A 113,409-nucleotide genomic window follows, 5' to 3' on the forward strand; every position below is an offset into this window, starting at 1 on the left:
GGGCAGCGACTCGCTCGGCGCGATCGCCGGCATCTCCACCGACGGCTCGGTCGTGGGCGTGCTGGACGTGGCGGGCGGCACCTCGACGCTCTGCGTGGGCAGCGGCTGCGGGTTGTCCGGAGTGCTCGCGGGGGTGCTCGCCGGAGGCGGGGTGGTGCTCTTCTTCGGCGTGGGCGACTTGGTGGTCTTCGTCGGAGTCGCGGTGACGGTCTTGGTGATCGTCGTCTCCGGCTCCTCTTCGGGAGTCGGCGCGGTGATGGTGGTCGTGACGGTCGTCTCCGGCGTGGTCTCTTCACACGTCTCGACGTCGACGTCGCAGCCTTCGACCGGATCGTACGCCGCCACGGACGACGCACTCGCGCTCTGCACGATGAACGGGGTCGCTCCGGCGCCGGTGAGCCCGAGCGCCAGGACGATTGCGGACACGGCTGTCGCTCGTGTGCGTGCCACCGTTGTCCTCCGCGTAGTCCCGGAACCTTGGTCAAGGGAATACTAGCCGGGTAAAAGTAACAGTAAAGACGGATTTACAACACCTTTCTACGGCTACCTCCTCGTTGTACCGTGACAAAAAGCCACAGGGCCCCCAGAAGTACCGCGATACCTGCGGCGACCATGGGAAGAGCCCGAGGGCCGTCGATCGGGCTGACCCACCCGGCGGGCTCGACCGGACGTGTTGACATCGCCATATCCCAGGGCCATGGTGCCTCTCCGCTTTCGGACGAGAACAGAGCGCTCGGGGCCACACTGGGCAGAGGCGCCGCACTGACCAGAGGCGCCACGCTGATCTGAGGGACCACACTGGGCAGGGGCGCGGTCAGCTCTTGCGTCGCACTGCTCGCGAGCGGCTGCGGCGTGACCACGGCGACGGTGGGCCCCGGCGAGGCCACGCCGCCCCGAGCCTGCCCCTCACGGCTCACGGCGGCCCGCTCCGTGGCCCTGGGCCGCACCCGTTCGGTGGCGCCGAGCAGCGCCCGCTCGGTGGCGCTGGGACGCTCTTGTACGGCGACGCCCCCAGCGCCCTGCGAGGTGACCACGGCCGTCGGAGTGGCGAGCGCCGTCGGAGTGGCGGGCACTGCCGGACGAGCGGACGCCATCGGACGAGCGGACGCGGCCGGACGAGTGGGCGCTGCCGGACGGGCGGACGCCATCGGACGGGCGGATGCGATCGGACGGGCGGATGCCGCCGGAATCGTGCGAGCCGTCAGAGGCGTCCCCTGGACGGCGGCCGTCCTGGTCACGGTCGTCAGCCCGCCGCCCGCCGGATCCCGCAACCTGGCCACCGCCGCGAGCACCACTTCCGTGTCCCCCGCCGGCGCGGTGACCGCGACCTCCACGGCCCGCTCACCCGCGACCTTCCCGAGCGCGCACACCCGCACCCCCGGAGTCACGACCGAATCCCCGCCGGTCAGCGCCCGCATGGCCACCGCCCCGGCCGCGTCGGAGTCCGAGACCGGCACCTCAGGACCACCCGCCAAGGCGGTCTCCGGCGCGCAGGTCACCTCCGTCAACGCCTCAGCGGGGCTGACCGCCACCGCCACCTCGACCCCTTTGCCCACCCCGTCAAGCCGCACCCGGAACCGCTGCACGTCCCCGCCGGCCCCCGGAAGGCGCTCGATCACGAGCGACACCCCGGCCGCCGCCACCACCGGTACGGCGGGCACCGCGGCCAAGACCAGCGCCCCGGCAATGACCCAGCCACGCCGCATCCCGCCCACTCCCCCACCACGACAAACTACGCCTAGTAGTCATTGTGTCGCAGAGGGGGATGCTTTAATCCCGAAGCAGCAGATTCTCCACGGTCTTCATGACGGGCAGATCGGCCCCCAGCCAGGGAACGTCGTAGTACTCGTCAGGCCCCAGCCACCGCAGCGCCAGATGCTCCTTGGCCTCCGGGGTGCCCGAGATCAGGGAGCAGAGCCAGGCGCGCATCACATACCCCTCGGCCAGCGGCCAGTTCCCGCCGACGCGCTCACCCACCTCGATCTCCACGCCGAGCTCCTCGCGGCACTCCCGGACCAGCGCCACCGCCTCGCTCTCCCCCGGATCCACCTTGCCCCCGGGAAACTCCCAGCCACCGGCGAGGGCCGGGGGCTGGGCGCGCTGCGCGGCCAGCACCCGTCCCTCCTGGTCCACGATCACCGCGGCCACGACCACGATCTCGCTCATACAGTGAACGTCCTCATAGGGAAGGATTCTGCAGCTTCTTCAGCTGCTCCAGCACATCGGGGTTCTGCAGGGGCCGGGTGAAGCCGACCCGGCCGACGCGGGCCTGGTAGCTCGTGACCTTGATCGGCCCGCACAGCCGGCAGCGCGCCTCCAGCATCTTGCCCTTCGACACGACCAGCCCGACGTGGCCGGGGTTGTTAGCCGACGTGCCCGGTCCGGCGTTGAAGAAGACCAGGTCACCCGGCTGCTCCTCGCCCTCTAACACCTTGATCCCGAACGGCCACTGCCCGAACGTCGTACGCGGGATCGACAGCCCGGCCTGCTGGTAGGCCGCGTAGATGACGCCCGAGCAGTCGAACGAGTCGGGCCCCGTCCCGCCCCACAGGTAGGGCTTGCCGCGCTGCGCGAGGGCGTACTGCAGGATCTTGGCCACGACGTCGTTGGGCGCCGCCTCGACCAGCGGCTCGTCGCAGTCCTCCGACGCCTGCGGCGGCACCTTGACGGCGCCGGACTTGGCGTATTTCCTGGCGATCTCCTCGACCTGGTCGACGTACCACCAGGCCCGGTTGTAGACGAACAGCGCCTGCCGCACGTTCTCGGGGGCGCCGTTGCGCTTGAGCATCTTCGCCGCGCCCAGGATGGCGTCGGCCGGGTTGTAGACGTCGGCCACGCCGTCGTCGTCGCCGTCGGAGGCGTACCCGTTGAACGTCGACGACACCGGAATCCTGGCCTTGCCGCCCCACGTGGAGATGAGGAACTGCATCGGCCCGGCCGCGCCCGCCGAGTTGGTGCCGCTCTTGACGCCCGGCAGGCTGGACCGGCCGTGGTCGGTCTCACGCTTGCCCACGGCGGCCAGGATGTTCCACTGGACGCCGATCTCCTTGCCGTACTCCTTGTACAGATCCAGGTATTCGCCGGGAATGTCGGCAGAGGCCGAGTCGGAGGCGTCCTCCACCTGCGCGGTGTCCTCGCAGTCGACGGAGACGCCGCCGTTGCCGAGGAACGACGGCATCGACATGAGCAGCATCGGTGACACGATGACCGCGACGAGCAGGAGCATCCCGGCGAGGCCGATCACCACGGCAAGACGTGCTCGCGAGAGTTTCACCCTGAGGGATCCCCCTCCTGACCATCGGAGGACGGCAGGATTTCGTAGATCCGCCAGTCCGCCCCTGACTGACTTACCGTGACGGCGAACTCCTCGTTGTACTGCTTCGGACCACTCTTGGCGGCCACCTGCCTGCTGGCGGTGACCAGGAAGACGATGGAGGACTTGTCGATCTGCCTGATCTCCTTCAGCCTGGCGGTGGCCGTGGAGACGATCTCGTCGTCGCGGTTCTGCTCCACGGTGCCAGCGGAGGTGATCGTCCTGGTCAGGATGTTGCCGAGCTCGGCCGTCGTGTACGCCTTCACCCGGCTCGCGTACGTCGCCGGATCTTCGTCGTAACGGAAGGTGCCGTACGCGGCGGTGAACCGCTCGGCCAGGTCCGCCGCCGCGGCGAGCTGCTCCTTCGACATCGGCAGGAAGGAGTAGACGTCGAACGGCGCGGCGCTGGCGGTCGCCAGCGGCGTGCTCGACGGCACGGCCGAGGTGGTGACGCGGGCGGCCTGCGGACTGGATTCGTCCTGGTCGGACGAGTCCGGCCACATCGTCAGGTAGATGCCGACCGCTGCGATGACCACGACGATGGCGGCGAAGGCCACCCCGCGCCTGTCACCTGGCTGAGCCATGTTCTAGTCCTTGTCCGGGTTGCTCGGCTTGAGCCAGAAGGGCACGAAAGGGTTGTCACCCCCGGAGCCACCACCGTTGCGGCTGCTACGCAGCCAGAGCGGGGGTGCCTCGGAGCTGCGGGACGACGGCTCGTCGGAGCCGAAGATCCGGGATCCGGACGAGTTGCCGCCACCGGACCGCGATCCACCTGAACGCGCGGAACCCCCGGAACCGCCACCGGAACCGCCACCGCCACCGCCGAACAGCCCACCACCGGAGCCGCCCGAGCCACCAGAGCGGCCCGAACCACCCGAACCGCCTGATCCGCCGCCGAACAGCCCGCCGCCGGAGCCACGCGACCGCGTGCCGCCCGAGCGCGATCCGCCGCCACCGAACCGGGAGCCACCCGACCCGCCGGACCGCGAGCCGCCGGAGCCACCCGAGCCGCCAGAACCACCCGAGCCGCCGCCGAAGCGCGACCCGCGCGACGACCCACCAGAGGCGCTGGAGCCACCGCGCCGCGCCCAGCCACCACCGGACGCACCGCCGAACCAGCCGCCGGACCCACCGGAGCCGCCCGACGTTCCCGTGCCGGACGCGCTCGCGGCCCGGGGACCACCGGCCGCCGTGGCCCCGCGGTTACGGGCGGGCGTGCCCAGGTTGAGCGGCGGCGCGGTGCCCTTGCGGGGTTCGAGCGGCGTCCGGCCGGCCTTGCCGCCCTGCGCGTCGGTGTCGAGCGGCGCCGCCGTGGCCGGGATCCTGGCGCCGGAGGCGGCGCCCTCGCCTTCCTCGCCGCGTACCCGGACCTGTCCGGCGGCCGCCGAGGCCGCCGCTCCCGCCGGGTTGGCCGCGCCCGCCGCCCTGATGAGCGGCTCGGCCTTGCGCAGGCCCCAGCGGCCGATGCGGGCCGAGGCGACCGGCGGCAGCGCGCCTGCGGAGCGTTCGAGCACGGACGAGCTGGCCGCCTCCCCGAGCATGCGGGTGGCGACGGTGTGGCCGTTCATGGAGGCGAACAGGTGCTGGAACGGCCGGCGGTAGAAGAACACCGCGATCGTCAGCAGGGCCATGAACAGCACCTGCAAGCCCCAGGGCATGGCCGTGGAGATGATGAGGGCGTAGCCGTACACGAGGACGCTGAGCACGATCGTCAGCACGGCCTGTCTGAGCAGCGTGCCGATGAGCATCTCCACCCAGCGCATGGCGATGATCCGCCCGCTGCCCGGATGGACGCCGATCAGCAGGAAGATCGGCCCCAGGATCAGCAGCAGCAGGAATCCCACCTTCAGCACCAGCAGCGAGACCGCCACCAGGAAGATGAGCGTCCCCGCCACCAGGGCGGCGATGAACGCGCCCACGGCCACGCCGAGCCGGTTGGACCAGTCGCGGCCGGAGAAGGCGGCGTAGCGGGGGTCGTTCCTGAGCTTGTCGGCCAGCGCGGAGTATTCCGACTGGCGGGCCCCCACGTCAGGCGCCGGTTGACCGGCCACGGCCGGTGGGACCGACTGCCACTCCAGCATCTTGCGGCCCCAGTCGCGCACGATGGGCTGCTGCGGGTCGGCGGTGCCGAACTGGCCCACCAGCCACGGCTTGCAGACCAGCGTGGACCACAGCGCGTCGGCGTTCTGCTCGACCCCCGGCGTGCCGGTCTGGCCGTAGCCGCCCGCCTTGACCTGGGGGTTGGCCTGGCCCGGCGGCGGCAGGCAGGAGGCCCCGCCCGCGCCGGGCAGGCCGGAGAAGGCCGAGTTGACGACCTCGCCGGTCTTGTCGGTGACGACCTTGCCCAGGCCGGTGAAGTCGCCGGGCCTGCTGAAGAACCAGACGGCCACGGTGACCGCCAGGACCATCCAGATCACGCCTTCTGCGGTGGTGGTGGCACGTTTGCGGATGAGGCCGTACCAGGCCAGCCAGATCGCGCCGAGGATCACGATGGGCCGCAGGTACGGCCAGTACATGGCGGTGGACAGACTCGTGACGATGTCGTCGACGACGTCCTTGATGGACTGGAGCGGCCCTTCGGTCGCCGCGGCCTGGTACGTGGTGATCGTCAGCCGGTCGACGGCCTTGGCCGCGGTGAAGACGCCGTTGGCCCACATGTTGCCGAGCACGGCCACGTAGTCGGAGCAGGTCAGCTCGTGCGTGTGCCAGAACTGGCCGCTCATGCCGAACTGGCCGTAGTTGGTGGTCACCGGCTGCGGCCCGCCCTCGGGAGGCGGTGGCTGGATCAGGCCGTCGGTGCCGCTGCCGATCATCTCCGGCTGGATCGGGCCCGACAGGTCGCAAGGGGCCGCGGCGACCGGCGTGGACAGGCCGCCCACCACGACGGGCACCACGAGGACGGCGGTGACGAGAGCGAGCGCCAGAGATAGTCGCCGCGATAGCCGGATCTTCATGACCGTACCTCCTGCGCCCTGCCCACGCCCCCTTGAAGATCATCATGCCCGGTGCCGTCGGGTTTGTCGTGTGTCGGGTTCGTGTCGAGCCAGCGGAGAAGTTCCTCAGAGATCAGGTCTACTCCGATCCGGCCCGCCCTGCCATCCAGATCGCGGAAAACGCACTCACCATTGCCGAGCGAACGCAGCACGGCCTTGTGCTCTTCCGACGACTCGACCCCGAGCAGGGACATCACGTGATCCACTTCCACTCGTTCGGTGGACCTGAATGCGAAGACGGACGAGAGGCAGTTGGTCACCTGCTCGTTCAGCAGGTCTCCCGCGTTCTGCGAGACCAGCACGAGAGCGGTGTTGCGGGAGCGGCCCATCCGGCTGACCTCGGGCACCAGCTTGGCGCCCTCGGGCGTGGAGGTGATCGCCCACGCCTCGTCGAGGAAGATGGCCTTCGGGGCGCGCCGGTCGAGGCCGTTCATGAGCCGCCGGGCGAACTGCGAGACCAGATAGAGCAGCGCCACCGACAGCCGCTGCTCGTAGGAGTAGTCCTCCCGGCCCGTCGCCACGTCGGGCAGCGTCAGCCCGCCCAGCGTGAACACGGTCGTCCAGCCCTCGCTGTCGATCTGGTCGCCGCCCGAGGGGTCGAAGCAGAGCCGGGCCAGGTGCATCTCCGACATGGAGCGCAGCACGGCGCCCAGGTTCTTCGACGCCGGGTCGTCGGCCTGCTCCAGGAAGTCCACGACCTTGCCGAGCGAGGGGTCGTCGCCGTTGGACACGGCGGCCACCGCCTGGATCATCGCCGACTCGCGCTCCTCCGACATGCGGGGCAGCAGCAGCCGCAGCGTCTCGGTCGCCATGGTCTTCTTCGCCGCGATGTCGTCGCCGAACGAGAACGGGTCGAGCAGCCCCGGCGCCGCCGAGCCGAGCGGGATGATGCGGGCCTTGCGGCCGCGCTTGTCCAGCAACTGCACCAGGGACTCCGCGTCGCCCTTCGGGTCGATCACCGCGACCGTCACGCCGCGCAGCGCCATCTGGTAGATCATCAGCAGCGCGAGCGTGGTCTTGCCGCCGCCGGGCTCGCCGGTGATCGCGATGGCGGTCGGCCGGTTGCGGGTGGCCGCCACCAGCGGGTCGAAGTGCACGATGCTGCGCGCCCTGCCGACGGTCTCGCCGATGTACGGGCCCAGCCAGCCCTCACTGCCGTCGTCGAGCCGGTCGCCCAGGTCGACGGTGGCCGTGGCCATGCCGCCCGCGATCGTCCGCAGGGGCTGACGCTGGGCGTAGGCGTTGACGCCCACCTTCTCGCCCGGCAGCGACTCGCGGAACAGCGAGAACTGGTCGCCGGTCGAGTTGACCACGTCGATGCCCATGTCACGGTAGTGCTCGACGACCGCCTCGACGCGCTGCACGCAGATGTCCTCGCTCGGGGCCGACACGATCAGGCGGTGCCAGCCGTACACGAAGGGCAGACGTTCCTTCGTGATGCCGTGCTCCAGCATGCGGGCCGCGTCGATCTGCTCGGCCAGCGCCAGCGGCGCCTCCGCCCCGGCCTCGCGGATGTGGTGGTCCATGTCACGGGCGTGGGCCAGCTTGCGCGCCACGTCCCTGGACGCCTTGACCGGCGGGATCAGCCGCATCCGGGAGGAGACCTCCACGGGGAACGGCAGTTGGTCGGCGAAGTGCAGCCACGGCTCACCGTCGGGGAACGGCATCAGGTCGGGGAAGCGGGCGAACGACAGGTGGGCGACGTAGGACTCGCCCTGCGGCTGCACGATGCGCAGCAGCGACCTGCCGTTGTGGATCTCACCCTCGACCAGCGACTCGATCTCGCCCTTGCCCCAGCGCCGCCGCGGACTCGCCGACGGCTGCGGATCGCCGACCGCGCCGGCCGCCGAGTGCTGGAACAACCACGCCACCTCGACGGAGGTGGCGTGACGGGCGTAGAGGGCGCTCGATGCGAGCGCTCGGCCGAGCCTTTCCGCCTGCTCGGTCCACCGCCCGATCTCACTGTCGGGTACGTGGCCGTCCTCCATGCCCAGCGCCCGCTCGGTCTTCTGGTAGAAGCCGAACAACTGGGCCAGCACCCCGCTGCCGAGCTGCTTGCCGCGCGGGCCGAGCCGCACGCCGAGATAGATCTCCTTGGACCAGAAGTCCTTGGCCCAGACGTGCCGGTACATCTCCTCCAGGTAGTCGCGCCAGCCGGGCCCCTCGTCGGAGGTGGCGTTCAACGCCATGGCCCACTCCGCCGCCGGATATGTCCGGTGCGCCACCCTCAGGTGCACCTCGGCGTCGGGCATCCGGATCGCGGCCAGCGCGATCGTGATGTTGGTGGCCAGCGCCTCCCGCTCATCGGGGGTGACGAACTCGTAGCTGACCGTCGGAAGGCGGAAGTACGCCCAAGCGCAGGTGTCCGTGAGCAGGATGCGGTCGTCGAAGTAGCGGACCGCGAGGCGCTGGTGCGCTCGGGACGCCCTGCTCATGCCGCCCCCTCGGCGCATGAACGGGCCAAACCTGCTCGCTTGTTCACTTAGCGCTCACCGATTCTCGTGCCCGGGGGGTCACTCGCCAACTCCTCTTCGCTCGGTCGTACGGTCTGTGCCGCGAAGCCCGCGACCACCACACCGGCAAGGGCGAGGTACGCCCGCCGTCCGGCCGCGCGCAACTGCCCTGGATCGACGACCTCGGTGCCACCCGGCGCCAGATCGTCCTCCCAGGGGACCCTGACGATGGCCCGGCACCTGCCGCTGGCCACCGACTCCGCCTGCTCGACGTCGGTCATCGAGCGTCTGCTCACGCCGTTGACCACCATCACGGCACGCCTGCGCAGCTCCGCGCAGCCGTGCCCGTCGAGCCACTCGTACGTCATCGCCACCGCCTCGGACGCCTCCTCGCTGGCCGGCACCACGAGCACGAGCTGGTCCGCGTACGGAAGCAACCGGGCCGCCAGGGCGGCGGCCGGGTCGATGACGGCCAGCTTGTAGTGGCGGTCGAGCAGGCGCATGGATTCGCCGAGCCGGTGGTCGGAGAAGAAGGAACGATCGTTCAGGCGCTGTTCGGCGCCCGCGTCGCTGTCCGCGCTGATCACCTCTAGCCCGGAGGCGGTCCGCGTGGTGTAACCCCGCATGGTCAGATAACCACTGACCCGATCGAGCCCCGACAGCAACGAGGTCAGGGTCTCAGGAGTCTCAGGCTGAATCTTGCTGGTCAGCGTCCCGCCGCCGGTGTTGGCGTCGACCGCCACCACCCGGTCGTCACGGTAGCGGGCGAAGGTGTGGCCCAGCATGAGCGCCGTGGTGCTCTGCCCGGCACCGCCGGTGCACCCCAGCACGACGACCCGCCGGCTTCCGCCGAACACGGCCCGGGCCCTGGCCTCATCGATCTCCGACCCATCGGTACGCACTCCGCCGCTGCCGACGACGACCTGAGCGATCCGCCGCCACCCACCGGAGTCCCGCCCGACCACGGACTCGACCCGCCGCACCCGCCCTTCCCCAGGCCGCGGCACAGGCACCGGCGCGGCCTCTTCCTGCACCCGCTCCTCAGACACCGGCACGGCAGCCTCACGGGCCTGCCCTTCAGCCACCGCCGCGGCACCCTCCCGGGTCCGCCTCTCAGCCATCGGCGCGGCACCCTCCTGGGCCCGCTTTTCGGCCGCCGGCACGTCCGGCTCCTCGGCCGCAGCCGCTCCGAGGTCGCCCGGGGCGGCACCATGTTCGGCGCCACGGCCACCCGCGACCGGCGAGACGTCCTCATCCGCCACGCCCGCCCGAGCACCCGCCGGAGCGTCGCGATCGTCCACCTCCGCCCCACCACGTGGGCCGGGCACCTTGGGCGCCGCACCGCGTGCGTCCGGCTCCTCATGCCGCCCACCCGGGCCCTGCGCCTCGTCACCCGGCTGGGCGACGACGTCCTCTCGCACGTCATGCGCCGCACCACGGGGCTCCGGCACCTCGCGTGCCGCACCTCGCGCATCCGACGCCGCCGTCGGCACCGCATCCCCCGCACCTGGCGCATCCGATGCCAGCTCCGGCACCTCGTGTGCCGCACCCTGCGCGTCCGACATCGGCTCCGGCACCTCGCCTGCCGCACCCTGCGCGTCCGATGCCGACTCTGGTACCTCGCCTGCCTCACCTCGCGCATCCGACATCGGCTCCGGCACCCCGTGCGCCGCACTTCGCGGGTCCGATGCCTCCTGCGGCATGTGCTCGGCATCCGACGCTTCGGACCGCACACCCTGCGTATCCAGCGCCTCGGGCGAGGCGTCCTGAGCCTCCGGCCCCTCGGACGACGCGCCCAGAACCTCCGGCGCGTCGTGCGGCGCACCGCCGGCGCCCCGCCCCTTGGGCGACGCGCCCTGGGAGACTGCCGCCCCGGACGACCCGCCCTGAGAGACCGGAGCCCCGGACGAGGCATCCTGAGGGGCCGGCGCGTCGGACGAACTGCCGGCGCCCGGCGCCTCCGACGACGCATTCCCGGAGCCCGACGCTCCCTGGGAGACGGTCTCGGCGTCCGACACTTCGTGAGTAGCACCGCTAGCGTCCGATATTTCGGGCGGCACACCATGCGAGGCCGACGGGGCGCCGGTCGAGCCCACTGGAGTGGTTTCGCCGCCGGTGCCGGCCGGCTTTTCGTTCTTGCGAGCCGCCGGACGAGGCACCGGTTTGGCGTTCGGGTTGAGCGGCGGCCAGACCCGCTGCGTGCCCGGCAGCACCAGTGCCGGGCTGAGCCTGGGCGGCTGCCCCTTCCGGTGCTGGTCGCGCGCCACCTCGTCCTCGTGCCGGCCCTCCCGGCGCTCACTCTCGGCCCGGGCCACGGTGTCGGACGGCGCGTCGGCACTCGCCGCGAGCTTCCTCAGCCGCCGCAACGCCTCGGTGTCGATCGGCTTCCCGGCGGCGGGCTTGCGACTCTCGGCCGTCCTGATCGGCACGACCGTCTCCCGCGCGGCCAACGCCTCGGCACTCACCTCACCGCGCGATCCGCGCCCACCCTCGGCACTCACCTCGCCACGCGACCCGCGCCCACCCTCGGCCTCCGGCCCTGCGATCCGCCGGTCGTCGGGCCCGAGGTCCTGAAGGTCCTGGAGGTCCTGGAGGTCGGCGGTTCCGCCAACGAAAGCGGTCTCCGCGTCGGGGGTCTCAGTGGCGGCGGCGTCCCGTGCGACGACTTCCGGATCGACGCCCTGACCGCCCTTGCCGCTTGTGGCCTTCCGCGTGACGGTCCCGTTGTTGGCGGTGTCGCTAACAAACGGCTCGTGGGTGGGCGGCTTTGGCACCAGCAGTTGATCCTGGCCCCGTCCAGAGCCGCCTGAGAGCGCCTCCTCGGACCGTCCCGCCCCCGAAGCGACCCCAGGAGCCGGAGACGTGGTCGTCTGGCGTAGCTGGGCCTTGAGGGCGGGGGCCGTGCCGCGACGGGTGCCCCAGCGGGTGGGCTCCGCCACGGGAGCCTGCGCGGCCGCCGCGGCAGCGGCCGCGACGGCGGGGCGGACCTGGCGGGGGCCGGTGAGGCGCTGACCTTCGCGCTTGCGCTGCGGTTGGCGGGCCTTGCGCGGCCCCTTGGCCTTGGCCCGGACGGGCGAGGTGCGCCAGACGCGGCCGGAGAACGTGACGGCTTCGGGCTCGGAGGTGGGCGCCAGGCGGTACCAGGCCTTGGGCTGACCCAGGTAGCGGAGCTGGGACTCCAGAAGTTCGGTGAGCCGCTTGCCCTCGATGACGGGACGCGTGGACAGCCACGTCACGATCCCGGGCGGCACCAGGAACAGCACGTGCCAGGGCATCTCCACCGGCACACCCACCAGGACCAGCAGGAGCGACCACGGAACGAAGACCCCGACGAACACGCCGATCCAGACGATGGGCAGCGGCATCGGCAGCCGTAGGTCGTACAGCTTGTAGAGCCGCTTCTCAATCCGCCAGATGTTCGTATACGTGGGCAGGTCCACGCGGTCCTCCTCTCCACCCGCTCGTACATGACCGCCGCGGAGCGGTCTCAACCCTTACTTGATGCCCAGTGCGCCCGCGATTGCCTTAGCCGTCACCTCGATGATGTTGGGAACGTAGAAGATGACCCCGATGGCCACAGCCAGTATCAGGAACTGCACGAACCGTGTGATCTCGCGGGTGAAGAGGAAAAAGAGCGCGACCACGGAGACGACCACCAGGAACAACGGGGCGAAGAACGCCCGGAGGAAGTCGGCCAGCCCTCCGGTGTCAATGCCCGTGGGCGTTGGTGTCGGCGTCATTTCGAGCAAGGTGAGCATTACGGTCTTCAAGGTCACTGTTTGTCCTCCCGGGGGGTACCGATCAGCAGCGCGGCCGCGCTTCTATCCAACGACCCGGCCGGCGCCGCGGATGTCTGCGACGAACCACTTGTCGCCCTGCTTCTCGACGGTCAGACGATAGGCCTGCTCCAGCGTGCCGCCGACCGTCGCGGGGTCGGTGGCGGTCGGAGTGGGCGGGGCCTCGCCGCTCGGCACGGCCCACACCACCACCGCCTGGATCTCTCTGGTGGCACCCCCCACAGGCACCACAATCTCCTTGAGCTGCGAGAACGTGAACGCGCCACCGAAGCTCGGCAGGCTCTTGCCGGCGGCGACGTAGCGTTCGAGCCCGGCGGCGTTGCCGGACGCGTATTCCTTGAAGAAGCCCTCCAGTTGGGGCTTGAGCTCGGCGGTGGCCGCGTCGTCGCTCTCGGGGGCGGCCACCTGGGGGAGGTCGGCCGGGCCCGGGGCGGGCAGGATCGCCGGGCGGCCGGCCACGACGAACCGCCTGCCGGCGTCGTCGCCGGAGTAGTAGACCGGCACCGACAGCATCATCCGGCGCGGACCCGACTGGAAGGCCACGCTCACGACGGCGTTGTTGGCGTCGGTGGCCTCGATGTCGTAGGGCTGGATGGCGACGGCGGCCAGCTTGCCGTAGCCGTCCCAGCCCATCTGCGCGTCCATGCCGTCGGCCAGGAAGGCTTCCAGCTTGCGTGACCTGCTGGCCGCGTCTTCCGGGCTGAAATTGAGATAGACGCCGGCGAACTGGGCCGCGAAAGCCATGCCCCGGTCCGCCGGGAAACCGTTGTGCACCTGCGCCGCACCATTGGGCGTAACCGCATCTTGCGCGGTAAACCGCTCAAATGGGGCACGAATCCCATTCACCACGATAACCACAATAAGCGCCCACAGAATGATGCGGCCGGTCCACACCAGCCAGCGTCCGCCGCCACCGGACCAGCCGCCACGGCGGGGCCGGCGGGGCGGCGGCGCGTCGAAGTCAGCCGTGTCCAGGGTTGCGGAAAGCCCGGGCCCGTCAGCGATCCGAGGATCGTGCTGGACGGTAGACCTACGAGCCATCACGCCTCCGCTCGCGCCGATCCCCCCGGCTGGCGCGGTGTCGTCCGTTGCCGATCCCCATCATCCGTGGTGAAGTAGCCACACTATCCGGTCTCCGCCATTGTTCCAGGAAAGCCACGCCCCATGCTGCGGCATGACCGTCCTCACGGCAAACCGGGCCCGGATGACAGGCCACAGTGCCGATTCCTGTCACTTCCCGGTGGAATCGGCTTTTGACCAGGCCAGACGCCTAAAATCGCATAGCGCGGCGGCCATGGATTCCTGGCCAAAATAGGCATGGACTCCCGTGACCTGCGGATTCGGCATGGGTCACGAGCGGAGGAGGGCGGTCAGGCCGGCTCCGGATCCTGCGTGGTCCGCGGCTGTCTCCTGCTGTGGAGATCCACCACCGTCGGCCGCACCGCCCGCTCAAGGGAGCCACGCAAATCGGCCAGCATTTCGGCGGGCTCGCGCTCACGCATCCGGTTCGCCATCTCGTCGCGCTCGTCGACCTTCCTGCGGAGGTAGGCCTCGCGGTTGACGCGCAGGCCGTACATGAGCTCGACCCGGATCAGGGCCAGCTCCTCCTCGAGACTGATGCCCGTGAGCGAGGGCGCCGGGCGTCGTTTCCGGATGATGCGACGGATCATGAGGGTCTCCCGATTCAGCGTTAACGCCGTGACGTTCGACGCGCGGGGGCCCAAAGTGGTTGACGCGTCAGTTGTCCCGGGATCAAACGTCCGGTCGTTCCCGGGCATCGGACACCCAAGCGGGCCTCGTCGCCGTTCGTCGTCGGTAACCTACCGTAGCGAAAGATCGCTCTACGTGATTGGACTCATGACATGCGACGTTTCGCTTCGGCCCTCGTGCCCGCCGCCGTGCTGACCGCGTACGCGCTCGCCGGAATCTCCCCGGCCGCCGCCGCGCCGGCCTGGGTGACCACCGACGAGTGCACCGACGACGGGGGCCGGATCACGCCGGTCGGCGAGGGCATGGCCATCTGCAGCGGCGGCACCTGGGACCAGGAGCTCATCCACGACTGACCGCCCCAGGACACGCTGCCGGGGTCTGAGACGCGCCTCACGGGCGCCGGCCGGGCAGGCCCCACAGCGTGCGTCCGCCCGTGGCCGGACCGGCCACGGGCGCAGCGGGCGAGGATGAGGGCGGCCGCGAGACGACTGCGACGGATCACTTGCCGCCCTGCCTTCCGGCGGTCAAGCGGCAGGTCCGCGACAACCTGCCACCGCAGGAAACGGGTGTTACACGTTGAAGCGGAACTCCACCACGTCGCCGTCGCGCATGATGTAGTCCTTGCCCTCGACCCGGGCCTTGCCCGCCGAGCGGGCGCTGGCGATGGAGCCCATCTCGATCAGCTCGTCGTAGGAGACGACCTCGGCCTTGATGAAGCCGCGCTGGAAGTCGGTGTGGATCACGCCGGCCGCCTCGGGGGCCGTGGCGCCCTTGCGGATCGTCCAGGCCCTGGTCTCCTTGGGCCCGGCCGTCAGGTAGGTCTGCAGCCCCAGCGTCTCGAAGCCGACCCTGGCGAGCTGGCGCAGGCCCGACTCCTCCTGGCCGACCGACTGCAGCAGCTCCAGCGCCTCCTCCTCGTCGAGCTCGACCAGCTCCGACTCGATCTTGGCGTCGAGGAAGACGGCCTCGGCGGGCGCGACCAGCGTGGAGAGCTGCTCGCGCAGGGCGCTGTCGGTCAACTCGTCGGCGTCGAGGTTGAAGACGTACAGGAACGGCTTGGCCGTGAGCAGGTGCAGCTCGCGCAGCTCCTCGTTGTCGAGACGGCTCTCGAAGACGGTCTTGCCGGTCTCCAGGACCGCCAGGGCGGCCTCGGCAGCCTCCAGCGCGGCCTTCTTGTCCTTGTTGTTGCGCGACTCCTTCTGCAGGCGCGGGATGGCCTTCTCGACCGTCTGCAGGTCGGCCATGATCAGCTCGGTGTTGATGGTCTCGATGTCGCGCTTGGGGGAGATCTCGCCGTCCACGTGCGTGACATCCGGGTCGTTGAAGACGCGGATGACCTGGCAGATCGCGTCGGTGTCGCGGATGTTGGCGAGGAACTGGTTGCCCCGGCCCTGCCCCTCGGAGGCCCCCTTGACCAGGCCCGCGATGTCGACGAACTCGACCTTGGCGGGCAGGATGCGGGCCGAGCCGAAGATCTCGGCCAGCTTGGGCAGGCGGTCGTCCGGCACGCCGACGATGCCCACGTTGGGCTCGATGGTGGCGAACGGATAGTTCGCCGCGAGCGCGTTGCCGGTCTTGGTCAGCGCGTTGAAGAGCGTGGACTTACCGACGTTGGGCAGGCCGACGATGCCGATGGAGAGACTCACGCTGAGCGAGTTTACTGGCTCAGCACGTCCAGACAGGTCACGGGACGGTAGGCCTCGGTGGCCCGCAGGTAGCGCTGCGAATCCGGCGGGCAGGAGACCGGCGCGGTCTCGAACGACAGCACCTTGGCCCAGGCGTGCGGCGAGTCGCACGGCACCCGGGCGACGGCGGACCTGGCGAGCACATTGGTGGCCGGCTTCGCGACGCACGAGCCCCGGTCGAGCACCTGGCCGCCCGCGCCCAGGCAGACCACCTGGGTCTCGCTCTCCAGGGTGTCGAGGGTGCCGGTGGGGCAGGCCGCGGGTTCGGGTTCGATCGCGACGGCGCGACCGTACCAGCCGGGCTGGGCGCACGCGCGCTCCTGGCCGTCGAGCGTGACGCAGTCTCCCGCTCTGAGCAGGCCGCCGCCTCCTCCGGGGGCGCCGGGGTGGGGGTCGAGGAAGTTGCGTACGCACGCCGTACGGCCCGCGTCGATGCGCAGGACGTCGTCGGTGTCCACGGGACAGTCGCCCGGCTCCGGCGGGCCCGGGGCCACGGCCACCACCTCGGACTCGCCGCCGTTGCACGCGGTCAGCGCGTAGTCGCCCGTGACGCACGCGCCCGGCGTCCAGCGCAGCACCGGGCGGGGCTGATCGCCGATCGCCGACCCGGCGATGACGGCCCCGGCCAGGGCGACCAGGCCGACGCCCACCGTGGCCCCGGCGACGGCCAGCTTCGGAAGCGTGTCCATTCCAGTACTGTGAGTGACGACAGATGTGCGGCACAAGCGGAACACCCAAGCGTGTCGGGAAGATTCGCGCCCCGAAAGCCTGCAATCATCGATGGAGTGGACGTCGTCTCGCTTCTCATAGGGCTCGCCGTCGGTCTGGTCATCGGGTTCCTCGTGGCCAGGACGCGGTCCGCGGTGCGAGTGGCCGAGGCCGACGCGCGGGCGAAGTCGTCCGCCGAGAAGCTGGTCTACGTCGAAGAACAGCTAACCGAGCGCTTCCAGGCGCTGTCCACGCGCGCGCTCGACGTCAACAACATCCGCTTCCTCGAACTGGCCGAGACCCGGCTCGCGGCCAGCCGCGCGGAGGCCACCGGCGACCTCGACCAGCGCAAGCAGGCCGTCGAGCACCTGGTGGAGCCGCTGAAGGACGCTCTGGCCCGGGTCGAGTCGCAGTTGCGCGACACCGAGTCGGGTCAGCGGGCGGCGCGGGCCGAGCTGGTCAAGCAGATGGAGTTCGTCAGGCAGAGCAACGAGCAGCTCCGCTCCCAGACGACCGCCCTGGTCAGGGCCCTGCAGCGGCCCGAGGCGCGCGGCCGGTGGGGCGAGCTGCAACTGCGCAGGGTCGCCGAGATCGCCGGGATGCAGCGTTACTGCGACTTCGACGAGCAGGTCGTCGAGGGCGCCATGCGGCCCGACATGGTCGTGCGGCTGGCCGGGGGCAAGAACATCGTGGTCGACTCCAAGGTGTCGCTGGCGGCCTATCTGGAGGCCGCGGAGGCGTCGGACGAGTCGCTCGCGACCGTACGGCTCGACGCGCACGCCAGGCACATACGCGACCACATCGACCGCCTGGCCGCCAAGGCCTACTGGCAGGGGTTCAACCCGTCGCCGGAGTTCGTGGTGCTGTTCATCCCCGGCGAGGCGTTCCTGGCGCCCGCGCTGGAGCGCGATCCGGGCATGCTCGAATACGCCATGACGCGGCGGGTGCACATCGCCACCCCGACGACGCTGATCACGATGCTGCGCACCGCGCACTACGCCTGGCAGCAGGCCGCGCTGAGCGAGAACGCGCGGGCGGTGTTCGAGCTGGGCAAGGAGCTGTACGAGCGGCTGTCGTCCCTCGGCAGGAACGTCGAGTCGCTGGGCAAGGCGTTGACGCGGTCCGTGGAGGCGTACAACAAGTCGGTCGGATCGCTCGAAAGCCGCGTCCTGGTCACCGCGCGCAAGCTGCACGATCTGGGCGTCGTGGACGGCGAGCTCGACTCCCCCGAGATGCTCGAAGGGCTGCCGAGACCCCTGGCCTCCCCCGAACTGCTCGAAACCTCGTCTCTGCTTTCCCACTCGAACGGTAAGTTGGCCAACGGGTCGCAGTGATACGGGGGTGGGCCGTGGGTGAGAAAGGCAGGCGTTCAGCCGTCAGGCTGACGGCTCGCGGTGCCATCGCGCTCGCCCTGGTGTCCACTCTGGTGGGCTATGTGCTCACGGCCCTGTTCGGCATCGAGCACATCGTGGGCGCCGCGTTCGTGGTGTCGAGCACGCTGGGCGCGCTGCTGGTCAACCGGCGCGAGCTGCTGTCGCTGGTGGTGACGCCGCCGCTGGTGTTCTTCTGCGCCACGCTGTTCGTCGAGCTCGGGCGGGCTTTCGGCTCGGTGTCGATCGTGCAGTCGCTGGCGCTCGGGCTCTACACCTCGCTGACGCGCGGGGCGCCGTGGCTGTTCGCCGGCGCGGCCGTCGTGCTGGCCGTCACGTGGCGGCGCGGGCTCCGCGACAACGTACGCGAGCTGCGCGCGGAGCTGAAGGCGGGCGCGGAGTTGCCGCGCCCGCGCCAGCCGTTCGTGCCCGAGCCCGAGGGCTATTTCGAGCCCAAGGTGTACGGAACGCCGCGCAACGACGACTAAGAGGCCCGCAGGTCCTTGCGCAGTTCGTGCGGCAGCGAGAACCGCATGCGCTCCTCCACCGGCTGAACCTCCTCCACGTCGCCGAACCCGTGCTCGGCCAGGCGTGCCAGCACCTCGTCGACCAGCTCTTCCGGCACGGAGGCGCCGCTCGTCACGCCGACCGTGGCGACGCCGTCGAGCCATTCGTCACGGATGAACGTGGCGTTGTCGACCAGGTAGGACGCCCGCGCGCCGTAGTCCTTGGCCACCTCGACCAGCCGCTTGGAGTTGGAGGAGTTTTCCGAGCCGACCACGATGACCAGGTCGGACTCGGCGGCGATCTCCTTGACCGCCACCTGCCGGTTCTGGGTGGCGTAGCAGATGTCGTCGCTGGGCGGGTCGATCAGCGTGGGGAAGCGCTCCTTGAGCCGGGCGACGGTCTCGGTGGTCTCGTCGACCGACAGCGTGGTCTGCGACAGCCACACCAGCTTGCTGGGGTCCTTGACCTGCACCTTCCCCACCGAGTCGAGGCCGTCGACGAGCTGGATGTGGTCGGGGGCCTCACCGGAGGTGCCCTCGACCTCCTCGTGGCCCTCGTGCCCGATCAGCAGAATGTCGTAATCTTGCGCGGCGAACCTCTTCGCCTCGTTGTGCACCTTGGTGACCAGCGGGCAGGTGGCGTCGATGGTGCGCAGGCTGCGCTGCTTCGCCTCGTCGTGAACCGCGGGCGAGACCCCGTGGGCGGAGAACACCACGATCTCCCCCTCCGGCACCTCCTCCGTCTCCTCGACGAAGATGGCGCCCCTGGCCTCGAGCGTCTTGACGACGTGGGTGTTGTGAACGATCTGCTTGCGTACGTAGATCGGCGCGCCGTACTGCTCCAGAGCCTTCTCGACCGCAACCACGGCTCGATCGACTCCGGCACAGTAGCCCCGTGGCTTGGCGACGAGGACTCTGCGGGAAGTGGGGGTCTGGGGCTCCATACTTTCTATGCTACGTGGAGCGGCCATCTGGCCCGCGCGTGCGTGGTTACCCGCGGTTTGCCAGACTAGCCGTCCCATACTGACCTCCCAGGGAGACCGTTCATGTCCCTCAGCGACGTGATACGCAACATCGCCAGAACCGTGACCAACAAGGACGAGTTGAAGTCGAAGGCCAAGGACCTGCCGCTTCTCGTCGTCCAGACCACCCTGAGCGCCGCCGGGCAGGCACTGCTGCTGGTGGACCGGATGAAGAACTCCATTAAGGGCATCGGCTCCAAGGAGGAGCGCGAGGAGGAGCGGTACGACTCCCGCCCCACCGCCGCCGAGCAGGTGGCGGCCGCTCCGGCCGACGTGGATGAGAACAAGACGGCCCGTAAGGAGCCGGTCATCTTCGCGCCGCGGCCCAGCGCGTCCGAGCCCAACGGGGTCGCCAAGTCCAAGCCGGACCCGGTGATCTTCGCGCCGGCGAGCAAGGCCGAGAAGGCGGAGACGCTGGAGACGTCTGAGACCGTGACCGTCGCCGAGCCGGCCCCCAAGACCACCGCCGAGCCGGTCGTCGAGCCCGTCGCCGAGCCGATTGCCGAGCCCGTCGCCGAGCCGAAGGCCGCTCCCAAGGCCGCCGCCGAGGCCGTCGCCGCACCGGTCGTCGAGCCCGTCGTCGAGTCGACTGTCGCGCCGGTGGTCGAGCCGGTCGTCGAGCCCGTCCCCGAGCCCAAGGCCGCTCCCAAGCCGAAGGCTGCCCCCAAGCCGAGGGCCAAGGCCGCGACGAAGACCGAGGCGGCCCCCAAGCCCGCCGCTGAGCCGGTGCCCGCGCCGGAGACTCCCAAGGCCGCCGAGCCCGTCGCCGCCCCCGAGCCGGCCGTCGCTGCGGAGCCCGTCGTGGCCCCCGAGCCGGCCGTCGCGGCCGAGCCCGTCGCCTCCGTGCCCGTGAACCTGGTGGAGCCGCTGCCCGGCTACTCCGAGCTGACCGTCGCCTCCCTGCGCGCCAGGATGCGCGGCAAGACCGCCGAGCAGATCACCGACTTCCTCGCCTTCGAGCGGGAGACGAAGGCGCGGCCCGAGGTCATCCGCATGTTCGAGAACCGTCTCGCCAAGCTGCAGGCCGGGGAATAGGTCGTACCGAACCCGTAGTCTTCCGCCATGACCTCGAAGACCACGCCTGAGTCCCCCCTGCCGATCCGCACCGTCCTGCAAATGGTGGGCGGCTGGATCGGCAGACTCGGCACGGTCTGGGTCGAGGGCCAGATCACCGATCTGAGCGCACGTGGCGGCACGGTGTTCCTGACCCTGCGCGACCCGGTCGCCAACGTGTCCGCCAGGGTCACCGCCCCGCGTGGCGTCTACGAGGCGGCCGCACCCCGGCCGACCGACGGCGCCAGGGTCGTGGTGCACGTCAAGCCCGACTTCTGGGTCAACAGGGGCTCGTTCGCCTTCACCGCGATGGAGATCCGTCCGGTCGGCGTGGGCGAGCTGCTGGCCAGGCTCGAACGGCTCAGGCAGTTGCTGGCCGCCGAGGGGCTGTTCAACGCCGACAGGAAGCGGCGGCTGCCGTTCCTGCCGGGCACGGTCGGGCTCATCTGCGGCCGCGACTCGGCGGCCGAGCGCGACGTCCTGGAGAACTCCAGGCGGCGCTGGCCCGCCGTGCGGTTCAAGGTCGAGGAAGTGGCCGTCCAGGGGCCCTACGCGGTGGGCGAGGTGACCGAGGCGCTGCGCAAGCTCGACGCCGACTCCGAGGTCGACGTGGTCGTCATCGCCCGTGGCGGCGGCTCGCTGGAGGACCTGCTGCCGTTCTCCGACGAGACGCTCGTCCGCGCGGTGGCCGCCTGCCGCACACCCGTGGTGAGCGCGATCGGGCACGAGCAGGACAGCCCGCTGCTCGACATGGTGGCCGACGTGCGCGCCTCCACGCCCACCGACGCGGCCAAGAAGGTCGTGCCCGACGTCGGCGAGCAGCTCACGCTGGTGCGCCAGTTGCGCGACCGGGGGCGCAGGGTGCTGAGCGGCTGGCTCGACCGGGAGATGTCCTGGCTGACGTCGGCGCGCTCGCGGCCCTCGCTGGCCGATCCGGTACGCGAGCTGGAGCGCCGGGCCGAGCAGGTCGAGGCGCTGCGCGACCGGGCCAGGCGCTCGCTGTCCGGCTCGCTCGACCGCGCCACCGACGACCTCACCCACCTGCGCGCCCGCCTCGTCGCCCTGTCACCGGCGGCCACCCTGGAGCGCGGCTACGCGATCGTGCAGCACCCGTCGGGTGACGTGGTCCGCCTGGCCAAAGACGTCGCCCCCGGCTCCCCCCTGACGATCCGCCTGTCCGACGACCGCCTCACGGTCCGTACAGAGGAAGCGGGTTGATTCATGGGCAGGTGACCCGCAGGGGGTCTACGTTCGGCTCATGAGAGGACTCGCGCAGGTCGCTCAGCACGCCGACGACCTCGACAGGGCCACCGCTTTCTACCGCGACGTGCTGGGCCTGCGGCACATCGCCACCTACCGGCCGCCGGGGCTGGCCTTCTTCGAGCTCGACGGCGTACGCCTGCTGATCGAGAAGGGCGCCCCCTCGGCCGTCCTCTACCTCGCCTCCGACGACCTGGAGGCGGACGTGGCCCGGCTGCGGGCGCATGAGGTCGCGATCGTCCAGGAGCCGCACCTGATCTTCACCGACGACGGTACGTTCGGCGCCCCGGGCAAGGAGATCCGCATGGCCGCGTTCCGCGACTCGGAGGGCAACCTGCTCTGCCTCATGACGTAGCGACGGCCCAACGATCTTGCGGCAGCCCAACGACCTGGCGGCAGCCCGACAACCTGGCGACGGTCCTACGACCTGGCGACGGCCGAGACCAGGGTGGTCAGGCCGGACTTGATCTCCTCGACCGTCATGCCGCGCTCCTCCCGCTGGAAGGCGATCAGGCGGGCGTTGACCGGCGCGAGCAGGGCGTCGGCCAGGTAGGCGGCGTCGGCTGACGGGCACGCCCGCGCGATCAGGGTGGCCAGGTGGATGTGGTGCACCCGATAGGGCCCGCCGAAGCCGCCGCCCTTCGCCAGCAGCAGGAACAGCCCCTGCTGCGCCACGGTCCGATCGACCAGCGCGTGCAGGAACGCGATGATCCGCTCCTCCGCCGGCGCGCCGGGCCCGAGCGGCGGCGGGCCGCTCAGGAAGCCGGCCTGGAACTCTCGTTCCCGTTCGTCGATCAGCGCCAGGATCAGCCCGCCGCGGTCGCCGAAGCGCCGGTAGACGGTGCCCACGCCGACCCCGGCGACGCGGGCCACCTCGTCGAGCGAGAGCGCGTCGGCGCCCCGCTCGGCGACCATGCGGGCGGCCACTTCGATGATCTTGAGCCGATTGCGCGCGGCGTCGGCCCGCTCCGGTGGGGACTGCCCGATCACGGGCAGGGCTCGGCGTTCGCGCACGCCGAAATCCTACAGTGGTTGTAAACGGAGAACTCTCCGATTAGGCTTCAAGCGGAGATCTTTCCGATTAACGAGGAGCCGAGGATGCCCAACGAGTTCAACCAGCAGATCATCGACGAGTTCCGTGCCAACGAGGGCCGGGTCGGCGGCATGTTCGAGGGTGCTCCCCTGGTGCTGCTCACCACCACGGGAGCCAAGAGCGGCAAGCAGACGACCACGCCGGTGATGTACCTGGAGGACGGCGACCGCTACGTGATCATCGCTTCCAACGCCGGCGCGGACAACCACCCCGCCTGGTATCACAACCTGCGCGCGACGCCCGAGGCGACGGCGGAGGTGGGCACCGAGAAATTCGGGGTCAGCGCCGTGTTCGTCGACGACGAGGAGCGCGATCGGCTCTATGCCCGGATGGTGGCCCAGGCTCCCGGTTTCGCCGAGTACGAGGCGAAGACCACCCGCCGCATCCCGGTGGTGGCCCTGCGCAAGACGGCCGCCTAGAAGGGCGCGTCGTCGGCGTGGCCCGACGTGGGATCGGAACGGCGGGCCATGGCCGCGGCGAGCTTCACCCTGGCCCCCTGCAGCCACTCCTCGCAGACGGCCGCCAGCTTCTCACCGCGCTCCCAGAGCTCGATCGACTGCTCCAGGGTGAGGCCCCCGGTCTCCAGGCGGCGCACCACCTCGGTCAGCTCCTCGCGGGCCTGCTCGTATGAGGGCGTCTTCTCGTCTGCCACAGGCACCACCCTAGGGGCGCGGACCGACAACCTCAGCCTTTGGGGCGCTGCTGGAGCTGGGCGGCGAGTTCGGCCAGTTCGGGCCAGTCGGCGGTGCCGGTGATCACGAGCGTCACCTCAGGCGTGACGCGCACCAGCGAGCGCTGGTTCTTGTCCTCGCGGAAGCGCTGCTCCCACGCCACCCCGCCGACCTGCCGCGTGCCCGTGGCCTTGTCGGAGTTGGCCATCCGGTTGGCGAACCCGGCCGCAGGGCGCTCGTCGCTCTGCGCGAACATCGCGTGCTGCCGCTTGGCCGTGGCGTAACCCAGGTAGAGCACCTGCGCGCCGCCCTCGCCCTTGGCGATCCGATTGCTGTTGGGGACCCAGCCGGCCGGATCCTGCCGCGGGGCCCACACGCCGTACGGGACCGCGTGGCCGAAGTTAGCGACGGTGATCGAGTATTCGAGCCGCGGAATGTGCTCCTCCCGGCTCTGCGGGGTGATCAGCAGGAACAGCCCGGCCCCCGCCACGCAGACGAGGAGGGCTACCGCGTAGCCGTAGAAACCTTGGGTGAACCGTCGCACAGTTGGCGAGGTTACCCGCTGGAGGAGGCGGTCGCCGAAGCGGCCGGTCGGATCTGGCCGATGATGGCCAGCACCTCCTCGGCCAGCCCGCGATCGCCCGAGCGCACGACCTCGGACACGGCCGCGGCCAGCGCCCCGGTGACGACCACCACGAGCGCCGTCTCGTCCTCGAACAGGGCCGCGTTGCGCTGCGCCCACTTGCGCAGCCGGTCGCGCATGACCACCTCGAAGCCGGGCGGGCCGTCGCCGCGCAGGAAAAGCTCGGCCAGCTCGCGCTCCTCCAGGGAGCCGTCGAGGTAGGCGCGGGCCGCGCTGACGAACACCCGCATCGGGTCGCTCTCGCCCGAGGCGCGGGCCATGCGCACCGCCTGCTTGGTCCGCTGCGTCTGCCGGCCCTGGAACTCCTCCCAGAGCGTGAGGTAGAGGTCGGCCTTGCCGGAGAAGTGGTGGTAGAGGCTGCCCACGCTGGCGTCCGCCTTGGACACCACGTCGGTCACGCCCGCTTCGGCGAATCCCTTGGAGACGAAGATCTCCCGTGCGGCGGCGAGCAGGGAACTGCGCGTGGCCGCGCCACGTTCGGACGTACGCGGCTGGGCGACCACGTTCTCCACTTCGCTCATTCGGAATCTCCTCCACGGGCGGGGCGGCAGGCTCCATGTTGAAGGCAAGATCCCTGGCGCGCACGCGTAATAGCGCAATATCCGTTCTCCGCTAGCAGATTATCCCCCTCCGACCGGGAAGAGATGGGCAACTACGATCGACGTAGATGTCCCACGAGGAGGCCAGTCATCATGTCCGATCAGACTTCCGTGCCGCCGGCGCTCGCCACGGGCGAACACGCCCCTGATCGCAACCTGGCGATGGAGCTCGTCCGCGTCACGGAGGCGGCCGCGATGGCGGCGGCCCGGTGGGTCGGCCGAGGCGACAAGAACGGCGCCGACGGCGCGGCCGTGAACGCCATGCGGCAGTTGATCAGCACCGTGTCGATGAACGGGGTGGTGGTCATCGGCGAGGGTGAGAAGGACCACGCGCCGATGTTGTACAACGGCGAGCAGGTCGGCGACGGCAGCGGCCCCGACTGTGACGTGGCGGTGGACCCCATCGACGGCACCCGGCTGACCGCGCTGGGCATGCCCGACGCGGTGTCGGTGATCGCGGTGAGCGAGCGCGGTTCGATGTACGACCCGTCGGCCGTGTTCTACATGGAAAAGCTCGTCACCGGCCCCGAGGCGGCCGACGCGGTCGACATCGAGGCCCCCGTCGCCGCCAACATCGGCGCGGTCGCGAAGGCCAAGCACTGCTCCCCCTCCGACGTGACGGTGGTCATTCTCGACCGGCCCCGGCACGAGCGGCTGGTCAAGGAGATCAGGGAGACGGGCGCGCGGATCAAGTTCATCACCGACGGCGACGTGGCCGGCGCCATCATGGCGGCCCGCACGGGCACCGGCATCGACCTGATGCTGGGCATCGGCGGCACCCCCGAGGGCATCGTGGCCGCGTGCGCGCTCAAGTGCCTGGGCGGCGTGATCCAGGGCCGCCTCTGGCCGCGTGACGACGCCGAGCGGGCCAAGGCCATCGACGCCGGGCACGACCTCACGCAGGTGCTCACCACCAACGACCTGGTCAGGTCCGACGACGTGTTCTTCGCGGCGACCGGCATCACGCACGGCGAGCTCATGCAGGGCGTACGGTTCCGGGCGGGCTCGGCGGTGACGGAGTCGCTGGTCATGCGCGGCCGGTCGGGGACGATCCGCAAGATCGAGAGCGAGCACCAGCTCTGGAAGCTGCGCGCGTACAGCGCGATCAACTTCGACACGGCCGGCTGAACTCAGGGCTGAAGGCTCGGGCTCAGCGGCGGCGCTTGCGGCGCGGCGGTTCCTTGACCTTGACCTCGCCGGCGAAGTTCGTGGTGCGCACCTCGACGACGGGTGCGCCGGGCTCCGTCGGCTGCTTGGTCAGGCGGACCGTCTTGTCCTTGGCGACCCTGATCACCTCAAGGCCCTCGGGGACGTGGATCTCCAGCCCCCCGAAGACGAGGGTGGCGTTGATGATGATCCGGTGGTTCTGCAGGATCGCGTCGCGGAAGTCCAGCTTGGTCGTACCGAACATGGCCGTCACGCCGAGCTCGGCCGGCACCACCCAGCGGCCGCCGCGCTGCTCCTTCTTGAAGATGGCCGAGACCGGCCGGCCGTCGAGGTTGAGCGGCTGCTCCTCGGCCGGCAGCAGGTCGGTGGTGAGCGCGGCCAGTTCGCCGAGCGTACGCGCGGCGTAGAGCACGCCCAGCCGCTCCTCCAGCTCGTCGAGCGCGAGACGGCCGTCGGCGTGCGCGTCCTGGAGCACCTGGGCGACGCGCTCGCGGTCGGCGTCGGAGGCGCGCAGCTCGTGCGGCTGCGGTACGTCGCTCGACGCCGGGCCACGACGGGCGGACACCCACTCCTCGGCCAGCCGCTCTCCGACTTCCTGCAGCTTCGGCAACCACGATCCCGCGCGTTCGTTCACACTTCTGACGATATCCGGCGCCGACCGTGATCGCTCGTCCCAAAAGGGATGGGTGTCACCGGATTCTCCCGGCCTGCCCGGCGATCTCCGCGGCAAGCTCCTTATTCGCCTCGGCGTGGCGGTTGAGCCCGTTTCTCAGGAATTTCTTAGGAATCTACCTGCCTTTCCGGCCGTTGATCCCAAGCAAAGGGGAGGTGTACGCGTGCATCAACCGGCGCGATGGGGACTCGGTGCTGCGGGCGCGGGCGTGGCGGTGATCCTGGGCCTGGAGCTGGCGAGTCTCGGCGAGATGAACCCCATCAGGCGGACCATCAGCGAGCACGGCCTCGGCCCGGACGGCTGGATCTTCGGGCTCGGCGTGGGCCTGCTGGCGACCGGGTCGGCGGCCATCGGCGTGTCGCTGGCGCGCAAGCGGCTGGCCGGGGTCTTCGGCACGGTCGCGCTGATGGCCTGGAGCGTCGGGCTGTTCATGACGGCCTGGTTCGAGAAGCACGACTGGTCGGTCGGGCCGAGCATGAGCGGCAGCATCCACCGGGTGGGCAGTTTCGTGGCCTTCCTGAGCCTGCCGCTGGCGGCGGTGATCATCGCCAGGCCGTGGCGGCATCGGGAGCGGTCCCGGGCGACGCTGGTGGCGTTCGGGCTGGGGGTCTGCTCGGTGCTGTGGGTGGCGGGCATCGGCGCGGCGATGCTCATCGGGGCCGGCAACGGGCTGCCGTGGTATCGCGTCATGCCGCTCGGGCTGGTGGAGCGGGGCATGGCCGTCACGGAGGTGGCCGCGCTGCTGGCGCTGGGCGTGTGGGCGGCCGCCCGCCGGCTCGAAGAACCGCTCAAAGCCGCGGGCGAGGCGGCACGGCGGGCTTGAGGACGGTCGTTACGCGGGCCTCAGGACGGCGATGAGGTCGTCCACGTAGCCGCGGAAGACGGCCGCCATGTCCACCTGGTCGGGGTCGATCAGCCACTGCGTCTGCAGGCCGTCCATCATCGCGATCAGCCGGTCGGCGTGCGCCTCGGCGTCGAGGTCGGCCCGGAACTCGCCGCGCTCGGCGCCCCTGCGCAGCGCCGCCGCCACGCTCTCGCGCAGCTTGCGATAACGCCGTCTGGCCCACTCGTGCCCGGGGTGGCCGGGCGTCACGGCCTCGCCGCTGATCACGGAGAACAGTTGCACCAGCCCCGGCACCCGGGAGTTGTGCGCCACCACGTCGGCCAGCGCCCGCAGCGCGTCGATGCCGCTCGCCAGGCCGAGGTCGAACTTGCGCGTGTCCAGCTCGTCGCGGTAGTCGAGCACGGCGACGAGCAGCAGTTCCTTGTTCTTGAAGTGGTGCAGCAGCCCGGCCTGGGACAGCTCGGCGCGCTCGGCGATGCGGGCCAGCGACGCGCCCCGGTAGCCGTTCTCGGCGAACTCCAGCAGCGCCGTGGCCAGGATGCGCTCCCTGCGCGCCGCTCCGGTCGCGTAGCCCCGTCTCACTCCGGGCAGCCTATCTGGTGCTGGCGGAGCGCCCTGGCCAGCCGCTAACCTGACCCCGCCTCACGTTTGACATCCCCCCGATCAGGAGGCCCCCGTGCCGTCCTTACGTGATCGCCAGGCCCGTCTCGCCACGTACGTCGTCTATGGCGTACAGGGTCTGTCCTTCGCCTCTTTGCTCATCCAGGTCGCGAACCTGCAGGCCAAACATGAGCTCGACGAGGGCGCGCTCACGCTGCTGCTGCTCATCGTGCCCGTGTTCGCGGGGGTCGGCAGCCTGGCGGCGGGGACGTTCGCGGCCCGGTTCGGGAGCCGGCTGCTGCTGCGGATCGCGCAGCCCGTGGTGGCCGCCGCCGTGGTCCTCACCGGGCTCGCGCCGAACGTGCCGCTGCTGGTGCCGGCGCTGCTGCTGTTCGGGGTGGCGGTGGGCGCGGTGGACGCGGGCATGAACATGCACGGCGTGGCGGTCGAACGCAGGTACGGCGTCCAGGTGCTGAACGGCTTCCACTGCGTGTGGAGCGCGTTCAGCGTGGCCGCGGCGCTGTGGGCCTCGTGGGCGGCCGAGCTGCCGCTGGAGATCATCATGGCCGCCCCGATGGTCCTGGCCGTGGCGGGCTCACTCCTCATGGGACGCGACCTGTACGCGCCGCAGGACGAGCAGGTCCAGGTGGAGAGCGCGGCCATCGGCGGCTTCCCCTGGCGGCCGATCATCCCGCTCTGCCTGGCCATGGCCTTCCTGTACGTCGGTGACGCCGCCGTCTCCAACTTCAACACGGTCTTCATGAAGGACGTGCTGGAGGCGAGCCCGAGGGTGATCCCGCTGGCCTACGTCGCCTACCAGGCGACCACGCTGGCCGTACGGCTCGGCGGCGACTTCGCCGTCAGACGCTACGGCCCCGCCGCCATCGTCAGGATCGGCGGCGTGATCGCCACCCTGGGCTTCCTGGGCATCGTCCTGGCCCCGAGCCAGCCGCTGGCCATCGTCGCGTTCGGGCTGACCGGGGTGGGGCTGTCGGTGGTGGCGCCGCAGTCGTTCTCGGCGGCCGGGCGGCTCGACCCGGCCGGGACCGGGGTGGCCATCGCCAGGGTGAACCTCTTCAACTACGTCGGCTTCATCGTCGGCGCGGCCCTGGTGGGCGGCATCGCGGACGCCACGGACATGCGGATGGCCTTCGTCGCGCCGCTGGTGCTGTCGGCCGCCATCATCCTGCTGGCCACGGGCTTCGCCCCGAAACCGGCCGCCAAGCCCTCCGCCGCCTGACCGCCGGACCCTCAGCGCCGCACCTCCGCCACCTCGACGGAGCGGCCTTCGCGCATCGACAGGTCGGTGGCCTCGGCCACGTAGAGGGCCTCCAGCGCGTCCTCGATCGGGCACAGGCTCCGGTCGCTCCGCAGGAACCGGTCGATCTCGTTGCGGTAGGCGACCTCGAACCGGGCGACGAAGTCCGGCCACGGCTCGTCCTCTCCGGACGGGCCCTCCGTCGTGTGCAGCGGGGCGCGCGGGCTCAGGCCCACCGCCTGCGTCCGCCTGGTGCCCGCCAGCTCCATCCGCACGTCGTACCCGCCGCCGTTGTAACGCGAGCCCTGCAGCGTGGCCAGCGTGCCGTCGTCCAGCGTGAGCAGCGCGGCGCTGTTGTCCACGTCACCCGCCTCGGCGAAGAACGCGGCGCCCCGGTTGGCCCCCTTCGCGTAGACCGACACCACCTCGCGGCCGGTCACCCAGCGCAGGATGTCGAAGTCGTGGATGTGGCAGTCGCGGAAGATGCCGCCCGACATCGGGATGTAGTCGGCGTGCGGCGGCGCCGGGTCGGCGGTGACCAGGTGCACCCGGTGCAGCTCGCCCAGCTCCCCGGCTCTCAGGGCGGCCGCGGCGGCCGCGTACCCGGGGTCGAACCTGCGCTGGAACCCGATCTGCACCCGGTTGCCCGCACTGGCCTCCAGCACTTTCACGGTGTCGGCCACCGTCCCCGCCACCGGTTTCTCGCAGAAGGCCGGAATGCCCCGCTCGCACGCCTTGAGGATCAACTCGGCGTGGGTGCCGGTCGGCGTGGCGATGACCACGGCGTCCGACTCGAACGGATCCCCCGGCCTGCCGTACGGCGACGTACGGACGGGGTCGGCCACGATCAGCTCGTCCACCAGGGGATGCGCGGCCAGGGTCGCGGCGTGGAAGGCTCCGATCCGGCCCAGGCCCAGCAGTCCCACACGCATGACGCCTCCTCTTCGGATCCGGCTTTCTTTCTAAGCGAGCATTTCTCCCTCAGTCAACGATTTGTCCAGACATTCTTACCTTTAACCCCAAGACGGCCTCCGCCGCCTTGTGCGGGGGCAGCCGCGCGAACCCCACCACCACGGCCGGCGGCCCCGGCACGTCCCGCATCGGCCCCACGGGCTCGGCGGACAGGCCCAGCTCCTGCGCGACCCGTACCGTGCGCAGCTCGTCCCAGCCGTCGGGCAGCTCCAGGTACACGTGCAGCCCCGCCTCGATCCCCTTCACCCGGACCTCGGGCAGCTCTTCGGCCAGCGCACCGACCAGGGCGTCCCGGCGGCGGCGGTATTCCCTGCGCATCCGGCGCAGATGCCGGTCGTAGCCGCCGGTCCGCAGGAAGTGCGCGAGGGCGTACTGCTCGATGACCGGGGAGCCCAGGTCCAGCTCGCCCCGCGCCCGGCGGATCGCCTCGGCCAGCTCGGCCGGCGCCGCCACCCAGCCCAGCCGCAGGCCGGGCGCCAGCGCCTTGCTGACGCTGCCGGACAGGACCACCCGGTCGGGCGCCAGGCCCTGCAGGCAGCCCACCGGGTCGCGGTCGAAGCGGAACTCGGCGTCGTAGTCGTCCTCCAGGATCGCCCGGTTGCCCGCGTAGGCCCACTCCATCAGCGCGGCCCTGCGCTGCGGCGAGAGGACCACGCCGGTCGGGTATTGGTGCGCGGGCGTCACCAGGACGGCGTCCCCGCTGAGTTTGCGCACGTTGAGGCCCTGCTCGTCCACCGGCACCGGCACCAGGTGCGCACCCGCCCGTCGCAGCAGCGGGACCTGGCGGTGGCTGGTCGGGTCCTCCACGGCCAGCCGGAGCGTGCGGTGCTGGGACAGCACGTGCAGGACGAGGCTCAGCCCCTGCGCCACGCCGCCCACGATGACGAGATTCTCCGGGCGCACATCGGCGGCCCTGACCCGCCTGAGGTAGCCGGCCAGCTCTTCTCGCAGCTCAGGCACGCCGCCGGGGTCCCCGTAATCGAGAGCGTCCGAGGGTACTGTGGTCAGGACGTGCCTGACGGCCGCCAGCCAGCGTTCACGGGGGAAGTGGCTGAGGTCGGGGGAGGTGGGGCGATGTCCGTAGAACGTGCCGCACGCGGAGGTGCTCGGCGCCCGGCGTACCGGCTTGGGCCTGGGCGGCGGCGCGGTGGCGCGCTGCCGGGGAGCCGGTCGCGCCGTCTTGGGAGTGACCTGCGTGCCGACGCCCACCCGGGAGACCAGGAAGCCTTCGGCGACGAGCTGCTCGTACGCCTCCACGACCACGCCCCTGGAGACCTGGAGGTCGGTGGCGAGGTCGCGGGTGGCGGGCAGGCGGGTGCCGGGGGTGAGCCGGCCGCCGCGGATGGAGTCGCGCAGCTCGGAGGCGATCTGACCGGCGATTCCCCCCTTATCGCGATTTATCTGGATATGGAGGTCGGCCATATTGGTCCTGTCTTCTGGCGGGACATTGGACTGTTTGCGGGAACCATTGTCTCTCTAGCATCCTTCGCATGAAGAACGGAATCGTGGGCGCCGCCTCGGCCATGTTCCTGGTCGGGACACTGGCCGGCGTCTCGGGACTCGTGGGCGGATATCCCATATACGGTGGCCAGGCCGTTCGGTATCTCGTGGCATCGGTCATCCTGCTTGTCATAACGAGAGCGCTCGGCCTGCGGTTCGTGCGCCTGACCCGGCGGGAGGCCCTGTGCCTCGCCGGGCTCACCCTGCTCGGCCTCGTGCTCTTCAACGTCTGCGTGATCGAGTCGACCCGCGCCTCGGGCCCCGCGCTGGTCGGGACCGTGCTGGGCACCGTGCCGCTGGCCCTCGCGCTGGCCGGCGGACGTCCCGCGCCCCGGCTGCTGGCGGGGGCGTGCGTGGTGGTCGTGGGGGCGACGCTGGCCACGGGACTCGGCAGCGGCAACACGACCAGCCTGCTGTGGGCGCTCGGCGCACTCCTGGGCGAGATCAGCTTCTCCCTGCTGGCCATTCCGCTGCTGCCGAGGCTGGGGGCGATCAGGGTGTCGGCGTACTCGACGGCGCTGGCCGTACCGCTGCTGGCGCTGATCGGGTTCGCGAGCGACGGGCCGGCCATGCTCAGGGTGCCGACCCTCGCCGAAGGGCTCGGGTTCGCCTACCTGGCGATCGTGGTCACCGTCGTGGCGTTCTTCCTCTGGTACAACTCGCTGCCCAAGCTGGGGGCCGGCCGGGCGGGGCTGTTCGCGGGGCTCATCCCGGTGGCGGCGATCGTCACGGGGGCGGTGCTCGGGATCGCCATGCCGACGGGGTACGACCTGCTGGGCGCCGGGCTCGTCATCGCCGGCATCCTGCTGGGCCTGACCGCCGAACGAGCCGGCGCGAAGGCGGCCGTCGCGCCGTCGGAGGCCTGAGACCTGAGCCGGTCCGCCGGTCGCTCCAGAGGCGCGTACTCTCTTGGAGGACCGAAAGGATGGACATGGGCGAGTTCGACTACACCGACCTTCTTCCGCTGGGCGCCGATGAGACCGAATATCGGCTGATCACTTCGGAGGGGGTGCGGAAGGTCGAAGCGGCTGGGCGTACGTTCCTGGAGGTCGATCCGGAGGCGTTGCGACTGCTGACCGAGACGGCCGTCCACGACATCTCCCACTTCCTGCGGGCCTCGCACCTCGCCCAGCTCCGGAAGATCATCGAAGACCCCGAGTCCAGCGGAAACGACCGGTTCGTCGCGCTCGACCTGCTGAAGAACGCCTCCATCTCGGCCGGCGGCGTGCTGCCGATGTGCCAGGACACCGGCACGGCCATCGTCATGGGCAAGCGCGGCCGCCACGTGCTGACCGACGGGCTCGACGCCGAGCACATCTCGCGCGGCGTCTACGACGCCTACACCAAGCTCAACCTGCGCTACTCCCAGATGGCCCCGCTGACCATGTGGGAGGAGAAGAACACCGGCGACAACCTGCCGGCCCAGATCGAGCTGTACGCCGAGGACCCGCACGGCCACCCCGACGAGTACAAACTGCTGTTCATGGCCAAGGGCGGCGGCTCGGCCAACAAGTCGTTCCTGTACCAGGAGACCAAGGCGGTGCTCAACGAGAAGCGCATGCTGGCCTTCCTGGAGGAGAAGATCCGCTCGCTCGGCACCGCGGCCTGCCCGCCGTACCATCTGGCGGTCGTCGTCGGCGGCACGTCCGCCGAATACGCGCTCAAGACCGCCAAATACGCCAGCGCCCGCTACCTCGACTCCATCCCCACCGAGGGCTCGGCGTCCGGGCACGGGTTCAGAGACCTCGACATGGAGGCCAGGGTCTTCGAGCTGACCCAGAAGCTGGGCATCGGCGCGCAGTTCGGCGGCAAATACTTCTGCCACGACGTCCGCGTCATCCGCCTGCCCCGGCACGGCGCCTCCTGCCCGGTGGCCATCGCCGTCTCCTGCTCGGCCGACCGTCAGGCGCTGGCCAAGATCACGCCGGAGGGCGTGTTCCTGGAGAAGCTGGAGACCGACCCGGCCCGCTACCTGCCGGAGACCACCGACGAGCACCTGTCGGACGACGTGGTCCAGGTCGACCTCAACCGCCCGATGCCGGAGATCCTCGCCGAGCTGACGAAATATCCGGTCAAGACGCGGCTCTCCCTCACGGGCCCGCTCGTCGTCGCGCGCGACATCGCGCACGCCAAGATCGCCGAGCTGCTCGACAACGGCGGCGAGATGCCGCAATACCTGAAGGACCACGCGGTCTACTACGCCGGACCGGCCAAGACCCCCGAGGGGTACGCCTCCGGCTCGTTCGGCCCGACGACGGCCGGGCGGATGGACTCGTACGTGGGGCGCTTCCAGGCGGCGGGCGGCTCGATGGTGATGCTGGCCAAGGGCAACAGGTCCAAGCAGGTCACCGAGGCCTGTCAGCAGCACGGCGGCTTCTACCTGGGCTCCATCGGCGGTCCCGCGGCCAGGCTGGCCCAGGACTGCATCAAGAAGGTGGAGGTGCTCGAATATCCCGAGCTGGGCATGGAAGCCGTCTGGAAGATCGAGGTGGTGGACTTCCCCGCGTTCATCGTCGTGGACGACAAGGGGGACGACTTCTTCACCGACAAGACCGGACCCGTCCTGTCGATCGGCCGCCGCTGAGCGCGGGAGCGGCCTCGGGGCGTCGGACGCCACTGGGTGCCGGGTGGGTCAACGCGCCACTCGGCACCGGCCGGAGTCACAGAGCTCCGGCCTCAGGAGGTGCTCACGCGGCCACGGGGGCCCGGTGGGGTGCTACGACCCTGCCGTCGGGCAGGAGCAGGCCGGTGTCGTCGAACAGCACGACGCCGTTGCAGAGAAGGCTCCAGCCCTGGTCAGGGTGGGCCGAGATCACGTGGGACGCCTCACGGTCGAGGGAGTCGGCACTTGGGCAAACGGGGTAGTGACTGCACATCGCGCACCTCTCAGATTGCGCTCCTACTTGCGGGTCTTCAAAAGGGCAGCGGTCGCCCCGACGGAGTGCGAAGGTCCATTGCGGCTCTGGTCGACTTCTTCGGCCGGCGGCGAACCTGGGTCTGGCGCATCTTCATCACGTCCTTAGAAGAGTTCGTCGTTAGTGGCTTGGCGTATGACTCCAGTTTGACGACGGGGACCGACAGTTTCCGGCCGGTGGACGGTCGTCCGCGGGAGCTCGCCTGCTTCCATGGCTTCACCATGCCCCCGTCCCCTTACGGCACCCTTACAACTCGCTGACGGCGCCCCGTTGGTTCCTGTCAGTCAGCCTGCCGTACACCTGATATTCCCCTACCAGGCATCATGCACAATTATTCGGCGCGGTGCTGTGCTGATCGGCACACCTACGCGGCGACCTGCGGAAACGCTCCAAGAAAGCCGGGAGTGGCGCTGCCCGCAAGCGGGCCTCCCAGGGAAGATCACTCCGTCGCGGGCCCGGGGGTGCGGGCCCGCCGTGTTCGGCGCGTGGCGGCACGCGTACGATCTGCGGTACGCCAGAGAAACCGCGGCCCCATCAACTGGGATGATGTGGCCAGGAGGTTAGCTGACGTGACGAGTCAGGCGGGTTGACTTAAGTTCGCAACAAATTATCGGCCCCGCCTCTACTGGTCGGTTTACACAAATAGGTAAGCTGCCTGGCATGCGTGCGCCCTCCGGTTACCTACTCGCCGCGCGCTATCGGCTTCTGGAGCCGGTCGGCCGCGGCGGCATGGGCACCGTTTGGCGGGCGCATGACGAGCTCCTCGACCGCGACGTGGCGGTCAAGGAGGTGCGGCTGCCCTCCGTGCTCGACGAGGAACTGCGCGCTGAGCTGTGCGCTCGCACCGAGCGTGAGGGCCGGGCCACCGCGATGGTCGCGCATCCCTCGGTCATCACGGTGTTCGACGTGGTCACCGAGGACGACCGGCCGTGGATCGTGATGGAGCTGCTGCACGCCAAGTCGCTGGAGCAGCTCATCCAGGAGCAAGGACCGCTCCACCCCCGCAGGGCCGCCGAGATCGGCCGGCAGATCCTCGGCGCGCTGCGCGCCGTACACGCCAAGGGGATCCTGCACCGCGACGTGAAGCCGAGCAACGTGCTGGTGACCGAGGACCGCGCGGTGCTCACCGACTTCGGCCTGGCGGCACTCGAAGGTGACGTTTCCATTACCCAGGCGGGCATCGTTCTGGGATCGGCGGGATACATCGCTCCAGAGCGGGTGCTCGGCTCGAAGGCCAGCCCCGCGGGCGATCTGTGGTCGCTCGGCGCGACCCTCTACACCGCCGTCGAGGGCAGGGGCCTGCACGGGCGCCGTACGGCCGCCGCCGCGCTCGCCGCCCTGACCAGCGGCGAGCCGATCCCGATGAGCAAGGCGGGACCGCTGGCCCCCGTGCTCGACGCGCTGCTCAGAATCGACCCGGCGACCAGGCTCGACTCCGTACGGGCCTCTCTCATGCTGGCCAGGGTGGCCGCGGGCGGATCGGCAGAGGAGCCGCTGCCCCCGCGCAAGTTCGTCCGCCCCGGGCCGGCCATCACGCCGCCCTCTTTCACACGCAGGCCCGCGCATCGCGGGCTGCACAGGGCCGACGCCGTCACCACGGCCGTCAACGTGCCCCCGCCCCGGCAGGAGCGCAAACCCGGTGAGGGCGTGCACAGGAAGCGGGTGGAACCGCGGCCGACTCCGTCCGCTTATGCCCGATTCAAAGCGACGGTGATAAAGTTGTGTCTTCCTCGGCGGTTCTGGCCAAGAGAACTTCGCAAGCGAGGGTAAAGCACTTCCCAAGCGAGAATCGATATCTTCTTCTCATGCCGGAACAGCAGACACGCCTGCTCGCGGAACGCTACGAGCTCATCGCCCCGCTCGGCCGGGGCACGATGGGCACCGTATGGCGTGCCCGCGACCGCGCGCTCGGGCGTGAGGTGGCGGTCAAGGAAATCCGCCAGGACCCCGGGCTGACCGAGGAACAGCGGTCCGAGCTGCGCGAACGCATGGTCCGCGAAGGGCGCATCGCCGCGCGGATCAACCACCCGTCCGTGGCCGCCATCCACGACGTGCTGATCCAGGACAGCAGCCCGTGGATCATCATGGAGCTCATCGAGGCCCGCTCGCTGGAGCAGGTGATCGAGGAGGAGGGGCCACTCCCGCCGCGGCTCGTGGCGGAGATCGGCGTGGACCTGCTCGGAGCGCTGCGCGCGGCGCACGCCCAGGGCATCACCCACCGTGACGTCAAGCCGGGCAACGTGCTCATCACCGAGAGCGGCCGCGTGGTCCTGACCGACTTCGGCATCGCCAAGGCGGAGGGCGACTCACGGCTCACCAAAACGGGCATGGTCATCGGATCGCCCGGTTACACGGCTCCGGAACGTGCCAGGGGCGAGTACACCGGGCCCGAGTCGGACATCTGGTCGCTCGGGGCCACTCTTTACTTCGCGGTCGAGGGGCGGCCGGCGTACGAGCGGTCCACGATCGCCGAGACGCTGGCGGCGCTGCTGACCGAGAGCGCCGACCCGCCGACGCAGGCGGGGCAACTGCGGCCTGTGCTGAACGGGCTGCTGAGCAAGGACTATCGGCAGCGGCTCAACGCTGCCAAGGCGGAGACCCTGCTGCGCATGGTCGCCGACACCCCGACGAGCGAGATGCCGGTGCTCACGGCCGAGGCTCTTATGGCGCAGGAGGCCGCTTTGCCCGACCCGTTCGCCGCCCAGCAACCCCATACCGGCGGCCCCGGCGGACCAGGCCAGTCCTCCGTCCCCACCCCTCCGGCCCGGCCCACCGGCCAGGGCGCCCCGATGGCCGGAGGTCCGATGCCCGGCCCCGGCGGTCCTGGTGGCCCTGGTGGCCCTGGCCCTGGCGTCCCCGGCGGGCAGCGGCCCGGTGGTGCTGGCGTGCGCGGTCCTGGTGGGCCTGGAGCTCCGGGGCAGCGTCCCGGAGGGCCGCAGGGTCCCGGATACCAGCCGCAAGGACCGGGAGCGGGGCGCCAAGGCCCTGGATCCGGCCCGCAGGCCCCCGGACCGCAGGGTCCTGGCGCCAGGCAGCCCGGAACTGGACCACAGAGACCTGGAGCCGGGCCACAAGGACCTGGAGCCGGACAGCCCGGAACCGGGCCGCAGGGGCCCGGGAGCGGGGCTCAGGGGCCGATGCGCGGGTCCAACGCGCCTACCGTGCCGCACTCCGCCGCCTCCGGCCGCCCCCACTCCCAACCCCCCGCTGGGGCGTCCCAGGGAGGCTACGACCCCGAGCGCACGGTCAGCATCGCGCGCCCGAAGGGCCCGCTCCCCTCGGCCCCCGACCAGAACAGGCCACCACAGCCCCCGGGCGACGAGAGCACCATCGCCACCACCCGCATCCCGACGGGCAAGTCACCCGGACAGCAGGTCTACCCGGTCCCCGCACCCCAGATGGGCCAGCAGCAGCCCGGCCCCCAGCAGCCGATGATGCCGCCCCAGCAGGGCATGCACGAGAGCCAGGGCCTCGGCACCGACCTGTTCGCCATCGCCGGCCAGCCGGAGCAGAAGCCGGCGGGCAACCGCAACGGCATGCTGGTCCTGATGGCGGTGGCCGCCGCCGCGGCCGTGGTGATCGCCGTCCTCATCGTGGCCCTCCTGTCCGCCTGACCACTCACGCGCCCGGGCCGGGAGACCGCCCGGGCGACGGTACGGACGAGACGACGGCGGGGCCCTCGAACCCGGGCGGGCGGTCGTGAGCCAGACTGGAAGTCATGAGCGAGTTCAGGATCGAACATGACTCGATGGGCGAGGTACGCGTGCCCGCAGGCGCCAGGTGGCGCGCGCAGACCCAGCGGGCGGTGGAGAACTTCCCGGTTTCCGGACGGCCGCTGGAGCCGTCCCACATCGCCGCCCTGGGCCTGATCAAGGCGGTGGCCGCCGAGGTCAACGGCGAGCTGGGCGTGATCGACAAGGATCTGGCGGAGGCGATCGCGCAGGCCGCGGCCGACGTGGCGGAGAACGAGCACGACGCCCACTTCCCGATCGACGTCTTCCAGACCGGTTCCGGCACCTCGTCCAACATGAACGCCAACGAGGTGATCGCGACGCTGGCCGAGGAGCGGCTCGGCCGGCCCGTGCACCCTAACGACCACGTGAACGCCTCCCAGTCGTCCAACGACGTCTTCCCGACCTCCATTCACGTGGCGGCGGCGACCGAGGTGACGTACCACCTGCTGCCCTCGCTCAAGCACCTGGCGGAGGCGCTGCGGGAGAAGGCGATCGAGTTCGACGGTGTGGTGAAGTCGGGCCGGACCCATTTGATGGACGCGACGCCCGTGACGCTGGGCCAGGAGTTCGGCGGGTACGCGACCCAGCTGGAGCATGGTGTCGTACGGGTCACCGGGGCGCTGGAGCACGTACTGGAACTGCCTTTGGGCGGCACGGCCGTTGGTACGGGCATCAACACGCCGCAGGGGTTCGCCCAGGAGGCGATCGGCAAGCTGCGTGAGGCGACCGGGATCCCGTTCCTGGAGGCCAGGGACCATTTCGAGGCCCAGAGCGCGCAAGACTCCATCGTCGAGCTGTCGGGGCAGCTCAAGGTGGTGGCGGTGTCACTGACCAAGATCGCCAACGACCTGCGCTGGATGGGCTCTGGGCCGCGGGCCGGGCTGGGTGAGATCAACCTGCCCGATCTGCAGCCCGGCTCGTCGATCATGCCCGGCAAGGTCAACCCGGTGATCCCGGAGGCGACGGCCATGGTCGCGGCGCAGGTCATCGGGAATGACGCGGCGATCACGTTCGCGGGGGCGTCGGGGAACTTTGAGCTCAATGTGCAGCTTCCGGTGATCGCACGGAACATCCTGGAGTCGATCAGGCTGCTCGCGAACGTCTCCCGGCTGCTCGCCGACCGCTGCGTGGCGGGGATCACGGCCAACGTGGACCGGTTGCGTGAGTACGCCGAGTCGTCTCCCTCGATCGTCACTCCGCTGAACAAATACGTCGGGTATGAGGAGGCCGCCAAGATCGCCAAGCAGGCCCTGGCGGAGCGCAAGACCATCCGTGAGGTGGTGATCGAGCGCGGCCACGTGGCCGACGGCACACTGACCGAGGACCAGCTCGACGCCGCACTCGACGTCCTCTCAATGACCAGGCCATAGCGGAGGGCGAAGGCGGGCAGGCCGGCTCATCCACCGCACTCCGGCTGAGGTCCTTTCGGAGGTGGAGAGGTGGAGGCGGGCAGACCGGCGCACCCGCCGCACTCTGGCCGGGGTCCCTCCGGAGCAGGAGGAGCGAAGGCGGGCAGACCGGCTCACCCGCCGCACTCTGGCCGGGGTTCCTCCGAAGCGGAAGAGGGTGCGGGGGAAGGCGTGGTCAGGTCGTCAGGGGGTGCGGGATTGTGTTCGTACCGAGTGGGGGCTGAAGGTGGTGGCGGCGGTTTGGGTGGCGACCGACCAGCGGGTGAGGAGGGATTGGGCGGCGCCTGAGTCCACGGCGTCGGCGGCGCGTTTGTAGGCGGCGGACAGGGCCGGGGTGAGGTCGGACGCCGGTGGAGTGCCGTCGGCGGCTACTACGGCGGCGGCGGCGTTCAGGAGGACGATGTCGCGGACCGGGCCCCGCGCGCCGCCCAGGACCGCGCGGGCCACCCGCGCGTTGTGGCGGGCGTCGCCGCCGCGTAGGTCGTCGGGGTGGGCGCGAGGGATGGACAGGTCGAGGGGGTCGAAGACGGTCGGGGTGACGGTGCCGCGGCGGACCACCCAGATCGTCGAGGGGCCGCAGATCGTCAGCTCGTCGAGCCCGTCGTCGCCCCTGAAGACCAGCGACGAGCCGCCGCGTTCGGCCAGGACGCCCGCGATGATCGGGGCGATCGAGGGGTGGTAGACCCCGACCGCCTGGGCGGGTGGCAGGGCGGGGTTGGTGAGCGGGCCGAGGAAGTTGAAGACCGTGGGGACGCCGAGTTCGCGGCGTGCCCCCGAGGTGCGTTTCATCGCCGGGTTGAAGGCGGGTGCGAAGCAGAATGTGATGCCGACCTCGTCCGCCACCTCGACCACGGCGGCGGGCGGCAGGTCGATGACCACCCCGAGCTCTTCGAGCACGTCGGCGGCGCCCGCCATGGAGGAGGCGGCCCGGCCTCCGTGTTTGACCACCTTGACGCCCGCGGCGGCGGCCACGATGGCGGCCATGGTGGAGATGTTCACGGTGTTGGCCCGGTCGCCACCCGTGCCGACGAGGTCGACGGGGTCGCCGGAGATCCGGATCGCGGCCGCCCTGGCCAGCATGCCGTCGGCCAGCCCGGCCACCTCGGCCACGCTCTCGCCCTTGGCCCGGAGCGCGATGGCGAACGCGGCGATCTGGGCGCTTGTGGCCCGGCCCGACATGATCTGGTCCATGGCCCAGGTGGCCTGGCGGGTGGTGAGCGAGGTGCCGCCGAGCAGCGTGGTGAAAACGTGCGGCCAGGTGATGGTGGTCATGAGCGCCCTTTCTCGTCAGTGCTCGACGGGGGCGCGTGCGACATGCCGGTGGCCGCCTCGTCGAGGCGGCCATGTGCGTATGCGCTGGGGTGGTCCGCCTAGGAGACGGGCCACCACGAGGTCGTATACGCGATCATGTGGCCCAAGATAGCAGACGCGGTGATCCACATAGTGCGACACCGATCTATGTCGGCCGCACCCATGCTTGAGGGCGTGGCGACCGCCTAGGGTTCGGGATATGGCGAAGGAGCTGACGGGGCGGACCGCGCTGGTGACGGGGGCGGGGGGCGGCATCGGGGCGGCGTGTGCCCGGCGGCTTGCCGTGGCCGGGGCCAGGGTGCTGGTCGTCGACATGCGGGCCGAACCCGCCGAGAAGGTGGCCGCCGAGATCGGCGGCACGGCCGTGGTGGCCGATCTGAGCGACCCGGGCTTCATCGCCGCGCTGCCGGACGAGCCCGTCGACATCGTGGTGAACAACGCCGGGTTCCAGCACGTCGCGCCGATCGAGGACTTCCCGCCCGAGGTGTTCGCGACGATGCTCAGGGTCATGGTCGAGGCGCCGTTCCTGATCGCGCGTAGGGTGTTGCCCGGCATGTACGCCAGGGGCTGGGGGCGGTTCGTGAACATCTCGTCGGTGCACGGGCTGCGCGCCTCGCCGTTCAAGTCGGCGTACACGACGGCCAAGCACGCCCTGGAGGGCTTCTCCAAGGTCGTGGCGCTCGAAGGGGCGCCCCACGGCGTGACCTCGACCTGCGTGTGCCCCGCCTACGTGCGGACCGGGCTGGTCGAGGCGCAGATCGCCGACCAGGCCAGGGTGCACGGCATCGAGCCGGACGAGGTGGTCGAGAACATCATGCTGGAGCCCGCCGCCATCAAACGGCTGATCGAGCCGGAGGAGGTGGCCGAGCTGGTCGCGTACCTGTGCGGGCCGAGCGGGGCGTTCATCTCCGGCGTGTCGCTGCCCGTGGACGGTGGCTGGACGGCCCGATGAGCACGCGTTTCCTCGAACTGCTGGCCAGGGAGGCTTCGGCGGTCGAGTTCGAGGGGCCGATCATCCAGGCGCGGGCGGCCGGCGCGGACCCGGCCACGATCGAGGCGCTGGAACAGGCCAAGGTCGAGGCGCTGAAGGTGCGCGCCCTGCTCAAGCGGCGCGCCAGGCGCGAGGCGGAGCTGTCGGCGCTCTACGACACGGCCGGCGACCTGGCCGCGCTGCGCGACCTCGACGCCGTGCTGGAGGCCATCGTGCACCGGGCCAGGCAGTTGCTGGCCACCGACGTCGCGTACATGACGCTGCACGACCCCGAGCGCGGCGACACCTACATGCGGGTGACCGACGGGTCGATCTCGGCCAAGTTCCGGGCGTTGCGGCTGGGCATGGGGGCGGGGCTGGGCGGGCTGGTGGCGCAGACGGCGACGCCGTACTCGACGGCCGACTATTTCGCCGACGCCCGGTTCCGGCACAAGGACGACATCGACGAGGCCGTCACGGAAGAGGGCCTGGTCGCGATCCTCGGGGTGCCGCTGCGGCTCGGGCAGCGGGTGATCGGCGTGCTGATGGCGGCCAACCGCAGCGCGCGGCCGTTCCACCAGGAGGAGGTGTCGCTGCTGGCCAGCCTGGCCGCGCACGCCGCCGTCGCGATCGACAACGCCAGGCTGCTGCAGGAGACCAGGAACGCGCTGGAGGAGCTCTCCCAGGCCCACAGGACCGCCAGGGCGCACGGCGAGGCCGTCGAGCGGGCCGCGATGGCCCATGACCGGATGACGTCGCTGGTGCTGCGCGGGGGCGGGATCGAGGACGTGGCCGCCGTGGTGACCGACGTGCTCGGCGGGTCGCTGGCGGTGCTCGACGACCTGGGGCGGGCCATCAGCGGTGACGTGGGCGAGCTGGACGCGGGGGTGTTCGAGGCGGCGCAGGCGTCGAGGGCGCTGGGGCGTACCGTGCGGAGGGGCGATCTGCTGATCGCGTCCGTGGACGTCGGCGGGGAGCCGCTGTGCACGCTGATCCTGCGCAGTGACGACGCCGACGAGCGCATCCTGGAGCGGGCGGCGCTGGTGTGCGCGCTGCTGCTGCTGTTCCGCAGGAGTGTGGCCGAGGCCGAGGGGCGGGTCAGGGGCGAGTTGCTCGACGACCTGATCGCCAGGCCCGGCTCCCCCGGTCTGGCGGACCGGGCGCGCCGGCTGGGGGTCGATCTGGGCGCGCCGCACGTCGTGGTGGTGGTCAAACACGAGGGGCAGCGGGAACGGGCCGCGTTCTGGGCCTCGTCGGAGGCGACGATGCGGCACGGGCTGGCCGCCGGGCGCGGCGACGAGGTGGTGCTGCTGTTGCCGGGTGAGGACGCGGGCGGTGTCGCCCGGCGCGTGGCGGCCGAGTTGTCCGCGTCGTTGCACAGCCCGGCCACGGTCGGCGCGGGAACAACCGCACAAAGCGGGACAGCCGCGCAAAGCGGGACGGCCACACAAAGCGGGATGGCCGCGCAAAGCGGGACGGCCGCACAAAGCGCCACCACCGCCCATCAGGCCGCGCGTCAGGACGTCGCCGCCGCCTATCAGGAGGCCAGGCGGTGCGCCGAGGCGCTGATCGCGCTCGGGCGGGCAGGTGACGGCGCGAGCGCGGCCGAGCTGGGCTTCGTGGGCCTGCTCGTCGGCGACGGCCGCGACGTGCCCGGCTTCGTCGGCAAGGTGCTCGGCGCCGTGACCGAGTACGACGCCCGCAGAGGCACCGCCCTGACCGACACGCTGGCGGCGTACTTCGGCACCGGCGGCTCCCCCTCCCGTACGGCCGAGGCCCTGCACATCCACGTCAACACCGTCACCCAGCGGCTCGACCGGATCGGCAGGCTGCTCGGCGACGGCTGGCTGGAGCCGGAGCGCGCGCTCGAACTCCAGCTCGCCCTCCGCCTGCACAGGCTCGGCCACACATCCACCCGGAAGACTGTGGGCCCCGACGCCATATGAGTGACGCCGGTCACTCCTTAGCGTGACCGGCATGGCCACTTCCATCAAGAAGATCGTCGCCGCGAGCCTGATCGGCACCACCATCGAGTGGTACGACTTCTTCCTGTACGGCTCGGCAGCCGCCCTCGTCTTCAACACCCTCTTCTTCCCCGACTCCGACCCGCTGACCGGCACGCTGCTGTCGTTCCTCACCTACGCCGTCGGATTCGTCGCCCGCCCGCTCGGCGGCCTGGTCTTCGGCCACTTCGGCGACCGGATCGGCCGCAAGTCGCTGCTGGTCATCAGCCTGCTGCTGATGGGCGCGGCGACGTTCCTGATCGGCTGCCTGCCGACGTACGAGACGCTGGGCCCGGCCGCCGCGCTGCTGCTGACGACGCTGCGGCTCGTGCAGGGCTTCGCGCTCGGCGGCGAGTGGGGCGGCGCGGTGCTGATCGTTTCCGAGCACGGCGACAACGCCCGCCGCGGCTTCTGGGCCTCCTGGCCGCAGGCGGGCGCCCCCGGAGGGAACCTGCTGGCCACCGGCGTGCTGGCGGCGCTGGCCGCCTGGCAGTCGGACGAGGCGTTCCTGGCGTGGGGCTGGCGGGTGCCGTTCCTGCTGTCGGGCGTGCTCGTGCTGATCGGGCTCTGGATCCGGCTGTCGATCAGCGAGTCGCCGGTGTTCCAGCAGGCGCCCCAAGAGGAGCGCGCCCCGATCGTCGGGGTGCTGCGGCACCACTCGAAGGACGTGGTCATCGCGATCGGCGCGCGCCTGGCCGAGAACATCTCCTTCTACCTGCTGACCGTCTTCGTCATCACGTACGCCAAGCAGAACAAGATCGACAACTCCACCGTCCTGACCGCGGTGCTGATCGCGTCGGCCATCCACTTCGCCACGATCCCGATGTGGGGCGCGCTGTCCGACCGCGTCGGCCGCCGCCCGATCTACCTGGCGGGCGCCGCCGGCATCGGAGTGTGGATCTTCGCGTTCTTCCCGCTCGTGGACACGGGCAACTTCCTGGCGATCACCGCGGCCGTCACCGTCGGCCTGCTCTTCCACGGCATGATGTACGGCCCCCAGGCCGCCTTCTTCTCCGAGCTGTTCGGCACCAGGATGCGCTACACCGGCGTCTCCATCGGCGCGCAGCTCTCCGCCATCGTGGCCGGCGCGCTGGCCCCGATCATCGCGGTGGCCCTGCTGAGGGAGTATGCGAGCAGCGTGCCCATCTCGATCTACCTTGGCCTGGCGGCGGTGCTCACCCTGGTCGCGGTCTACGCCGCACGCGAGACCCAGGGCCGTGACCTGGCCGAGAGGATCCACGCGCGATGAAGATCACCACGCCGCGCCTCACCCAGCACGTCCTGACGGCCGAGGGCAGGACCACCGGCGAGCCCGTGCTGTTCGTGCACGGCAACGTCTCCTCCAGCGCCTTCTGGCGCGACAGCCTGGCGGCGCTGCCCGCGGGTTACCGGCCGCTGGCCGCGGACCTGCGCGGGTTCGGCGAGAGCGACCCCGCGCCCGTGGACGCCACCCGGGGCCTGCGCGACTACTCCGACGACCTGATCGAGCTGGTCGAGGCCCTGGATCTGGAGGGTGTCCACCTGGTCGGCTGGAGCCTGGGCGGCGGCGTCGTGCTGCAGGTCCTGCGCGACCGCCCGGCCGCCGTCAGGAGCGTCACGCTGGTCAACCCGATCTCCCCGTACGGCTTCGGCGGCACCGAGGGCCCCGACGGCCGGCTCACGCACCCCGACGGCGCGGGCGCGGGCGCCGGAGCGGCCAACCCGGACTTCGTGGCCCGGTTACAGGCGGGCGACATGTCGGAAGAATCCCCCACGTCACCACGCAACGTCCTCCGCTCCGCCTACGTCAAGCACCCGATCCCCGACGAGGACTTCTACCTCCGCTCGATGCTCACCACCCGCGTGGGCGAGGCTCATTACCCGGGCGACGCCGCCACCTCCGGCTCCTGGCCGGGCGTGGCCCCGGGCAAGACGGGTGTGCTCAACGCCATCGCCCCCACCCACTTCCGCCTCGACGACCTGCACGAGATCGGCCCCAGGCCGCCCATCCTGTGGATCAGGGGCGCCGACGACGTGATCGTCTCCGACACGTCCCTGTTCGACCTGGCCCACCTGGGGGCGCTCGGCGTCGTGCCCGGCTCCCCCGGTACGCCGGCCCAGCCGATGGTGACGCAGACGAGGGCGGTGCTGGCGCGCTACGGCGCGTACCGGGAGGTCGTGCTGGACGACTGCGGCCACAGCCCGCACCTGGAACGGCCGGAGGAGTTCCGCCGCCTGCTGGCCGAGCACCTCGGGGAGGCCTGACGCTGGTCGCGAGCTTACTGACGCCCGTACCGCACCTCACGGTGCCGGGCGCCGAGCACGTCTACGCGAAGATGGCCGTTCCGCTACCACCGGGTCGAGGGCGGCGACCACCTGGACGGCCTGGTGGACCTCTACCCGGACCGGCTCAAACCCCTCCTCCCGGTCTTCAGGAGTGCCTTCGAGGAGCTGGAAGGCCGGGTCAGTCCTTGAGGTAGCGATGCCTGCCCGCGCGCGCCAGGCGCACGATGTGCCGCGCGCCGGGCAGCCGCCGGCCGAGCCGGTGCAGGGCGGTGTCCCGGCCCATGGGCGAGGGCCGCTCCGGGTCGACGGCGGCGGCCTGGCGTACCTCGACCTTGCCCCTGCGCATCTCCAGCGCGAACCTCAGCCCGATCTCCTCGTCGGGTGAGCGCAGCGAGGACAGCCAGCCGCCCGGCCCGAGGTGCTCGGCGCCCGGCATCAGGCGCTTGACCGGCACCTTGGCCACGAGCTGGCCGGCGATCCGTCCCGGCACCCCGGCCTCGACCAGCGCGGGCGCGCACACCTCACGGGCCCGCCGCCCGGTGCTGCGCAGCACCAGCTCCAGCGGCGGCCCGCCGCTCGGCGGCACGTACGGCACCGGCAGCACCACGTACAGGTGCCTGTCGAGCTGCTTGACCACCACGCCCGGCGACACCAGCGCGATCGACTCGGAGAACGAGCGCGGCTCGACGGCCAGGCCCAGCTCGCCGTTGTCGCTCCAGCACGGCAGAACCAGCCGCATCCTGGGCCGCTGGGCCAGCACGCCCAGGCAGTTGAGCGGGCCCTCGGGGCGGCTGATCCGGCTCCTGGCCTGGTTGGCGCCACTGAACATGCGGACGTGCACCTCCCACTGGCCCGGCCGCAGCGGCCGGCCGAGCGCGGCCTCGGTCACGTCGATCCTGGTCTCGCCCTTGATCTGGACGCGGATGCGGCGGCGCCCGTCTTCGATCCGCTCCACCCGCTGGGCCAGCGGCAGGAAGTGGATGAGGCCCGTCTCGGCGTGCCGCAGATAGACCTCGATCCTGGCGCGATCGACGGCGTCCGAGATGTCGGTGACGTCGTCGGGCAGGCGTTTGGTCTCCAGTGAGCGCGGCGGGATCCAGTGCACGCGGTCGCCGTCCGTGCGGTACCTGTCGGGCGTGCCGTCCCCGGCCATGATCTCCGCGGTCACGCCGAGCACCAGGACGTGGGCGTCCCAGCGCACCTCGGTGAGGTCGGCGCGCAGGCCGGCGCGCCTGGAGGAGTTCGACAGGAGCACGATCTGGTCCAGGCGTCCCATGCGCACGTACGCGGCCACCGTGCGGAGCTGGACGGGCAGGTAGCGGTCGAGCCGCTCGGGGAAACGCCGGGCCATGAGGTCCTGGACGACGCGGAAGTGCATGCCCCGATCGACGGAGGAGTCGGCGAACCTGCTGGTCAGCAGCGGGCGCAGGGCGGCGTAACGGAGCCAGTAGGCGTACATGCGGTCGCGCTGGCGGCCCTCGCCCACGTAGGTGTCGATGTCGTCGAGCAGGCTGTGCAGCTCCTTGACGATGACCCGGGGCGCCTCCTCGACGCGCGGGCGGTCCCCGAGGTGGCAGCAGACGTGCTCGGCCAGCACGGCGATGACCTTGGCCTGCAGATACGCCCGCAGCACGAACGCCTGCTCGCCCATCCGGCCGCCGGGCACCGAGAAGCCCAGCTCGTGCTCCTCCAGGAAGGCGCGGCGGTAGAGCTGCTGCGGGACGAGCAGGGTGAGCAGGCGGTCGCGCAGGATGTCGGCGCGGGCCGTGGCGCGCGAGAAGGCGGCCGTGGGCGGGCCGTGGTCGCGTACCAGGCGGCCGACCAGCACGTCGGCGTCGGTCTCGACCGCGCGTTCGTACATGCGCGCGACGGCGTCACGTTCGAGTCGGTCGACCTGGTCGAGGAAGTAGACGTACTCGCCGGCGGCCGCGGCCAGGCCGACGTTGCGGCCGCGCATGGGCGAGCCCGTGTGCGGCAGGCGCAGGGTGCGCACGTTCGAGCGCACCGTGGCGATGGTGTCCAGGCGGTCGGCGATCCCGTCCGTGGACCCGTCGTCCACGAAGATCACCTCGTACTCGTCCGCGGGCATGGTCTGCTCCAGCGCGGAGCGAATGCACGCGTCGGCGGTGCCACCCGGATTGTGGACATTGACGATCACACTGACCTTCACACCCATGCGGCCAGCGTGCGCCCGTATACAGGATCGGGCGCGACGGCTTGCCGATTGGAGAAGGAAAGTTGACCTGTTAGTACCAACCCACGGACTGTGAGTGGCCCCACGCCGCACAAGGGGTGCCGTAGCGGCCCTTGATGTAGCCCAGGCCCCACTTGATCTGGGTGGCGGCGTTGGTCTGCCAGTCGGCGCCCGCACTGGCCATCTTGGTGCCGGGCAGGGACTGCGGGATGCCGTACGCGCCGGAGTAGCGGTTCATGGCCCGCTCGTTCCAGCCGCTCTCCTTCTGCCAGAGCGACTCCAGACAGCCCCACTGGTCGGCGCCGAACCCATGGCCGGCGAGCATGGCCTTGGCGATGGCCTTGTTGCTGCCCGGCGAGGGGCTACTGCCGGGCGGGAAGTTCGCGGCCGGGAACCCGTTGCCGCCGGGGGCCTTCTTGGGCACGACCCAGTCGAGGTCCTTGCCCGCGGCTCCCGTGCGCTCCTTCTTGAGCTTGGCGGCTCGGTAGGCCTGCTCGGCGGCGGCCTTGAGCGCGTCGGTCTTGGGATCGGGCGCGTAGAGGTCACCACTGGCGATCTTGCCCAGTTCCTCGGGCGAGAAGCCCTCCTGGGGCGGCCTGTTGGCGTTCTCGACGGCGCGGTAGGCGACGAAGCCACCGCCGCCGACGACGATCACCAAGGACAGGGTCGTGATGATGACGCGCTTGGGGGTGATGCGCGAACGCCGGCGCGCCGGCGGAAGGTCTTCCTTCGGGGGGCGCTCACTCAATCTCTGACCGGGGCTCACGATCCATGAGCTTGCCCTGTACTGGGGGGTGGTTCGCAACCGAAACGCGGTAATCGCTTGGCGTAAATTTGGCCAACCAGCAGATTAGCTCGTCGTTTACGAAATATTGTGATATTCGTCACACTACGGATGGCTCCCCTTCGGGCACCCGCAGCCGAAGGGAAGCCGCTTTCAGACTCTCCCGCCTTCTTCGGGATCCCATGCACGACATGTCACAGTTTGGTGACACAACCCGGGTAATCCAGACATGGAATAATAATGTGCGCGTGGCTGGCATCCTCCTTGTTGAAGACGACCCCTCGGTCCGCATGGCTCTAGAGCTTGCGCTGACGAGACAGGGGCATTCCGTCACGTCCTACGCGACGGGCGAGGAGGCTCTCGACCACATCAGGGCCCGCCGCCCCGAGATCGCCATTCTCGACGTCATGCTCCCCGGGATCGACGGGGTCGAGGTGTGCCGCCGCGTGCGCAAGCTCGACCAGCTCCCCGTCATCCTGCTCACGGCCCGCGGCGACGACCTGGACGTGGTGGTGGGGCTGGAGGCCGGCGCCGACGACTACGTGGTCAAGCCCGTCGAGCCCCGGGTCCTGGACGCCCGCATCCGCGCGGTCCTGCGCAGGGCCGAGTCCGCCTCCTCCGACCGCATCACCTTCGGCGACCTCGTGATCGACCGGGGCGCGCTCAAGGTCACGCTGGCCGGCAAGGAGATCCACCTGACCCCGACCGAGCTGCGGCTGCTGCTGGAGCTGGTCAGGCATCCCGGCCAGGTGCTCAACCGCCGCTATCTGCTGCGGGCGGTCTGGGACCACACGCACATCGCCGACTCCCGGCTGGTGGACGCCTGCGTGCAGCGGATCCGCGCCAAGATCGAGCCGAAGCCCGCCGAGCCGGTCTTCATCCACACGGTACGCGGCTTCGGCTACCGGTTCAGTCCCCCGTGATCCCGCTGCCCACCGGGCTGCGCGCCCGCCTGGTCATCACGTTCACCCTCGTCGCCGTCGCCGCCTCGCTGCTGGTGGCCACGATCGGCTTCGAGCTGGCCAAGACCGCGCTCGTCACCCGGGCCGAGACCACCGCGCTCGACCTGGTGACCAGGGAGCTCGGCAGCATCACCTTCCCCGTCGGCAAGCTCAGACCGGGCGAGGCCGCGCCGACGATCAAGGAGCTCGACCGCCTGACCAGCGCGCTCAGCGGGCCGGGACGCAGCGTGCTGGTCGAATATCGCAGCCTGATCTCCTCCGAGGGCCCCATGTCGATGAGCGACGTGCCCAACGAGCTGCACGGGCGCGCCAAGCAGAGCATCGTCACCCAACGCAAGATCATCCGCGGGGAGCTCTGGCTCATCGTCGGGGCCGAGGTCTATCGGAGCAACGCCGGCCGGCCCGAGGCCACGGGGCTGCAGGCGTTCGTGTTCTTCCCGATGCACGACGACGAGAGCCAGCTCGCCACGCTCAGGACCACGCTCACCCAGGCGGGCGTGGTCATCGTGCTGCTCGCCCTGGTCGTGGCGCTGCTGTCGGCCCGTCAGGTGCTGCTGCCGGTCAGGCGGCTGAGCGCGGCGGCGCAGGCGCTCGGCCAGGGCCGGCTCGACACGCGCCTGCCCGTCCACGGCCAGGACGAGCTGGCCGGGCTCACCGCCAGGTTCAACGACGCGGCCGCGGCGCTGGAGCTGAGCGTGGCCGAGCTGCGCTCGCTGGAGGCCATGTCGCGCCGCTTCGTGGCGGACGTCTCCCACGAGCTGCGCACCCCGCTGACCGCGATGACGGCCGTGGCCGACATGCTGTCGGACGAGGCGAGCCGGCTGCCGGAGGCGCCCGCGGAGGCCGTCCGGCTGGTGCTCAGGGAGATCGAGCGGCTGCGTGAGCTGGTCGAGCACCTCATCGAGGTCAGCCGCTTCGACGCGGGCACCGCCACGCTCCTCCTCGAACCCGTCAACGTGGCCGACGCCATCCAGGACTGCCTGGAGGTACGCGGCTGGAGCGACCAGGTGACCGTCAAGGCCCCCCAGGGCCTGGCCGTCAACCTGGACCCCAGCAGGTTCGACGTCATCGTGGCCAACCTGGTCGGCAACGCGCTCAAGCACGGCATGCCTCCCGTCGTGGTGAGCGCGCGCGGCACCGAGAACGGTCTGGAGGTCAAGGTGCGCGACCACGGCCAGGGCATCCCGCGCGAGGCGCTGCCGCACGTGTTCGACCGGTTCTTCAAGGCCGGCGCGGGCCGGGCGCGCAGCCAGGGCAGCGGCCTCGGCCTGGCCATCGCCAGGGCCAACGTCCATTTGCACGGCGGCACGATCTCCGTACGTCTCCAGAACCCCGGAACCCTCTTCACGGTCTGGCTCCCGCACGCATGAAAGCCTTGCTGACGATCGCCATGCTGCTGGCCCTCACGGCCTGCGGCATCTCCCCCACCGACGTCCAGGACAGGGGCGGCGCCCCCACCATCAAGATCCCGCCGCCGTCCAAGACGATCTACCTGATCAAGAACGGCCAGCTCACCCTGGAACCGGCCGACGTCGAGAACGACACCGTGGCCAGCCTGCTCGGGGCGCTCTTCGCGGCCTCCTCCCAGCCGCTCGGCGACCGGGACACGGCGCTGCGCGGGTTCACGTACCTGCGGATCAAGAACTCGATCAACCCCATCCAGCGGGACGAGATCCAGCTCCCGCGTACGTCCACGCTGACCGTCTACGTCGGCGGTGAGGGCACGCTGACCCAGCTCGGCAAGGCCCAGATCGTCTGCACCGCGCAGCAGGACGCGGCGTTCGAGCTGGTCAGGATCGTCAGGGAGAACAGGAACCGCCCCTCCAAGTCGGAGGGACGGTTCACGTGCGGGGAGCTCAAATAGGTCACATGGTGATGTCCTCGAGCATCTCCGTCACCAGCGCGGCGATCGGCGACCGCTCGGACCTGGTGAGTGTGACGTGGGCGAACAGGGGGTGTCCCTTCAGCTTCTCCACCACGGCCACCACACCGTCGTGCCGGCCGACGCGCAGGTTGTCGCGCTGGGCAATGTCATGGGTGAGCACGACCCGCGAGTTGGCGCCGATCCGGCTCAGCACGGTCAGCAGGACGCCGCGTTCGAGCGACTGTGCCTCGTCCACGATCACGAACGCGTCGTGCAGGGACCGGCCCCGGATGTGCGTCAGCGGGAGCACCTCCAGCATGCCCCTGTCGAGCACTTCCTCGATCACCTCGGGCGAAGTGATCGCGCCCAGCGTGTCGTAGACCGCCTGCGCCCACGGCCCCATCTTCTCGCCCTCGGAGCCCGGCAGGTAGCCGAGTTCCTGGCCGCCCACGGCGTAGAGGGGACGGAAGACGATGACCTTGCGGTGCTGGCGGCGCTCCAGGACGGCCTCCAGGCCCGCGCAGAGCGCCAGCGCCGACTTGCCGGTGCCGGCCCGGCCGCCGAGCGAGACGATGCCGATCTCCGGGTCCATCAGCAGGTCGAGGGCGATGCGCTGCTCGGCGGAGCGGCCGTGCAGCCCGAAGATCTCGCGGTCGCCGCGGACGAGCCGTACGGACTTGTCCGGCTGCACCCGTCCCAGCGCCGAGCCCTTGGCCGACAGCAGCCGAAGGCCGGTGTGCGCCGGCAGCTCTCTGGCCTCGGCGAGGTCGGCGGTGCCCTGGTCGAAGAGCGTCTCGACGTCTTCGGTGGTCACCTGGACCTCGGCCATCCCCGTCCAGCCCGACTCGGACACGAGCTCGGCCCGGTATTCCTCGGCCACCAGGCCGATGGAGGCCGCCTTGACCCTCATCGGCAGGTCCTTGGACACCAGCACGACGTCGCAGCCCTCGCTGGCCAGCGAGCGGGCCACGGTCAGGATGCGCGTGTCGTTGTCGCCCAGGCGGAACCCGACGGGCAGGATGGACGGATCGCTGTGATTGAGCTCAACCCTGATGGTGCCATCCCCCGTCGGCATGGCCTCGTCCAGCCTGCCGTACTGGATCCGCAGATCGTCGAGGTAGCGCAGGGCCTTCCTCGCGAAGTAGCCGAGCTCGGGATGGTGCCGCTTACCTTCCAGTTCCGTGATGACCACGATCGGAAGGACCACGTCGTGCTCGGCGAAGCGAGTCATTGCCGCCGGGTCGGCCAGCAGGACAGACGTGTCGAGCACGTACGTGCGCTTGGCCGACTGGTGAGTAGGGTTGCTCGAGGACACTGCCACACGTTCTCCCCCGGGCGCCCCTTGGTGCGGGCACCCTGCAGACGAGGTGGGAATCGGACCGGACCCGCGTCCCCGACCGCGAGAAGCCGTCGGCGCCGGAGTCCGGCCCCCTCGGCAACTTTTGGCGCAAAGGCGGGCCCTCTCCGAAATGTCCGGCCTGTGACCGAACACTTCCAACGTTACGTCCTGGATACCCGAATGTCGCGTCAGGAACCGTAACGCCGGTTTCTCGCAGCGTAGTCACGCAGCGCACGCAGGAAGTCGACCCTGCGGAAGTCAGGCCAGTATGCCTCGTGGAAGTAGAACTCAGAGTGAGCGCTCTGCCAGAGCATGAAGCCGGACAAGCGCTGCTCGCCCGAGGTCCGGATGAGGAGGTCCGGGTCGGGCTGGCCGCGAGTGTAGAGATGCTCCGCGATGTGCTCGACATCGAGCACCTCGACGAGGTCCTCGATGCTCGCTCCCTTGCTCGCGTGCTCCTGGAGCAGTGAGCGCACCGCATCGGCAATCTCACGTCTTCCTCCATACCCAACTGCAACGTTCACAATCAGGCCTGGACGGTGTGATGACGCTTCTTTTGCATTTTTTAGGACATTAGCCGTGCGATCGGGTAGCAGATCGAGCGCGCCGACGGGGCTGATCCGCCAGCCCTCGGCCACCAGCTCCTGCGTCACGTCCTCGATGATGCGCAGGAGCGGCTCCAGCTCTTCCCTCGGCCGGTTGAGGTTGTCGTTGGACAACATCCACACGGTGACGACCTCGACGCCGCTCTCGCGGCACCAGCCGAGCAGCTCGGAGATCTTGTCCGCGCCCTTGCGGTGGCCCGATGCCACGTCACGCATGCCCATGGCGCGCGCCCAGCGGCGGTTGCCGTCAATGATGACCCCGACATGCCGGGGCACGCCGTCCTTCGACAGCTTGGTCTCCAGCCGGTGCTCGTACAACCGGTAGACCAGATCGCGCAGGCCCACGGAGTGCCTCCCCAGCGGTGCTGTGCCCTTGGTCGATTGACCTAACAGGCAATTATCACCGCGATTCGCCCGTGCCTGCTCCCTTACCTTGATTCCTGGCCAGATCTCTACCTTCTAGACACCCTTCCGCCTCATTTACCAGCTCACGCACGAACATCGACAGCTCCGCCGACGTCAGGACGGCCCGCATGCCCACACCCGTGGTGCCCCACGCCTCCACGTAGGCCCTTCTGGTCAGCCGCCACTCACCGCTCTTCGGCTGCCACAGCGGGATGGTCCTGAGCTGGCAACTCAGCTCGCCGCCCGCCAGCCCCTGCCGCGTGCGGTAGCGGAACGCGAACAGCTCGCCGTCCGGGTCCTCGCCAGGGAATCTGTCGTCGGGATCGGCCCACCGCCGGGCCGCTCCTGTGCCCTCGCGAGCCTCGTCGACGCCGCGCGCCAGCCGGGCCAGCAACCAGCCGCAGCGTTCGCCCACGCTGCCGTACGGGGTGCCGTCGCGATGCAGTTCGAGCGTGATCTCGTACGGCGTGCCGACGCTGTCCGTGCACGCGACCGGCGTGACGGTCAGAACGGAACCATCGACACAGCGTAGTCCTCCCATTCCCTCCCCGTTTCCGGCCGTATCCCCCCTAAACCCGCACTATGACCACCAGGCTCCTTGTTGACGATGCCCCAAGCGCTTGCTGGGATCAGCTTGGAGCGCGCCACCGCGACCACCAGCGCCGCTCTGGGGGAGGCGGATCGGGCATGCGGCCGCGGTCGCGCAGCCAGGCGGCGAAGTCGTCGGCGTCGGCCCGGTAGCCGGGCGGCGGGGTGGGACGCGAGCGCGCGTAGGCGGCGAACTCCGCGTTCAGGTCGGCGCCCGCGGCGGCGGCCGCGTCCGGGCGGATCCTGGCCACGATGGCGCGCCGCTTGGCGATCAGGCTCGACGCCTGGACCCGCATGCGCTCGGGATCGAACCCCGCGGGCACCTCCCCGCCCGCCACCAGCGCCGCCACGACCTGCCCCTGGACCTCGGCCAGCCGCTTCCGCTCCCGGTCGGTGGTCATCGCATCGCGGTCCTGATCCGGGACAGCTCCGTCTGCAGGACGGCGTCGCTGGGGTATTCGTCGTCCCACTCCAGCAGCACGCCCGGCGGGGTGGCCCGGGCGCACACCTCGGTGAGCAGGTCGAGCACCGGCTGCGGGGCTGCGGTGGTGTGGGTGTCGTGCCAGACGCCGTGGTGCTCGTAGCCGCCGGCGACGTGCACGTACGCGAGATGCTCCAGCGGAAGCGCGTCGAGCGCCGCCACCGCCGGCAGGCCCAGGTTGACCTGGTTGGTGTAGAGGTTGGCCACGTCGATCAGCAACCCGACCCCGGTGGCCGCCACCAGTTCGGCCAGGAACTCGGCCTCGGTCAGCTCGTCTCCCGGCCAGCCGAAGATGGCGGCGACGTTCTCCAGGGCCAGCGGAACGGGCAGCGCGTCCTGGGCGCGGCGCACGTTCTCGGTGATGACCCGCAGGGACTCGCGCGTGCGCGGGACGGGCAGCAGGTGCCCGGCCTCGATGCCGCCGCCCCTGACAAACGCCAGGTGCTCGCTGACCAGGGGCGCGTCCAGCTCCTGCGCGCACGCCGCCAGGTGGGCCAGCCTGTCCGGGGACGGAGGCTCGGCGCCGCCGATCCCGAGCGACACCCCGTGCGGGATCACCGGCAGGCCATTGGCGCGCAGCAGGCGTAACGATTCCGGGAGGTGGGCGGGCCGGATGTTCTCGGCGACCACTTCGAGGAAGTCGACGCCGGGCATGCGCTCGATCGTCAGGTCCAGCTCCGACCGCCAGCCGATGCCCACTCCCAGTTTCACCACGTCACCCTCCCCGGACTCACCTGTTAGCTGCCCCCGCCGCAGCCGCCGCCGCAGCCTCCGCCGCCGCCGCAGCTCGACGACCCCGAGTCGGCCCAGGCTCCGCAGCCGGCCACGCCGCCGTGGGTGTAGCCCGCGCTGCTCCCCCTCGTGACGCGGCGCCGGTCGCCGGTGATGAGCTCGACCTTCAGGTCGGCGTCGCGCACCTCTCCCAGACCGTACAACGCGATCGGCATCGGCCCTTCGCCGCCTTGGGGGTGCTCCCGCATGGCCGCGTAGAGCGACTCCTTGCCCGCCGGGGTGACGGTGTCGCGCCTGGCGCGCCGCTGCCGCACGATGGCCAGCCAGGCGCACACCATGGTGCCGCCGTAGATCGGCAGCGCCACAAGCGCCAGCGTCCCCCCGGTGAGAGCGGTGGCCGCCGAAATCACCAGCCCCGCGAGCGCGACCAGCGACAGCCCCCACAGTCGCCGGCTGATCCGGCCCGTGAGGGCGAAGACGTCGCCGGGCAGGATCATGCCCATGTCGGTGAGCCGGGCGCGGAGCGCGTCCATGGCCAGGCTCCGGTCGGTGTCGATTGTGAGCGCGACGGCGGGCAGTCCCGAGCGGAGTGCGACGATGCCCAGCACCGCCTCCTCGACGGGGTCGCGGGAGACGACGCCCGACCGTACCTGGTGCACGCGGCCACCCCGTGACACGCGCAGGTCCCCCGATTGCGCGAGCAGCGCGATGGCGGTGTTCGCCACCCGCCGCGAGCCGTCCGCCAGGTAGGCGAGCTCGTAGTGGCCGAGGTCGCGGGCCCGGCCGTCCGTGGCGGCCGCGCGGATGGAGCGCTCCTCGCGCCTGATGGCGACGATGGCGGTGACGGTGGGCACCGCCAGGATCGCCGAGACGATCAACACGATCAGGTCCATTCGACCTCCCCTCGTGCAGCCCTCCTGGGCTGGGTATTGAGGAGACGGATGGCGGCGGCGCGGGGGTTCCACCGCGATGGTGACAATTCCCGGCCTGTTTAGGTCTTTTGGCTAAGTGGAGCCGCAGCCGCAGAGGGTACGGTCGGGGGCGTCCCGCAGCCCGTACAGCGCGACCGCGAACGCCAGCGAGCTCTGGTCCTGCGCGCCCCTGGGGTGATGGTCCCGGGCAGCCTTCAGGACCTCGCGCCCGTCGCGGGTGATGACGCTGCGCAGCCGCCGCCGATGCCGGTGAATCGCCACGAACCCGGTGATCACGGCGAAGCCGGAGAACAGCAGGGCACCGAGGAAGAACGGCTCCTTCCCGGCCATTCCGCGGCCGGCGCCGGCCGTCGCGAGGACGGTCAGCGCCGTGTTGATCCCTTGCGGTACGGCAGTCCGCCCAGTCAAGGGCGGCGCGGCCGTACCGCACAAGAGGCTCTCCCGCCGGCCCCGTGCTGGCGAACCGGCCTCTCCGCCTCCCTGTCTGTCGAAAGGAGTGCGGCGGAGAGGAATACCGGGTTAGCCGAGGCGGTCGAGGAGGGCGTTGTACTCGTCCCACAGCTCCTTGGGCAGGTGCGAGCCGAACTTGTCGAAGTGGGCCGGGATCAGCGCGGCCTCCTCGCGCCACACCTCCTTGTCGACCGTGAGGAGCGTGCGCAGGTCCTCCTCCGACAGGTCCAGGCCGTCGGTGTCGAGGCCGGTCGGCAGCAGGCCGATCGGGGTGGACACGGCCTCGGCCTCGCCGTTGAGCCGGGCCACGATCCACTTGAGCACGCGGCTGTTCTCGCCGAAGCCGGGCCAGATGAACTTGCCGTCGGCGTTCTTGCGGAACCAGTTGACGTAGTAGATCCGGGGCAGCCGGGCGCCCTTGCGGCGGCCGATCTCCAGCCAGTGGCCGAAGTAGTCGCCCATGTTGTAGCCGCAGAACGGCAGCATCGCGAACGGGTCGTGGCGCAGCTCGCCGACCTTGCCCTCGGCGGCGGCGGTCTTCTCGGAGGCGACGTTGGCTCCGAGGAAGACGCCGTGCTCCCAGCTCAGCGATTCCGTCACCAGCGGGACGGCGGTGGCCCTGCGGCCACCGAACAGGATCGCCGAGATGGGCACGCCCTTGGGGTCCTGCCATTCCGGTGCGATGGTCGGGCACTGGGCGGCCGGGGTGGTGAAGCGGGCGTTCGGGTGGGCGGCCGGCTCGTCGCTGTCAGGCGTCCAGGAGCGGCCCTTCCAGTCGGTCAGGTGCGCCGGCGGTTCGTCGGTCAGGCCCTCCCACCAGACGTCGCCGTCATCGGTGAGCGCGACGTTGGTGAAGATGCTGTTGCCCCAGAGGGTCTTGATCGCGTTGGCGTTGGTCACCTGGCCGGTGCCGGGGGCCACGCCGAAGAAGCCGGCCTCGGGGTTGATCGCGTAGAGGCGGCCGTCGTCGCCGAACCGCATCCAGGCGATGTCGTCGCCGATCGTCTCGACCTTCCAGCCGGGGATCGTGGGCTGGAGCATGGCGAGGTTGGTCTTCCCGCAGGCGCTGGGGAAGGCGGCGGCGACGTAGCGGGTCTCGCCGGTGGGCGGCGTGAGCTTGAGGATGAGCATGTGCTCGGCCATCCAGCCCTCGTCGCGGGCCATGGTGCTGGCGATGCGCAGGGCGTAGCACTTCTTGCCGAGCAGCGCGTTGCCGCCGTAGCCGGAGCCGTAGGACCAGATCTCGCGGGTCTCGGGGAAGTGGCTGATGTACTTGGTCGAGCTGCACGGCCACGGCGTGTCGGCCTGGCCGGGCTCGAGCGGCGCGCCGACCGAGTGGACCGCCTTGACGAAGCCGCCGCGCTCCTCGATGAGGCGCAGCGCCCGGTCGCCCATGCGGGTCATGACGCGCATGGAGACGGCGACGTACGGGGAGTCGGTGATCTCGACGCCGAGCTGCGAGATCTCGCCACCCAGCGGGCCCATGCAGAACGGGACGACGTACATGGTCCGGCCGCGCATACAGCCCTTGAACAGCTCGCCGAACGTCTGGCGCATCTCCTGCGGCGCGATCCAGTTGTTCGTGGGGCCCGCGTCCTCTTCGCGCTCCGAGCAGATGAACGTGCGGTCTTCGACGCGGGCCACGTCCGTGGGGTCGGACTTGGCGTAGAAGCTGTTGGGCCGGGCGGCCAGGCGCGTGAGCGTGCCGTGCTCGACGAGGAGGTTGGTGAGACGCGTCCACTCCTCCTCCGACCCGTCGCACCACTCGACGCGGTCCGGCTGGGTCAGGGCTGCGATCTCGTTCACCCACGCGGCCAATTCGCGATTGGTGGTCGGTGCGGTTACTTCCACGGATACGGACACGACTGCGACTCCTCCACTCTCTCAGGGCCCAGTCATCATTAACGACGAAGCGGCATGAAAGCCAATTGGCATAGACCTATTGGCGGGACCGTCGCCGCAGGCAGCGGCCCTGACGATTGATGGAGCCTACCCATATGGAGAGGGTTTAAAAGACGAAATTCCGCGCAGTGGTCTAATCCAATCGCGCTGGTCTAAACCAATTTGTGAAGTGGTTTAGTCCATTAGCGGCGCCGTTTCCGCTGGGTGGTCTAGGAATTGACGTCGGGCCCGGTGGAGCGAACGCGGTCGACATGCTGCAGGGCATCGCGCAACTCCGCGAGCCACGTGTCGGTGTTCTTGCCGACCAGGCGTACGCACCAGGCCAGCGCGTCGCTGCGGCTCCTGGCCACGCCGGCGGCCACGAGAGTGTCGAGGACCTGGCGTTCGGCCTGGCGGAGCCGGGTCATGACCGGCACGGACAGTGTGGTGAACATCACAGTCTCGCCACCGCAGACCACACCCCAGGACACCTTCTGGCGGAACCTGCGCTCGGCCTCCCTGGCGATCTCGATCCGCCGTTCGCGGGTCTCTTCCCTGAACCTGCCGGCCAAACCCTCGATCAGGGCGGCCCGCTCGGCCTCCGGTACGTCGGCGGGCGGGTCGGGCAGCGTGCCGAGCACCGCGATCTCCTCACGGTCCTGGACGATCTCGGGCGCGCCGGTGAACCAGCCCTCGGGCAGCCGTCCGGTGAACCAGCCGTGTACCTGTGCCGTCGTGTCATCTGTTGCCATGTAATCAACATTACATAGTTGCGGCGCAATTGCACGCGCGGAAACCATGGACTATGCGCCGGGGAGAGGTCAGCGGACTCCGGCCGCCGTGGCGGGACTGATCCGGACGACTCCGGCCAGGTTGCGCATGTTCACCGGGGCGATCTTGACCACGTCGCCGGTACGGGGTGCGTGCAGCATCTTCCCGTTGCCCCAATAAATCGCCACATGCGAGATGTACTGCGGATTTGTCGGGTCATTACGCCAGAAGAGCAGGTCCCCCGGCTGCGCCTGCGCGAACGGCACCTGCGGCCCCGTCACCCACTGCTGGTGCGTCACCCGCGGCATGCGTACCCCGGCCTGCGCGTAGGCCCACTGGACTAGGCCCGAGCAGTCGAAGGTCTCGGGGCCTTCCGCGCCCCACACGTACGGGCGGCCCAGCTTCGAGATGGCCGCCTTGAGCGCCACGGTGAGCTGCTCACCCGACATGAACGACCCGGCCGGCCAGTTTCGCTGCGTCACCTTCTGCTGCGGCTGCGGCAGCACCGGGTTGACCAGGGCCACCTGGGTGCCCTTGGGCAGCGCGCGCAGGATCGCCCTGCGCAGGGTGTCGGAGTTGGTCTTGGGCGCGCTGACGATGAGCGCGTTGTCGTGCGGCAGCCCCAGCGTGCGGCCGACGTCCTTCGACACGACCGCGTCCACGGCGCCGAACCCGGTGGTGGCGTACGCGCCCACCCGGAGCTGCCCCGCCGGAGCCGTCACGCGGCTGTGCAGCGCGAGCCCGCCGTCGTTGCCCAGCACGAACGAGACCGCCAGGTCGCCCGCCGCGACGTTCTGCCAGAGCGCGTCGGACGAAGCGGTCACCTTGGGCGTGTACGAGCGGAACGTGGACGGATCCACCGCGAGCGTCTGCACCCGCTTGCCGTCGAGCGTGATGGACGCCGCGTCGGCCAGCTCCAGCGCCCGCACCCCGCGCAGCTTGGCGACCTTCTGTAAGAGCTCGTTGGTGAACGGCTTGCGGGTGAGCACGAACAGGTTGGGCTTGTGCAGCTTGCGCAGCGGCTGCACCGGCTGGAGCGTCCGCGCGGGCTGCTGCTGCGCCTGCTCCAGGGGCCGTTTCTGGGCCAATTGCGTCTGTCTCGGCGTGGCCTGGACGGCGACGGGGACGCGCCGCTCACTCGACTGCACCAGGAGCAGCACGTCCGCGGTCAGCACCGCTACCAGTGTCACCACGATGAACGGCACGAGCTTGTACGTATCGCGCCGCTTACGAGACTTCACCAGAAAACTCAGGTCTTGCCGAATTCCGGACGAATGCGAAAATTCCGCCGGGCCAACATGGGCCCGGCGGTCATTGTCCGGGGGTGTCAGTTGCCGATGTACGGCACAGCCTCGAGGATCTCGACGGTGTTCTGGCGGCCGTTGGGCATGGAGTAGGTCGCCTTCTCCCCGATCTTCTTACCGTTGATCGCCGCGCCGAGGGGGGACCTGGGCGAGTAGACGTCGATCGGCGCTCCGCTCTCCTCGCGGGAGGCGAGCAGGAAGGTGACCTCGTCGTCGTCGCCGACGAATCTGATGGTCACGGTCATGCCGGGGCCCACCACACCCTCGGCTTTGGGGGCCTCTCCCACCTGGGCATTGTCGAGGATCTGGCGGAGGTGGAAGATGCGGGCCTCCATCTTGCCCTGCTCGTCCTTGGCGGCGTGGTAGCCGCCGTTCTCCTTCAGATCACCCTCTTCGCGGGCGGCCTCGATCTTCTTGGCGATGTCGACGCGCCCGGGGCCCGAGAGATACTCGTACTCCGCCTTCAGGCGGTCGTACGCCTCCTGCGTCAGCCATGTGACGTTCTCATCGCGAGAGTCGGCCACGGGTTCTCCTTGCTTGCCTAGGGGGCCCTGAGATCATCTGAGGTTGCATACGGTTGAATTGCGAAAGGCTAACAACTGAACCGCTTGAACGCTTCCCCAAATGTCTCACTATACGAGATTGCAGTACTGGATGTGGACGGAAGTCGCCTGGCCACTCGTGTCCAGGCTTTCCTTGAGCTGCTTACTACCCGCACCAGCCGGGATTCTTACTTCCTTGCTGCCCACTTCCGCATGATCGACGTCCAGCGCCCTGATCCGGCAGACGGCCACCCTATCGTCTGCCTTGTACACCTCAAAGGTGATCTCGGCCCGGCTCGGGCCCGTCACCTTGAACGTCACGACCTGAGACGGCGCCTCGGAGCCGCCCGCCGTCATCGACCACATCACGTAGCCCCAGCCACCGGCGACGATGGCCACCAGCACGCCGATCACCACGTGGACGACGAGCCTGCCACCTCGCTTGGGACGGTCGGGGAAGTCGTCGGGTGTGCCGAGAACCGGTCCGTTCTCGACATCTCTGGTGACCATGGCGGAATCTCCCTGCACTCCCTCAGCGTTATCCGAGACAATTGTCGCCCGCGGGGGGTGTGCCCTCGCGACCGCCCAGCAGAAACTAACCTCTCTGGGCGACTGACCGGTCCTATGAGGGAGACATCGAGCCCGTGAGTGCACCGCTGAGGCTGATGGCCGTCCACGCCCACCCCGACGACGAGTCGAGCAAGGGCGCCGCCACGATGGCGCGCTACGTGCGTGAAGGCGTGGAGGTGCTGGTCTGTACGCTCACCGGGGGCGAGCGCGGATCCGTACTGAACCCCAAGATGGACCGGCCCGAGATCGTTGCCAACATCACGGAGGTGCGCGCGGCCGAAATGGCGCGAGCGCGCGAGATCCTCGGTGTCGAGCAGCGTTTCCTGGGCTTCGTCGACTCGGGGCTGCCGGAGAACGAGGACGAGGAGCTGCCCGAGGGCTGCTTCGGCCTGCAGAAGCTGGAGGACGCCTCGGCGCCGCTGGTGGCGGCCGTCCGTGAGTTCAGGCCGCACGTGATCATCACCTACGACGACGACGGCGGTTATCCGCACCCCGACCACATCATGACCAACAAAGTGTCCGTCGAAGCCTTCGAGGCGGCCGGTGACCCCGACCGCTACCCGGGCACCGGCGACCCCTGGCAGCCGCTGAAGCTCTACTACCAGATGGGCTTCACCAAGGAGCGCTTCGAGGCGCTGCACGAGGCGATGACCGAGCGCGGCCTCGGCTCCCCGTACGCAGACTGGATCTCCCGCTGGGAGGACCGCCCGGCCAAGTGGCCCGTCACCACGCGCGTGCCGTGCGGCGACTACTTCGACATCCGCGACGAGGCCCTGAAGGCGCACGCCACCCAGGTCGACCCCGAGAGCTGGTGGTTCGTCTGCCCGCGCGAGCTGCAGCAGGAGATCTGGCCGACCGAGGACTACCACCTGGCGCGCTCGCTGGTCGACACGGACCTGCCGGAGGACGACCTGTTCACGGGGATCCACGCCGACGACGTCGCACCCGCCTGCCACTGACGAGAGCACGACCCTCCGGTGGCAGACTGGAGGTGTGACCGTTCTAGCAGCAGGTGAAGTCAGTCCCGGACTACTCGGCTTCGTCGTCGTCGCCTTTCTGGGCTTCGCCCTGTATATCCTGATCAAGTCGATGAACAAGCAAATGTCGAAGATTCAGGTGCCGCACGCGGGTGAAGCGGACGACAAGAAAGCCGAGTAGATGCCGATAGAAGTCGTCGACAACTCGACGGAAAGCCGGTTCGAGCTCCTCGTGGACGGCAAGGTCGCCGGGTTCGCCGACTATCTCCTGCTGCCCACCAAGGTCGTTTTCACGCACACCGAGGTGCTGCCCGCCTACGAGGGCCAGGGTCTGGCGGGCAAGCTCGTCGGGCACGCCCTCCAGGCGAGCGCCGACACGGGCCTGCGGGTCGTGCCGCGATGCCCCTATGTGGGGAAATACATCGAGCGCCACCCCGAGTTCAAGGAGCTCGTGGACGCGGAGTGACCGCGGGTCGTCCCGCGGCCGCTCGTCATTCCACAGCGGTCGGTCGTTCCGCGGCCGGTCATTCCGCGGCCTGCGACCAGGCGCGCTCCAGTGCCTTGGGCAGGCCCCACCAGCCCAGCGGGGTGAGCACCTCGTCCTCGGTCACGATGCCGAGATAGATCCACAGGCCCACGACCGACAGGAACAACCCCTCGGTCGCGTCGAGGTCGTCGTCGTCCTGCTCGTCGGCGTCGATGTCCTCCGACTCGGCGATGAGCCGCGCCATCCGCTCGGGCGAGGCCAGCACCCCCGGCCCCAGCCGCGTCAGCGCCGCCACCCCGGCCAGCCAGTCGGCGTGCTGGATCGCGCAGAGGTTGGCCAGCGCCGTGTCCTCCTCGCTGAGGTCCCCGTCGAGGTCGGCGAATTCCTCCAGCACGTCACCACCCTCCGACAGGTCCGAGATGGGCCCCGCGATGCCCGCCGCCACCGCCAGCCACAGCTCCTGGTCGTCGTCGGGCACCGGCCGCTCGTCGAACCCGGCGCAGGCCCGCAGCACGTTGGCGGGATAGCCCGGCAGGGCCAGCAGCCGTCGCAGCCGCCCCGCGGCCGCCTCCAGGTCGTCGGCGGGCAGCTCGGGCTGCTTGGGCAGCTCCGCCACGATGCGCCGCAGCTCGGACAGGGCGAACGCCTCCTCCTCGTCCCACGCCGCGAACAACTCCTCGTCCTGCTCGTCGCTGACCGCGAAGCCGGGCACCCGCCCGTCGGGCAGCGGCGTGCCGAGCCAGCGCTCCTGCAGCTCCTCGTACGCCCTGCGCGCCTCCAGATCGCCGTTGGCCAGCGCGTCGGGATCGACCTCCCCCGAGGCGACCCGCTCCTCCAGGTGGGCCACCAGCCGGTCGAACATCTCGGCCGCCACGGGCCCGCGCTCGTCCTCCTCCGGCCACACGAAGTAGCTGGGCGTCATGAGGATCGGCTCGGTGCCGGTGGACTCGACCCACCGCTGCACGTCACCGACCGTGGCCACCCCCGCCTCGATCGAGCTGAGCGTCGCCTTGGCCGACTCCCAGAACGGGAGGGAGAGCGGGTTGCCCGCCGACATCATCGCCCGCCGCAGGTCGGGCAGCGCCACGAGCGCGACCCCGGAAGGCACGGCGAGCAGCGCGCGGGCCACGTCCCTGCGCGTGACGGAGGTCGCCGGGCGTCCGGCGTTGGCGCAGACGAAGTCCATATCCACGCCCGTAACCTACGCCGTCACCGGCACCGTAGTCAGCCGGGATCCCGCCCTAGTGGCGGGGCGTGAACGACGGCAGGTCGCCGGGCCGGCCCTCCAGGACCTCGATGGCGTGCCCGGTGCTGTCCACGGGTGCCATCAGATGGTCCCTTCGAGTTCCTCGCGCATGTACGCGCCGACGCGCACCACCCGCGACGGCACGAGCGTACCGAAGGGATGTGAGAGCCTGATCTCATGAACAGGCTTGGTAGTGAGACTTCTCCCTACCTTCTCCAGCACGCCGACAACCCGGTTGATTGGTGGCCATGGGGAGAGGGGGCGATGCAAGAAGCGAGTAGGCGGGACGTACCCCTGTTGATCAGTGTGGGGTACTCATCCTGCCATTGGTTACCCGCTTCTTGACATCCACTGGTGCCATGTCATGGCTCATGAGAGCTTCGAGGACGCCGAGACCGCGCGGCTCATGAACCAGCACTTCGTCAACATCAAGGTCGACCGGGAAGAACGTCCCGACGTCGACGCCGTCTACATGGGCGCCACGCAGGCCATGACCCATCAGGGCGGCTGGCCGATGACGGTCTTCGCCACGCCCGAGGGCCATCCCTTCTACTGCGGCACCTACTTCCCGCGCCCCACGTTCCGGCGCCTGCTCACCGAGGTCCACAACGTGTGGACCAGCGACCGCGACTCCGTGCTGCGGCAGGGCGCGAAGGTGGTGGAGGCGCTCAACACGCACACCACGCTGCCCAGCGGGGTCATGCCGGGCGAGGAGACGTTGCGGGAGGCCGTGGGCAACCTGCGCGAGTCGTTCGACGCGGCGAGCGGCGGGTTCGGCGGGGCGCCCAAGTTCCCGCCGTCGATGGTGCTGGAGTTCCTGCTGCGCTCCGGCGAGCGCGAGATGAGCGGCGCGACGCTTGGAGTCATGGCCAGGGGCGGCATCTACGACCAGCTCGGCGGCGGTTTCGCGCGCTACAGCGTGGACGCCGAGTGGGTGGTGCCGCACTTCGAGAAGATGCTCTACGACAACGCCCTGCTGCTGCGCGTCTACACGCACTGGTGGAAGGCGAGCGGTGGCGAGCTCGCGCGGCGGGTGGCGCTGGAGACGTCCGACTGGCTGCTGCGCGAGCTGCGCACGCCGGAGGGCGGGTTCGCGTCGGCGCTCGACGCCGACAGCGAGGGCGTGGAGGGCAAGTTCTACGTCTGGACGCCCGAGGAGCTGCGCGAGGTCCTGGGCGAGGACGACGGGCGGTGGGCGGCGGGGCTCTTCGACGTCACCGGCACGTTCGAGCACGGCACCTCCGTCCTGCAACTCCCGCGCGACCCCGAGGATCCCGCGCGCTACGCGGACGTGCGGGCGCGCCTGCTGGCCGCCAGGGAGCTGCGGATCCGCCCCGGCCGCGACGACAAGGTCGTGGCCTCGTGGACCGGCCTGGCCATCGCCGCGCTGGCGGAGACCGGCGCGGTGTTCGAGCGGCCCGACCTCGTGGCGGCGGCCACGGCGGCGGCCGAGCTGCTCGCCGAAGTGCACGTGGCGGACGGCCGGCTGCTGCGCACCTCGCGCGACGGCAGGGCGGGCGCGAACGCGGGCGTGCTCGACGACTACGCCAACGTGGCCGAGGGCCTGATCTCGCTGTACGGCGTGACCGGCGAGGCCCGATGGCTGCGGCTGGCGGGCTCGCTGCTCGACACCGTGCTCGACAGGTTCGCCGACGGGGCGGGCGGCTTCTACGACACCGCCGACGACGCCGAGCGGCTGTTCCAGCGTCCGCAGGACCCGACCGACAACGCCACCCCCTCCGGTCAGTACGCCGCCGCGGGCGCCCTGCTCTCCTACGGGGCCCTGACCGGCTCCATGCGGCACCGTGAGGCCGCCCAGGCGGCGCTGGGCGCCGTGTCGGTGCTGGCCGCCGGGCACGCCAGGTTCGCGGGCTGGGGGCTGGCCGTGGCGCGCGCGGCGCTGTCCGGGCCCGTCGAGGTGGCGGTCGTCGGGCCGCCGGGCGATCCGCGTACGGCGACGCTGCACCGGGAGGCGCTGCTGGCCGACCTGCCGGGGCTGGTGGTGGCACTCGGCGACGGCGACGGCCCAAGCTCGGGCGAGGCCTTTCCCGCGCTGCTGGAAGGGCGCGGGACGGTCGGTGACGCGCCGGCCGCCTACGTGTGCCGGGGCTTCACCTGCCGGATGCCCGTCACGACGGTCGAGGAGCTCAGGGCCGAGCTGACGAGCTAGCCCTGCTGCTGGCCGTCTCCGCCGTTGCCGGGCGGCCCGGTGTCCCGGGTGGAGGGCTGGTCGGGGACCAGCGTGGGTGGCGGGCCGGTCTCGTCCGGCTCGCCGTCCCCAGGCCCGTTGTCGTCGGGCGCCTCGGTCATGGGCGGGTCCGTGAAGGCGGGCTCGCTCTCGTCAGGCTCGGGCGTGAAGTCCGGGTTCTGCGGAGGCGTGTACTCCCGGTCGGGTACGTCCCTGTCCCGGTCCGGCGTCGAGTAGTCGGAGGAGTAGCCGTAGTCGGACGGCTCGGGGAACTCCTCGACCGGCTGGCCCGCCATGGCCTCCGTCATGAACGCCCGCCAGATCTGCGCCGGCAGCCGGCCGCCGAACTGGGTGCCGTATCCGGGGATGGTGACCGTGGCGTTGTCGTCGCGGAACATGTCCACCGCCACCGCGAGCTGCGGGGTGAAGCCGTTGAACCAGACCGAGCGCGAGTCGTCCGTGGTGCCCGTCTTGCCGGCCACGGGGCGGTCGTAGAGGCGGGCGGCGGTGCCGGTGCCGTATTTGACGACCTGCTGCATCGCGTACGCGGTGTCGGCGGCGGCCTGCTCGCCGACCACCTTCGTCGAGGCCGGCTTGAAGGTCTCCTTGTGCCCCTCGGCGTCGGTGACCGACTTCACGACGTGGGCCTCCATGTGCACGCCCTTGTTGGCGAACGTGGAGAACCCGGAGGCGTTCTGGACGGCGCTGATGGAGGCCACGCCGAGCGGGAAGGCGGCGGCGCTCTGGTGCTCCTGGAGCTGGGCGGCGGGGATGCCGGCGGCCTCGGCGGTCTTGGCGACCTTGTCGAGGCCGACCTTCTGGCCGAGGTCCACGAACGCGGTGTTGACGGAGTTCTGGGTGGCGGTGACCAGGTTGATGCGCCCGTACGAGCGCCCGCTGTCGTTCGGGATCGGCTGGGCGGCCGACGCCACGCGCATCGGGGAGTTGCCGTCGACCGTGGTGGACAGGTCGAAGCCGTTGTCGAGGGCCGCGGCCAGCGTGTACGGCTTGAACGTCGACCCGGCCATCACCTTCGACCTGAACGCGCTGTCGTAGTACTTCGACTGCGAGGGACGCCCCCCGTAGAAGGCGACCACCTCGCCCGTGGCCGGATCGACCGCAGCGAGGCCGGTGCGCACCTTCTTCGGCGTGGCGTCCGGCAGCGTGTCCAGGACCGCCCGCTCGGCCGCCTGCATGAGCTTCCTGTCGAACGTCGTGACGATCTTGAGCCCGCCGCTGTTGATGTCCTCGTCGGTGTAGCCGCGCCGGTTGAGCTCGGCGGTCACCTGTTCGAGCATGTATTGGGCCTGGCCCTTGAGCTCGAACGGCTTCTTCGGCGTCGTCAGCTCGGGGAACTTCTGGGCGGCCGCCTGCTCGGCGGTCAGCGCGCCCGTCTGGGTCATCGCGCTGATCACCGAGCGCCAGCGCTCCTGCGCCGCGGCCAGGTCGGAGCCCTTGGGGTCGGCGAACCTGCTGGGCTGCTGGATGACCGCCGCCAGGTAGGCCCCCTCTGACGGGGTCAGCTTCTGGACGTCCTTGCCGAAGTAGGCGCGGGCGGCCGACTGCACGCCGTTGGCGCCGCGGCCGAAGTAGATCGTGTTGAGGTACTGCTCCAGCACCCAGTCCTTCGACCGCGACTGGTCGACCTTCATCGCGATGAGGATCTCTTTGAACTTGCGGACGACCGAACGTTCCTGGCTCAGCCCGCTGTAGTAGTTGCGTACGAGCTGCTGGGTGATGGTCGAGCCGCCCTGGAGCTGCTGCCCCGAGACGGTGGACCAGACGGCCCGCGCGGTGCCCTTCATGGAGACGCCGCCGTCCTCGTAGAACGAGCGGTTCTCGGCGGCGATGACCGCGTCGCGCACGTACTTCGGCACCTTGGCCAGCTCGACGCTCCTGCGGTCGATGCCCTGCCGGGCGAGCACGCTCTTGCCGTCGCGGTAATAGATCACCGAACCCTGCGCGGTGGCCTGTTTCTGGGTCGTATCGGGAATTGGAGTCATCGCCCAAGCAATAGCGAAAAGCCCGGCCAGTACGGCGATTCCGGCACCGAATGAAATCAGCACCACCCGGAGAATCCGCCGCTTCCGCATTCCTTTTACACCACCGATCCGCACCCTCGACTCCCCTCGTCAAGCGTCGCCCAACCCCCGCAAGCTGGGCGAATGCCAAGGGTAAACGATCGACAATGGTGCCTCGTCCCAAAGCGATGGTACGTCTAGCGACCCTCGCGTTGGGGAACATCGGCGACCAAGGGCAGCACGCGGTACGGAACCGGGGTGTCCAAGGCGATGATCGAATTAGTCCGCAGTACGCCCTGAACATCAACGATCTGGTCGATAACCCGCTGCAAATCGGCATTGGTCCGCGCCACCACCCGGCAGAGCAGATCGCTGTCACCGGTGATCGTGTGCACCTCCAGCACCTCGGGGATGCGCGCCAGCCGGTCGGCCACCGGATCGTGCCCGGCCACCTGCCTGATCTCCATGCTGACGAACGCGGTGACGCCGTAGCCGAGCGCCGCGGGTGACACGTCGGGCCCGAACCCCGTGATCACCCCCCGGTCGGCGAGCCGGTCGAGCCTGGCCTGGACGGTGCCCCGGGCCACCCCGAGGCGGCGCGAGCATTCGAGCACGCCCAGCCGGGGCTCGTCCGTCAGGAGGGCGATCAGCCGGGCGTCGAGGACATCGATCGTCATGCTGTACAGATCTACCGGACATTTCGCTGGTCTACTAGACAGATTGTGCACTCGTTGAAGTAACTGTTGCGCAACTCGTCCACTCAATTCAAGAGTTAGAGGCATGAATGATGTCTTTCCGGTCAATGGCATGGACGCCGTGGTGTTCGCCGTGGGCAACGCCAAGCAGGCGGCTCACTACTACTCGACCGCCTTCGGCATGCGTCTGGCGGCCTACCGCGGGCCGGAGAACGGCAGCCGGGACGTGGCCGCGTACGTGCTCACCTCGGGGAGCGCCACGTTCGAGTTCCGGGGGCCGGTCCGGCCGGGCACGGACCTGGCGCGGCACGTGGCCGAGCACGGCGACGGAGTGATCGACCTGGCCATCCAGGTGCCCGACGTGGAGGCGGGGTACGCCCACGCCGTCGCTCATGGGGCCGAGGGGCTGGTGGAGCCGTACACGATGGAGGACGAGCACGGCAAGGTGGTGCTGGCGGCCATCGCCACGTACGGCGAGACGCGGCACACGCTGGTCGACAGGTCCAACTACAGCGGCCCCTACCTGCCGGGCTACGCGCCCGCCGAGCCGCTGGTGGCGCCGCCGGCGACCAAGCACGGGCGGCTGTTCCAGGCCATCGACCACTGCGTCGGCAACGTCGAGCTGGGCAAGATGGACGAGTGGGTGGAGTTCTACCGGAAGGTCATGGGCTTCACGAACATGGCGGAGTTCGTCGGTGACGACATCGCCACCGAATACTCGGCGCTGATGTCCAAGGTCGTGGCCGACGGCACGCGCAAGGTGAAGTTCCCGCTCAACGAGCCGGCCGTCAGCCGCAAGAAGTCGCAGATCGACGAATATCTGGAGTTCTACGGCAGCCCAGGCGTGCAGCACATCGCGCTGGCCACCAACGACATCCTGACCACGGTCGACCACATGCGGGCGGCCGGCGTGCAGTTCCTGGAGACGCCGGACTCGTACTACGACGACCCGGAGCTGCGGGAGCGCATCGGGCGGGTGCGGGCGCCGATCGAGGAGCTGAAGAAGCGCAAGATCCTCGTGGACCGTGACGAGGACGGCTACCTGCTGCAGATCTTCACCAAGCCGGTCCAGGACCGGCCCACGGTCTTCTTCGAGCTCATCGAGCGGCACGGGTCGCTCGGCTTCGGCAAGGGCAACTTCAAGGCCCTGTTCGAGGCGATCGAGCGCGAGCAGGAACGTAGGGGCAACCTTTAGTTTGTCCCGACTTAATGGGGGCCATCCAGAAATCATGGGATTGCCACCACCGGGGCTCGCGGGACGCTGGCGGCGACTGTTCGCCGGCGTCCTCGACTGGATCATCGTCAACATCGCCGCCACCCCTTTCAGCTGGACGAGCTGGGACTACGTCTGGGATCAGAGCAGGGGCGTCTGGGATCGTTATCCGGTGGAACACGCCTTCGTGGCCGGACTCGTGGCCTTTCTGTACTTCTGGCTCCTGCATGCCTTCTGGAATGGTCAGACGCTGGGCAAGAAGCTGTTCGCCATCCGCGTGGTGCAGGAGCACGGCGCGAGGATAGGTGTGGGGCAGGCGGCGGTCAGGCAGGCCGTGATGACCGTGCTCGAGTGGCTCTGCTGCGTCGGCACCCTGCTGGATCTCGGCTGGATCCTTTTCGACCCACGCAAACAGGCCCTTCACGACAAGGCCGCCAGGACGGTCGTCGTGGTCGCCTGACTCAGCGTAATATTCAGGTCACGGATCGAAAGGGGCTCGTACACGTATGCGTGTCAACAGGCGCGGGGTGGCCATGCTCGCGACGCTCGTCAGCGTGCTGGCGTGCGCTCCCGCCGACGAGCCGCCACCGGCCACCCATCCTGCTTCAGCGAGCGCGGGCGCGGGCGAGCCCGGCCCTGCTTCAGCGGGCGCGGGCGAGCCCGGCATCGGCGATCCCGACTTCCCGGAAGACGGCAACGGCGGCTACGACGTCTCCCACTACGACCTGGCCATCGACTACTCCCCCACGACCAAGCGGCTCGACGGCGTGACCACCGTCAAGGCCACCGCCACCCACGACCTGTCCAGCTTCAACCTCGACCTGACCGGGCTCAACGTGCGCACGATCACGGTCGACGACGCCCAGGCGACGTTCGGCCGGAAGGGCTCCGAGCTGACCGTCCGGCCCGCCGAGCCGATCGGCAAGAACGACCGGTTCACCGCGACGATCACCTACTCTGGCGTGCCCAAACCCGCAAAAGACAGCGCCAACCTGGGCACCTACGGCTTCATCCCCACCTCCGACGGCGCTTTCGTGGCCTCCGAGCCCAACGGCTCCAAGACGTGGTTCCCCAACAACGACCACCCCGCCGACAAGGCCACGTTCGACTTCACGGTCACCGTGCCCGCCGGGGTGACCGCTCTGGCCAACGGCGAGCAGATCGGGCAGCCCACGACGGCCGGCGGCAAGACCACCTTCCGGTGGCGCGAGCGGCATCCGATGGCGAGCTATCTGGCGACGGCCACGATGGGCAAGTTCGAGCTGCGCCAGGGCAGCACCTCCGCGGGCATCCCCAACCTCGCCGCCACCGACCCGAAGTTCAAGGGCTCCCTCGACTCGCTCTACACCACCTCGGCCGAGGTCACCGACTACTGGTCCACGGTGTTCGGGCCCTACCCGTTCTCCTCGACCGGGGGCGTGGTCGACGACTACTCCGCGGGCTACGCGCTGGAAAACCAGACCAAGCCGCTCTACGGGGGCTTCCACCCGGACGAGGCGATCATCGCGCACGAGCTGGCGCACCAGTGGTTCGGCAACAGCCTGACCATCAGCCGGTGGAAGGACCTCTGGCTCAACGAGGGCTTCGCCACGTACGCCGAGTGGCTGTGGTCCGAGCACAAGGGCAAGAAGAGCGCGGAGGCGCTCTTCAACGAGAACCACCGCCGCTCCGCCGACGACGCGATCTGGAAATATCCCCCGGGCCGCGCCAGGCCCGGCGACCTGTTCAACCAGTCGGTCTACACGCGCGGCGGCATGACGCTGCACGCGCTGCGCAAGTCCATCGGCGACGCCACCTTCTTCACCCTGCTCAAGGCATGGACCGCCGAGCACCGCTACGGTTACGTGACGACGGAGGGCTTCGTCGCTCTCGCCGAACGGCTGTCCGGCAAGGACCTCGGCCCGCTCTTCGACGCCTGGCTCTTCCAGCCCCGCCGTCCCGCCTGAGCCGCAGCCTGACCTGCTCGGAAACGCTTCTCGTCGCTCGGTCCAAGTACTGGTGTAAGGGCGAACGACGAAGGGAGCGAGGCCAGTGCGCCTCAACGACGACCCCGCGGCCTTCGAGGCCTTCTATCGCCGCCACGTCGATGCCGTCATGCGTTTCGTGGTCCGGCGGGTGAGTGACCCTCACCTGGCCGCCGACCTCACCGCGGACATCTTCCTGGCGGTCCTTGACTCGGCGCACACCTACGTGCCCGGTAGGGGTAGCGAGCTCGCTTGGCTCTACGGCATCGCGCGCAACGTCGTGTCGGCCCAGTACCGCAAGGCGGCGCGGGAGGCGCGGGCCACGGTCCGCGTCGCCGGTCGCCGGCTGATGGACGACGACGATCTCGTCAGGATGGAGGAGCGGATCGACGCCGAGCGCCGGATGCGCAACGCCCTGGAAGCCCTGGCCGGGCTGCCGGAGGGGGAGCGCGCGGTGCTGGAGCTCGTGGCGATCGATCAGCTCACCGTCTCGGAGGCCGCCAAAGCCCTGGGCATCAGACAAGTGACCGCACGGGTCAGATTGCATCGGGCCAGACGTGCTCTGGAGAGCGTCGCCTCGCCATCGGCCGTGTACCTGGAAGGACGGATATGAGCAACTTCGAAGATCGCCTTCTCAGTGCACTCAAGGACGAGATCACGACGAGGACGGCGGAGGACAAGATGACGACAGTGACACCGGTACGACGTTCGCGGCGGCGTATCGCGGGGCTGTCCGCCGCGGTGGCGGGGGTCGCGGCGGCCGCCACGGCGGTGGTGATGCTGACCGGGCTCACCGGCAGCCCGGCGTACGCGGTGACCCAGGGCTCCGACGGAGGGGTCAGCGTGACGATCCACTCGTTCACCGACCCCGAGGGGCTGGAGGCCGAGCTGGCGAAGGCGGGCGTCACGGCGGCGGTGGACTATCTGCCGCACGGGCAGACCTGCAAGCAGCCGCGCGGCGAGGTCGGGGGCGGCACTGGGCCGTTCTCGGCGAGCATACGGGAGGAGGGCGACGGGATCCGCTTCAAGATCGAGAAGGGGCAGGTGCCGTCCGGGTCGACGCTGGTGCTGACCATCTCGAAGAGCGCGGACGGGGACGGCGAGCCGCCGTTCGCGACCAACCTGCAGATCGTCAAGGGCGCGGTCGCGCCCTGCGAGGCCGTCTCGATGCCGGTCCCGACGCCCGGCTCCGGCGGCACGGTGGAGCGCAAGGACGACAGGCACGCCGGTACGGAGGAGCAGGGGCCGAGCCTGCACACCAAAACCGAGTGACGCACCTTCCAAGGCCGGCCCGCTGACCTGGCGCCTTTCAAGGCCGGCCCGCTGACCTAGTGCCTTTCAGGGCCGGCCCGCTGAACCGCGACCGGCCCGCCCACGACCGGGTGAAGTCCCGGTTCGGCCCGGTGGCCCCCTCCCGAGCAGCACGGGGGCCGCCGGGCCTCGCGTCATGGGCTCCAGTGGTCATCGCCCGCCAGGAGCAGCGCGGCCGCTCCGATCAGCCCGGCCTCGCGAGGATCACGAGCCCGACGGGCTCATGAACCGCTCGCCACGCTGGAGAACACCAGGACGGACGCCGTGAACCCATGGACGTGGTTGTGCCCCGCCACCGGCCCGACCTCGCCGGCCGCGAAGAAGCCCGCCACCCCGATGGGCCCCAGCGTGTCGCGCAGGGCGACCGGGTCGTGGTCGGCCGTGCCGAACATGGCCGACCCCCGCCCGTTGCAGGAGAACAGCAGCGCCCCGTCCACCCGGCCCAGTTCCTCGCGGTGGGCGTCGAGCAGGTCGTACAGGTCCTCGTCGGCCGTCGCGGCGTCGCGGACCTGGAAGCGTACGGTCCTGCCGATCTCCACGATGTCGCCGATCGCCACGGCCTCGCGCTCGGGGTCGATCCCGATGACGCCCCTGATGAGGAAGTCGCCGCGCTCGTGGCGTTCGGCGTACTCGTCCATGGCCAGGCCGATCTGCAGCCCCGAGGCGACCAGCTCGCGGTCGTCCTCGTCCAGCTCGCTGACGATGTCCTCCAGGCGGGCCAGCGCCGGCTGCCCGGCCAGTTCGAGCAGCAGGTTGTCCTCCGACGCCGTGACGACCATGCTGGGCCCGATCGGGCGGCAGCCCTGGCTGACGACGGTGCTGATCTTGACAGGGCCGCTGATGAGGACGCCGATCGCGCCCTCGGTGTAGATCTCGCCGTCGGCGAAGAGCCGTACCGAGCCTCGTCCCTGCAGTCCGTTGGCGAGCCCGCCGATCAGCGGCAGATCGCCCAGCACGTCGATCGAGCGCTCGACGAAGGCGTCGGTCGGAAAGCTGTACGGGTCGGAGAGCAGGATCGCCACATGATCGTCACCAGTGCGTTCCGGCAGCCCGACCACCACGAACCTGTCCTCCGCCGTCAGCGTCTCCAGCGCGAACGTCGTCAGCCGCGCCCCGTCCAGGGTCGCCGCCCACGCGCTCACGGCGGGCGTCAGCTCCACCCCCTGCCCGTCGCCGATCACGCCCGTCGCACTGCACCCGATCACGTGCGCCTCGGGTGCGAGCTTCATCGCGGCCTGGCCGGCCCGCGCGACGTCGTCAGGATCGTCGCCGCAGATGAAGAAGCAGACCAAGTCGGCTGGGCCGCTGAGCCTCGACAGTGCCTGACCGACGGCGTTCTCCGCGGCCTCCACCAGGTCGGAACCCACGGCGAGGCCGTCGGCGAAGCGGCTTGTCATCAATGCCACGGGTCTCGCCTCCCTCGACATGTCCAAGTTCCCTAGGCCCGATTCTCCCCACTAAAGGGACAAGCACGCACACGAACCGTCACGCAATAGTCAAGATCCGAAATCTCCGCCAGGTGCGAAACTCTCTGCCACATTCCTCGCGGGGGACGTAGTCTCGTTCCCGTGCATCAGCCACGTATTCTCCGGGAGTTGCGAGAGAGCGGCCACGTTCATCGCACCGTCAAGGCCGAAGTCCGCGAAAACCTGCTGGCCAAGCTGCGGTCGGGCGAGCCGCGCTTCCCCGGCATCGTGGGCTTCGACGATTCCGTCCTGCCGCATCTGGAGCGGGCCCTGCTCGCCGGGCACGACCTGGTCCTCCTCGGTGAGCGCGGCCAGGGCAAGACCCGGCTCATCCGTACGGTCACCGGGCTGCTCGACGAGTGGACGCCGGTGGTCGAGGGGTGTGAGATCAACGATCACCCGTACGCGCCGGTGTGCACGCGCTGCCAGGCGCTCGCGCGGGAGCTGGGCGACGAGCTGCCGGTCGCGTGGAAGCATCGGGACGAGCGCTACGGCGAGAAGCTCGCCACTCCCGACACCTCCGTGGGCGACCTGATCGGCGACGTCGACCCGATCAAGATCGCGGAAGGGCGCACGCTCGGCGACCCGGAGACGGTCCACTACGGCCTGGTCCCGCGTACCAACCGGGGCGTCTTCTCCGTCAACGAGCTGCCCGACCTGGCCGAGCGGATCCAGGTGTCGCTGCTCAACGTGCTGGAGGAGCGCGACATCCAGGTCCGCGGCTACAACCTGCGGCTGCCGCTCGACGTCCTGCTCATCGCCAGCGCCAACCCCGAGGACTACACCAACCGGGGCCGGATCATCACGCCGCTGAAAGACCGTTTCGGCGCCGAGATCCGCACCCACTACCCGCTCACCGTTGAAGACGAGCTGACGCTCATCCGCCAGGAGTCCGTGCCGGACATCGGGGCCGACGTCCCCGAGCACCTGGTCGAGGTGATCGCCAGGTTCACCCGGCTGGTCCGCGAGTCCACCGCCGTGGACGCGCGCTCCGGCGTGTCCGCCCGCTTCTCCATCGCCGCCGCCGAGACCGCGGCCGCCTCCGCGGTGCGCCGGGCGGCGCTCGCGGGCGAGGAGCAGGCCGTGGCGCGCGTGATCGACCTGGCCTGCGTGGTCCACAGCCTGCGGGGCAAGGTGGAGTTCGAGGTCAGCGAGGAGGGCAGGGAGACCGAGATCCTGGCCCATCTGCTGCGGCGGGCGACGGCGGAGACGTTCAGGAGCCGGCTGGGCGGCATGGACCTGTCCCCTTTGACCGACAAGTTCGCCGAGGGCAACCAGGTGGAGTCCGGCGAGCTGGTTCCGGCCGGGGAGCTGCTGCACCGCATCGGGCCCGTGACGGGGCTGGCCAAGGTCATGTCGCGGCTGGGCATGGGCGCGGGCGACGAGTCGCCCGGCCACGCGGCCGCGGCCCTGGAGTTCACCCTCGAAGGGCTTTACCTCATGCGGCGCCTGTCCAAGGAAGACCTTGACGGAGTGACTGTTTACCGGACGTGAACATCCGGGAGGTCTCCCGCGTCATAGTGATTGCCCATCACGCCGTCGGGGGAGACCACCCATGCGCCTGCTCGCCTGTGCCACCGCTGCCGCTCTCGCGCTGAGCGCGCTCGCCGTCCCCGCCTCCGCCGCGACCGTCGTGTACGGCTACGCCTGGGCCGACGGCAAGGGCAAGCTGCGCATCGTGCCCAAGTCCGCCACGTTCGTGAAAAGTCAGGGTTTCAAGGGCTACCGGCTCAACACCCTCCCCGGGGCCGGGGAGCTCCGGCTCGACTACACCGGGGCCGCGTTCGGCCGGGTGACGGTCGCGTGCGACCTGAAGGAGACCGAGGGCCAGGTCGCCCTCGACGCCAAGGGGCTGGGCCGGACGAAGTGCGCACCAACCGACCTGACGGACGGCCTCGCGCGCGGCCCCGTGCCACTGCGCGCCGAATACCGTGGCGGCAAGGCGGTCAAGGTCAACGAGATCCTCGTCTCGGGCCGGCCGGGCCCGCGCTCGGCCGAGGGCACGATCAAGCGGGTCAACGACACGACCGTGCTGTTCGCGAGCGGCGGAAAGAAGATCAAGCTGGGGTACGCGTACACGACGGCCTTCCTCCGCACCACCGCCCGGTGCGGCGACGGCTGGCTGGCCGGCCGGCCCGTGAACGCCGACCGCAACGGCCTCGGCAGGAAGCAGTGCACGTGGAAGCACCTGACGACGGCGCTCAAGAGCACGCGGCACCCGGTCCTGGTGAAGATCGAGTACACGCCCGGTGTGGACTCCCTCGACCAGGTCTGGGAGGTCTTCGGCGACGCCTGAGCGGCTTTCCAGAACACATGGCCGCCTTTCTCGGGTTAGCGTGGTTTCGTGATGGCCTTTCGCTATGGCGAGTACCACGACGGCCCCGACCCCCTGGCCCCGCCCTACGACGTCCGGGCGGCCCTCGACGAGATGGGCGACGCGATCCTGTCGGGCTCGACCCCGGTCCATGCCCTGCGCGACCTGCTCAAGCGCGGCCTGCCCGGCGCGCAGGACCGGCGCGGGCTGGACGACATGCTCAGGGAGGTCCGCAGACGCCGCCGTGACCTTCGGGAGCGCGGGCGGCTCGACGGCACTCTGGAGAAGGCCAGGGCGCTGCTCGACAAGGCCATCGGGCAGGAGCGGGCCGAGCTGTTCCCCGATCCGTCCGACGACGCGCGGCTGCGGGAGGCGGGGCTCGACGCGCTTCCCGAAGACACGGCCAGCGCGATCCAGGAGCTGAACACGTACGAGTGGCGGTCCTCGGCGGCCCGCCAGACGTTCGAGGAGCTGCGCGACCTGCTGCGCAGGGAGGTCCTCGACAGCCAGTTCAGGGGGCTGCGGGACGCGCTGGCGAACCCGGACCCCGAGGCGATGGAACGCGTCCGGCAGATGATGTCGGATTTGAACGACATGCTCGACAAGGACGCCCGGGGCCAGCACACCCAGGCCGACTTCGATGCCTTCATGAGCAAATATGGCGACCTGTTCCCCGAGAAGCCGCGCAACCTGGAAGAGCTCGTCGACATCCTGGCCCGCCGCGCCGCCGCCACGCAGCGCATGCTCGCCTCGATGACCCCGCGCCAGCGCGAGGAGCTGGGCAACCTCATCAACCAGACCCTCGACCAGGCGGGGCTCTCCGACCAGATGCGCCGCCTCGGCGAGGCCCTCTACTCCCGCCGCCCCGACCTGGCCTGGAACGCCCCCGAACGCCTCACCGGCGAGGAGCCCCTGGGCATGGGCGACGCCGTGACGGCGCTGGAGGAGCTGGCCGACCTCACGCAGCTCGAAACCGCCCTGCGCCAGGACTACCCGGGCGCGCGGCTCGACGACATCGACGAGGCCGCCGTACGCCGTGCGCTCGGCCGCTCGGCGGTCGACGACCTGGAGGCGCTCAAGCGCATCGAGCGCGAGCTGGAGGACCAGGGCTACCTGCTGCGCCGCCGCGGCAAGCTGGAGCTCACCCCGAAGGCGGTGCGGCGGCTGGGCGAGACCGCGCTGCGCCGGGTGTTCGCCTCGCTGGACGCGGGCCGGCGCGGCGACCACGACCAGCGCGACGCGGGCTCGGCGGGCGAGCTGACGGGCTCGTCGCGGCCGTGGCGCTTCGGCGACGAACAGCCGATCGACGTCGTCCGCACGCTGGTCAACGGCGTCCGCAGCGGCGGCACGATCCTCGACCGCCCGGCGTCGGGGCGGGCCTCGGTACGCCTGTCGGTGGACGACTTCGAGGTGGCCGAGACCGAACGCCGCAGCGCCGCGGCCGTGTGCCTGCTCGTGGACCTGTCGTACTCGATGGCCCTGCGCGGCACCTGGGCCGCCGCCAAGCAGACGGCCCTGGCCCTGCAGGCGCTGGTGGCCTCGAAGTTCCCGCAGGACGCCGTGCAGATCATCGGCTTCTCCAACTACGCCAGGGTGCTGCAGCCCGACGAGCTGGCCGGCCTCGACTGGGACATGGTCCAGGGCACCAACCTGCACCACGCCCTCCTGATCGCCGGCCGCCACCTGGACCGTCACCCCGACTTCGAGCCGGTGGTGCTGGTGGTCACGGACGGCGAGCCCACGGCCCACCTGATGCGCAACGGCCGATCGGCCTTCGAATGGCCGCCGTCGCACGAGACGCTGGAGCTGACGCTGGCCGAGGTGGACAAGATGACGCGGCGGCGGGCGACGCTCAACATCTTCATGCTGGCGGCCGACGACCGGCTGAAGGAGTTCGTGGACGAGGTGGCCCGCAGGAACGGCGGCCGGGTCTTCTCGCCGAGCGCCGAGCGGCTGGGCGAATACGTGGTCAGCGACTTCCTCCGCCTCCGCCGCGCCCGCTGACCCCCTTCATGCCGGCCCACTCCGCGTCCGTCGGGACCCGTTCGCGACGGACGCGGGCACAAGTCATCCGGTACGCGCACGAATCCGGCCTCATCCGTCCAGGGGACTGGCGCTCAGATCGACCTGCACGCCGCTGGCGGCGAACATGCCCAGCAAGTACTCCAGGGTGACCGCCTCACCCCATTTACGCAGGTCGTAGGGGGACCGGTCGTAGCCGGGAACGAGGTGCCGCCTTGCCACGTCCGCATCGTGCCAGACGAGCCGGAACGGCGACGAGGCTCCCCACCTGCCGCGCAGGCAATCGTTCAGAGCGTCGAGGTTCCAGCCGAAGTACCCGCCGGGCCCGTTGATCGCCTCGCCGAGCGCACAGTAGAAGCCCTCGATGTCGGTGACCGCGCCGCCATCGAAGTGATAGGTGCTCCCAGCCGGCCGGTCTTCCCCGGCGTGGTGGCTCAGGGCGGCACCCGCCCATTCGTGCCGCAGCGCCCGGTCGTAGCGCGTCCACAGGTTGCGCCGTGTGGGGCGGCCGTCGTACCAGGTCTGCCAGATCTCGCGGGCTCCGCTGGGGAGCGGATCACAGACCCCGTCGTTGAGCGTGATGTCGAGCAGCCCGTCGCCGAGCCGCGACGGCCGCACCCCCGTAATGGCACCGAACACCCCACTGCCGATCCCTGTCTCCCCGCCGGCTCCGTCGACCGCCTGAATGATGGCCGCGACCCGCCGCCGCCGGGCCGAGGTGGCCTCGATCGCTGCCGTCAACGGCGCCTCAGGCCGGCATCCCACGAGGGTCGCCGGCCGTACCAGGGGTTCCGGCCGCTCCCGGTAAACACCGCCGACGCTCCGGCAGGTGCCCAGGCGCTCGTCGTTCCTGCCCGTCAGCAGAAACCCGTCATTCTCCGGGACTTCCTCCGGCGCGATCCGAACGTAGCCCCGCAGGTCGATGTCGACGAGCCCCGGCCACTCGTCCGACGGGCACCAGCCGAGCACCGTGACGTCGATCAGCTCCTGCGAGCAGAAGCACCCGATCTCCAGGCCACAACCGCAGTTCGCCCCCGGACCGTGCACAGGGTGCAGCCCAAGGGTGGACAACCACGCCCCCGGCCGCGGCGAACCGGCCGGCTCACATCCGAGCAGGCAGTAACGCTCGGGCGGCGGAATCGGCTCGGACTCCAAGAACAACCCATCGATCTCGGCACAGACCCCCAGCAACAGGTCACTGTCCGTGTCGATCAGCGACCACTTCACCGGTACGTCCCCATCTCCCATCCCCACCCGCCCCATTCTTCCCGCGTCCAGACTGTCGGTGCGGGATGGCAGAGTAGCCCGTCATGGAAGCGGATGTGCGGTTGCGAGACGTGGTGGCGGCCGACCTGGAGGTGTTCCTGGAGCAGGAGCACGACCCGGAGGCGGCGCGCCGATCGAGGTTCGCTCCCCGGGAGCGAGAGAGGTTCCTCAACCACTGGAAGACCAACATCCTCGGCGACCCGGCCGCCTTCGTGCAGGCCGTCATGGTGGACGACACCCTGGCGGGCAACCTCGTGGCGTGGTGGGAGGAAGATCGGCGCTTCATCGGCTACTGGCTCGGGCGCGAGTTCTGGGGCCGGGGCATCGGCACGCGGGCCCTGGAGCTGTTCCTGGGCAAGGAGCAGAACCGCCCGCTCCACGCCGATCCCTTCCACGCCAACACGGCGTCGGTGCGGCTGCTGGAGAAGCACGGGTTCCAGCGGGTCGGCTCGATCCAGCACGACGAGGACGAACACATCCTGCTGGTCCTGCGATAGCCGAGTGGCGGTGGTGAGCCGGCGCTACTCGTTTGCTTCCCTCTGGGCCTGATGTGCCAGACTTCCCCCACAAATGGCGCAGATGGGCGAAATGGGGCTCGTGGAGCTACGGGACATCGAGATCTTCCTGGCCTTGGCCGAGGAGCTGCACTTCGGCCGCGCCGCCGAGCGGCTGCACGTCTCCGCGGCCCGGGTCAGCCAGGCGATCAAGAAGCAGGAGCGCGCCATCGGGGCCGAGCTCTTCGCCAGGAACAACCGCGGCGTCCGGCTCACGCGACTGGGCGAGCAGTTCAGGGACGATCTGCGCCAGGTGCACCAGGGCCTGACACAGACCTTGGACCGGGCACGGCTGGCCGCACGCGGCAAGACCGGCATCCTCCGGGTGAGCCTGTTCCCGGCCAACTTCCAGGAGCAGCGGCGCTACTGGGACACCTTCCGCGCCCGGCACCCGCAGTGGGACCTGCGCCTGCGGATGTCGACCTACCAGGATCCGTTCGCCCAGCTACGCAGCGGGGATGCCGACGTCCTGATCACGTGGCTGCCGGTCGAGGAGCCCGACCTCACCGTGGGTCCGCTGCTCTTCGCCGAACCGAGGGTGCTGGCCGTGTCCGGCGACCATGCGCTCACCAGACGGTCCTCGATCTCCCTGGAGGCGGTCGGCGACTTCCAGCACGTGGTCATCAAACCCGTGCCCGGCTACTGGTTCGACCACTACGTCCCGGATCTCACGCCCAAGGGCCGGCTCATCGACCGCACCGCCAACGTGGACAACCTTGAAGACGTCTTCATGAGCACGGCCCTGGGCGAGGCCGTCACCCTCTTCCCGGCCCACGTGAGCCGCTACTACCCCCGCCCCGACATCGCCTACCTGCCCGTCAAGGACATGGCCGCGCTGCCGTTCGGGCTGGTGTGGCGCAGCGACGCGGAGAACGACATGATCCGCGCCCTCTCCCACGTCGTCCGCGACCTGGGACCCCTGCCCGGCTGAGGCCGCGTGGTGGCGTTCGCGGTCACCGATCTGGCCAGGGAACACGCGCGCCCGCACGCCGAAGGCGCACCCGTCGCGCAACCCGTGGGGCGAGTGGGAGATGCGTCTCACCGACCCCAACGGCATCGTCGTCGAACTGACCGAATGGATCGCGCCCGGCGGCCATCCCGGCCGCTGACCCTCCGGCGTCGTGTCAGCGGCCGCGTCAGGACGGCAACAGCCCGGTATCAGAGCGGTCGGCGATCGTAAACGCATCAACGGAACAGCTTCGAAGGAGCACACCATCATGTCGATCACCCTCACCGACCAGGACCAGCTCACCCTCCGCGTCGCCGCGTGGGGCGCCGTCTCCCTGATGTCCGCCGCCGGTGCCGCCGGCTCGGCCCACAAGGTCGCCACCCACGGCTCCATCGCCCTGACCTCCGCCACCGGCGCGATCGGGCACGTGGTCGCCAAGGCGCCCAAGGGCATCAAGTACGGCAAGACCGTGGCCGAACTCGCCGACCAGGTGCTGCCGGCCCTGACCGCCTCCATGAGCCTGCTCAAGGCGCAGGATGCGGCCGAGGCCGACAACTTCCGCAGCACCGTCATCGTCGCCATCGACGCGGCCGCCCAGACCCAGCCCAGCCCCACCGTCACCGAGATGGTCCGCAAGATCACCGAGGCCCTCGACGCCGCCTGACGGGGGGCGAGGTGCGCAGCTTGTCACGGGGTCCTCGCCGGACCCCGTGACACGGCGCCTCGAACGACCCGACCTTGACTTTCGTAACAGCCTTTAAGGAGCACACCCATGTCCATCACCCTCAACGACCAGGACCGCCCGGAGCTGCAGAAGATCATCCAGGAGATGGCCGATTCCGGTTTCGTCGGGGTACGGCTGCGCGTGCAGGATGAGCGGGGCGTGTGGGTGGGCACCGCCGGCGTGGCCGAGCTGGGCCAGAGCGCCGAGCCGCCGGTCAACGGCCACGTACGGATCGGCAGCGTCACCAAGACCTTCACCGCGACCCTGGTGCTGCGGTTGGTGGCCGAAGGCAAGATCGGGCTGGACACCCCGGCGGACGACTACCTGCCCGAGTTCGGCCTGGACCGGCGGATCACGGTGCGGATGCTGCTGCAGCACACCAGCGGCATCTTCAACTTCACCGGCGACTACTACCCCGAGTATGTGCCCGGCATCGTCTGGTCGGGCCAGGCGTGGGTGAACGACCGCTTCAAGACCTACCAGCCCGAAGAGCTGGTACGGCTGGCGCTGACCAAGCCGGCCCGGTTCGAGCCCGGCACCGACTGGAGCTACGCCAACACCAACTACGTGCTGGCCCGGCTGCTGATCGAGAAGGTCACCGGCCGCACCTACGCCGAGGAGATGCACCGGCTGATCCTGGGCCCGCTCGCCCTGACCGGCACCGTGGCGCCCACCACCCAGACCGATCTCCCCGAGCCGCACGCCCACGCCTACTACCGCTACGAGGAGAACGGCCAGGAGAAGACGGCCGACGTCACCCGCCAGAACCCCTCCTGGATCTCCAGCGGCGGCGACATGATCTCCACCCCGCAGGACCTGCACACGTTCATCTCCGCACTGGTGGGCGGCAAGCTGCTGCCGACCGGCCTGCTGGCCGAGATGTGCACGCCGGAGTCCAAGGTCGGCTACGGCCTGGGCGTGTTCGTACAGGAAACCGAGGGCGGCGGCACCGTCATCACCCACAACGGCGGCCACGGGGGCCACGCCGGGCTGATGTACAGCACGCCGGACGGCGGCACGACCCTGACCGCCGCGATCAACTACATCGACGACGCCGACCTGTCCATGGGCGAGGCGTTCCAGAAGGCCACGCAGCGGCTCGTCAACGAGGTGTTCGGCAACGGCCGGACCGAATCGGCTCAGTAGTAACAGGGCCGAGCTCGGCGCTGGACTTCCCGTATGAGGAGCCCGAAGCCGAGTCCGCGTGACCGGCGAAGGCCCGTGCCGTCAGGGGCCCGGAAAAATGGGGATTCAGGCGCCGACGAAGCCCGTGTAGAAGTCCAGAGCCACGTCGAAGCCGTCGCGGCAGTTGCGGTGGGAGCGGTAGCAGGGGCGCCAGGCCGAGCTGGCCCCGACACCCGCCTTGGCGTCGCTCAGGGCCGACGGCACGCGTTCCGGCCGGGGCAGAAGCCCATGCCCGAGGTAGCGGACTCCCGACAGCTCGGTGTGCGTGCCACGCGTACCGGAGACGAAGGCGCCCAGGCGCCAGCCGCTCTCCTCGTCCCACACCAGCGCCCGGCCGTCGGCCAGCCTGAGGGTGGCGTCGCGCGGATCGCAGGGGCCTTCCCACCAGTCCGTGACCTCGGGTCCGAGCTCGGCGAGGACCTGCTGCACGTAGCCGATCGGCTGCTGCAGCCACTCGTCGGAGTACGGCTCGACGTGCTTGATGGCCACGGACGGCACCCCCTTGTGCCCAAACGGTAAGGAAAAAGCGCGATCCACAACCATACCCGCGCCGAACTTATTCCGTTGCACAAGCGTCTAGTCATTACGGACGATATTTACGTCCGAGACGGGGAAGGAGGGGCAGCCATGATAGCCACGGTTCTCCTCATAGTGCTGATGGTCGTCGCCGTAGCGGCCACGGAGCTGTGCCTGCGTTGCTCCAAAGAAGGCAAAGAGAGTGTCGAGTCGGCCACTGAGATCGCCGGGGACTAGTCTCTGCGGCATGTCCCTGCTTCTCTGGCTGCACATCGGATTCGCGATCTTCACGATCGGCCCGGTCACCGCCGCGACGATGGCCGCGCCCCGCGTCATCCGCAACAAGAACGTGCCCGCGCTGCAGTTCGTCCAGCGCACGACGAGGATCTACAGCCTCGGCAGCCTGGGCGTCCTCGTGTTCGGCGTGGCGCTCGGCGTGGTCATGGGTAACGGGCTGCTCGGCCAGTGGTACATGACGGCGTCGATGACGCTGTTCATCGTCGCCGTCGTGCTGCTCGTCATCATCGACCGCGACCTGCGCACCGCCGTCCAGGCGCTCACGAGTGAGAACAAGGACGACGACGCGAAGGTTCAGACCGGCCGGATCGCCGCCATCAGCGGGCTGCTGTCCATCATCTGGCTGGTGATCCTGTTCCTCATGGTGGTCCCCGGAGCCTAGGCGCCGAGCGCCTGGGTCAGGTCGGCGAGCAGGTCGTCGATGGTCTCGATGCCGACCGACAGCCGCACCAGGTCGGCCGGCACCTCCAGCGGCGACCCGGCCGCCGAGGCGTGGGTCATCCTGCCCGGGTGCTCGATGAGCGACTCGACGCCGCCCAGCGACTCACCCAGCGTGAACAGCTCGGCCTTGTCGCACACCGCGACGGCCGCCGCCTCGCCCCCGGCCACGCGGAACGACACCATGCCCCCATAGCGCTTCATCTGCTTGGCCGCCACCTCGTGCCCCGGGTGCTCGTCGAGGCCGGGGTAGAGCACCTCGGTCACGCGCGGGTGGGCGAGCAGCAGGTCGACGACGCGTTCGGCGTTGTCGCAGTGACGGTCCATGCGCACGCCGAGCGTCTTGAGCCCGCGCAGCGTCAGCCAGGCGTCGAACGGCCCGGCCACCGCGCCCATCGCGTTCTGGTGGTAGGTCAGCTCCTCGCCGAGGCCGCGGTCGGCGGCGATCAGCGCCCCGCCGACGACGTCGGAGTGCCCGCCCACGTATTTGGTGGTCGAGTGCACGACGACGTCGGCCCCGAGGGACAGGGGCTGCTGCAGGTATGGCGACGCGAACGTGTTGTCCACCACCAGCAGCGCGTCGTTGTCGTGGGCGAGCTGCGCCAGGGCCGCGATGTCGGCGATGCCGAGCAGCGGGTTGGTGGGCGTCTCGACCCAGACGATCTTCGTCTTCTGCGTCATCGCCGCGGCGACGGCGTCGAGGTCGTGCAGCGGCACCGGGTCGAAGTGCAGGTCCCAGCGCTGGTGCACCTTGGCGAACAGCCGGTACGTGCCGCCGTACGCGTCGTTCGGGATGATCACGTGGTCCTGCGGTTTGCACACCGTACGCAGGAGCGTGTCCTCGGCGGCCAGCCCCGAGGCGAACGCGAGCCCGCGCACCCCGCCCTCCACGGCGGCCAGCGCGGACTCGAGCGCGGTCCTGGTGGGGTTGGCCGAGCGGCTGTACTCGTATCCGGAACGCAGGCCGCCCACGCCGTCCTGCTTGTACGTGGACGTGGCGTAGATCGGCGGCACGACCGCGCCGGTCAGCGGGTCGGGCTCCTGACCTGCGTGGATGGCCAGGGTCTCAAAACCGTTGCTCATACAGCCACGGTAACGGAAGACCGGGCACGCCAACGAAAGACGGCCCGCGATCCGTTCCCCAACGGATCGCGGGCCGCTCGGCGGGTGACCGTCCCCAACGGCACCCGCCTGGGCTCGCGCACCATGCCCGCGCGAGCCGGGTCGTCAGGCCGCCTTGGGCTCGCGGTGCTCCCCGCCTGACCTGGACGGGAGCTGGACGATGTCCGCCTTGTCCACCTTGATGAACCGGCCGCGCCCGCCCTCCGACCGCTCTCCGTTGATCCGGGAGAGCAGCACGGGGTCGGCCACGGCCAGCAGCACCGCGACGACCAAACCGATACCCAGCAGCGCGAACCCGATGGCAACCATGCCTGTCCCCTTTCCGACATATCCAGCATCGGCGATTCCCCCTGGGTCGCGCCTCCGCTGAAGGGCTGGTCTCTCAGCCGCGTCCTCGGCCGAACGGTTGATACGACTTGTCCGACTTCCGGCTTAGGCTCAACGCCGTGGGGGATTCCAAGCAGGTCGTGTACTGGATCCGCCGGCTGAGCGAAATCGCGATGCTCGGCTGGCTGGGCATGATGTTGTTGATCGACCTCGCGGTCGCCGTGTCCGTCGGAACCTTCCAGTGGCTCGCACCGATCAGCGGAGTGTGCGGCATCGTGGCGGTGCTGCTGCGGCGGCGTCACCGGCTGTCGGGGTTCGTCTTCATGCTGGTCCTGTCGTTCGCCGTCTCCCTGCTGATGGGGATCATCGGGCTGGGGGGCGCGCCGGGCTCGGCGGAGACGGGGGCGCTGCTCGTCCTGCTCATCGGCGTGCTGCGGCACGTGGAGCCGATCCGGCTGGCCGCGGGGCTCGCGTGCGCGGCGCTGATCGTCCTGATGTCGGAGGCGAGCGGGCGCGACTACAACGATTCGGGGCTGGCGTTCTCGTTCCTGCTGTTCGCGGGCTGGTCGATGGCCGCCGGAGCCGGCGGTTACCTCCGCTTCCAGCAGGAACGCCGTACGGAGGCCGTCCACTCGGTACGCCGCGCGGAACGCCTGGAGCTGGCCAGAGAGCTGCACGACCTGGTCGCCCACCACATCACGGGCATCGTGGTCCAGGCCCAGGCCGCCCGCACGGTCGCGCAGACCAAGCCCGAGGCGGTGGCCCCCGCCCTGGACGCGATCGCGACGGCCGGGTCGGAGGCGCTGACGTCGATGCGGCGCATGGTCACGGTGCTGCGCACGGAGGACGAGGCGGGCCGCAAGCCCGGCGTCACCCTGGCCGACCTGCGGATGCTGACCGACCGGTTCTCCGCCGACGGGCCGAAGGTGGCCTTCGAGATCGGCCAGGGGATCGACGACCGTACGCTGGCGCCCGAGGTCATGACGACGCTGCACCGGGTGCTCCTGGAGGCGCTGACGAACGTGCGCAAGCACGCCCCCCGCACCGCCTGGGTGGAGGCCGACCTGCGGCGCCACGACCGGGTGGTGGTGCTGCGGGTGCGGAACTTCGGCTCCTCCTCAGATCCGCGGGTGTCCCGTCTTGGCGGCGGGTTCGGGCTGGTCGGGATGGGCGAGCGAGTGGAGGCGCTGGGCGGCCGGCTGTACGCGGGCCCGTCCCGCGAGGGAGCCTGGGAGGTGATCGCCGAATTCCCCCTCACCTGACGCCGGCGCCCGCCCGAACGCCTACTCCCCCGACGCCACCGCCTCCTCCCCCAGGGCTTCGCACGCCCGGCGGGTGATCCGGCCCACGTCCAGCCGCTCCCCGGCCGGCGGCGGCGCCCCCACGGACCTCCTGATGCCCCTCGCCGCCCCCACCAGCCCGGCGGCCTCCGCCATCTCCTCATCGGCCAGGGACATGACCCCGGCCAGCCCTTCCAGGGCCGGCGCGATCGCCCGGGGGTCGCCGGTCGCCCGTGCGGCCGCTTACCTCTAACGATGCCTGGCCAGCGCGGTCTCCGCGTCCCCGCGCTGCTCGGCCGCGAGCCCCAGCTCGGCCATCACGAAGGCGATCCCGGGTGTCGCCGCCGGGGATCGGGCAGCCGGGGGCGTACACGTTCTGCAGCAGGCCGCAGGACGTGCTCGAGTCGATCAAGAAGCCCGCTCGCCAAACTGCCGCCCCCTTCGCCGTGCCCGGTGAGGGCCGTGGCGGCAGTCCGATTTGCCTCGTTATCAGTGATTGGCGAGGAAGGCGAGCAGGTCCTGGCGGGTGATCAACCCGGAGGGTTTGCCGTCTTCCAGCACAACGGCCGCATCCGCCTTTTCCAGCGCTTCCACCGCACGCGCCACAGGTTCACCACTGCCGATCGTGGGTAGCGGCGCAGACATATGATCAGCGATCGGGTCGTCGGAGGAAAGCCGTCCGCGATAGAGGGCTTCGAGGAGATCGCGCTCCACGATGGAGCCGACCACCTCGGCCGCCATGACGGGCGGCTCCTCCTTCATCACGGGAAGCTGCGACACCGAGTATTCGCGCATGATCGCGATGGCCGTGCTGACCGACTCGTGCGGGTGCGCGTGCACGAACTCCGGCATGCCGGACGTCTTACGCGCCAGCACGTCGCCGACCATCCCCTCGTCGGAGGACGTGGTCAGGAAGCCGTAGTCGGCCATCCAGTCGTCGTTGAAGATCTTCGACAGGTAGCCGCGGCCGCCGTCGGGCAGCAGCACGACCACCACGTCGTCGGGCGCCGCCTTGGCCGCCACCCGCAGCGCCGCCACCACGGCCATGCCGCAGGACCCGCCGACCAGCAGCCCCTCCTCGCGGGCGAGGCGGCGGGTCATGTTGAACGACTCCTTGTCGGACACCGCGATGATCTCGTCACAGACCTCGGTGTCGTACGTGGCCGGCCAGATGTCCTCGCCCACCCCCTCGACCAGGTAGGGACGCCCGGACCCGCCGGAGTAGACCGACCCCTCGGGGTCGGCTCCGATGATCTTGACCCGCCCGCCGGAGACCTCCTTGAGGTAACGCCCCGCGCCGCTGATCGTGCCCCCGGTGCCGATGCCGGCCACGAAGTGCGTGACCCTGCCCTCGGTCTGCTCCCACACCTCGGGACCGGTCGAGTGGTAGTGCGAGTCGGGGTTGTTGACGTTGGAGTATTGGTCGGGCTTCCAGGCGTTCGGCACCTCGCGCGCCAGCCGGTCGGAGACCGAGTAGTAGGAGTCGGGGTGCTCGGGCGAGACGGCGGTCGGGCAGACCACCACCTCGGCCCCGTACGCCCGCAGCACCGCGATCTTGTCCTGGGCCACCTTGTCGGGCACCACGAACAGGCACCGGTAGCCCTTCGTCTGGGCCACGATGGCCAGCCCCACGCCCGTGTTGCCGGAGGTCGGCTCCACGATGACGCCACCGGGGCGCAGCTCGCCGGACTTCTCCGCGGCCTCGATCATGCGCACCGCGATGCGGTCCTTGACCGAGCCGCCCGGATTGAAGTACTCGACCTTGGCGAGCACCTGGGCGGGCACTCCCGCAGTGACCTTGTGCAGCCGGACGAGCGGGGTGTTCCCCATGAGATCGACCAGGGAATCGTATACGCGCACCGAGGTGTTCACCTTCTTTGCCGAAGCTTGATCAGCTTGTCAATGGCCGAGGTCCAGTGGGGGTGGCGGGCCCTCGGCTAGTTTTCAAGCAAACGCTACCGCCGAGTTCGACTGGGGAGGGCACCTACGTGGTCTGGGCAGCTGGCATGGCGCGCGCGGCACGGAAGATCGCTACCGCGGCGGCGCTCGGAGGGGGTGGGCTGACGGCCATCGGCGCCACGGCGTACGGACTGCTGATCGCGGAAGGACTGCTCGCGCGCAAGGCCATCGGGCGCCCGCACGGCCTGGACGGCCCGCCGTCCGACGGCGTCTACGGCGACTTCCCCGGCGAGCCGCTCCGGATGGCCATGCTGGGCGACTCCACGGCCGTCGGCCTGGGCATGACCGACCCGGCCCACACCCCTGGCGTGCTGCTCGCGCACGGCCTGGCCGCGGTGTCCGAGCGGCCGGTGCACCTGCTCGTCGCCGCCAAGTCGGGCACCCCGTCGGCCGAGCTGGGCGAGCAGGTGGACCTGGCCCTGAGCATGGAGGCCGACATCGCGGTGATCTTCGTGGGGGCCAACGACATCATCACCCAGACCGCGCCGGCCAGCGCCGTACGGCATCTGACCAAGGCCGTGCGGCGGCTGCGCGACGCGGAGATCGAGGTGGTCGTGGGCACCTGCCCCGACCTCGGCACGGTACGCCCGATCGCGCAGCCGCTGCGCTGGGTGACCCGGCGCTGGAGCCGTCAGCTCGCCGCGGCGCAGACGGTGGCGGTGGTGGACGCGGGCGGGCGCACGGTGGCGTTCGCCGACGTCCTGGGGCCGGAGTTCGATACAAATCCGACAGAAATGTTCGGACCGGATCGTTTCCATCCAAGTGACCGAGGTTACGCACAGGCCGCTTACGCGGTGCTACCGTCGGTGTGCGCTGCGTTGGGACTGTGGCCTGAGCCGCGCCCCGCACGTGGCGAGGCACTGCAACCGATCTACCTTGCGGCGGCTACGGCCGCGGAGGAGCCCGGCACCGAGGTCGCCGCGACCCGGGTCGACGGGCGGGCGACGGGCCTGCACGGCAAGTGGGCCACGTTGTTCCGCCGGAGACTCGGCGAGACGCTCAACGACGCCTGACGGCTCGGCGAGATCGCGCCCTGGGCCGGTTACTCCGCGAGTTGGAGTCGTCACTCCCCGTCCACTTTGGAGTGAATTGCCCGTGCTCCGGCCCCTCTGGAAACCGTCCATCGTTCTCGCCGGAACCCTCACCGCGACCGCCTGCTCCGGCAGCGACGCGGCCACCACGAACTTCGCGACCTGGCAGAACACCCAGATCAACACCGTCAGCCGGATGGCGGTGGCCGCCGGGGTCGTCGCCGCCACGTCCATGAAGCCCGACGGCTCGCTGGAGACCGTCGCCGTCGGCCTGCGCGACGGCAAACGGCTGTGGGCCTACCCCGCCACGATGGCCGGCCGCCTGCCCGGCATGGGCGTCTCGGCCCCCGCGCTCGTCGAGACGGGCAAGGGCCAGGGCGTGATCGCCGCGCTCGACCCGGGCAAGAAGGCCCACTGGAACGCCACCCTCATCGCCCGCGACGCGCACTCGGGGGTGCAGAAGTGGACCAGGCCGGTGCACTCGACGTTCGGGCCGCAGCGCTGCGGTCCGTACCTCTGCCTGTCGGAGCACACCGCGCTGACCAAGGCGCGCATGGTGGTGCTCGACCCGGCGACCGGCAAACAGCTCTGGAAGCTGCCCGGGATCTCCGAGGTCGAGTGGTCGGACCAGAACCGGGTCCTGCTGCTCAGGCTGGCCGCCAACCCCATGATCGAGTCGTACGACCTCAAGACCGGCAAGCTCCAGTGGCAGCAGCCCATCGAGCAGGCGCTCGGCCCGGGGATCGACATGTCGGGCGGCTGGGCGTTCGGCGCGACCGGCGATGACCTGGTCGGATATGTCGCCCCTTATACCGATCCGCAGACGAAGAAGGTCTCCACCTTCGGGCTGTTCTCCGTCAAGATCGCCAACGGGACGATCAACTGGATGCGGCCGTCGGTCGTCCGCGTCTATCCCAGCGGCAACCCCGGCTTCGCCCCGGTCGTCCGCCCCGTCGATCCCCAGGGCGCCTACGGCGGCTTCGCCCGGCTCGACTCCGCCACCGGGCGGGTGGTCGGCCAGGTCACCGCGGCCGACGTTCCCGGCTCCGGCTGGTGGCTGGCCTTCCCCGACCGGATGGACAAACTGGGCTTCCTCAAGCACAACTCCAAGGGCACGGCGTTCGACCTGGTCACCGGTAAGGCCGTACCCGTGGAGGAGGAGCGCGGCTGGTCCTTCTGTGTCACCGACCCCAAGCCACTGCCGCTGCGCGGGCAGGCGCCGGGCTTCTACTCCACGGCCGCCCTCTGCGAATACGACCTGGGCACCGGCAAGCGCGTCTCCCCTCCCACGGCGCCGCCGCCCTGGTTCACGGGCAGCCAGGACGGGTGGCGGCTGTGGCGCGACGAGAAGGGGGCCGTACGCGCCGTGAACGACCACACGGCGACGGCGCCCGGCATGTACGGATAAGGGGCCGCCGGGGGGCTTGCGCGGAGAACTGGAATATAGTTCTACTATCAGCGCCGACAAAGGAGGGGCCATGCCCGAGGCAGTCATCGTCGCGACCGCGCGTTCACCGATCGGACGAGCCTTCAAGGGTTCGCTCAAGGAGATCCGTCCCGACGACCTGACCGTGCAGATGATCCAGGCGGCGCTGGCCAAGGTGCCCCAGCTCGACCCGGCCTCCATCGAGGACCTCATGCTGGGGTGCGGGCTGCCGGGAGGCGAGCAGGGGTTCAACATGGCCCGCGTGGTCGCGGTGCAACTCGGGCTGGACAACGTGCCCGGCACCACCGTGACCCGCTACTGCTCGTCGTCCCTGCAGACCACCAGGATGGCCTTCCACGCCATCAAGGCGGGCGAGGGCGACGTGTTCGTCTCGGCCGGGGTCGAGATGGTCTCCCGCTTCACCAAGGGCAACTCCGACTCGCTGCCCGACACGCACAACCCGGCCTTCCTCGACGCGCTGGCGCGTACCAAGTCCTTCACCGAGGGCGGGCGCGTCTGGCACGACCCGCGCGAGAACGGCGAGATCCCCGACGTCTACGTGGCCATGGGCCAGACCGCCGAGAACGTCGCCCAGCTCAAGGGGGTGACCCGTCAGGACCAGGACGAGTTCGGGGTGCGGTCGCAGAACCTGGCCGAGAAGGCGCTGGCCGACGGGTTCTGGCAGAAGGACATCACGCCCGTAACGCTGCCGGACGGGACGGTGGTGGCCAAGGACGACGGGCCGCGGGCGGGGACGACGTACGAGAAGGTCTCGACGCTGGCGCCCGTCTTCCGGCCCGACGGGACGGTCACGGCCGGCAACTGCTGCCCGCTGAACGACGGGGCGGCGGCGGTCGTGGTGATGAGCGATGTCAAGGCGGCCGAGCTCGGGATCACGCCGCTGGCCAGGATCGTGTCCACCGGGGTCACGGGGCTGTCCCCGGAGATCATGGGGCTCGGGCCGGTGGAGGCGTCGAAGCAGGCGCTGTCCAGGGCGGGGATGGCGATCGATGACATCGACCTGGTGGAGATCAACGAGGCGTTCGCGGCGCAGGTGATCCCGTCGTACCGGGATCTGGGGATCGACCTCGACCGGCTCAACGTCAACGGCGGGGCGATCGCGGTCGGGCACCCGTTCGGGATGACGGGCGCCCGCATCACCTCGACGCTGATCAACAGCCTGCAGCACCACGACAAGAGCATCGGCCTGGAGACGATGTGCGTGGGCGGCGGCCAGGGCATGGCGATGATCCTTGAGCGCCTGAGCTGACCCCAGGGCCTTCCAGCTCCTCTTACGACGAGCCGTGGCTCACCACCCGCCGCACGTGGCTGAGGCGGTCCAGGGAAACGGCCGCTGACCGGATGACGGCGCCCGCCGTAACGCGAGCCCCCGCCACCCGGTTACGCGGCCTCCCTGCCCGCCACAGCACCGCCCTCACCCGGCCACGCGAGGCCCTGGCCGCAGGCCCAGCGGCCCCGCCGCCCTAACCCCGGCCACGCGAGGCCCCCGGCCGCAGGCCCAGCGGCCTCGCCGCCTTCACCCGGCCACGTGGTGCCGTGACCACCAGGCCGCCGCCTCGCCCTTGCCCTTTTTCCCAAAGGGACCTCGCCGAAGTGCGGCGGGAAAGAACGTGAGGCGGGAACCGGCCTACCCGTGGCGGTCCGGCCCCGCCTTCAGGGGCGTGATCCGCATGATCACGCGCCGATCCCGCTCCATGGCCGCCCGATAGTCATCCCAGTCAGGATGCTCGCCCGAGATGTCCCGGTAATACGTGACGAGCGGCTCCATGGCCTCAGGCAGCGAGAGGATGTCGGCGGTGCCGTCCACCTGGATCCAGTCGCCGTAGAAGCGGTCCGTGAAGACGCACAAGGACACCTGCGGGTCCCGGCGCGCGTTACGGACCTTGACCGCCGTCTCCCGGGTGCTGACGACCACGAGGCCGTCCTGAACCCCTGCCGTGACCGGTGACATCTGCGGGCGCCCATCGCCGTACCGGGTCAGCAGGATCGCGTGGTGGTTGTTGCGGAGGAAGGCCAGTGCCTTGTCGAGATCCATGCCCCCATGATGACGCGCCCGTGCCAAAGGACACGGGCGCGAAGGGCGGTGGGCTCTAGATGAAGCCCATGCGGTTACGGCGATGCCGCTCGTGTTCGTGCACGATCGCGGCGGCGTAGCCGTGGGTCAGCCCGTGCTCGTCGGCAAGCCAGTTGGCCCGCTCGTCGCACCTCAGGAAAGCCGGGCCGTTGTCGATGGCTTGGAACCACTCGGGGAGTTCGCGTCCCGTTATGGTCGGGACCCTTGCGATGAGCTTCGTCTGCGTCTCCGGTGAGTGGTTCAAGGACATGGGCACCTCCGCGGATTAAGGTCCTTTGCTTGACACTGCAACACAGACGTGCGAATGGCAACCCCTGAGCCAGGCATCATTTTGTGACGGCAGGTAGCTTTTCGGTCGCACAGCGCGAGAGGGCCCCGCCGTGACGGCGAGGCCCTCCCAGGTGACGCAAGATCAATCGCTGCTACTGAAGTAGCTGATGAAGCGCAGCACCTCCAGGTAGATCCACACCAGGCTCAGCGTGAGACCGAACGCGCACTGCCAGGCGAACTTGTCCGGCGCGCCCTGCTTGACGCCCTGCTCGATCTGGTCGAAGTCGAGCAGGAGGAAGAAGCAGCCGATCAGGATCATGATGATGCTGAAGCCCCAGCCGAGCGGGCTGTCGGTGCGCAGGCCGAGGCCGACGCCGCCGTTGAACAGCCCGACGATCAGGTTGACCAGCACGAGCCCGACCGCCGCGATCGCGGCGGCGATGCCGTATTTCACCAGTTTGGGCGTCACGCGTATGACGCGTAGCGCGTAGACGGTCAGCACCGCGCCGAACGCGAACGCCGTGCCCAGCACCGCTTGGAGCACGATGCCGTTGAACATGCTTTCGAACACGGAGCTGATCGCGCCCAGGAAGACACCCTCGAACACCGCGTAGCCCAGAATGAGGGCCGGATTGGTGCTCATGGTGAACGAGGCGATCAGCCCGAGGATCAACGCCACGATCGCGGCGCCGATGGCCACGGCGGGCGGGACTTGAAGGATCCAGGCCGCGGCCGCCGCCACGACGAGCGTGCCGAGGGTCAGGAACCCTCGGACCACGACGTCGTCGAGCGTCATGGTCCGGAAGGCCGGCCGGGACGGTTGGGCGTACGACGGGGCGTCGTACATGTTCTGCAACTGGTCGGGGGTCGGGTTGGGTCCTGCCCAGCCCGGGCCCTCCCGGCGCGCCCTGCTGAAAACGGGGTTCTTGCTCTCCATCGCTGCCTCCTGTGACGCCGAGCCTACGGGGCGCGGCGGCACCTTGGTCAACTGACGCTCAGATCGATGTTCATGGGTGGTACGGCTCCGTTGACAACGAACCCGTCCGGCCGGAAGTTCCCGGGGTGGCGGAGGACGGAAAATCCTCCCGGAGGGCCGCCCGACCAGCGGCGGCGTCCCCCTTGCGTTTTCCAGGAGCGAAAAGGCCGGTTGTAAAGCGTAGTCAACCATTCACAGAAAGAAACTCTCACACGTTGTCAATATCACCAGGAGCACAAAAAGTTTTCGAGCGGGCAAACAGGAGGCCACCCGGAGGGGGAGGTTACTCACCTGTGTGAATCAGTACGTAACCAACCCCCCACCAGCAGTGATCGGCGGAAGACGCACCTTGTGCGTGACAACTCGATACCGGCGGTGAACGCCTGGCGGGGGCCCGTTTCGACGATCGCGGTAAAGATCCAGGTCAGAGACCTGGAAGACCATCGAAGATGGCAGTGCCCCCGGCGGGATTCGAACCCGCACGTCAACCCTTTTAAGGGGTTTGCCTCTGCCATTGGGCTACGGGGGCGCCGCAATCATACGAAACGGACCATGGTTCCGAGGAGCACAACTTCGCATCAAGCGTCACAACTGTGAAGTCTGCGGTGAAGTGATAGCGCTCCCGGCACTCTGTCCAAGAAGAGTAGACCGTCCAGATGGTCCAGTTGGTGCTGAATGCAGCGAGCTTCGAACGCATCCGCTTCGATGGTGACCGCCTCGCCGGTGCCTGGCAAATGCCCAAGTACGGTGATACGCGTCGCACGCAGCACATCAGCGGTCAGTCCGGCGATGGACGCGCACCCCTCCCGGCCGTGATCCCAGTGGGATGCCCGTGCGAGCCGTGGATTGGCCACCACGAGCTCTCCGGCCCATGACCGGCTCCTGGGGTGGAGTTGGGCGTCAAAGGCGATCAGGCGCCAGCTCAGGCCGATCTGGGGGGCCGCCAGACCCATCGTGGAGGCTTCCGTGCGCAAAGTGGCGAGCAGATCGGCCGCCGCGGCCACCACGTCGGGGTCGGTCGGGTCCACGGACTCGGCCATGGCGGACAACAGGGGGTGCGGGGCGCCGATCACCTGTCTGACGGTGCCTTCGGGCCGGCTCACAGCAGGTCCGGTTCGACGGGGCGGAAGGTGATCTCGGCGTTGAGTCCGGTGCCGACGGCCGCCAGCCTGCGCATGAGCGCCGCCACGTCCACGTCCTTCGGCAGCTCGACGTCGGCGATCAGCACGTACAGGCGGCCGGTGAGCCTGGTGCTCATGCCGGTGATGTTGCCGCCGTCCGCCGCGAGCACCGCGCTGATGGCGGAGATGATGCCCGGCCGGTCGGGGCCGTGCACGGTCAGTACGTAGCCGAGGCCGTCGCCCCCGTCGCAGAAGTGGCGGCGGGCCTCTATGGCCGAGGCGGTCACCACCAGGTCGGGCGTGCCCAGGCGCTTGAGCAGCTCGGCGGAGTCCAGCTCGCCCGACACGAGCAGCATCATCGCCACGTGGCCGCCGAGCAGCGTCATGGTCGAGTCCTGGATGTTCGCTCCGCAGTCGGCGAGCGAACCGGTGACGGCGGCGATCACGCCGGGCCGGTCGACGCCGAGCACGGTCACCGCTGAGAGCCCCACCCGTGGTACCCCTTCCGCTTGCGACCAGGGGTGCCGAAAACGCCCCGGTGATGCTCACCGGGGCGCTGCCGTACCTGGGCTAGCGGCGAGTCGTCGCCACCGCGGCCCTGAAGCCCTCGCGCGGGTGCTCCATCTCACCCAGAGAGATCGTCTCTCGCTTGAAGAACAGGGCCAAAGTCCAATCGACGACGACACGGACCTTGCGGTTCAGCGTCGGCACCCGCGACAGATGGTAGGTGCGGTGCATGAACCACGCAGGGAATCCGCGAAGCTTGACGCCATAGACATTGGCGACACCCTGATGCAGACCCAGACCGGCCACTGATCCGACATACTTGTGGCGGTATTCGACCAGTTCCTGTCCGCGCAGGTGACGGATGATGTTGTCGGCCAGCACCTTGGCCTGGCGGACGGCGTGCTGGGCGTTCGGAGCGCAATACTGGCCGGGGTTCGTCACGTCGGGCACCCCGGCGGCGTCGCCCGCCGCGAACGCGCCCTGCGTGCCCGCCACGGTGAGCATGGCGGTGGCCTTGATCCGGCCGCGCTCGTCGAGCGGCAGGTCGCTGTCGTTGACCACGGGGCTGGGCTTGACGCCGGCGGTCCACACGAGGGTCTCGGCGTCGAACTCCGAGCCGTCCGAGAGCACGACGCGGCCGCCCTCGCAGGACTCGAGCCGGGTGTCGAGCTTGACGTCGATGCCGCGCTCGCGCAGCTGCTCCAGGGTCCACTTGCCCATCTCGGGGCCGACCTCGGGCAGCACCCGGTTCGTGGCCTCCACGAGCACCCAGCGGATGTCCGACGGCTGGATGTTGCGGTAGTAGCGCGTGGAGTGCTTGGCCATGTCCTCCAGCTCGGCCAGCGCCTCGACGCCCGCGAAACCGGCCCCGACCACCACGAACGTCAGCGCCCTGCGCCGCACCTCCGGGTCGTCGGTCGACTCGGCCACGTCGAGCAGGTGGAGCACGCGGTTGCGCAGCGCGATGGCCTCGCCCACGGTCTTGAACCCGATGCCGATGTCGGTGAGCCCGGGGATCGGCAGCGTACGGGAGATCGACCCGGCGGCCATCACGATGACGTCATAGGCCACCTGACGAGGCTCGCCCTCGGCGGGCTGGAAGGTGACCGTGCGGCCCGCGTGGTCGATCTTGGTGACCATGCCGTTGAGAATGCGCGCCTTCGGCAGGATGCGGCGCAGCGGCGCCACCATGTGCCGCGGCGAGAGGTTTCCCGCCGCGGCCTCCGGCAAGAAGGGCTGGTAGGTCATGTAGGACTGGGGGTCGATGATCGTGATGCGGGCTTCGCCGGAGCGCAGCTCACGGTGGAGTTTGCGCTGCAGCCGCAGCGCCGTGTACAGGCCGACGTATCCGCCGCCGACGATCAAGATGTGCTGGTTCATCCTGCGGCCCCATCCCTCGTGGAATGCTTGTGAAAGCATTCACAAGCCTACGTCAAGTGCGCTCGAGGAATCCAATCCGGGGATGGTGCGACGCGTCACACAGCCAGTGACCTGGCCCTTTGGAAGACGTCGTCCAGCATTTGGGCGGTGACGCGGCCGGTGAAGGTGTTCTGCTGGCTCGGGTGGTAACAGCCGATGAGGGTCACGGGGGCGTCGCCGTACCGGATCTCGGCCTCGGCGCCGTGGCCGAACGGCGGGCGGCTGCGCGGCAGCTCGTAGCCGGCCGACCTGAGCGCGGGCCACATGGCCTGCCAGGCGTAGCCGCCGAGCGCCACGACCACCCGCACGTGCGGCGCGACGAGCTCGATCTCGCGCTCCAGCCACGGCAGGCACGTCGCCTTCTCCGAGGGCTCCGGCTTGTTCGCGGGCGGGGCGCAGCGCACCGGCGCCACCACGCGCGCGCCGATGAGCGCCTGCCCGTCGCCCGCGTACGTGCTGGTCTCCCGCGCGGCCAGCCCGGTGCGGTGCAGTGAGGCGAACAGCCAGTCGCCGCTGCGGTCGCCGGTGAAGATCCGCCCGGTCCTGTTGCCCCCGTGGGCGGCCGGCGCCAGGCCGACCACCAGGATCCGCGGTCGCTCGTCGCCCCAGCCGGGGACGGGACGGCCCCAATACGTCTCGTCCGCGAACGCGCGCCGCTTCACCCGCGCGACCTCCTCGCGCCAGGCCACCAGGCGGGGGCAGGCGCGGCAGACGGACTGCCGGGCCGTGAGCTCCGCGAGGGTGCCGCTGGTGGCGGCGAGGCGGCGCACGTCCGCGGGGTCGAGGGCGACCGGGGTGTCAGCGGTCGCCGGGTCGCCGGGCCAGCCGGTGCCAGGAGGTACGGAACTCATGACACCGATGGTGCCCGATCACCTGGTCGACGCGGGACTGGGTGTCGCGCTCGGGGTCGGGCCGGTCGGGGTCGGGCAGGCCGACGGCGCGGGCGAGGGCACGCCCGGCTCCTTTGTCCACTCCTCGACCAGTGGCAGGGGGTAGCGGTTGAGTATCGGCGCGCCGCACGACCTGTCGACCTGGTAGCCGTACTGCTCGGGATTGGTGGTGAGCGGCTTGCCGTCCTGGTCGTAGAGGTAGACGTCGGTCAGCGGGGTGCCGTCCTTGGCGTACGGCTTGATGTTGTAGACGCCCTCGGTCGAGGCGTTGTCCACCCATACCGGCTGCCGTTCGGCCATGTAGACCGCCGGCGGCGGGTCGTCGAAGCCGGCCGAGCCCAGCCCGCTGAGCAGCACCAGCGCGGCCGCCACGTTGGCGGCCACGGCCACGAGCGTGAGCAGCCGGCCCCAGCGCCGGCGGCCGAACCACACCGAGGCCCAGATGCCCACGGCGACGGCCGCCAGGTCGGCGAGACCCGACGGGACCAGCCTCTCGCCGCTGGTCGCCGACAGCAGCAACATGGTGAGCAAATAGCCGCGCAGCACCCACCAGCCGGGCCGCAGCTCCGGCAGGAAGCCTGCGAAGCTCCGGTAGGGGCCCTGGCCCATCAGCCCCGCGTGCGCCCTCAGCGCCCACGCGCGCGGGTCCACACGGCGCCTGGGGCCGCTCCTGGGGCGCCCTCCGTAGGCGGCGGCCAGCTCCTCGGCGTAGATCTCCGGCGGGCCGAGGCGGAGCTCCAGCGGCACGTCGGAGTCCGCCGCGATCTCGGTCAGGTGGTCGTCGAGGTCCTCCAGCAGCTCTTCCCTGTCGGGATGGCCGGCCAGGGCGTCACGTACGGCCTGCGCGTACTGGTCGGGGGTCATGCTCGTCCCTCCTGAAGCAGGGCAGCCATGGTGGCCGAGAAGGAGGCCCAGGTCTTGGCGGAGGTGGCGTACATGCCTCTGCCGACGTCGTTGAGCCCGTAGTACTTGCGGTGCGGCCCCTCGTCGGAGGCCACCACGTATGAGGTCAGCGCGCCGGCCTTGAACAGGCGGCGCAGCGTGCCGTAGACGGAGGCGTCGCCCACCTCTTCCAGACCCGCCTCCCTGAGCCTGCGCACGACGTCGTAGCCGTAGCCGTCGCGTTCGTTGAGCACGGCGAGCACGGCCAGGTCGAGCACGCCCTTGAGCAGCTGGCTGCTATCCACGCGATGCACACTACTGTGCAAAGCGCAGTAGTGCCAACAAGGAAAACCGGGCGGGCCCGAAGGCACCGCCCGGTTCGACCACTCAACGTGTGACCGTGGTCACCCGTTCGAACGTTGTTACGCGTTCGGGCGGGCGGGAACGGACGGCTGGGTGGTGGGAGGAGCGGTGGTCGCACCCGGAGCCGGCGCGGGGGCCGAGCACGCGGAGTAGACCTTGCTGACCGAGACACTGTTGTCCGGACCACTGACCGACAGCGTCACGGTGCCACCCTTGGTGGCGTCACCCGTCAGCGCGCTGGAGATCGAGTCGACGCTCTTGGAGCCGCCGTGGTGACCGAAGTAGGTGTCACCGGAGGACACCGGCTTGCCGTTCACGAGCCAGGTCCAGCGGACCCGGCCGGGGCCGGTCGAGTCGATCGAGCCACTCGCGTTGACCTTGCAGTCGCTGGTGGTCGACACCGAAGCCGAAGCGCTCACCCGGGTGTCGGGAGCCTCGTCGCGGCAGGAGACCTTGTAGTAGGCCCTGTTCGAGTAGGCGCCGTCAGGGCTGAGGACCTGCAGCTGCGCCCAGCCGCGCTGGCTGTGACGCGGAGAGATGCCGAAGCCGACCTTGCGGGCCTCGTGGACCCGGACCCTGCCGTAGTCGACGACCTCACCGTTGAGAACCCAGCGGTAACGCACCGACGTCGGGCGGTCGGCCTTGATCAGACCAACGAAGTCGATCTTGTCGCCAGGAGTACAGGGGCCGACGTACCTGCTCGGGCTGGCCCAGGCGCTCGCCGAGACCGACACGTCGAGGTGCGTACGGACGTTGTCCTGACGCGGCTTCTCGCAGGAGACCGAGAAGTAGCCCTTCTTCGAGGTGACCTTCTTCGGACCGAGGACCTGGATGGCCTCCCAGCCCTTGACGTCCTCCTTGAAGGTGATGGACTGACGGACCGTCACCGACTTGGTGCCCTTGCCCGTGAGCTTGATCACCTTGACCTTGCTCTTGGACCCGTCACCGTGGAGCCAGCGGTAGGCCAGCTCCGTCTTGCCCTTGACGGGCACCTTGATGGTCGACGCGAAGTTGACCTTGGCCGGGCACGACCCCTCGAAGTCACCAGGGGAGGCCTTAGGCGCGGAGACCGCGACCTTGGGACCCGCGGTCGCCGCCTGTGCGGGGCTGGCGACCAGGCCCGCGGCCAGAGCGGACAGTACGGCGGCCGACGCGCCGAACGCGCAGACCTTACGTACTAAACCAACAGACATCATGTGAGAGTGCTCCATTCCGTGAGGGAAGAGACGCGCTCGGGAACGGTCGCCACGCCGCCGCTTTTTGCGCACAGCAATATGGCAAAGCCCCCGTAATGCCCCTTTACCTAATCACAATACTGTTTGCACGCTCAACACGACCCACAGATCGGAAATGTCCGGATTTCTTCAGCTACGCGGCTGCCAGGGACCAGGCAATACCGTCGAGGATGTCGTGCTCACTCACGACGACCTGGGAAAACGCGAAGCGGCGGACGATACGGTCAAGAATTAGCGCACCCGCGCCAATCACGTCAACTCTCCCGGGATGCATCACGGCAAGCTCGGCGCGTTCACCATGGGTCATCGCGAGGAGCCGCCGCGTCACGTCGTGCACCTGGTCGGCCGACAGCCGGGAGTGATGGATCCGCGCCGGGTCGTAGGCGGGCAGGTCGAGGGCGATGCCCGCGATCGTCGTCACCGAGCCCGCCAGGCCGACGAGCGTGTGCGCCCGGCGTACCGGCACCTCCGCCTCGACCCGGTCGAGCGCCTCCTCGATGTCGGCCACCACGGCCTCCAGGGACAGCGCCTCCGGCGGGTCGCCCGCGTCGCGCAGGTGCCGCTCGGTCAGGCGTACGCAGCCGATGTCCACCGACAGCGCCGCCTCCGCGTGCTCGGAGCCGACCACGAACTCCGTGGACCCGCCGCCGATGTCGACCACGAGGTAGGGGGGCAACGGCCCCTGCGGCACCTCGGTCTCGGGCGACAGGCGCAGCAGGCCCCTGGTCGCGCCGGTGAACGACAGCTCGGCCTCCTCGGCGCCCGTGACGACCTCGGGCTCGACCCCGAAGATCTCGCGTACGCCGGCCACGAACTTCTGCCGGTTGGCGGCGTCTCTGGTCGCGCTCGTGGCGACCACGCGGGTCGCGGTGGCGCCGTGCCGGTCGATCAGCTCCCGGTAGGCGCGCATGGCCTTGAACGTGCGCTCCAGCGCGTCGGGCGCGAGCCTGCCGGTCCTGTCGACGCCCTGGCCCAGGCGGACGATCTCCATCCGCCGCTCGACGTCGCGCAGCTCGTCGTCGCCGACGTCGGCGATGAGCAGGCGTACGGAGTTCGTGCCGCAGTCGATGGCGGCTACACGCATGGTCCGTCACTCCACCAGTCGGGGAGGGCATCGAGCGCCTCCCTGCCGAACGGGTTGGCACCGGGCGCCGCCAGCTCGTGCGCCACGAGCGCGTGCAGGCACTTGACCCGCTTCGGCATGCCCCCCGTGCTCTGCATGTCGCCGGGGAGCGGCTCCATGCCCTCGTCCTCGGCGGCCTTGTCGCGTCTGGCCACGTAGTCGTCGTGCGCGGCCTGGTAGGCGGCCGCCAGATCGGGCTCGGTGGCCAGCCTGGCCTGCATCTCGCGCATCAGGCCCGAGCCTTCGAGCGTGCCGATGGCCGAGGCGGCCTTGGGGCAGGTCAGGTAGTAGAGGGTCGGAAAGGGCGAGCCGTCCGGCAGCCTGGGCGCGGTCTCCACCACGTCGGGATTGCCGCACGGGCAGCGGTGCGCCACCGCGCGCAGCCCTCTGGGCGGCCTCCCGAGCTGCTTGTGCACGGTCTCGACGTCTTTACCTTCCAACACTTTCCTTCCCGGTGACCGCCCGTTGCCCGGTGCCCTTGTCGGCGGCCTCCACGGACTCCCAGAGCGTCTGGTACCACGGCGGAACCACCGGCGGCTGCTTCACGGCCGTCTGTTCCTTGCCCGTTTCCGGCTGCATCACCACATAGCACTTCTCGCCGGGCCCGCAGTAATGCAGTCGTTCCTTGGCCGTCTTCTTGATCCAGTTGGGGTCGTCGCTCTGCCGGTCGCGGGCCAGCAACGCCTGTTTCTCCGCCTCGACCCTGGCCTTCTCCGCCCGCAGCTCGGAGATGCTGCGGCGGAAGCTGATGTATTCGCGCACAGGGTAGGCCAGGCTCATCGCGATCGCGCAGACCACGACGGCCAGGATGGCGGCCCGCCCGGTGAGCTGCGGTCTCTTCGCCAAGTGCTGCACACCCCCTCAAGGACGGCTCGCGGCAGGTTCGGGGTGCCGCGAGCCGTACTCGAAACTAGCGCTGGAAACGCGGGAACGCCGCGCGACCCGCGTAGCGGGCGCCGTCATCCAGCAGCTCCTCGATGCGCAGGAGCTGGTTGTACTTGGCCACCCGGTCCGAACGGGCGGGCGCGCCGGTCTTGATCTGACCGCAGTTGACCGCCACGGCCAGGTCGGCGATCGTCGTGTCCTCGGTCTCGCCGGAACGGTGGCTCATCATGCAGCGGTAGCCGCTGCGGTGGGCCAGGTCGACCGCGTCGAGGGTCTCCGACAGCGTGCCGATCTGGTTGACCTTGACCAGCAGGGCGTTGGCGGTGGCGTCCTTGATGCCGCGCTCCAGCCGCTCCGGGTTGGTCACGAACAGGTCGTCGCCGACGAGCTGCACCTTGGCGCCGAGGGCGTCGGTGATGGCCTTCCAGCCGTTCCAGTCCTCCTCGTCGAGCGGGTCCTCGATGGAGACCAGCGGGTAGTTGGCCACCAGGTCCGCGTAGAACTCGATGAGCTCCTGCGCCGACAGGCCCTTGCCGTCGATCGTGTAGACGCCGTCCTTGTGGAACTCGGAGGCGGCCACGTCGAGCGCCAGCGCGATGTCCTCGCCCGGCGTGTAGCCGGCCCGCTCGATGGCGACCAGGATGAGGTCGAGCGCGTCACGGTTGGAGGGCAGGTTGGGCGCGAAACCGCCCTCGTCGCCCAGGCCCGTGGCGTAGCCCTTCTCCTTGAGGACGCCCTTGAGCGCGTGGTAGACCTCGGTGCCCATCCGCACGGCCTCACGGAACGTCTCCGCCCCGATCGGCGCGATCATGAACTCCTGGATGTCCACGTTGGTGTCGGCGTGCGCGCCGCCGTTGAGGATGTTCATCATCGGTACGGGCAGCACGTGGGCGTTGGGGCCGCCCAGGTAGCGGAAAAGCGGCAGGTCGGCGCTGTCGGCGGCGGCCTTGGCGACGGCCAGCGAGACGCCCAGGATGGCGTTGGCGCCGAGCTTCGACTTGTTGGGCGTGCCGTCCAGGTCGATCATGATCTGGTCGATGATGCGCTGGTCCTCGGCCTCGACGCCGTTGATCTCCTCGAAGATCTCGTCGGTCACGGCGAGGACGGCCCTCTCCACGCCCTTGCCGCCGTAACGCTTGCCGCCGTCACGCAGCTCGACCGCCTCGAACTGGCCGGTGGACGCCCCGCTCGGCACGGCGGCACGACCGGTGCTTCCGTCGTCGAGCACCACCTCGACCTCGACCGTGGGGTTGCCCCGGGAGTCGAGGATCTCGCGAGCGTATACGACCTCGATGGTAGCCACGGGATGCGCTCCTAGTTGAAAGGCAATATGCCATCAGAGCCTATCGGTACGCCCACATCAGGGACTGCACGCCCACGCGCGACGGGCGCAGCCCCGCACTGTCAGGCTCCATGCGGCGGCTCAACCTTGGGGGACCAGGCTCCAGGCGCGGAGTTTGCCGCCGATGCCGGCCGTCGGCCGACGTGACGCCCACGTTCGCCGTGCCGGTGGTGAAGTCGCGGACGCGTGCGCCGGTGCCGAGGTCGTACAGGGCGGTGGTACGGCCCACCGTGACGGCGGCCAGGCCCTCACCGAAGGTGGCCACCGAACGGACGGAGCCCGTCTTGATCAGCCCAGACGGGCTCAGCAACAGTGCAGCACCTTGACGGCCACGTGCGCGCCCGTGGCGTCCCTCCCCAGGAACACCGAGCCTGCCCGCCGTCGCCGAGCCCGCCGAGCAGGCGGTAGCCCGCGACCTCCCGTGGCCCTCCGGTATGCAGCCGTCTCAGCTCTACCAGTCCCCCTGGTCTCTACAGCCCCCAGGGGATTTCGCGACCTAGCGCGCCAAACTATTCGGAAGACTCCCAGGCCCGTACCCGATCCCGGTACGCCCGCGCAGCCCCCCGCAGCTCGCCTTCGGCGTCCAGCCCGGCCTCGGCGGCCCGGCGTACCAGATCGAACAGCTCCCGGGCCACCCCCTGCCCGACCGCCGCCGACAGCGACTCGGGCGCCCCGGCCCGCTCGGCCCTGCGTACGAGCTGCGCCACCAGCGACAACGCCGGCTGCCCCATGGGCACCCCGTCGAGCGCCGACTCGCTGCCCTTCGACGCCCGCTCGGCCGCCTTGATGGCCTCCCAGTTGTCGTTGACCTCGTCGGCGCTCTCGGCCCGCACCGAGCCGAACACGTGCGGATGCCGCCGGACGAGCTTCTCGACGATCCCGGCCGCCACGTCGTCCATGTCGAAGCCCTCGGCCACCCGCGCGTGGAAGACCACCTGCAGCAGCAGGTCTCCCAGCTCCTCGCGGAGCGCCGGATAGTCGCCCTGCTCGATGGTCTCGAGCACCTCGTAGGCCTCTTCGAGCAGGTAGGGCACCAACGTCTCGTGCGTCTGCTTGCGATCCCACGGACACTCGGTACGCAGCCGGTCCATCACCCCCACCAGATCGAGCACCCTGGCCCCCGGCAGGTCATAAGACCCCGGGACCACCTCGATCAGCGGCGGCTCGTCGAGCGCCACGGCGGCGTGCCCCACGGCCCGCATGAAGCCCTCGCCGTCCTGGTCGGACAGCCACACGACGGTCTCGGCGACCGCCCGCCCGGCCAGCGCCGCCGGATCCGGCGAGACGACCTCGACCTCGATCCCGGCCTCGCCCAGGTAGGGCAGGTGCGGATGAGCGGCGGAGCCGGTGAGCACCGGGCCGGAGCGCAGGGCCTGCCAGGCCTGATGGCTGAGCAGGCCCGGCGCGACCCTGGGCGAGGTGGTGACGACGATCAGCGGCACGGGGTCAGCCCTGCGGCTGCTGCGGCTGCTGCTGCGCCTGCGGGGCGGTGGCCTTGCCGAACCTGCCGGCGTCCAGGAACAGCCCCGGGTTCTCCTGCGAGCGCTGCGGGTTGAGGTTCCCGTAACGCGGGTTGAAGATCGGCTTGAACGAGGCGAACTCCTGGGTCAGGCGCTGCGTCCCGGCCTCGCCGCCGAACTGCTGCTGCAGCTTCGCCAGGCCCACCATCGCCCGGCCGTAGTCGCGCGCGTCGGCCGGCGCGACCCCGTTGGCCAGCAGGTTGATCTCGGGCGACTGGAACTGACCCGGATCCTTCAGCGCGGCGTCCACCTCGGCCTCGCTCACCTGCACGTTGTGACGCGCCAGGAGCTGCCTGGAGGCGCTCACGTTGACCAGCCGCTGCAGCACGACGTGGCTGGCCGGCACGCCGAGCTGCGACTCGTCGAGCTGCGCCCGCTTCAGCGCGGCCAGGTATGACCGCGTGTCCGTGTTGAGCTTGTCCGTCGAGATGCGCTCGTTCCCGACCACGGCCGCGGCCCCGGCCTGCATGGGCGAGGAGCAGGCGGTCAGTGCGATGGCCACTGCCCCGGCGGCCGCAGCCACTCGTATCGACTTCACGTATGTCCCTTTCCGACCCGAAAACCGCCGCTAGCTTACCCGTGCGGGCTCGAGGAACATCGCCTCGACCAGGTCACCACACCATTTGAGCAGTTCGAGGTCGCGCAGTGGTTGCCCGCCCAGCGGCTTGGTCTTGGGCACCGGCACCAGCAGCGTCTCGGCTGCCTGCTTGTATATCGCCTTCTTGTACAGCCGGTCGAGCCGGACCTGCTGCGACTCCCTGAGCCTCGCCGGTCCGAACTTGATGTTCTGGCCCTGCAGCGTGACGTCCGTGAGCCCGGCCGTGCGCGCCCTGATCCGGAACCGGGCGACCTCCATGAGGTTGTCGACCTCCGCCGGCGGCTTGCCGTAGCGGTCGGTCAGCTCCTCGCGTACCTCTTCGATGTGGATCGGCGCGGTGATGGCGGCGATCCGCTTGTACGCCTCCAGCCGCAGCCGCTCCGAGGTCACGTAGTCGTGCGGGATGTGCGCGTTGATCGGCAGCTCGACCTTGACGTCGGGCTGCTCCTCCTGCACCTCGGCGCCCGACAGCTTGGCCTTCTGCTCCTGCACGGCCTCGGCCATGAGCCGGACGTAGAGGTCGAAGCCGACGCCCGCGATGAACCCGGACTGCTCGGCCCCCAGCACGTTGCCGGCGCCGCGGATCTCCAGGTCCTTCATGGCGACGTACATGCCCGCGCCCATCTCGGTGTGCTGGGAGATCGTCGCGAGCCGCTCGTGCGCGGTCTCGGTCAGCGGCTTCTCCGGCGGGTAGAGGAAGTAGGCGTAACCCCGCTCCCTGCCTCGCCCGACCCGCCCTCTGAGCTGGTGAAGCTGCGACAGGCCGTAGTTGTCGGCCCGGTCGACGATGAGCGTGTTGGCGTTGGGCACGTCGAGCCCGGACTCGACGATCGTGGTGGAGACGAGCAGGTCGTATTCGCGCTCCCAGAAGCCCACCATGATCTTCTCTAGCTGGTGCTCGTTCATCTGCCCGTGCGCCACCGCGATGCGCGCCTCGGGGACCAGCTCGCGCAGCCGCGCTGCGACGCGGTTGATCGAGGCGACCCGGTTGTGGACGAAGAAGATCTGGCCGTCGCGCATCAGCTCGCGCCGGATCGCGGCCCCGATCTGCTTCTCCTCGTAAGGGCCCACGAAGGTGAGGATCGGATGCCGCTCCTCCGGCGGGGTGAGGATCGTGGACATCTCGCGGATGCCCGTCAGGCCCATCTCCAGCGTGCGCGGGATCGGCGTGGCCGACATGGCGAGCACGTCCACCTGCGTGCGCAGGTGCTTCATGGCCTCTTTGTGCTCGACGCCGAACCGCTGCTCCTCGTCGATGATGATCAGGCCCAGGTCCTTGAACCTGACCTCGGGGCTGAGCAGCCGGTGGGTGCCGATCACCAGGTCGACCGCCCCCGTCCTGAGCCCTTCGAGGGTGCCCTTGACCTCGCCGTCGGTCTGGAAGCGCGAAACGGGCTTGAGCGTGACGGGGAAGCTGGAGAACCGCTCGGTGAACGTCGACATGTGCTGCTGCACCAGCAGCGTCGTCGGGACCAGCAGGGCGACCTGCTTGCCGTCCTGGACCGCCTTGAACGCCGCGCGCACCGCGATCTCGGTCTTGCCGTAGCCGACGTCGCCGCAGATCAGCCGGTCCATCGGGACGCCGCGCTCCATGTCGCGCTTGACCTCGTCGATGGCTTCGAGCTGGTCGCCGGTCTCCGCGTACGGGAACGCGTCCTCCATCTCCCGCTGCCACGGCGTGTCCGCGCCGAACGGGTGGCCTGGCGAGGCCATGCGGGCGGAGTAGAGCCTGATGAGCTCCCCGGCGATCTCCTTGACCGCCTTCTTCGCCCGCGACTTGGCCTTGGCCCAGTCGGCGCCGCCCATGCGGTTGAGCGTGGGCGCCTCGCCGCCGACGTAGCGGGTGACCTCGTCGAGCTGGTCGGTGGGCACGTAGAGCCGGTCGCCCTTGGCGTATTCGATGACCAGGTATTCGCGGGTGGCGCCCTGCACCGTGCGCTGGACCATCTCGATGTAGCGGCCCACGCCGTGCTGCTCGTGCACCACGTGGTCGCCGACCTTGAGCTGGAGCGGGTCGACCATGTTGCGCCGGCGCGAGGGCAGGCGCCGCATGTCTTTGGTGGACGCCTTCTGGCCGACCAGGTCGAGGTGGGTGAGGACGGCGAGGCCGGGGGTGATGAAGCCGTGCTCGATCAGGCCGGTGGTGACGTGGACGACCTTCGCCTCGGGCGCCTTGTCCAGATATCTCTGGAGACGGGCGGGCACGTCGACGCCCTTGAGCAGCTCCACCATGCGCTCGGCGGGCCCGTGGCCCTCGCTGAGCAGCACGACGGCCTTGTCGTCGGCCAGCCAGCCCTTGATGTCGGCCAGCGCCTTGGCGGTGTCGCCGCGGTAGGCCTCGGAGTCTTGGGCGTCGAGCTCCACGCCGCCGCCGAAGGGCGCCATCGTCCACCACGGCTGACCGAGCGAGTCGGCGTGGCCGCGGATCTCCTCCAGCGTGCGGAACGCCGCCGCGCCCAGGTCGATCGGCGCCTCGCCGCCGGCCGCCGCGTTGATCCAGGAGGCTTCGAGGAACTCCTGCGAGGTGCGTACGAGCTCCTCGGCCCGCCCCCTGATCCGCTCGGGATCGCACACGAACACCGCCGAGCGCACCGGCAGATGGTCGATCAGCAGGTCCATCTCCCCGGCCAGCACGGGCGCGAACGCCTCCATGCCCTCGACCGGCAGCCCTTCGGCGAGCTGGTCGAGCACCTCGGCCAGCGCCGGATGCTCCTCGGCCAGCTCCCGCGCCCGCGCCCTGACCTCGCCGGACAGCAGCAGCTCACGGCACGGCGGCGCGAACAGCCCGTCCTCGGCCGCCTCCAGCGAGCGCTGGTCGGCCACCTTGAACCAGCGGATCTCCTCGACCGTGTCGCCCCAGAACTCCAGCCGCAGCGGATGCTCCTCGGTCGGCGGGAACACGTCGACCAGCCCGCCGCGCACGGCCACCTCGCCGCGCTTCTCCACCATGTCCACGCGGTGGTAACCGTTGTCGACCAGGTTGCCGACGACCTCGTCGAGGTCGGCGTCGTCACCGGCGCGCAACCTGATGGGCTCAAGGTCGCCGAGCCCCTTGACGATCGGCTGCAGCAGCGCCCTGACCGGCGCCACGATCACGCTGAGCGGCCCGGCGGCGAGGTCGCCCTTGACGGGGTGCGCCAGCCGGCGCAGCACGGCCAGCCGCTGGCCCACGGTGTCGCTGCGCGGCGACAGACGCTCGTGCGGCAGGGTCTCCCAGGCCGGGAACACGGCCACGGAACTCGGTTCGATCAGGCTGGTCAGCGCGGCGGCCAGGTCTTCCGCCTCCCGCCCTGTGGCGGTGATGGCGAGCACGGTGCGCTGATCGTGCGCGGTCAGCGCGGCCACGCCGAACGGGCGCAGCGCGGACGGCGCGATCAGCGAGACGTCGCCGCCCTCTTCGAGAGCGGCGGTCAGCTTCGGGTCGGCGCGAACAAGGTCAAGTAGTCCGGAAAGACTCATCAGAAACGCCCACAGCCCCACGACGGCAACACGATTACCCCCGGCCGTGTCAGGTCGCGGGGGTCTCGTACAAGCCTACTCGCCGCCAGGGCGCAACCGGCGCCGCGGGAGGCTCAGCCGACTCTGTAACCTGCCACGGAAGGCCAGCGCACGGTCAGGACGGTCGAATGTTCCTCCGCCCGCCATGAGTGGTCCACTCCCTTGCCCCACACCACATAGTCGCCCGGGTCGGCCAGGAGCACGCTGCGGCCGGGCAGCTCGACCCGGAACCGGCCGCTGATCAGGACGAGCAGCGCCGTACGCGCCTCGCCCTTGACCCACTCGGCCCGCTCGTCCCCAGGCGGGTGCACACCCCACTTGATCTCGACGTCCTCGCTGTGCCTTGGGTCGCCAGGGGGTTTGAAGTGACCGAGCAGCCAGCCCCGGTCGAGTGCCGCGTCGGCGCCGGCTTTCCCCACGTAGACCTGATCGCTCACGGCCCAGGACGCTAGCAGGGAAATGCATTACTAAGACCGATTGATTGATTACTGTAGGTCACATGTCTGAGGTGCGGTCTGTCGCCCAGAGAGGCGACCTCTTCGGTCAACGAGTCCGCGAGCACTGTGCCGGGCAGCCGATCAGGCGGCTCGACGTGCTGGTCGCGGGGTGCGCGCACGACGAGCCACTGACGCTCGACCATGTCGAGATCAGGGCCACCGGGGCCGACGAGGACCATCCGGCCGTCAGGAGGGTGGTGGAGGAGCGGGCCGACCTGGTCGCCTGGTCTCTGGGCGATCTGCGCTCCGCGCCGCTGCCGCCCAGGTCCTACGACGTGGTGCAGCTCTCGTTCCTGCTGGAGCGCGTCC

The 113,409-nt window shown here is 70.0% G+C and carries 110 protein-coding genes, 1 tRNA gene and 1 pseudogene (2 of these 112 cut by a window edge); 44 read left to right on the plus strand and 68 right to left on the minus strand.

The features are described 5' to 3' along the window. The 11 genes from C4V41_RS35620 to C4V41_RS35670 all read right to left on the minus strand — a co-directional run. On the minus strand, positions 1-426 hold the start of the coding sequence (locus C4V41_RS35620; RefSeq protein WP_103960382.1) for a hypothetical protein. The gene continues 870 nt to the left of window position 1, outside the view; 426 of the gene's 1,296 nt are visible here — the first part of the coding sequence; it begins with the start codon at positions 424-426; the stop codon falls past the left edge of the window. 98 nt (positions 427-524) lie between these two features. Beyond that, complete coding sequence (locus C4V41_RS62190) at positions 525-1,706, minus strand: hypothetical protein (RefSeq protein ID WP_160150502.1); 1,182 nt, start codon at positions 1,704-1,706, stop codon at positions 525-527. A 64-nt stretch (positions 1,707-1,770) separates the two neighbouring features. Next, complete coding sequence (locus C4V41_RS35630) at positions 1,771-2,166, minus strand: (deoxy)nucleoside triphosphate pyrophosphohydrolase (protein ID WP_103960384.1); 396 nt, start codon at positions 2,164-2,166, stop codon at positions 1,771-1,773. A gap of 13 nt (positions 2,167-2,179) precedes the next feature. After that, on the minus strand, positions 2,180-3,274 hold the full coding sequence (locus C4V41_RS35635; RefSeq protein WP_103960385.1) for a C40 family peptidase: 1,095 nt from the start codon (positions 3,272-3,274) through the stop codon (positions 2,180-2,182). Then, positions 3,271-3,897 (minus strand): hypothetical protein, encoded by a 627-nt coding sequence (locus tag C4V41_RS35640; protein WP_103960386.1) that lies wholly within the window; start codon positions 3,895-3,897, stop codon positions 3,271-3,273. Before C4V41_RS35640 ends, C4V41_RS35635 begins: the two co-directional genes overlap by 4 nt. 3 nt (positions 3,898-3,900) lie before the next feature. Beyond that, positions 3,901-6,267 (minus strand): type IV secretion system protein, encoded by a 2,367-nt coding sequence (locus tag C4V41_RS35645; RefSeq protein ID WP_103960387.1) that lies wholly within the window; start codon positions 6,265-6,267, stop codon positions 3,901-3,903. Further along, positions 6,264-8,741 (minus strand): ATP-binding protein, encoded by a 2,478-nt coding sequence (locus tag C4V41_RS35650; protein WP_103960388.1) that lies wholly within the window; start codon positions 8,739-8,741, stop codon positions 6,264-6,266. Before C4V41_RS35650 ends, C4V41_RS35645 begins: the two co-directional genes overlap by 4 nt. Before the next feature lie 47 nt (positions 8,742-8,788). Continuing rightward, positions 8,789-12,199 (minus strand): TcpE family conjugal transfer membrane protein, encoded by a 3,411-nt coding sequence (locus C4V41_RS35655; protein WP_160150503.1) that lies wholly within the window; start codon positions 12,197-12,199, stop codon positions 8,789-8,791. Positions 12,200-12,253: 54 nt separating this feature from the next. Then, positions 12,254-12,517: a hypothetical protein gene (locus C4V41_RS35660; protein ID WP_103960597.1), complete on the minus strand. Its 264-nt coding sequence runs from the start codon at positions 12,515-12,517 to the stop codon at positions 12,254-12,256. 63 nt (positions 12,518-12,580) lie between these two features. Then, a complete protein-coding gene (locus C4V41_RS35665) occupies positions 12,581-13,300 on the minus strand; it encodes a conjugal transfer protein (protein ID WP_235030577.1) in 720 nt (239 codons plus the stop codon). Between the two features lie 626 nt (positions 13,301-13,926). After that, the gene (locus C4V41_RS35670) at positions 13,927-14,226 is read right to left on the minus strand and encodes a hypothetical protein (RefSeq protein WP_103960391.1); all 300 of its coding nucleotides are present in this window, start codon (positions 14,224-14,226) and stop codon (positions 13,927-13,929) included. Positions 14,227-14,418: 192 nt separating this feature from the next. Here C4V41_RS35670 and C4V41_RS35675 point away from each other — a divergent pair, with 192 nt between their 5' ends. After that, a complete protein-coding gene (locus tag C4V41_RS35675) occupies positions 14,419-14,619 on the plus strand; it encodes a hypothetical protein (protein ID WP_103960392.1) in 201 nt (66 codons plus the stop codon). A gap of 216 nt (positions 14,620-14,835) precedes the next feature. Here C4V41_RS35675 and ychF read toward each other — a convergent pair whose 3' ends face one another. Together ychF and C4V41_RS35685 are read right to left on the minus strand one after the other, a co-directional pair. Beyond that, entirely contained in the window at positions 14,836-15,912 is a 1,077-nt protein-coding gene (gene ychF, locus C4V41_RS35680) for a redox-regulated ATPase YchF (RefSeq protein WP_103960393.1), read from the minus strand. 11 nt (positions 15,913-15,923) lie between these two features. Next, positions 15,924-16,640, minus strand: coding sequence for a hypothetical protein (locus tag C4V41_RS35685; protein WP_103960394.1), 717 nt, complete (start codon positions 16,638-16,640; stop codon positions 15,924-15,926). Between the two features lie 87 nt (positions 16,641-16,727). On the opposite strand from C4V41_RS35685, the gene rmuC reads away from it, so the two are divergent. Further along, a complete protein-coding gene (gene rmuC, locus C4V41_RS35690) occupies positions 16,728-17,993 on the plus strand; it encodes a DNA recombination protein RmuC (protein ID WP_235030603.1) in 1,266 nt (421 codons plus the stop codon). 14 nt (positions 17,994-18,007) lie between these two features. After that, on the plus strand, positions 18,008-18,517 hold the full coding sequence (locus C4V41_RS35695; RefSeq protein ID WP_103960396.1) for a DUF6542 domain-containing protein: 510 nt from the start codon (positions 18,008-18,010) through the stop codon (positions 18,515-18,517). On the opposite strand, the gene C4V41_RS35700 is transcribed toward C4V41_RS35695, so the two are convergent. Then, complete coding sequence (locus C4V41_RS35700; RefSeq protein ID WP_103960397.1) at positions 18,514-19,479, minus strand: 4-hydroxy-3-methylbut-2-enyl diphosphate reductase; 966 nt, start codon at positions 19,477-19,479, stop codon at positions 18,514-18,516. The genes C4V41_RS35695 and C4V41_RS35700 overlap by 4 nt on opposite strands. 102 nt (positions 19,480-19,581) lie before the next feature. Here C4V41_RS35700 and C4V41_RS35705 point away from each other — a divergent pair, with 102 nt between their 5' ends. From C4V41_RS35705 to C4V41_RS35715, 3 genes are read left to right on the plus strand one after another with little or no spacing between them, the layout of a single operon-like run. After that, positions 19,582-20,592, plus strand: a complete 1,011-nt coding sequence (locus tag C4V41_RS35705) for a hypothetical protein (protein WP_103960398.1) — start codon at positions 19,582-19,584, stop codon at positions 20,590-20,592. Positions 20,593-20,619: 27 nt separating this feature from the next. After that, positions 20,620-21,828, plus strand: a complete 1,209-nt coding sequence (xseA, locus tag C4V41_RS35710; protein ID WP_103960399.1) for an exodeoxyribonuclease VII large subunit — start codon at positions 20,620-20,622, stop codon at positions 21,826-21,828. 40 nt (positions 21,829-21,868) lie between these two features. After that, positions 21,869-22,225 carry a VOC family protein gene (locus tag C4V41_RS35715; protein ID WP_103960400.1) on the plus strand — a complete coding sequence of 119 codons (357 nt, stop codon included), beginning with the start codon at positions 21,869-21,871 and terminating at the stop codon, positions 22,223-22,225. 65 nt (positions 22,226-22,290) lie between these two features. Here the strand turns inward: C4V41_RS35715 and C4V41_RS35720 are convergent, their stop codons facing one another. Next, positions 22,291-22,884, minus strand: a complete 594-nt coding sequence (locus C4V41_RS35720) for a TetR/AcrR family transcriptional regulator (RefSeq protein WP_103960401.1) — start codon at positions 22,882-22,884, stop codon at positions 22,291-22,293. 84 nt (positions 22,885-22,968) lie between these two features. Between C4V41_RS35720 and C4V41_RS35725 the strand changes: the two genes are divergently transcribed. Continuing rightward, positions 22,969-23,382 (plus strand): nitroreductase family deazaflavin-dependent oxidoreductase, encoded by a 414-nt coding sequence (locus C4V41_RS35725; RefSeq protein WP_103960402.1) that lies wholly within the window; start codon positions 22,969-22,971, stop codon positions 23,380-23,382. Here the strand turns inward: C4V41_RS35725 and C4V41_RS35730 are convergent. Genes C4V41_RS35730 through C4V41_RS35740 form a run of 3 tightly spaced genes read right to left on the minus strand, consistent with a single transcriptional unit; the run spans position 23,379 to position 24,798 of the window. Beyond that, the gene (locus C4V41_RS35730) at positions 23,379-23,615 is read right to left on the minus strand and encodes an exodeoxyribonuclease VII small subunit (protein WP_103960403.1); all 237 of its coding nucleotides are present in this window, start codon (positions 23,613-23,615) and stop codon (positions 23,379-23,381) included. The genes C4V41_RS35725 and C4V41_RS35730 overlap by 4 nt on opposite strands. A 32-nt stretch (positions 23,616-23,647) precedes the next feature. Then, the gene (locus C4V41_RS35735) at positions 23,648-24,178 is read right to left on the minus strand and encodes a DUF4245 domain-containing protein (protein WP_103960404.1); all 531 of its coding nucleotides are present in this window, start codon (positions 24,176-24,178) and stop codon (positions 23,648-23,650) included. A gap of 11 nt (positions 24,179-24,189) precedes the next feature. Further along, positions 24,190-24,798 (minus strand): TetR/AcrR family transcriptional regulator, encoded by a 609-nt coding sequence (locus C4V41_RS35740; protein WP_103960405.1) that lies wholly within the window; start codon positions 24,796-24,798, stop codon positions 24,190-24,192. Between the two features lie 171 nt (positions 24,799-24,969). Here C4V41_RS35740 and glpX point away from each other — a divergent pair, with 171 nt between their 5' ends. Further along, positions 24,970-26,004: a class II fructose-bisphosphatase gene (glpX, locus tag C4V41_RS35745; protein ID WP_103960406.1), complete on the plus strand. Its 1,035-nt coding sequence runs from the start codon at positions 24,970-24,972 to the stop codon at positions 26,002-26,004. Between the two features lie 22 nt (positions 26,005-26,026). On the opposite strand, the gene C4V41_RS35750 is transcribed toward glpX, so the two are convergent. Then, positions 26,027-26,677, minus strand: a complete 651-nt coding sequence (locus C4V41_RS35750) for a DUF1707 SHOCT-like domain-containing protein (RefSeq protein ID WP_160150504.1) — start codon at positions 26,675-26,677, stop codon at positions 26,027-26,029. 202 nt (positions 26,678-26,879) lie between these two features. On the opposite strand from C4V41_RS35750, the gene C4V41_RS35755 reads away from it, so the two are divergent. Continuing rightward, the gene (locus C4V41_RS35755; protein WP_160150505.1) at positions 26,880-27,539 is read left to right on the plus strand and encodes a DUF998 domain-containing protein; all 660 of its coding nucleotides are present in this window, start codon (positions 26,880-26,882) and stop codon (positions 27,537-27,539) included. Between the two features lie 9 nt (positions 27,540-27,548). Here C4V41_RS35755 and C4V41_RS35760 read toward each other — a convergent pair whose 3' ends face one another. Continuing rightward, positions 27,549-28,142, minus strand: coding sequence for a TetR/AcrR family transcriptional regulator (locus tag C4V41_RS35760; protein WP_235030579.1), 594 nt, complete (start codon positions 28,140-28,142; stop codon positions 27,549-27,551). 94 nt (positions 28,143-28,236) lie between these two features. Between C4V41_RS35760 and C4V41_RS35765 the strand changes: the two genes are divergently transcribed. Beyond that, positions 28,237-29,400, plus strand: a complete 1,164-nt coding sequence (locus C4V41_RS35765) for an MFS transporter (protein WP_103960410.1) — start codon at positions 28,237-28,239, stop codon at positions 29,398-29,400. Positions 29,401-29,411: 11 nt separating this feature from the next. On the opposite strand, the gene C4V41_RS35770 is transcribed toward C4V41_RS35765, so the two are convergent. Next, complete coding sequence (locus tag C4V41_RS35770; RefSeq protein WP_103960411.1) at positions 29,412-30,350, minus strand: Gfo/Idh/MocA family protein; 939 nt, start codon at positions 30,348-30,350, stop codon at positions 29,412-29,414. 49 nt (positions 30,351-30,399) lie between these two features. Continuing rightward, on the minus strand, positions 30,400-31,812 hold the full coding sequence (pdxR, locus tag C4V41_RS35775) for a MocR-like pyridoxine biosynthesis transcription factor PdxR (protein ID WP_103960412.1): 1,413 nt from the start codon (positions 31,810-31,812) through the stop codon (positions 30,400-30,402). Between the two features lie 68 nt (positions 31,813-31,880). Between pdxR and C4V41_RS35780 the strand changes: the two genes are divergently transcribed. Both C4V41_RS35780 and C4V41_RS35785 read left to right on the plus strand, forming a co-directional pair. Beyond that, positions 31,881-32,756, plus strand: a complete 876-nt coding sequence (locus C4V41_RS35780) for a DMT family transporter (protein ID WP_103960413.1) — start codon at positions 31,881-31,883, stop codon at positions 32,754-32,756. A gap of 65 nt (positions 32,757-32,821) precedes the next feature. Next, positions 32,822-34,474 carry a fumarate hydratase gene (locus C4V41_RS35785; protein WP_103960414.1) on the plus strand — a complete coding sequence of 551 codons (1,653 nt, stop codon included), beginning with the start codon at positions 32,822-32,824 and terminating at the stop codon, positions 34,472-34,474. A 103-nt stretch (positions 34,475-34,577) separates the two neighbouring features. Here C4V41_RS35785 and C4V41_RS35790 read toward each other — a convergent pair whose 3' ends face one another. Then, on the minus strand, positions 34,578-34,766 hold the full coding sequence (locus tag C4V41_RS35790; RefSeq protein WP_103960415.1) for a DUF5999 family protein: 189 nt from the start codon (positions 34,764-34,766) through the stop codon (positions 34,578-34,580). Between the two features lie 699 nt (positions 34,767-35,465). On the opposite strand from C4V41_RS35790, the gene C4V41_RS35795 reads away from it, so the two are divergent. From C4V41_RS35795 to C4V41_RS35805, 3 genes are all read left to right on the plus strand, one after another. Continuing rightward, positions 35,466-36,575 carry a serine/threonine-protein kinase gene (locus C4V41_RS35795; protein WP_103960416.1) on the plus strand — a complete coding sequence of 370 codons (1,110 nt, stop codon included), beginning with the start codon at positions 35,466-35,468 and terminating at the stop codon, positions 36,573-36,575. Positions 36,576-36,610: 35 nt separating this feature from the next. Beyond that, on the plus strand, positions 36,611-38,419 hold the full coding sequence (locus C4V41_RS65495; RefSeq protein ID WP_103960417.1) for a serine/threonine-protein kinase: 1,809 nt from the start codon (positions 36,611-36,613) through the stop codon (positions 38,417-38,419). Positions 38,420-38,523: 104 nt separating this feature from the next. Continuing rightward, positions 38,524-39,909 (plus strand): class II fumarate hydratase, encoded by a 1,386-nt coding sequence (locus C4V41_RS35805; protein WP_103960418.1) that lies wholly within the window; start codon positions 38,524-38,526, stop codon positions 39,907-39,909. Positions 39,910-40,131: 222 nt separating this feature from the next. Here C4V41_RS35805 and trpD read toward each other — a convergent pair whose 3' ends face one another. Further along, the gene (gene trpD / locus C4V41_RS35810; RefSeq protein WP_103960419.1) at positions 40,132-41,220 is read right to left on the minus strand and encodes an anthranilate phosphoribosyltransferase; all 1,089 of its coding nucleotides are present in this window, start codon (positions 41,218-41,220) and stop codon (positions 40,132-40,134) included. Positions 41,221-41,458: 238 nt separating this feature from the next. On the opposite strand from trpD, the gene C4V41_RS35815 reads away from it, so the two are divergent. Genes C4V41_RS35815 through C4V41_RS35830 form a run of 4 tightly spaced genes read left to right on the plus strand, consistent with a single transcriptional unit; the run spans position 41,459 to position 46,476 of the window. Continuing rightward, entirely contained in the window at positions 41,459-42,211 is a 753-nt protein-coding gene (locus C4V41_RS35815) for a 3-hydroxybutyrate dehydrogenase (RefSeq protein ID WP_103960420.1), read from the plus strand. Further along, positions 42,208-44,175: a helix-turn-helix domain-containing protein gene (locus tag C4V41_RS35820; protein WP_103960421.1), complete on the plus strand. Its 1,968-nt coding sequence runs from the start codon at positions 42,208-42,210 to the stop codon at positions 44,173-44,175. The genes C4V41_RS35815 and C4V41_RS35820 overlap by 4 nt, the downstream gene beginning before the upstream one ends. 31 nt (positions 44,176-44,206) lie before the next feature. Further along, on the plus strand, positions 44,207-45,481 hold the full coding sequence (locus tag C4V41_RS35825) for an MFS transporter (protein WP_103960422.1): 1,275 nt from the start codon (positions 44,207-44,209) through the stop codon (positions 45,479-45,481). Continuing rightward, the gene (locus tag C4V41_RS35830) at positions 45,478-46,476 is read left to right on the plus strand and encodes an alpha/beta fold hydrolase (protein WP_103960423.1); all 999 of its coding nucleotides are present in this window, start codon (positions 45,478-45,480) and stop codon (positions 46,474-46,476) included. The genes C4V41_RS35825 and C4V41_RS35830 overlap by 4 nt, the downstream gene beginning before the upstream one ends. Before the next feature lie 199 nt (positions 46,477-46,675). On the opposite strand, the gene C4V41_RS35835 is transcribed toward C4V41_RS35830, so the two are convergent. Further along, positions 46,676-48,673, minus strand: a complete 1,998-nt coding sequence (locus tag C4V41_RS35835) for a glycosyltransferase family 2 protein (protein ID WP_103960424.1) — start codon at positions 48,671-48,673, stop codon at positions 46,676-46,678. Between the two features lie 70 nt (positions 48,674-48,743). Continuing rightward, on the minus strand, positions 48,744-49,439 hold the full coding sequence (locus C4V41_RS35840) for an aggregation-promoting factor C-terminal-like domain-containing protein (protein WP_235030580.1): 696 nt from the start codon (positions 49,437-49,439) through the stop codon (positions 48,744-48,746). A gap of 284 nt (positions 49,440-49,723) precedes the next feature. On the opposite strand from C4V41_RS35840, the gene C4V41_RS35845 reads away from it, so the two are divergent. From C4V41_RS35845 to C4V41_RS35855, 3 genes are read left to right on the plus strand one after another with little or no spacing between them, the layout of a single operon-like run. Continuing rightward, the gene (locus tag C4V41_RS35845; protein ID WP_103960599.1) at positions 49,724-50,398 is read left to right on the plus strand and encodes a response regulator transcription factor; all 675 of its coding nucleotides are present in this window, start codon (positions 49,724-49,726) and stop codon (positions 50,396-50,398) included. Then, the gene (locus C4V41_RS35850) at positions 50,395-51,807 is read left to right on the plus strand and encodes a sensor histidine kinase (protein WP_103960425.1); all 1,413 of its coding nucleotides are present in this window, start codon (positions 50,395-50,397) and stop codon (positions 51,805-51,807) included. The genes C4V41_RS35845 and C4V41_RS35850 overlap by 4 nt, the downstream gene beginning before the upstream one ends. Beyond that, on the plus strand, positions 51,804-52,301 hold the full coding sequence (locus C4V41_RS35855; protein ID WP_146103914.1) for a hypothetical protein: 498 nt from the start codon (positions 51,804-51,806) through the stop codon (positions 52,299-52,301). Before C4V41_RS35850 ends, C4V41_RS35855 begins: the two co-directional genes overlap by 4 nt. 1 nt (position 52,302) lies before the next feature. Here C4V41_RS35855 and C4V41_RS35860 read toward each other — a convergent pair whose 3' ends face one another. From C4V41_RS35860 to C4V41_RS35915, 12 genes are all read right to left on the minus strand, one after another. Next, entirely contained in the window at positions 52,303-53,622 is a 1,320-nt protein-coding gene (locus C4V41_RS35860) for a PhoH family protein (protein ID WP_268808728.1), read from the minus strand. A 206-nt stretch (positions 53,623-53,828) separates the two neighbouring features. Next, positions 53,829-54,590, minus strand: a complete 762-nt coding sequence (locus tag C4V41_RS35865) for an isoprenyl transferase (protein WP_103960427.1) — start codon at positions 54,588-54,590, stop codon at positions 53,829-53,831. A 55-nt stretch (positions 54,591-54,645) separates the two neighbouring features. Next, entirely contained in the window at positions 54,646-55,191 is a 546-nt protein-coding gene (locus C4V41_RS35870; protein WP_103960428.1) for a hypothetical protein, read from the minus strand. Positions 55,192-55,279: 88 nt separating this feature from the next. Further along, positions 55,280-55,639 carry a hypothetical protein gene (locus C4V41_RS35875; RefSeq protein ID WP_103960429.1) on the minus strand — a complete coding sequence of 120 codons (360 nt, stop codon included), beginning with the start codon at positions 55,637-55,639 and terminating at the stop codon, positions 55,280-55,282. Beyond that, positions 55,636-56,433, minus strand: a complete 798-nt coding sequence (locus C4V41_RS35880; protein ID WP_200824449.1) for a DUF692 domain-containing protein — start codon at positions 56,431-56,433, stop codon at positions 55,636-55,638. The genes C4V41_RS35875 and C4V41_RS35880 overlap by 4 nt, the downstream gene beginning before the upstream one ends. A gap of 23 nt (positions 56,434-56,456) precedes the next feature. Further along, entirely contained in the window at positions 56,457-57,344 is an 888-nt protein-coding gene (locus tag C4V41_RS35885; RefSeq protein ID WP_103960430.1) for a TIGR04222 domain-containing membrane protein, read from the minus strand. Between the two features lie 111 nt (positions 57,345-57,455). Further along, the gene (locus C4V41_RS35890; protein ID WP_146103915.1) at positions 57,456-57,791 is read right to left on the minus strand and encodes a hypothetical protein; all 336 of its coding nucleotides are present in this window, start codon (positions 57,789-57,791) and stop codon (positions 57,456-57,458) included. A 111-nt stretch (positions 57,792-57,902) separates the two neighbouring features. Beyond that, the gene (locus C4V41_RS35895) at positions 57,903-59,696 is read right to left on the minus strand and encodes a phosphoenolpyruvate carboxykinase (GTP) (protein ID WP_103960432.1); all 1,794 of its coding nucleotides are present in this window, start codon (positions 59,694-59,696) and stop codon (positions 57,903-57,905) included. 248 nt (positions 59,697-59,944) lie between these two features. Beyond that, on the minus strand, positions 59,945-60,466 hold the full coding sequence (locus C4V41_RS35900; protein ID WP_103960433.1) for a hypothetical protein: 522 nt from the start codon (positions 60,464-60,466) through the stop codon (positions 59,945-59,947). A gap of 69 nt (positions 60,467-60,535) precedes the next feature. Further along, positions 60,536-61,726, minus strand: coding sequence for a C40 family peptidase (locus tag C4V41_RS35905; protein WP_235030581.1), 1,191 nt, complete (start codon positions 61,724-61,726; stop codon positions 60,536-60,538). Positions 61,727-61,812: 86 nt separating this feature from the next. After that, positions 61,813-62,313, minus strand: coding sequence for a transcription elongation factor GreA (greA, locus tag C4V41_RS35910; RefSeq protein WP_103960435.1), 501 nt, complete (start codon positions 62,311-62,313; stop codon positions 61,813-61,815). Between the two features lie 108 nt (positions 62,314-62,421). After that, entirely contained in the window at positions 62,422-62,841 is a 420-nt protein-coding gene (locus C4V41_RS35915; protein WP_103960436.1) for a DUF4307 domain-containing protein, read from the minus strand. Between the two features lie 134 nt (positions 62,842-62,975). Here C4V41_RS35915 and mca point away from each other — a divergent pair, with 134 nt between their 5' ends. From mca to C4V41_RS35925, 3 genes are read left to right on the plus strand one after another with little or no spacing between them, the layout of a single operon-like run. Beyond that, a complete protein-coding gene (gene mca, locus C4V41_RS35920) occupies positions 62,976-63,860 on the plus strand; it encodes a mycothiol conjugate amidase Mca (RefSeq protein WP_103960437.1) in 885 nt (294 codons plus the stop codon). 34 nt (positions 63,861-63,894) lie between these two features. Beyond that, on the plus strand, positions 63,895-64,059 hold the full coding sequence (locus tag C4V41_RS62195; RefSeq protein WP_160150506.1) for a hypothetical protein: 165 nt from the start codon (positions 63,895-63,897) through the stop codon (positions 64,057-64,059). Beyond that, positions 64,060-64,344, plus strand: a complete 285-nt coding sequence (locus C4V41_RS35925; RefSeq protein ID WP_103960438.1) for a GNAT family N-acetyltransferase — start codon at positions 64,060-64,062, stop codon at positions 64,342-64,344. A 58-nt stretch (positions 64,345-64,402) separates the two neighbouring features. Here C4V41_RS35925 and C4V41_RS35930 read toward each other — a convergent pair whose 3' ends face one another. Beyond that, on the minus strand, positions 64,403-65,551 hold the full coding sequence (locus C4V41_RS35930) for a hypothetical protein (RefSeq protein WP_103960439.1): 1,149 nt from the start codon (positions 65,549-65,551) through the stop codon (positions 64,403-64,405). Positions 65,552-65,788: 237 nt separating this feature from the next. Between C4V41_RS35930 and C4V41_RS35935 the strand changes: the two are divergent. After that, positions 65,789-67,781, plus strand: a pseudogene (locus tag C4V41_RS35935) (thioredoxin domain-containing protein). On the opposite strand, the gene C4V41_RS35940 reads toward C4V41_RS35935, so the two are convergent. Together C4V41_RS35940 and C4V41_RS35945 are read right to left on the minus strand one after the other, a co-directional pair. After that, positions 67,778-69,802 carry a transglycosylase domain-containing protein gene (locus C4V41_RS35940; RefSeq protein WP_235030582.1) on the minus strand — a complete coding sequence of 675 codons (2,025 nt, stop codon included), beginning with the start codon at positions 69,800-69,802 and terminating at the stop codon, positions 67,778-67,780. The pseudogene C4V41_RS35935 and the gene C4V41_RS35940 sit on opposite strands and share 4 nt — an antisense overlap. Positions 69,803-70,017: 215 nt before the next feature. After that, entirely contained in the window at positions 70,018-70,497 is a 480-nt protein-coding gene (locus C4V41_RS35945) for an Lrp/AsnC family transcriptional regulator (protein WP_103960441.1), read from the minus strand. Positions 70,498-70,600: 103 nt separating this feature from the next. Between C4V41_RS35945 and hppD the strand changes: the two genes are divergently transcribed. The 5 genes from hppD to C4V41_RS35970 all read left to right on the plus strand — a co-directional run bounded on the left by hppD (position 70,601) and on the right by C4V41_RS35970 (position 74,964). After that, positions 70,601-71,710, plus strand: a complete 1,110-nt coding sequence (gene hppD, locus C4V41_RS35950; RefSeq protein WP_103960442.1) for a 4-hydroxyphenylpyruvate dioxygenase — start codon at positions 70,601-70,603, stop codon at positions 71,708-71,710. Between the two features lie 34 nt (positions 71,711-71,744). Further along, a complete protein-coding gene (locus tag C4V41_RS35955; RefSeq protein WP_103960443.1) occupies positions 71,745-72,188 on the plus strand; it encodes an RDD family protein in 444 nt (147 codons plus the stop codon). A gap of 46 nt (positions 72,189-72,234) precedes the next feature. Next, positions 72,235-73,674, plus strand: a complete 1,440-nt coding sequence (locus C4V41_RS35960) for a M1 family metallopeptidase (RefSeq protein WP_235030583.1) — start codon at positions 72,235-72,237, stop codon at positions 73,672-73,674. Between the two features lie 85 nt (positions 73,675-73,759). Next, positions 73,760-74,305 (plus strand): RNA polymerase sigma factor, encoded by a 546-nt coding sequence (locus C4V41_RS35965; RefSeq protein WP_103960444.1) that lies wholly within the window; start codon positions 73,760-73,762, stop codon positions 74,303-74,305. A 68-nt stretch (positions 74,306-74,373) separates the two neighbouring features. Further along, entirely contained in the window at positions 74,374-74,964 is a 591-nt protein-coding gene (locus C4V41_RS35970) for a hypothetical protein (RefSeq protein ID WP_146103916.1), read from the plus strand. 260 nt (positions 74,965-75,224) lie between these two features. Here the strand turns inward: C4V41_RS35970 and C4V41_RS35975 are convergent, their stop codons facing one another. Continuing rightward, entirely contained in the window at positions 75,225-76,400 is a 1,176-nt protein-coding gene (locus tag C4V41_RS35975; RefSeq protein WP_103960446.1) for an FIST signal transduction protein, read from the minus strand. Positions 76,401-76,571: 171 nt separating this feature from the next. On the opposite strand from C4V41_RS35975, the gene C4V41_RS35980 reads away from it, so the two are divergent. From C4V41_RS35980 to C4V41_RS35990, 3 genes are all read left to right on the plus strand, one after another. Further along, positions 76,572-77,963, plus strand: a complete 1,392-nt coding sequence (locus tag C4V41_RS35980; protein ID WP_103960447.1) for a sigma 54-interacting transcriptional regulator — start codon at positions 76,572-76,574, stop codon at positions 77,961-77,963. A 61-nt stretch (positions 77,964-78,024) separates the two neighbouring features. Continuing rightward, positions 78,025-78,765 (plus strand): hypothetical protein, encoded by a 741-nt coding sequence (locus tag C4V41_RS35985; protein ID WP_103960448.1) that lies wholly within the window; start codon positions 78,025-78,027, stop codon positions 78,763-78,765. 51 nt (positions 78,766-78,816) lie between these two features. Next, on the plus strand, positions 78,817-80,787 hold the full coding sequence (locus C4V41_RS35990) for a vWA domain-containing protein (RefSeq protein ID WP_103960449.1): 1,971 nt from the start codon (positions 78,817-78,819) through the stop codon (positions 80,785-80,787). 90 nt (positions 80,788-80,877) lie between these two features. On the opposite strand, the gene C4V41_RS35995 is transcribed toward C4V41_RS35990, so the two are convergent. Beyond that, positions 80,878-82,032 (minus strand): barstar family protein, encoded by a 1,155-nt coding sequence (locus tag C4V41_RS35995; RefSeq protein WP_235030584.1) that lies wholly within the window; start codon positions 82,030-82,032, stop codon positions 80,878-80,880. Positions 82,033-82,115: 83 nt separating this feature from the next. Here C4V41_RS35995 and C4V41_RS36000 point away from each other — a divergent pair, with 83 nt between their 5' ends. From C4V41_RS36000 to C4V41_RS36020, 4 genes are all read left to right on the plus strand, one after another. Further along, on the plus strand, positions 82,116-82,568 hold the full coding sequence (locus C4V41_RS36000) for a GNAT family N-acetyltransferase (protein WP_200824452.1): 453 nt from the start codon (positions 82,116-82,118) through the stop codon (positions 82,566-82,568). Positions 82,569-82,641: 73 nt separating this feature from the next. Next, entirely contained in the window at positions 82,642-83,556 is a 915-nt protein-coding gene (locus C4V41_RS36005; protein ID WP_235030585.1) for a LysR family transcriptional regulator, read from the plus strand. Between the two features lie 286 nt (positions 83,557-83,842). Beyond that, the gene (locus tag C4V41_RS36015) at positions 83,843-84,238 is read left to right on the plus strand and encodes a hypothetical protein (protein WP_103960452.1); all 396 of its coding nucleotides are present in this window, start codon (positions 83,843-83,845) and stop codon (positions 84,236-84,238) included. Between the two features lie 108 nt (positions 84,239-84,346). Further along, on the plus strand, positions 84,347-85,444 hold the full coding sequence (locus tag C4V41_RS36020) for a serine hydrolase domain-containing protein (protein WP_103960453.1): 1,098 nt from the start codon (positions 84,347-84,349) through the stop codon (positions 85,442-85,444). A gap of 105 nt (positions 85,445-85,549) precedes the next feature. Here C4V41_RS36020 and C4V41_RS36025 read toward each other — a convergent pair whose 3' ends face one another. Next, positions 85,550-85,972: a DUF6292 family protein gene (locus C4V41_RS36025; protein WP_235030586.1), complete on the minus strand. Its 423-nt coding sequence runs from the start codon at positions 85,970-85,972 to the stop codon at positions 85,550-85,552. Positions 85,973-86,246: 274 nt separating this feature from the next. Here C4V41_RS36025 and C4V41_RS36030 point away from each other — a divergent pair, with 274 nt between their 5' ends. After that, complete coding sequence (locus C4V41_RS36030; protein ID WP_103960455.1) at positions 86,247-86,678, plus strand: DUF2269 family protein; 432 nt, start codon at positions 86,247-86,249, stop codon at positions 86,676-86,678. Here the strand turns inward: C4V41_RS36030 and C4V41_RS36035 are convergent. Together C4V41_RS36035 and C4V41_RS36040 are read right to left on the minus strand one after the other, a co-directional pair. Further along, positions 86,675-87,817 carry a cystathionine gamma-synthase gene (locus C4V41_RS36035; protein WP_103960456.1) on the minus strand — a complete coding sequence of 381 codons (1,143 nt, stop codon included), beginning with the start codon at positions 87,815-87,817 and terminating at the stop codon, positions 86,675-86,677. The two genes, C4V41_RS36030 and C4V41_RS36035, sit on opposite strands and share 4 nt — an antisense overlap. 144 nt (positions 87,818-87,961) lie before the next feature. After that, positions 87,962-88,165 (minus strand): hypothetical protein, encoded by a 204-nt coding sequence (locus C4V41_RS36040; protein WP_103960457.1) that lies wholly within the window; start codon positions 88,163-88,165, stop codon positions 87,962-87,964. A gap of 137 nt (positions 88,166-88,302) precedes the next feature. On the opposite strand from C4V41_RS36040, the gene C4V41_RS36045 reads away from it, so the two are divergent. Continuing rightward, positions 88,303-89,445, plus strand: coding sequence for a sensor histidine kinase (locus C4V41_RS36045; protein WP_103960604.1), 1,143 nt, complete (start codon positions 88,303-88,305; stop codon positions 89,443-89,445). A 21-nt stretch (positions 89,446-89,466) separates the two neighbouring features. Here the strand turns inward: C4V41_RS36045 and C4V41_RS62200 are convergent, their stop codons facing one another. Both C4V41_RS62200 and C4V41_RS36050 read right to left on the minus strand, forming a co-directional pair. After that, complete coding sequence (locus tag C4V41_RS62200; protein WP_160150507.1) at positions 89,467-89,640, minus strand: hypothetical protein; 174 nt, start codon at positions 89,638-89,640, stop codon at positions 89,467-89,469. Positions 89,641-89,952: 312 nt separating this feature from the next. Further along, complete coding sequence (locus C4V41_RS36050; RefSeq protein ID WP_103960605.1) at positions 89,953-91,323, minus strand: cystathionine beta-synthase; 1,371 nt, start codon at positions 91,321-91,323, stop codon at positions 89,953-89,955. Between the two features lie 128 nt (positions 91,324-91,451). Between C4V41_RS36050 and C4V41_RS36055 the strand changes: the two genes are divergently transcribed. The 3 genes from C4V41_RS36055 to C4V41_RS36065 all read left to right on the plus strand — a co-directional run bounded on the left by C4V41_RS36055 (position 91,452) and on the right by C4V41_RS36065 (position 95,149). Then, positions 91,452-92,435 carry an SGNH/GDSL hydrolase family protein gene (locus tag C4V41_RS36055; protein WP_235030587.1) on the plus strand — a complete coding sequence of 328 codons (984 nt, stop codon included), beginning with the start codon at positions 91,452-91,454 and terminating at the stop codon, positions 92,433-92,435. Between the two features lie 82 nt (positions 92,436-92,517). Further along, positions 92,518-93,861 (plus strand): outer membrane protein assembly factor BamB family protein, encoded by a 1,344-nt coding sequence (locus tag C4V41_RS36060; RefSeq protein ID WP_103960459.1) that lies wholly within the window; start codon positions 92,518-92,520, stop codon positions 93,859-93,861. Between the two features lie 70 nt (positions 93,862-93,931). Then, positions 93,932-95,149 (plus strand): acetyl-CoA C-acetyltransferase, encoded by a 1,218-nt coding sequence (locus C4V41_RS36065; protein ID WP_103960460.1) that lies wholly within the window; start codon positions 93,932-93,934, stop codon positions 95,147-95,149. A 378-nt stretch (positions 95,150-95,527) separates the two neighbouring features. Here the strand turns inward: C4V41_RS36065 and C4V41_RS36070 are convergent, their stop codons facing one another. The 20 genes from C4V41_RS36070 to C4V41_RS36165 form a co-directional block, all read right to left on the minus strand. Next, on the minus strand, positions 95,528-95,935 hold the full coding sequence (locus C4V41_RS36070) for a PPOX class F420-dependent oxidoreductase (protein ID WP_103960461.1): 408 nt from the start codon (positions 95,933-95,935) through the stop codon (positions 95,528-95,530). A gap of 55 nt (positions 95,936-95,990) precedes the next feature. Then, positions 95,991-96,224 carry a DUF4287 domain-containing protein gene (locus tag C4V41_RS36075; RefSeq protein ID WP_043628756.1) on the minus strand — a complete coding sequence of 78 codons (234 nt, stop codon included), beginning with the start codon at positions 96,222-96,224 and terminating at the stop codon, positions 95,991-95,993. Between the two features lie 162 nt (positions 96,225-96,386). Further along, positions 96,387-97,181 carry a Bax inhibitor-1/YccA family protein gene (locus C4V41_RS36080; protein ID WP_103960462.1) on the minus strand — a complete coding sequence of 265 codons (795 nt, stop codon included), beginning with the start codon at positions 97,179-97,181 and terminating at the stop codon, positions 96,387-96,389. Between the two features lie 495 nt (positions 97,182-97,676). After that, a tRNA-Leu gene (locus C4V41_RS36085) sits at positions 97,677-97,749 on the minus strand. 49 nt (positions 97,750-97,798) lie between these two features. After that, complete coding sequence (locus tag C4V41_RS36090) at positions 97,799-98,293, minus strand: peptide deformylase (RefSeq protein WP_200824453.1); 495 nt, start codon at positions 98,291-98,293, stop codon at positions 97,799-97,801. Between the two features lie 26 nt (positions 98,294-98,319). Further along, positions 98,320-98,832 carry a glycine cleavage system protein R gene (locus tag C4V41_RS36095; protein ID WP_103960463.1) on the minus strand — a complete coding sequence of 171 codons (513 nt, stop codon included), beginning with the start codon at positions 98,830-98,832 and terminating at the stop codon, positions 98,320-98,322. 79 nt (positions 98,833-98,911) lie between these two features. After that, a complete protein-coding gene (locus tag C4V41_RS36100; RefSeq protein ID WP_103960464.1) occupies positions 98,912-100,228 on the minus strand; it encodes an NAD(P)/FAD-dependent oxidoreductase in 1,317 nt (438 codons plus the stop codon). Positions 100,229-100,323: 95 nt separating this feature from the next. Continuing rightward, positions 100,324-101,118, minus strand: coding sequence for a uracil-DNA glycosylase (locus C4V41_RS36105; protein ID WP_103960465.1), 795 nt, complete (start codon positions 101,116-101,118; stop codon positions 100,324-100,326). An 18-nt stretch (positions 101,119-101,136) separates the two neighbouring features. After that, positions 101,137-102,021: a hypothetical protein gene (locus C4V41_RS36110; RefSeq protein ID WP_103960466.1), complete on the minus strand. Its 885-nt coding sequence runs from the start codon at positions 102,019-102,021 to the stop codon at positions 101,137-101,139. After that, a complete protein-coding gene (locus C4V41_RS36115; RefSeq protein WP_103960467.1) occupies positions 102,018-102,344 on the minus strand; it encodes a PadR family transcriptional regulator in 327 nt (108 codons plus the stop codon). Before C4V41_RS36115 ends, C4V41_RS36110 begins: the two co-directional genes overlap by 4 nt. A gap of 117 nt (positions 102,345-102,461) precedes the next feature. Beyond that, the gene (locus C4V41_RS36120; RefSeq protein ID WP_103960468.1) at positions 102,462-103,598 is read right to left on the minus strand and encodes a hypothetical protein; all 1,137 of its coding nucleotides are present in this window, start codon (positions 103,596-103,598) and stop codon (positions 102,462-102,464) included. A gap of 172 nt (positions 103,599-103,770) precedes the next feature. Next, a complete protein-coding gene (locus tag C4V41_RS36125) occupies positions 103,771-104,721 on the minus strand; it encodes a Ppx/GppA phosphatase family protein (protein WP_103960469.1) in 951 nt (316 codons plus the stop codon). Beyond that, positions 104,712-105,200, minus strand: a complete 489-nt coding sequence (locus C4V41_RS36130) for a DUF501 domain-containing protein (protein WP_103960470.1) — start codon at positions 105,198-105,200, stop codon at positions 104,712-104,714. The genes C4V41_RS36125 and C4V41_RS36130 overlap by 10 nt, the downstream gene beginning before the upstream one ends. Continuing rightward, a complete protein-coding gene (locus tag C4V41_RS36135; protein WP_103960607.1) occupies positions 105,190-105,606 on the minus strand; it encodes an FtsB family cell division protein in 417 nt (138 codons plus the stop codon). The genes C4V41_RS36130 and C4V41_RS36135 overlap by 11 nt, the downstream gene beginning before the upstream one ends. A 64-nt stretch (positions 105,607-105,670) precedes the next feature. Continuing rightward, on the minus strand, positions 105,671-106,948 hold the full coding sequence (gene eno / locus C4V41_RS36140; protein ID WP_103960471.1) for a phosphopyruvate hydratase: 1,278 nt from the start codon (positions 106,946-106,948) through the stop codon (positions 105,671-105,673). 40 nt (positions 106,949-106,988) lie between these two features. Further along, positions 106,989-107,297, minus strand: a complete 309-nt coding sequence (locus C4V41_RS36145) for a hypothetical protein (protein ID WP_103960472.1) — start codon at positions 107,295-107,297, stop codon at positions 106,989-106,991. Positions 107,298-107,496: 199 nt separating this feature from the next. Beyond that, complete coding sequence (locus C4V41_RS36150; protein WP_103960473.1) at positions 107,497-108,429, minus strand: MazG family protein; 933 nt, start codon at positions 108,427-108,429, stop codon at positions 107,497-107,499. A gap of 4 nt (positions 108,430-108,433) precedes the next feature. Beyond that, the gene (locus C4V41_RS36155) at positions 108,434-109,045 is read right to left on the minus strand and encodes a SurA N-terminal domain-containing protein (protein ID WP_103960474.1); all 612 of its coding nucleotides are present in this window, start codon (positions 109,043-109,045) and stop codon (positions 108,434-108,436) included. A 30-nt stretch (positions 109,046-109,075) separates the two neighbouring features. Further along, positions 109,076-112,564 carry a transcription-repair coupling factor gene (gene mfd, locus C4V41_RS36160; RefSeq protein ID WP_103960608.1) on the minus strand — a complete coding sequence of 1,163 codons (3,489 nt, stop codon included), beginning with the start codon at positions 112,562-112,564 and terminating at the stop codon, positions 109,076-109,078. 113 nt (positions 112,565-112,677) lie between these two features. Beyond that, a complete protein-coding gene (locus C4V41_RS36165) occupies positions 112,678-113,040 on the minus strand; it encodes a cupin domain-containing protein (protein ID WP_103960475.1) in 363 nt (120 codons plus the stop codon). A 62-nt stretch (positions 113,041-113,102) separates the two neighbouring features. Between C4V41_RS36165 and C4V41_RS36170 the strand changes: the two genes are divergently transcribed. After that, positions 113,103-113,409 carry the start of a class I SAM-dependent methyltransferase gene (locus tag C4V41_RS36170; RefSeq protein WP_103960476.1) on the plus strand. 413 nt of this gene lie beyond the right edge of the window, so the window shows 307 of its 720 coding nt (coding positions 1-307); its start codon is at positions 113,103-113,105; its stop codon lies beyond the right edge, outside the window.

It is taken from the genome of Nonomuraea solani, from assembly GCF_900108335.1.
In the GTDB taxonomy this organism is placed as follows: Bacteria; Actinomycetota; Actinomycetes; order Streptosporangiales; family Streptosporangiaceae; genus Nonomuraea; species Nonomuraea solani.

Bases quoted from the DNA above. Each gene is read 5' to 3' on its own strand.
- C4V41_RS62190 (WP_160150502.1), bottom strand. From the start codon at position 1,706: ATGCGGCGTGGCTGGGTCATTGCCGGGGCGCTGGTCTTGGCCGCGGTG.
- C4V41_RS35630 (WP_103960384.1), bottom strand. From the start codon at position 2,166: ATGAGCGAGATCGTGGTCGTGGCCGCGGTGATCGTGGACCAGGAGGGA.
- C4V41_RS35640 (WP_103960386.1), bottom strand. From the start codon at position 3,897: ATGGCTCAGCCAGGTGACAGGCGCGGGGTGGCCTTCGCCGCCATCGTC.
- C4V41_RS35645 (WP_103960387.1), bottom strand. From the start codon at position 6,267: ATGAAGATCCGGCTATCGCGGCGACTATCTCTGGCGCTCGCTCTCGTC.
- C4V41_RS35650 (WP_103960388.1), bottom strand. From the start codon at position 8,741: ATGAGCAGGGCGTCCCGAGCGCACCAGCGCCTCGCGGTCCGCTACTTC.
- C4V41_RS35660 (WP_103960597.1), bottom strand. From the start codon at position 12,517: ATGCTCACCTTGCTCGAAATGACGCCGACACCAACGCCCACGGGCATT.
- C4V41_RS35665 (WP_235030577.1), bottom strand. From the start codon at position 13,300: ATGGCTTTCGCGGCCCAGTTCGCCGGCGTCTATCTCAATTTCAGCCCG.
- C4V41_RS35670 (WP_103960391.1), bottom strand. From the start codon at position 14,226: ATGATCCGTCGCATCATCCGGAAACGACGCCCGGCGCCCTCGCTCACG.
- C4V41_RS35675 (WP_103960392.1), top strand. From the start codon at position 14,419: ATGCGACGTTTCGCTTCGGCCCTCGTGCCCGCCGCCGTGCTGACCGCG.
- C4V41_RS35685 (WP_103960394.1), bottom strand. From the start codon at position 16,640: ATGGACACGCTTCCGAAGCTGGCCGTCGCCGGGGCCACGGTGGGCGTC.
- C4V41_RS35700 (WP_103960397.1), bottom strand. From the start codon at position 19,479: ATGGAGCCCCAGACCCCCACTTCCCGCAGAGTCCTCGTCGCCAAGCCA.
- C4V41_RS35705 (WP_103960398.1), top strand. From the start codon at position 19,582: ATGTCCCTCAGCGACGTGATACGCAACATCGCCAGAACCGTGACCAAC.
- xseA (WP_103960399.1), top strand. From the start codon at position 20,620: ATGACCTCGAAGACCACGCCTGAGTCCCCCCTGCCGATCCGCACCGTC.
- C4V41_RS35715 (WP_103960400.1), top strand. From the start codon at position 21,869: ATGAGAGGACTCGCGCAGGTCGCTCAGCACGCCGACGACCTCGACAGG.
- C4V41_RS35725 (WP_103960402.1), top strand. From the start codon at position 22,969: ATGCCCAACGAGTTCAACCAGCAGATCATCGACGAGTTCCGTGCCAAC.
- C4V41_RS35740 (WP_103960405.1), bottom strand. From the start codon at position 24,798: ATGAGCGAAGTGGAGAACGTGGTCGCCCAGCCGCGTACGTCCGAACGT.
- glpX (WP_103960406.1), top strand. From the start codon at position 24,970: ATGTCCGATCAGACTTCCGTGCCGCCGGCGCTCGCCACGGGCGAACAC.
- C4V41_RS35770 (WP_103960411.1), bottom strand. From the start codon at position 30,350: ATGCGTGTGGGACTGCTGGGCCTGGGCCGGATCGGAGCCTTCCACGCC.
- pdxR (WP_103960412.1), bottom strand. From the start codon at position 31,812: ATGGCCGACCTCCATATCCAGATAAATCGCGATAAGGGGGGAATCGCC.
- C4V41_RS35780 (WP_103960413.1), top strand. From the start codon at position 31,881: ATGAAGAACGGAATCGTGGGCGCCGCCTCGGCCATGTTCCTGGTCGGG.
- C4V41_RS35785 (WP_103960414.1), top strand. From the start codon at position 32,822: ATGGGCGAGTTCGACTACACCGACCTTCTTCCGCTGGGCGCCGATGAG.
- C4V41_RS35790 (WP_103960415.1), bottom strand. From the start codon at position 34,766: ATGTGCAGTCACTACCCCGTTTGCCCAAGTGCCGACTCCCTCGACCGT.
- C4V41_RS35795 (WP_103960416.1), top strand. From the start codon at position 35,466: ATGCGTGCGCCCTCCGGTTACCTACTCGCCGCGCGCTATCGGCTTCTG.
- C4V41_RS65495 (WP_103960417.1), top strand. From the start codon at position 36,611: ATGCCGGAACAGCAGACACGCCTGCTCGCGGAACGCTACGAGCTCATC.
- C4V41_RS35805 (WP_103960418.1), top strand. From the start codon at position 38,524: ATGAGCGAGTTCAGGATCGAACATGACTCGATGGGCGAGGTACGCGTG.
- trpD (WP_103960419.1), bottom strand. From the start codon at position 41,220: ATGACCACCATCACCTGGCCGCACGTTTTCACCACGCTGCTCGGCGGC.
- C4V41_RS35815 (WP_103960420.1), top strand. From the start codon at position 41,459: ATGGCGAAGGAGCTGACGGGGCGGACCGCGCTGGTGACGGGGGCGGGG.
- C4V41_RS35820 (WP_103960421.1), top strand. From the start codon at position 42,208: ATGAGCACGCGTTTCCTCGAACTGCTGGCCAGGGAGGCTTCGGCGGTC.
- C4V41_RS35825 (WP_103960422.1), top strand. From the start codon at position 44,207: ATGGCCACTTCCATCAAGAAGATCGTCGCCGCGAGCCTGATCGGCACC.
- C4V41_RS35830 (WP_103960423.1), top strand. From the start codon at position 45,478: ATGAAGATCACCACGCCGCGCCTCACCCAGCACGTCCTGACGGCCGAG.
- C4V41_RS35835 (WP_103960424.1), bottom strand. From the start codon at position 48,673: ATGGGTGTGAAGGTCAGTGTGATCGTCAATGTCCACAATCCGGGTGGC.
- C4V41_RS35855 (WP_146103914.1), top strand. From the start codon at position 51,804: ATGAAAGCCTTGCTGACGATCGCCATGCTGCTGGCCCTCACGGCCTGC.
- C4V41_RS35870 (WP_103960428.1), bottom strand. From the start codon at position 55,191: ATGGGAGGACTACGCTGTGTCGATGGTTCCGTTCTGACCGTCACGCCG.
- C4V41_RS35875 (WP_103960429.1), bottom strand. From the start codon at position 55,639: ATGACCACCGACCGGGAGCGGAAGCGGCTGGCCGAGGTCCAGGGGCAG.
- C4V41_RS35885 (WP_103960430.1), bottom strand. From the start codon at position 57,344: ATGGACCTGATCGTGTTGATCGTCTCGGCGATCCTGGCGGTGCCCACC.
- C4V41_RS35900 (WP_103960433.1), bottom strand. From the start codon at position 60,466: ATGGCAACAGATGACACGACGGCACAGGTACACGGCTGGTTCACCGGA.
- C4V41_RS35915 (WP_103960436.1), bottom strand. From the start codon at position 62,841: ATGGTCACCAGAGATGTCGAGAACGGACCGGTTCTCGGCACACCCGAC.
- C4V41_RS35925 (WP_103960438.1), top strand. From the start codon at position 64,060: ATGCCGATAGAAGTCGTCGACAACTCGACGGAAAGCCGGTTCGAGCTC.
- C4V41_RS35930 (WP_103960439.1), bottom strand. From the start codon at position 65,551: ATGGACTTCGTCTGCGCCAACGCCGGACGCCCGGCGACCTCCGTCACG.
- C4V41_RS35940 (WP_235030582.1), bottom strand. From the start codon at position 69,802: ATGACTCCAATTCCCGATACGACCCAGAAACAGGCCACCGCGCAGGGT.
- C4V41_RS35945 (WP_103960441.1), bottom strand. From the start codon at position 70,497: ATGACGATCGATGTCCTCGACGCCCGGCTGATCGCCCTCCTGACGGAC.
- hppD (WP_103960442.1), top strand. From the start codon at position 70,601: ATGAATGATGTCTTTCCGGTCAATGGCATGGACGCCGTGGTGTTCGCC.
- C4V41_RS35955 (WP_103960443.1), top strand. From the start codon at position 71,745: ATGGGATTGCCACCACCGGGGCTCGCGGGACGCTGGCGGCGACTGTTC.
- C4V41_RS35960 (WP_235030583.1), top strand. From the start codon at position 72,235: ATGCGTGTCAACAGGCGCGGGGTGGCCATGCTCGCGACGCTCGTCAGC.
- C4V41_RS35970 (WP_146103916.1), top strand. From the start codon at position 74,374: ATGACGACAGTGACACCGGTACGACGTTCGCGGCGGCGTATCGCGGGG.
- C4V41_RS35975 (WP_103960446.1), bottom strand. From the start codon at position 76,400: ATGACAAGCCGCTTCGCCGACGGCCTCGCCGTGGGTTCCGACCTGGTG.
- C4V41_RS35985 (WP_103960448.1), top strand. From the start codon at position 78,025: ATGCGCCTGCTCGCCTGTGCCACCGCTGCCGCTCTCGCGCTGAGCGCG.
- C4V41_RS35990 (WP_103960449.1), top strand. From the start codon at position 78,817: ATGGCCTTTCGCTATGGCGAGTACCACGACGGCCCCGACCCCCTGGCC.
- C4V41_RS36000 (WP_200824452.1), top strand. From the start codon at position 82,116: ATGGAAGCGGATGTGCGGTTGCGAGACGTGGTGGCGGCCGACCTGGAG.
- C4V41_RS36005 (WP_235030585.1), top strand. From the start codon at position 82,642: ATGGCGCAGATGGGCGAAATGGGGCTCGTGGAGCTACGGGACATCGAG.
- C4V41_RS36015 (WP_103960452.1), top strand. From the start codon at position 83,843: ATGTCGATCACCCTCACCGACCAGGACCAGCTCACCCTCCGCGTCGCC.
- C4V41_RS36020 (WP_103960453.1), top strand. From the start codon at position 84,347: ATGTCCATCACCCTCAACGACCAGGACCGCCCGGAGCTGCAGAAGATC.
- C4V41_RS36030 (WP_103960455.1), top strand. From the start codon at position 86,247: ATGTCCCTGCTTCTCTGGCTGCACATCGGATTCGCGATCTTCACGATC.
- C4V41_RS36035 (WP_103960456.1), bottom strand. From the start codon at position 87,817: ATGAGCAACGGTTTTGAGACCCTGGCCATCCACGCAGGTCAGGAGCCC.
- C4V41_RS36040 (WP_103960457.1), bottom strand. From the start codon at position 88,165: ATGGTTGCCATCGGGTTCGCGCTGCTGGGTATCGGTTTGGTCGTCGCG.
- C4V41_RS62200 (WP_160150507.1), bottom strand. From the start codon at position 89,640: ATGTCCCTGGCCGATGAGGAGATGGCGGAGGCCGCCGGGCTGGTGGGG.
- C4V41_RS36065 (WP_103960460.1), top strand. From the start codon at position 93,932: ATGCCCGAGGCAGTCATCGTCGCGACCGCGCGTTCACCGATCGGACGA.
- C4V41_RS36070 (WP_103960461.1), bottom strand. From the start codon at position 95,935: ATGGATCTCGACAAGGCACTGGCCTTCCTCCGCAACAACCACCACGCG.
- C4V41_RS36075 (WP_043628756.1), bottom strand. From the start codon at position 96,224: ATGTCCTTGAACCACTCACCGGAGACGCAGACGAAGCTCATCGCAAGG.
- C4V41_RS36080 (WP_103960462.1), bottom strand. From the start codon at position 97,181: ATGGAGAGCAAGAACCCCGTTTTCAGCAGGGCGCGCCGGGAGGGCCCG.
- C4V41_RS36100 (WP_103960464.1), bottom strand. From the start codon at position 100,228: ATGAACCAGCACATCTTGATCGTCGGCGGCGGATACGTCGGCCTGTAC.
- C4V41_RS36105 (WP_103960465.1), bottom strand. From the start codon at position 101,118: ATGAGTTCCGTACCTCCTGGCACCGGCTGGCCCGGCGACCCGGCGACC.
- C4V41_RS36110 (WP_103960466.1), bottom strand. From the start codon at position 102,021: ATGACCCCCGACCAGTACGCGCAGGCCGTACGTGACGCCCTGGCCGGC.
- C4V41_RS36120 (WP_103960468.1), bottom strand. From the start codon at position 103,598: ATGATGTCTGTTGGTTTAGTACGTAAGGTCTGCGCGTTCGGCGCGTCG.
- C4V41_RS36125 (WP_103960469.1), bottom strand. From the start codon at position 104,721: ATGCGTGTAGCCGCCATCGACTGCGGCACGAACTCCGTACGCCTGCTC.
- mfd (WP_103960608.1), bottom strand. From the start codon at position 112,564: ATGAGTCTTTCCGGACTACTTGACCTTGTTCGCGCCGACCCGAAGCTG.